This window comes from Streptomyces sp. NBC_00385 (assembly GCF_035917155.1).
Taxonomy (GTDB): Bacteria; Actinomycetota; Actinomycetes; order Streptomycetales; family Streptomycetaceae; genus Streptomyces; species Streptomyces poriferorum.
This window is the reverse complement of the sequence record NZ_CP107951.1, coordinates 1,202,852-1,318,194: the sequence shown is the minus strand read 5'-3', so window position 1 is coordinate 1,318,194 and position 115,343 is coordinate 1,202,852. Positions and strand designations below refer to the sequence as shown.

Here is a 115,343-nt window from a genome sequence, read left to right as displayed (position 1 = left end):
AGGGCCGTCGCCCCTCGCGGCTCCCCGCCGACCGGGTCCACGACCTCCCACGGCCGCCCCCCGAACACGGCGTTGGTCCAGATCCGGGAGCCGTCCCCCAGCTGCAACTCGTCCCGGTCGATGCCTTCCCGGCCGCCGGGGCGCAGCACCTGCCGGCCGCCGTGCCGCCCGCCCCCGTCGGCGGTCTCGAACTGGAAGCCGTAGGCGCCGTCCAGACTGCCGCCGAACGGGACCAGACCCCCCACCTCGTCCGGTGCGAACGGCTCGTCGGGGCGGTCGGCCCAGACGGCGGTGTCGCAGTGGTAGGGGCTCGCCGCGAGGGTCCAGCTCACCAGGAACGAACCGCCCACGTAGTGGACGGCGAAGATGGTCGCGTCCTCGGGCACCGTGAACCGGCAGGATCCGCGCACCCCGTCCGGGGCCACGGCGACCGCCCGGCCCCGCCCGAACACCGTCAGCACCGGCCAGGTGGACGTCACACCGGCCACCCCCGGCAGCACCTCGTCCGCCGGCCCGCCGTGAGCGGCGTCCACGGCGAACCGCGCGTACACCGACTCCAGGGCGGGCCAGGCCAGTTCCTCCGGTAGACCGGCCACCAGCGAGCGCCGCAGCGCACCCGCGGCGGACACCCCGGCCAGCGCGCCGGCGATCCCGCCGAGCGCCGCCACCGTCGGCCGGTCCAGCAGGGTCTCCAGCTCGGTCACCGCTTCTTCGGCGCCCGCCGTGCCGCCGCTCCCGATCGTGTCGACGAGCTTGCCTGCCCGCCCGGCCACCTGTTCGGCGATGCCCTCGTTGCCGGGCAGCAGCGTCACCGCCGATCCGGGCCGGCGCTTGCGTGCCAGGAACTGGTCGGGCAGCAGATCCGCGTGCACCGTCCCCTCCAGCCGGGGGCCGAACACCGGATCGGCGGCCAGCGCCGAAAGATCCCGCCGGGACCGCTCGCCCCAGAAGCGCATCCGCAGGTCCGGTCCCGCCGCGACGACGGCGACCCCGGCCGCCAGACAGGCGTCCAGCACGTCCGCGTCGAAGCCCTGGTAGTGGTGCTGGGTGGTGTGCAGGGTCACCGGCGCGCCCGTCGCCCGCAGCCGCGGCCCCAACCGGCCCACCAGATCGAGGAATTCGGGCGGGAGCTGCTGCCTGCCGACCCCGCCGCCGGACTGCTTCGCGTACTGGTACATGTGGACGAAGTGCCCGACCCAGTGGTGCAGCCCGCCGTCCGGGACCAGCTGCCCGGTCTCCATCGTCTCCGCCGCGCCGCAGCCGATCAGCATCCGCAGCCACGCCCCGCCGTCGGTGACCCCGTCCGGAAAGACCTCCACCAGGCCGGCCGCGACGGGGGCCGCCGGAGGGTGGGCGGCCAGGACCGGGCCGGCGGCGGTCAGCAGTGCGTCCGGCACCGACTTCTTCCGGGTGACCGACAGGATCGCGCCGACCAGCCGGGCCGCCTCGTCGTCCCCGTGCCCGGCCGCCTTGGCGGAGGCCCGTATCCGGCGCACCAGATCAGCGGGCAGATCTGCCGGTGAGCGGGCCCAGGCGGTCAGGAACGCGTCCAGCGCCGTGTGGGCCGAGGCAGGCTCCAGGGTCTCGGTGAGGAAGCGCTGATGAGCCCCGAACTCCTTGGCCGGCATGGCTCCGCCCGCGGCGAACAGCAGGGCGTTGGCCCGCCGGTAGCCGGGGTCCACCGGCAGTCCGTGCTCGGCCTCGGCCGCCCGCGCCGCCCCATAGGCCCGCCCGCCGGGCCGGCTCCCGTATCCGAGCAGCCGATGACCCACGGTGTCCCAGAACCACGGCAGATGCGCGGGCGGCAGCCGCCGGGCCCGCGCGGCCATCGAGTCGACGAATCGCCCGGGTTTGGTCCAGGAGCGGTTGAGCTCCGCACCCATGTCCGCGATCACCTCGCGCGCGGCCACGGCCGCGGCCGGATCGTGGGCGGCCGCCCAGTCGGCGTAGGTGGTCGAGACGTGCGTCCCGGCGGTCGGCAGCAGGGTGTCGAGCGAGGCGATCATGCTCCGGATCGTCGCACGGCCCACTGACACCGCAGTGGGAGCCTGTCCGCCGGAGCAATGTGCCTTCCTGCTCCGGCGGTTGCCGGGCGGACCGAGTACCGCGTCTCAGGAGGCGGCCGCGGCGAACAGCGACACCGCGCAGCCGTCCGGGTCCAGGACCACCGCGTACCGCTGTCCCCATTCCGCGTCCCAGGGCTTCAGATGGCCGCGGTATCCGGCGCCGGTCAGCTCGGCGTAGACGGCGTCGACCTCCGCCGGGTCGTCGCAGAGGAACGCGAGCCCGAGCCGTTCGCCGCCGTTCGGGCCGGACCACTCCGGGTCGAAGGAGCGGACGACGTCCTCGGTGTCCCACAGGAGCCGTTGCCCGCCCGGGAGCGTCACTTCGACATGGGGCGCGGATTCCGCGCCGGCGGGGATGTCGAGGCCGAGCCGGCGGTAGAAGGCGAGCGAGGCGGCCAGGTCCGCCGTGACGATGGCGATCGCGTCGAGTCGTGGAGTCATGAACCGACCGTAGGCCGGGGGGCGGTCCCCGGTCTTGAACGAATCGGTCGTGTCACCCGGCCCGCCCCCTCACACCGCGCCCTCCTCGTCGCCGTCCAGGCAGTCCGCCGGCGAGGTGCCCGGGTCCGTCAGCGCCAGGCCCAGCGCCGCGCGTTCGGTGACCCAGCGGGTCGGGCGGTGGCGCGGGTCGCCCGTCGTGGCGTGCAGCGCCCGGTGCAGCTCCAGCATCCGGGCCGCGCCGATCCGGTCGCCCCAGGCCAGCGGGCCCACCGGATAGCCGAGACCGGTCGTCACCGCCAGATCGATGTCGCCCGGTGTCGCCAGCGCGCGTTCCGCGATCGACGCCGAGACCGACACGATCGACGCGAGCAGCCGCTGCGCGACCGAACCCGCAGTGTCCCGGACCACCGACACCGCGAACGGCTCGCCGCCGTCCGAGGCCCGCGCCAGCACCGCGCGGGCATCCCGTGCCGCCGCGGCCTCCACGGCCGGAGTCACGGCCAGCACCCGGCGGCGCCCGGCCGGCGGCAGCGGGTCCACACCGAAGGTGCGCCCCGCGGGCAGCCCGTGCGCGGCCACGGCCGAGGCGACCGTGGTGCCCCAGACCGGAACCAGCACCAGCGCCCCGGCAGGCACTTCGGCGCCGGTCACCACCGTGGCGCCCGCCGCCGACAGAGCCTCCCGGAGGGCCACCGCATGGTCGGTGGCGGGGGACGCGGCGACGACGTGCACCGGCCGGTCCGGGTCGCCGGTGACCGGGGCCTCCGGTACGGGCGCGGCGGCCTCGGTGCCGTACGGGAACCAGCCGCGTCCCGTCTTGCGCCCGTGCAGTCCGGCCGCCACCCGGTTCGGGGTCAGATACGAGGGCCGGAGCCGGTCCTCGTGGCGGAAGCCGTCCCAGATCGAGTCGATGACGGCGGCGGTCACATCGAGTCCGGTCAGGTCCATCAGCTCGAACGGGCCCATACGCAGGCCCAGCACGTCCCGCGCGATGCGGTCGATGCCCGCCGGGTCGGCGACCGTCTCCTCCAGCAGCGCCAGTGCCTCCGTCACCAGCCCGCGCCCGGCATGGTTGACGAGGAAGCCCGGGGTGTCGGCGACCGTGACGGCGCGGTGCCCGCAGCTCTCCACCAGCGCGGTCAGCAGCGGCGGGATCTCGGGTCGCGTCGCGGCACCGGGCACGACCTCGACGATCCGCATCAGCGGGACGGGGTTGAAGAAGTGCAGTCCGGCCAGCCGCGTCGGGTCCTTCAGCTCGGCGGCGATCCGGGTCACCGACAGCGAGGAGGTGTTGGTCGCGAGGACGGCGGAGGCGGGCAGCGCCCGCTCCAGCCTGCCGAAGACCTCCGTCTTGGTGGCCAGGTCCTCCCGCACGGCCTCGATGGCCAGCTCGACGTCCGGTCCCTCGGCCCACGGGTCGTCCAGCGGGACCAGTCGGCCCAGGGCGGCGGTCGCGTCCTCGGCGGTCATCCGGCCCTTCTGCACGGCCCGTTCCAGCATGGACCGTACGAAACCGGCCGCCTCCGCCACCGCCTCCGTCCGCACGTCGCACAGCTCCACGGTGTGTCCGGCCGTGGCCGCCCACTGGGCGATGCCGCGGCCCATGGCTCCGGCGCCGACGATCCTGATACGCATGGTGGTCCTGGTCCTCTCGATGGGGCGGGTAGCGGGCAGCCGGCGGAGCGGCTCAGCGGAGGTACACGCGGCCCGGGTCGACATCCTCGCGCAGCAGCCGCAGTTCCTCCCCGGTCGGGGGCGGCACCTCGTCGACCGTGTCGGCGACCCGCAGCTCCCAGCCGGTCGCGGCCCGCACCTGCTCCACGGTGACCCCGGGCTGGACGGCGACCAGCCGCAGTTCCTCGCCCACGCCCTCGCGGGCCATGATGCCCAGTTCGGTGATGACCCGGGTGACGCCGGCGCCCAGGGGACGGATGCCCTCGGCGAGCGCACGGTCCGGGCCCGGAGTGGTGCAGAAGTCGAGCTCCGCCGGGAAGGAGCGCGGGTGGTGACGGCGCATCACCACGAAGACCTCGCGGGAGTTGGCCATCACCTCGACGCCGCCGCCCGAGCCGGGAAGCCGGACCGATGGGCTGTCCCACGCGCCGATCACCGACGTGTTGAGGTTGCCCCAGCGGTCGATCTGCGCGGCGCCGAGGAAGCCCACGTCGATATGGCCGCCCTGGAGCACACAGCCGAAGAGCATGGGCATCGAGATCACCGCCTCCGCCCCCGTGATCAGGACCGCGTCGGCGATGGTCTCCGGCAGTTGCGCGGGGTGGGCGCCGCAGACCCCTGACTCGTACACCACCTCGATGTCCGGGGCGACCGTCAGATGGGCCAGTTCGGTGGCCAGGGTCGGCAGGCCGATTCCGGCGAACACGGTGCGGCGCGCGGCCAGTTCACGGGAGGCGACGACGGAGAGCAGTTCGGACGACGTGACGGTGTCCGGTGCGGCGTGGGTCATGGGCCGTTCCTTCCCGTGTTCCGTGGCGGTGGTTCCTCCGGAGGCGCTCACAGTCGGCGCCCGTAGTCGACCGGCTCGCTGAGCGCCTCGCCCACCGCGAGCCCCGCCCAGAACTCCTCGCCGAGCCGGTCGACGTACTCCGCATGGTCCGCCGTGCCGCGCACCCACTCGTCCAGCCAGTCCTGGAGCCGTTGCGGGTCCTTGCTGATGTGCGACCAGGCCCGGTAGAAGGCGTTGTCCCGGTCGTAGTAGCCCTGTGCGAACGAGGGATGGGCCCCGCGCGGGCAGCGGACCACGGCGTCGACGGCGTGCGCGGGGACGAGCGTGCGGTTGGGATCCGAGCGGATCACCTCGTCTTCGACGATCTCCTCCACGACGACGATCGCCCTGTCCGCCGCGTACACCGCCTCGGCCTGGACGCCCGTCAGCCCCCAGATCTGGGTGTTGCCCCGGCGGTCGGCGCGCTGGGCGTGGATGATCGTCACATCCGGGTTGACGGGCGGTACGACGTAGATCTGCTCGGGCTCGCCGTCCGGGCCGGGATACGGCGAAGTGACCTTGCGCAGATCACTGTTGACGGACGGGAGATCGCTGCCGCCGTAGGAGCGCAGCGGGTAGAACGGCAGTCGCTGCGAGCCGGCGAGGTAGCGGCAGATCATGCCGTAGTGGCTGTACTCCTCGAAGGCGAGGGGCGCCGGGTCCGCGCTCTCCACCCGCCTGCGGAGCTCACCGAGCGATCCTGCCGAGGAGTTGCCCACGAACGAGGAGACCAGCCGGGTCACACAGCCCGCGGCGATCATCTGGTCCACGACGATGTCCGCGGTCATCCGTACGACGGTGAGGTCGCGGCGGCCCTGACGGATGATCTCGTGACCCGCGGCGGTCGGGATGAGATGTGTGAAGCCTTCGAGGCAGACGGTGGCGCCGTCATGGACGAAGGCGGCGATCGCCGCCTTCATCGACATCGACTTGTCTGTCCGGTCCGTCGGGGCCACGGTGCTCCTCTGCGTGTGCGGGCGCGCGCGTCGACCCACGGTGCCAGCGGTCATTGATCGGTGTCCAATACCGAATTAAGCTCGGATCAAGACGAATGAGTAATCAATGGGGCCGAGGGGGGCGGGCGTGGAACTGCGCCATCTGTTCGCGTTCGTCGCCGTGGCCGAGGAACTGCATTTCGGCCGGGCCGCCAAGCGGCTGCAGATGGCCCAGCCTCCGCTGAGCCAGCAGATCCGTCAGCTGGAGAAGGAACTGGGCGTCCAGCTCTTCGAGCGCAACACCCGCTCGGTGCGGCTGACCAGCGCGGGGGAGTCCTTTCTTCAGCCGGTGCGGACCGTGATCGAGGACCTCGACACCGCCGTACGGGCCGCGAAGGCGGCCGGCCGCGGCGAGTACGGGCGGGTCAGCATCGGCTTCGCGGGAGCCTCCAGCCACGAGACGCTGCCCCGGCTGACCCGGGCGGTACGCGCGGCCCATCCCGCGATCGAGCTCGTGATGACCGGCCAGACCTACGCCAACGTCGCGCTCGCCCGCGTCGCGGACGGCTCGCTGGACCTGGGGTTCGTACGGCTGCCGGTGACGCAGCCGGGCGTGACCTTCCGGGTGATCGACGAGGAGGAGCTGGTGTGCGCGCTGCCCTCCGACCATCCGCTCGCCGCCCGGGAGAGTGTTCCGCTGGAGGTGCTGGCCGGGGAGCCGTTCGTCTCGTTCCCCGCGAACACCGGCTCCACCGTGCGGGACGCGATGGTCGGGGCCTGCGAGGCCGCCGGGTTCAACCCGCGGGTGGTGCAGGAGGCCCCCGACTCGTACACGATCCTGGCGCTGGTCGCCGCGGGCGTCGGAGTGACCCTTACCGTTACCTCCGTCCAGCACATCCAGCAGAGCGGCCTCGTCTACCGGCCCCTCGCCGGACCACCGATCAGACGGCAGGCGGCCCTGGCCTGGCGGGCGGACAACCCCTCGGCCGCCCTGCGCGCGGTGCTCGCCGTGGCGGAGGACGCGCTGCCCACCCCTCGCCCGGCCGATTGAGACGCACGGCGTCTTGAATCAGGGGGAACTGGATATTGGACCGACTCAGTCGAGGGTGCGAGGGTCGTGTCAGACCTTTGTCTTCTTCCGCCCCGCTCCCGGACTCTGTCCCGCTCCCGGAAAGGCCCCGCTGTGCCCGACCCGAACGATGTCGTGATCTGCGAACCGCTGCGTACCCCCATCGGCCGCTTCGGCGGGGCGTTCGCCGGGCAGACGCCCGCCGCCCTCGCCGCCCGCGTCATCGCCGAGGTCATCGCCCGCACGGGGATCGATCCCGACCGGGTCGACGAGGTGATCCTCGGACATGCCTACCCCTCCTCCGACGCCCCCGCCATCGGCCGGGTCGCGGCTCTGGACGCCGGGCTCCCGCAGACCGTCACCGGCCTCCAGACCGACCGCCGCTGCGGCTCCGGGCTCCAGGCCGTCCTCGACGCGGCGATGCAGATCAGGGCAGGGTTCAGCGACGTGGTGATCGCCGGCGGCGTCGACGTGATGAGCGCCGCTCCCTACTACACGCACGACGGCCGCTGGGGCATCAAGGGCCCCGGCCTCCAGCTCCACGACTCGCTGGCCCGCGGCCGGGTCACCGCGGGCGGCGTCAACCACCCGGTGCCCGGCGGCATGATCGAGACGGCGGAGAACCTCCGCCGCACGTACGGCATCAGCCGCGCCGACCAGGACGCGCTGGCCCTGCGCTCGCAGCAGCGCGCCGGTCGGGCCATGGCCGAGGGCCGGTACGAGGCGGAGACCGTCCCCGTCACCGTGAAGACCCGCAAGGGCGAGACGGTCGTCACCGCCGACGAACACCCCCGCCCCGACACCACCGCCGAACAGCTCGCCGGGCTCCGCCCGATCCTGGGCAAGTCCGACCCGGAGGCCACGGTCACCGCGGGCAACGCCAGCGGCCAGAACGACGCGGCGGCGGCCTGCCTGGTGACGAGCGCGGCCACCGCGGAGCGGCTGGGCCTCACCCCGCTGGTCCGGCTGGTGTCGTTCGCGCGCGCGGGCGTGCCCGCCGCCACCATGGGCATCGGCCCCGTCCCGGCCACCCGCACCGCGCTCGCCCGCGCCGGACTCACGCTGGCCGACCTCGACCTGATCGAGCTCAACGAGGCCTTCGCCGCCCAGGTGCTGGCCTGCACCCGTGAACTGGGCCTCGGTGAGAAGGACCACGAGCAGCGGATCAACGTGAACGGCTCCGGGGTCTCCCTCGGCCATCCCGTCGGCGCCACCGGTGCCCGCATCCTCGCCACCCTCACCAGGGAACTGCACCGCCGCGAGGCCCGCTACGGCCTGGAGACCATGTGCATCGGCGGCGGCCAGGGCCTCGCCGCGGTCTTCGAGCGCCTCGCGGTCTGACAGCTCGAACCTGCCGACGGCCCGGGGCGGCCTGCTCCGCCCCGGGGCCGACGTCCTCCGTGAAGTAGCTGTCGTGCCGGATCCGCTCGAGCTCCTCGCCCCCGCGCTGCGAGACCTCAGCGCGGCATCAGCGCTTCATCAGGGCGAACACGCCCCATCCCAGGTACTCGCGCTGGTAGCGGACGTACCGCGCCGGCCCCGTGGTCAGCTCCTCGCGCATCTCACCGGCCAGCTCGTCGCCGGGGTTCTCGTCGAGCCAGCGGCGGACGCTGAGCCACTGTGCCGCGACGTACCGGTCCCAGCCCTGCTGGTCGGCGAGGACCATCTCGACCACGTCCCAGCCCAGCTCACCGAAGTGTCCGAGCAGTTCCGGCAGGGCGAGGAAGTCCTCCCGGGCCGTCGCGCCACACGCCTCGACGGCCTTCGGGTCCGGCGGCTCCCGGCGCCAGTACGGCTCACCGATCGGCAGCAGGCCCCCCGGCCGCACCGAGCGCTCCAGCAGTCGGACCGTGCCGGCCACGCCGCCGCCGATCCAGGTGGCGCCGACGCACGCGGCCAGGTCGACGGGTTCCGGCGCGACATGGCCGGACGCGTCGCCGTGCACGAAGCCGACCCGGTCCGCCACGCCCAGCTCGGCCGCCCGCTCCCCGGCGGCGGCCAGGAAGGCGGTGCTGATGTCGACGCCGGTCCCGGTCACGCCGTGATCGCGTGCCCAGGTGCACAGCAGCTCGCCGCTGCCGCAGGCGAGGTCGAGGATCCGGGTCCCCGGAGCCAGGCGCAGGGCCCGGCCCAGGGTGGCCAGATCCTCCTCGGTGAACGGGTTGTGAATGCGGTGGCCGCTCTCGCGGATGGTGAAGGCACGGGGAAGGTCCACGCCGGGGAAGCTAGGCCGCCCCGGCGCCCCCGTCCACCGAATTGGCTACCGGTCCATCGGCACCCGCGTGTCGGCCGTCGGTGTCGGCGCCACGGCCGCCAGGTGGTCCCGTTCCGCGTCCGGGTCCGTCAGCCGGTTCAGCCGCGCCGGTACGTCGAAGCCGACCAGTAGCACCACGATCACGGTGCCCGCGAACGTCAGCACCGCCAGAGCCCGGCCCAGGTCCATCCCGGAGGCGAGATGGGCCCCGAGCACCGGGGCGACCGCCCCGCCGAGGGCGCCCACGTTGTAGGTGAAGCCGAGCGCCGCACCCCGGCTCGCGGTCGGGAAGTGACCGCCGATGTAGCGGGGGAGCAGCCCGGAGATGCCGAAGCTCGTCGCCTGGAGCAGGAAGAGCAGGATGCCGAGCAGCATCAGGTTGTCTCGTACCGCGAAGACCGGATAGACGAAGGCGAGCGAGGCCAGCAGCGTCAGCGCGTACGCCTTCTTCGTGCCGAGCCGGTCGCCGAGGAAGCCCGCGACCCAGCAGCCCACCATGGTGCCGAAGCCCGCGAAGTACAGCACGTCGGTGACCTGGTCCGTGGTGTAACCCAGTTCCGTCTTCAGGTACGTGGGCAGGAGGGCCTGGATCGGCCAGGAGTACAGGAACGCGAAGAACAGCGTCACGATCATCGACAGGTACAGCACCCAGCCGCGCCTGCCGCCCAGCTGCACGGCGAACGCGGCGAGCGAGAGACCGGCGATCACGGAGAGCACCGGGACCAGGCCGGCCCCGCCCGGGGTGAAGACGAGGAACAGCGAGACCGTGGCGACGACGACGAGGACCGTGTTGGCGGTGGCCCGGGCCCGGGTCAGGAACAGCGGCCGGAACGGATTGGGCTTCGCGCCCTTGTCCGCGACGGACTCCGTCCACTCCTCCGCCTCCGGCAGCGCGCGCCGCATCCACAGCGCGATGGCGATCGGGACGAGGCCCAGATAGAACATCCAGCGCCAGCCGAGCGAGGGGACGACCCAGTTGTAGACCTGGGCGGCGAGCACCGAGCCGACCGAGAAGCCGGAGATCAGGAAGCCGCTGGCCCGGTTGCGCAGGCCGGCGGGCCAGCTCTCCATGACGTACGTGGAGCTGGCGCTGTACTCACCGGCCATGCCCATGCCGATGGCCAGCCGGGCGGCGAACAGACTGGTGTAGTTCCATGCGAACCCGCAGGCGAAGGTGCCCACCGAGTACAGCAGGATGCTGAGCACCATGGAGAGCTTGCGGCCGTAGCGGTCGCCGATGGCGCCGAGCACGGCGCCGCCCAGCCAGCGGGTGATGAACGCACCGGAGATCAGGCTGGCCGCCTGCACCGTGCTCAGGCCGAACTCGTCACTGATCTCGGTCAGGACGAGGGTGATCAGCACGAAGTCGAAGCCGTCGAGGACATAGCCGATCCAGGCGGCGAAGAACGACTTCCACTGGGTGCGGCTGACCTGGCGGTACCAGGGGAGCGTGGGGGGTGTCGAGGTCTGCACGGTGACTCCAGGGTGCGGGACGGTGCCCGGTCAGTTGAACAGCCGTCCCGCGTGTGGGGACAGGTCAGGGCCGGGTGATGCCTGCCACGAAGCGGGCGGTCAGAGCCGTGGGAGCGGTGATGGCGGTGCCGACGACGACGCTGTGGGCGCCGCGTGCCAGGGCCTCGGCCGCTTCCTCGGGGGTGTTGATACGGCCTTCGGCGACCACCGGGACGTCGATGGCGGCGGACAGGGCCGCGACGAGATCGAGGTCGGGGCCGGTCTGTTTCGGTGTCCCGGGGACGTAGCCGGACAGGGTCGTGGAGACGAAGTCCGCCCCCAGCTCCGCTGCCGTGACGCCCTCGGCGAGGGTGGACACATCGGCCATCACGAGCGCGCCTGCCGTGTGGACCGCCTCGACGAGTTCGGCGAACGTCGAGCCGTCGGGGCGCGGCCGGTCGGTGGCGTCCGCGGCGACCACGGCGGCGCCCGCCCCGGCCACCGCCAGGGCGTGCCGGACGGTGGGGGTGATGAAGACCCCGGTGTCGCCGTCCTTCCACAGACCGATGACCGGCAGGTCGACGACGGCGGTGATCGCGCCGACGACCTCCGGATCGTTGGCCCGGATCGCGGCGCCGCCACCGGCGACGGCCGACAGCGCGAGCCGCACCAGGGTGGAGGTCTCCCGCATCGGGTCGCCGGGGGGTGCCTGGCAGGACACGATCAGCTTGCCCTGGAGGGTGGTGGCCAGTTCCTGCGCGGTCATCGGAGAGCTCCCGGGTGGTGGAGGGGAAGGGTGGTGGTGAGGGAGGCCGCGCCGAGCACGGCCGCGTCGTGGCCGAGCAGCGGAGGCTGCGGGACGAGCCCCCGCAGCGGCCCCATCAGCTCCGCGGCGAACGCGGCGCGCAGGGCATCCTCGTGGAGCGCGCCGATCCGGGGGACCCCGCCGCCGATCACGACCCGGTCGGGGCCGAACGCGTTGGCGAGCCCGCCGAGTACATGGCCGGCGGCGGCCGCACCGGTGGTGATGGCGGTGACGGCGTGGGCGTCGCCCTGCGCGGCGCGCGCGGCGACGGTTTCCAGGCGGTCCACGGGGGCGCCGGTCAGCCGCGCGTAGTGGGCGGCGATCCCGGGCCCGGAGGAGATGACCTCCAGGTGGCCGGTGGCGCCACAGGTACAGGGCAGGCCGGCCGCCTCGGGGCAGGGCACATGGCCCAGGTGCCCGGCGATGCCGGCCGACCCGTGCAGCATCCGTCCGTCGGCGGCGACGGCGCCGCCGACCCCGGTGCCGATGGCGGCGAAGAGCAGCGATCCGTGGCCCTCCGTCTCCGCGTTCAGCGCGGCGAGCTCCGGACCGGCGGTCGCGCGCACGTCGTTGTCGCAGGCGACCGCATACCCCGTGCGGTTGGCGAGCCCGACGCCCAGCGGGGTGCCGGCCCAGCCGCGGATGGAGTCGGTGGCGCTGGTGACCATGCCGGTACGGGGGTCGATGACCCCGGCCGCCGCGATGCCGAGCACCGACGCGCTGCGGGCGGGGTCGACCTCGGCGGCGGCCGCGGCGAGTGCGTCGAGCACCGCCGCGGCGCCTTCCCGGGCCGGGGTGGGCCTGCTGTGCCGGGCCAGGACCGTGCCGTCCGCGGCGAGGAGTGCGGCGGCGATCTTCGTGCCGCCGAGGTCGAGGCCGACGACGGGCCCTGCGGCCGGTGCCGGCTGTGCCGAGGAGGTCATCGGACGGGCGGCAGACCGGCGTCGCGCAGCCGTCCGGAGACGAGCGCGACGGATTCGGCGGACAGCTGGATCTGCGGGAACGCGGTGTCGCCGCACTCGATGATGCCGAGCAGCCGGAGCGCCGACTTGAACGAGCCGAGCGCCGAGGAGCTGCGGCCCATGTCCGCCTCGGGGCCGACGTCGACCATGGCGAACAACGCGATCAGCCGCTCCTGCTCCTTGGCGGCCAGCGTCCAGTCGCCCGCCCGCGCGGCCTCGTAGAGCCGTACGTAACCGGCCGGGTCCACGTTGCCGATGCCCGGGACGACACCGTCGGCGCCGGCGAGCAGGGCCGCGTCGACGGTCAGCTCGGAGCCGGTGAGGATGCTGAAGTCCGGGACGGGGCCGCTTCCGCGGCCCTCGCGGCCACCGAGCTCGACGACGAGCCGGCGCAGGCCGCCCTCGTCGCCGCTGCTGTCCTTGAGCCCGGCCAGGGTGCCGTCCTCGGCGAGTTCGCGGACCAGTGCGGCGGACAGCTTGCTGTGCACGGCGACCGGGATGTCGTACGCGAACAGCGGCAGGTCCACTTCGGCGCGCAGCCGGCGGAAGTGCCCGGCGATCTCCTTGGCGTGGGTGCGGGTGTAGAACGGCGCGGTCGCGACCAGCGCGTCGGCGCCCAGGGCGGCGGCGGACTTGGCATGCTCGATGACCCGGGCCGTGGTGGTGTCGATGACGCCGGCGAGGACGGGGACGCGGCCGTCGGTCGCGTTGACGACGGTCTCCAGGACAGTGGCGCGCTGTTCGTCGGTGAGGTAGGCGACCTCGCTGGTGGACCCGAGCGCGAAGAGTCCGTGCACGCCCCCGCCGATGAGGTGCTCGACGAGGCGGACGAGCGACGTGGTGTCGATCTCCCCGCGGGAGTCGAGCGGGGTGCAGACCGGCGGGACGACGCCGCGCAACGGTGCGGTCAGAGACATGGTGAAGGCTCCAGCTGATCGGGACAACGATCCGCGGCCTGAGTGGCTACCCGGATCGAGACGTGAGACGTAAGATGTCCTATGTCTGACTCACCTTAAACAGATGCTCCTGGGAATGGTCAAGGGGCAACGGCACCTCGGGAGGACGTTGTGGCGCGGCCCACCATGGCTCAGGACATCGAGCGCCGGATCAAGGAGCTGATCCTGGAAAGACGGCTCGCGCCGGGCGACGCACTGCCCACGGAGTCCGAACTGATGGACCTCTTCGAGGCCGGCCGGGTCTCGGTGCGCGAGGCGCTCAAGTCGCTCCAGGCGGTCAACGTCGTGGAGATCCGCCGGGGTTACGGCACCTTCGTCGGCTCGCTCTCCCTGTCGCCGTTCGCCGAGGGCCTCGCCTTCCGCGCGGCCGTCCGTCACCGCCAGGGCGAACCCGGGCTCGCCGAGCTGATGAAGGTGCGCGAGGCGTTGGAGGCGGGGCTCGTCGGGACGGTGGCGGCCGGCGTCCCGGCCGAGGACCTCGACGTCCTGCGCGCCCTGGTCGCGAAGATGGAGGAGGAGGCGGGTACGGGCCGCGTGGCGCGCTCCACCGACCGGGCGTTCCACCTCGCGCTCTACGCCTCGCTGGACAACCACCTGCTCAGTGAGGTGCTCGACGCGTTCTGGGCGGCCATGGACCGGGTCCGCGAGGACTTCGACGACGGCCATCAGGACCCGTCGGTCACCTGTGCCCAGCACCGCGAGATCGTCGAGGCGGTCGCCGCGGCCGACGGCGTACGGGCGGTACGGGCGATGCGGACGCACTTCGACGGCATCCGCGACCGCCTGGAACCGGCCCCGGTCCGGTGACCGGGGCGCGCCCGCCCGGTACGCCCGGCGCCTACCGCTGGACGCTGCCGTACAGATAACTGCCGGCTCCGTCCAGCGTGGCCCGGCTCCACTCCGCGACCTCCGTGGGGCCCATCGCCGCCCAGTCAGGGGTCCGTTCGACCATCGCGTGCCCCAGTCTCCGGCCCAGGGCGACCAGGCGGGCGCCCTCGTCCGACCGCTCGTCGGCGTACCGCGCAAGCGCCTCGGCTGCCGACGACGAGGCGCGCAGGACCCGTTCCAGGCAGAGCGCGTCCTGCAGCGCCTTGGTCGCGCCGCTCGCGGTGTGCGGCCGGGTGATGCTCGCCGCGTCGCCCGCCAGCAGGAACGGGGGCTCCGCGACCCGGGGCACATGGAAGTCGGCCACGTCGTGGCACGCCAGGGAGGTGTGCGCACCCCGGCCCACGATCTCGGCCCAGCCCGCCGGGAAGTGCTCCTCGGCGACGCGCCGAACGTACTCCTCGCGCCCGCCGGTCCACGACGGCGGGGGAGGGGGGCCGTAGATGGCGTAGGCCAGCAGTCCGGCCCTCTCGACCGGCCCCGGAATCCGGTAGAACACGCCGTGCCCGCCCCGGAATCCCAACGTGATCCAGGCAGTCCGCACCAGTTCCAGCTCGCGCGGGTGTGCGGTGAGCCGGCCGAGCGGCAGGGTGCCGCGCCACACCACGTACCCCGCCGGAACCGGTCGCACCTGCGGGGCGAGGGCCGCCCGGGTGACGGACCGCGGCCCGTCCGCCCCGACGACGATGTCGTACCGCTCCGCCGACTCCGCCGTACGGATCACCGCGCCGCCCGCCGGATGGCGCAGCACCTCCGTGACGGGGCGGCCCCGGTGATACGTCACCCCCTCGGCGTTCGCACGCAGCGTGCGCCACAGCAGGCCCCAGTGACAGGGCGTCACCGCCGCCTCCTGGCACGCCAGTTCACGCGCGTAGGGCTGCCCCGGCTCCCGGGTGAGCCAGACGCGCGAAGGCACCGGGGCCGTCGGCATGGCGGGGTCCAGATAGCCGGCCGCGACCAGCTCCGCGTGGAGCGGTGGCGGGACGACGATGCCGAAACCCCGGTCCTCCAGCGCCCCTTCGCTGCGCTCGTACACCGTGACCTCGGCCCCGGCCCTGACCCCGGCGATCGCCATCGCGCAGCCGGCGACGCTCCCGCCGACCACTCCGATGCGTAATCCGGCTCCCGCCATGTCCGCCACCGCCCTCTCCGTCACTGTGCGTGGCGCCCATTGAACGGGGTGGCGGCAGCCTGCGTCCAACCGCCGCGTGGCGGCTGGACGCAGGGCCATCCTTCGGGCTACGGAGTGACCGTCACCGTCGCACTGCCGGAGGCCTGCTTGCCGTCCGCCCGGTAGGTGGCGGTCAGCGTGGCGTTCCCCGAAGCGCCCGCCGGCACGGTGACCGGGACCTTGACGTTGGCGCCCTCACCCGGCCTCGTCGCGGGGAACGCGGTCTGCTTGGCTGTCCAGCCGCTGGGCACGGTCAGGTCGACGGTGCCCGCGCTGCGGGTCACGTCCATCCGGTTGACGACCCGGACCGTCACCTCCGTGGCGGTGCCCGCCTTGAGGGTCGCCGGCGGGGTGATCGTGATGTCGGCGCAGGTGCCGCCGAGCCACTTCAGGTCGAACGAGTCGTACGTGATGTGGTCGACGCTGCCGCGCTCGTACAGCAACCCGACCCGGCCGCCCGGCAGCCGGGTCATGGTCGAGTAGGCCGCGGCGCCCGCGTCGACCACCTTCTTGATCGGCCAGGTCTTCCCGTTGTCGCAGGACATCTTGACCGTGAGGTTCTTCCGCGACGTGGCCTCGGTGTTGCTGAACAGCAGCCAGGACGACTGCGGGTCCGAAGCCGCGGCGTCGGGGGCGTACCGCATGACGGAGCCGTTGTTCGCCGGGTCCGGGAGCTCGGTGTCCTGGACGAACGGGGTATAGGTGACCCCGCCGTCCGAGGAGTACGCGATCGTCCGGTACGGCGCCGAGCGGTTGTTGAGCATGATCGTGCCGTCGTTCAGCTCGACGGTCTTGTTCTCGTCACCGCCGGGCCCGACGGGGGTGCCCGTCTTCCAGGTCGCGCCGTGGTCGTCGCTGTAGGCGCTGACCGCGTAGTTGGCCCCGTTGTTGCGGATGGCGTACTGCTGGATCAACCGGCCCTTGTGCGCCCCGTTGCGCAGCTGGATGCCCTCGCCGGACGACGCGAACATCCCGCCCCAGGCCGGGTTCTTGACCTGCTTGGTGATCCGGCGGTGGGTCCAGGTCAGGCCGTCGTCGTCCGAGTAGCTGTAGTCGGCCTGCAGGACGTTCGGGTCGCTCTCGTCGTTGCCGGTGGCCGAGCCGAAGAAGCCCTGGTTCACCCCGGCCGCGTAGAACAGGAAGATGCGGCCGGTCGTCCGGTCGACGAGCAGGCTCGGGTCCCCGTAGCCCTGGGGTGCGGGGTCCTTGCGGACCACCTGCTGCGCCTGCCAGGTCGTGCCGCCGTCGGTGCTGCGCCGCAGCACGACACCGATGTTGGACGGCAGGTCGCCGAGCGTGGGCCGGGCGTCGTACGCCGCCAGCACGGTGCCCTTGACCGAGGTGGTCAGGGCCGGGATGCGGTAGAAGGGGGACCCCACTCCGACGTTGGTCAGGTCCTGGGAGGTGAGCGTGCCGGGGGCGGGTGACGCGGCCTGCGCGGTGCCCGTCGTGGTGGCCACCAGCAGGGCGGCACCGAGCAGGGCGACAGGGACGGTTCTCTTCATGGACGATCTCTCTTCTCGGAAGGGGTGGGGCTTCTCGAAGGGTGGGAGATGGGGGAGAGGCGCCCGGGCTACGGGATGCTCAGGGAGCAGACCGCGCTGCTTGCCTCGTAGATCCGCAGGTCCTTGATCATTTTCAGGGCGATGCGGTGGTGGCCCCGCTCGTCGGGGTGGAGTCCGTCGCTGAGCAGGGACAGGGGGACCTGGCCGCCGTTGCCGCTCAGCCAGTCGTTGTATTGGTCGACGAAGACGGCCTTCTCCTGTGCGGCGACCTCGCCCATGACCTGCGCGTACTGCGAGAGATTCACCCGGCCCGGCCACTTCGCCGGATCCACCGGATTGGGCGACTGGAGCACCGGCACCGGAGAGCCGGGCAGGGCGCGTACGGAGCGCACGAGCGAGACGAGATTGGCCCGGTAGGCGTCGAGGCCGAGTCCGGCCGTCGCGATGTCGTTCGTACCGATCATGAGGGAGACGACGTGCGGCGAGAAGGCGGTGACCCGTTCGCCGAACCGCGCCACCAGTTCGGCGCTGGTCGCGCCGCTCACTCCGGAATCGACCATGAAATCGCGGTTCTTCGGCTTGCCCAGCTCCCAGCGCACCCGCTCCATCCAGTGCTCCGGGTAGCTGCGCCGGCCATGGGTGTGCAGCGCGCCATGGGTGATGCTGTCACCGGTGACGACCCAGGTGGCAGGGGTGTTGCTGTTGAGGATCGTGGAGATCCGGCCCAGGTCGGCGAGATCGGGGCGGGGGCTCTGCGCGACCAGTTCGGACTCGCTCAGCACCCGGTCCCAGACGGCGGCCCGCTCGATGGTGCCGGTGCAGAACCACTCGCCGCCGGGGTGGTCGCTGTCGGTGTTGCGCCCCAGCGCGAGGGCGCTCAACCGGGAGACGTTCCCGAAGAAGGAGTGCTGCGCCGTCTCGAACACGGTGCGCCCGCCGGCGGACAGCCTGGTGCCCGACCCGTCGACCGTGACGGCGACGGTGTGGCGCAGACCGTCGTCGTACCGTGTCCTGGTCATGACGTTAATAAGGACCGCGCCCTTCTCGCGTACGGAGAACTGAAGGGCGCCGCCGCTCAGGCTCAGCGTGATGTTGGAGGAGGGGGCGGTGGGATCCGAGGCGCTGAGCAGCGTCATCGCCTCGTTGTGACTCGTGGTGCGGAAGGTGACGACGATGGTTCCCGTGGTGAGCGGGGCGAGTAAGCCGGTCCGGTTCGACAGATCGACGTACTCGCTGCCGTCCAGGTCAACCGGGGTGTCGCGGTCCAGGACCGGGCCGCTGCCCGGGGTGGCGGCGAACGCGCGGCCGCCGAGCTGGGTGCTCAGGGCTGCCGCGCCTGCGGCGAAAAGCATGGATCGTCTGCGCACGGAAGGTGCCTCCGGTCAGGAGTGGCAGGCCTGCCCCGACGGCAGGCCTGCGAACAGGGAGGCCACCCAGGCCAGTTGCTCCCGCTGCTGGTACTCCGCGCCACCCTCGTGCCCGTTGAACGCGTAGATCGTCACGTCCTTGGGCCCGGCGTAGCCGTTGTAGGCGGTGAAGCAGGTGGAGGGCGGGCAGATGTCGTCCATCATCGCGATGGAGAACAGCGCGGGGGCGGTGGCCCGGGTGGCGAGCAGTGCGGCGTCGAAGTACGACAGGGTGGAGAAGACCGACTCGGTCCGGTCGCGGTGGAGTCTGAGGTACTCGGCGATCTCGGTGAACGGCGGCCGCCCCGAAATCTCGGCCCCGCGGCGGAAGTTGCAGAGGAACGGCACGTCCGGCATCACCCCCGCCAGCCCGGGCACGAGCCCCGAGACGGCCAGCGCGATTCCGCCGCCCTGGCTGACGCCGGTCACCACGATCCGCTCCGGATCGATCTCGGGCCGGTCGCGCACCGCGTCGACACAGCGCACCGCGTCGGTGAACAGCCGCCGGTAGTAGTACGTTTCGGGGCTCTCGATGCCCCGGGTGAGGAAGCCGGGTACGACTCCGGCCGCGCCGCCGTCCGGATCGGCGGTGTCGCCGCCCGCGGCCGACCAGCCCTGGCCACGGGTGTCCATGAGCAGATGCGCGTAACCGGCCGAAGCCCAGAGCAGGTTCTCGTGCGCCAGGCCCCGTCCGCGGCCGTAGCCCAGGAACTCCACGACGCAGCCGAGCGGTTGGCTCGCCCCGGCCGGCATCCGCAGCCAGCCGCGCACCGGCTGCCCGGCGAAGCCGGGAACCGTCACCTCGTACGTACGGACCTGGGTGAGCCCGGTCTCCACCGCCGTGAACGAGGGCTTGTCCGCCGCACAGGACCGGGCCTCGTCCAGGGTCCGCGACCAGAAGGCGTCGAAGTCCGCCGGAACGGGAAGTGTCGGCCGGTAGTCGCGGCAGTCCGCGAGCGAGAGGTCCGTGAACGGCATGGAGGTGCCCTCCTGGGGGCGCGGCGGGAAGTGCCGGGTGCGAGGTCTGCACCGGTCATCAGACGGATGACGTCAGATGTCCTGTCGGCACACGGACCCTAGGCACCCACTGAGGGGGGCGTCAAGGGTCCGTCCTGCCGGTCGCGCCGGCTGCGGAAGATGCGGGCGGGTGGCTCAGCCCCGGGCGCGGGCCTCGGAGATCCGGCGCCTGACCGGGGCGTAGTGCTCGCCGAGCGCCTTGATGAACCCGTCGATGTCACCGGCCCGGGCGGCGTCCACGATGGCCTGGTGGGCGGCGATCGTCTCCGTCTCGTCGCTGTGGGTGAAGCCGTCCAGGTGTGGCGCGACGATCGCGTACACGTCCCAGAACGCCATCGAGAGCTGCCCGATCAGATCGTTGTCGAGCGGGGCGACGAGCAGGGCGTGGAAGGCGCGGTCGGCGGCGACGAAGCCGTGCCCGTCCTGGGCCCCGGTCGCCCGCATCGTGGCCACCAGGCCGTCCAGGGCGTCCAGCTGCTCCGCGGTGAGCAGCGAGACGATCCGGTCGGCCCGCCCGCGCTCGAAGAGCTCGCGCACATCGACCAGGTCGGACATCACCTGGAAGTCGTCGTCGGGCGAGAGCAGGCCTCGGAAGGTGAGGCTCTCCACCAGGGCGGACAGGCTCAGCCGGCCGACGTAGGTGCCGTGCCCGTGCCGGACCTCCACGATGTCCAGCGCGTTGAGGATCTTGACGGCCTCGCGGACGCTGGAGCGGCTGGCGCCGAGCGCCTCGCAGAGAGCGGGCTCCGTGGGCAGCGGGTCTCCGGGGCGAAGCCTTTTTTCGAGGATGTACCGCTTGATGCCGTCGACGACTTCCTGCCGGAGCAGCTGTCGCCCGGGCCTCGTTCCGGACATATGTGAACTCCCCACCTCTTGACCCCCATCGATTGTCACGCTACGTTCCCACGCTATCAAGGCATCAGACATCTGACGTCTGATGCGTGAGGTTCCACGGTCCCCGTGAACCTGTGCCGGACCCACCGTTCTTACCCCTGACGCCCCACCTCAAGTCCCTGGAGGACCCGTGCCCGAGCTGAGATCAGCCGGTGTCGAGCGCCGCACCTTCCTGCGTTACACCAGTGCCGTCGGTGCCGCGGCCGCCCTCACGGCGGGCCTTTCCGCGTGCGGCGGGCCGTCCTCGACCTCCAACGGCTCGACGGGAGAGGGCGGCGACACCGGTCTCATCGAGGCCGGTATGTCCTACCCGCTGTCGACGGGCTTCGACCCGATGATCACTTCGGGTGCGACGCCGTACGCCGCCAATATGCACATCTTCGAGGGGCTGGTGGATCTCGATCCGGTGACACTCGTGGCACGGCCCGCGCTCGCCACCGAGATGCCGAAGAAGATCAACGCGACCACCTACCACGCCACGCTGCGCAAGGGCGCGACCTTCCACGACGGCTCGGCCGTCACCGCCGACGACGTCGTGTTCAGCTTCGAGCGCATCCTGGACCCGAAGAACGCCTCGCTGATGGCGCAGTTCGTGCCCTTCATCGACTCCGTCGAGGCCGTCGACGCCGGCACGGTCGAGTTCAAGCTCAAGTACCCCTTCGCGCTCTTCCCGTCCCGCATCGCCGTGGCCCGGATCGTGCCGAAGAAGATCGTCGAGCCCGACCCGAAGGCCTTCGACGCCAAGCCCGTCGGCACCGGTCCGTACAAGTTCGTCTCGGCGACCCGCGAGGACAAGATCGTCTTCGAGAAGTACGAGAAGTACAACGGCGCGCACCCCGCCAAGGCCAAGAAGATGATCTGGCGCCTGATATCGGACCAGTCGGCCCGCGTCAGCGCCATGCAGTCCGGCCGCGTCCAGGCCATCGAGGACGTCCCCTACATCGACGTGAAGGGGCTCTCCGCCACGGCGAAGACCGAGTCCGTCCAGTCCTTCGGCCTGCTCTTCCTGATGTTCAACACCGCCGACAAGCGGTTCGCCGACAAGCGGGTCCGCCAGGCCCTGCACTACGCGCTGGACACCGAGAAGATCATCAAGACCGCCATGGTCGGCAACGCCACGGCCGCCACGGGCTACGTCCCCTCGACGCACCCCGACTACCACAAGGCCGCCACCGTCTACACGCACGACGTGGCCAAGGCGAAGAAGCTGCTCGCCGAAGCAGGGGTGAAGGATCTCAAGTTCACCGTCCTGACCACCGACACCGGCTGGGTCAAGGACATCGCCCCGCTGATCAAGGAGAGCTGGGCCGCGGCCGGCATCGAGGCCACCCTCGGCATCGCCCAGTCCGCCGCCCAGTACGCCAAGGTCGACAGCGGGGACTTCGAGGTACTCGTCGCCCCCGGCGACCCCTCGGTCTTCGGCAACGACGTGGACCTGCTGATGCGCTGGTTCTACTACGGCTTCTGGCCGGAGAACCGCTACGGCTGGTCCAGGACCGCCGAGTACAAGAAGGTCAAGCAGCTCCTCGACAAGGCCGCCCAGGCCGGCGACGAGGCGACCCGCAAGCAGCTGTGGGGCCAGATCACCGACGTCGTCGCCGACGAGGTCCCGCTCTACCCGATCCTGCACCGCAAGCTGCCCACCGCCTGGAACGAGAAGGGCCTGACCGGCTTCAAGCCGCTGCCGACCACCGGCCTCTCCTTCCTGGACGTCGCCCGCGCCTGACCGGCCCGTGCTCCGAGGGCCGTACGGCAGCCCCCGCGCAGGCCACCGTACGGCCCGGCCCCCACACCTCCCGCCCGGATCGCACCGGACCCGGTCCGCCCCGGACCGGACGGGAGCCGCAGAACGGCGCCGCCCGCCGCGCGCCCGAAAGCCCGGTCCGGAACACCGGACACACCCGGTGTCCTGGACCGGATGACCGCCCAACCGCAAGGAACCCGACGATGGTTGCTTTTCTCCGGCTCGCGCTGCGCCGCGTCGCGATGATGCCGGTGATGATCCTCGGTATCGCGTTGCTCGTCTTCGTGGTGCTGCAGTTCTCGCCGGTCGACCCGGCCTACAACGCGCTCGGGGAGAGCGCCACCCCTGAGGCCCGGGGGGCCTTCGCCGAGGCCAACGGGCTCAACGACCCGCTGCCCGTCCGCTACTTCCACTTCCTCGGCCAACTGATCCACTTCGATCTCGGGTCGACCGTCCCGCCGAGCCAGCCCGTGATCGACCGGATCACCGCGGCTTTCCCGCTCACCCTCCAGCTCACCGTCCTCGGGCTCGTCATCGCCATCGTCCTCGCCGTCCTCGGCGGCGTCCTGGGCGCGATGTACCGCGACCGCTGGCCCGACCAGCTCTTCCGGGTCCTGTCCATGGCCGGGGTCGCCATCCCGTCCTTCTGGCTCGGCGTCCTGCTCATCCAGCAGTTCGCCCTGAACACCCAGATCTTCCCGACCGGTGGATACACCAACATCGCCGACTCGTTCGGCGGGTGGCTCGAGACGATGATCCTGCCCGCCGTCTCGCTCGCCGTGCCGGTCGCGGCCTCGCTCGCCCGTCTGATCCGCACCTCGATGGTCACCGAACTGGACCGGGACTACGTCCGCACCGCCCGGGGCAACGGCCTGCCGGTCTTCCTGGTCATCCGCTCCGTGCTGCGCAACGCGCTCGTCACCCCGCTCACCGTGCTCGGCGTCAAGGTCGGCTACCTGCTCAGCGGCGCCGTCGTCATCGAGGCGATCTTCGACCTGCCCGGCATGGGCAAACTCATCCTCGAAGGTGTCACCGGCGGCGACATCGCCCTGGTCCAGGGCACCGTGCTGACCATCGCCATCGCGTTCCTGGTGGTCAACGTCATCGTCGACCTGCTCTACCTGCTGGTCAACCCGCGCATCAGGACGGTGTGACATGTTCGCCACGGGCCGTCTGGCCAAGAAGCTCTCCCGACCGGGCGTCGCCTTCCGCGCCCTCCCGGTAACCTCCCGCGTCGCCCTCGGCGTACTGATCGTCGTCGTCCTCGGCGCCGTACTCGCCCCCCTGCTCACCCAGGACCCCCTGACCACGGGCACCCCCGTCCAGGCCCCGAACGGCGAACACTGGTTCGGCACCGACCGGGCCGGACGCGACGTGTTCGCCCGCGTCCTGCACGGCTCGCGCTACTCGCTGGTCATCGGCCTCGGCGCGACCGCCTGCGCCCTGGTGGCCGGGGCTCTGCTCGGCTCGTTCGCCGCCACCTCGCGCAAGCTCGGCGACGAGTCCGTCATGCGCACCCTCGACGTCGTCATGTCGTTCCCTCCGATCGCGCTCGCGGCCGTCCTCGTCGCCGTGTTCGGCACCAGCATCCCGGTGATCATCTTCACGATCGCCTTCGTGTACACCCCGTCGCTGGCCCGTGTGGTCCGCGCCAACGTCCTCTCCCAGTACGGCGAGGACTACGTCGCCGCGGAGAAGGTCATCGGCGCCCGGCGCGGCTACATCGTGCTCAGGCACGTCGCCGTCAACTGCATGGCCCCGGTCATGGTCTTCGCGACCGTCATGGTCGCCGAAGCCATCATCTTCGAGGCCAGCCTCTCCTTCATCGGCGCCGGTGTGCAGGACCCCGACCCCAGCTGGGGCAGCGTCCTCGCCTACGGCCGGCAGATCCTCCTGGCCGGCGGCTGGTGGGCCACCTTCTTCCCCGGCCTGGCCCTGCTGATCACCGTCCTCGCGCTCAACATCCTCTCCGAGGGCCTCACCGACGCCTCCGCCGCGCCGGGGAGCGCCCGCGCCGCCGCCGACCCCACCGCCACCACCGCACCGGACCCGGTCGAGGCCGCCGCCACCGTCGACATCGACGCCGCCCTCACCAAGCTCGCCCGGCACATCAACGCCACCGAGCCCACCATCACACCGGTCCGCGCGGACGCCGACGAGCTCCTCGTCGTCCGTGACCTGGCGATCCGCTTCCCGGACCGCTACGGCGAGATCCCCGTCGTCGACAAGCTGAACTTCACCGTCCACGAGGGCGAGACCCTCGGCCTGGTCGGCGAGTCCGGCTGCGGCAAGTCCATCACCAGCCTCGCCGTCATGGGCCTCCTCGCCCGCAACGCCGAGGTCAGCGGCGAGATCCTCTACCGCGGCCGGGACCTGCTGAAGCTGCCGCCCAAGGAACGCCGCGCCCTGATGGGCCCCGAGATCGCGATGGTCTACCAGGACGCGCTCTCCTCCCTCAACCCCTCCGTGCTCGTCGGCACCCAGCTCAGGCAGCTGACCTCACGCGGCGGCACGAAGACGCCCGCCGAGCTCCTGGAGCTCGTCGGTCTCTCGCCCGAGCGAACCCTGCGCAGCTACCCGCACGAGCTCTCCGGCGGTCAGCGCCAGCGCGTGCTCATCGCCATGGCCCTGTCCCGCAGCCCGCGCCTCCTGATCGCGGACGAGCCGACCACCGCCCTCGACGTCACGGTCCAGGCCCAGGTCGTCGAACTCCTCATCCGGCTCCGCGACGAACTCGGCTTCGCCATGGTGCTGGTCTCGCACGACCTCGCCCTCGTCGGCGACCTCTCCCACCGCGTCGCCGTGATGTACGCGGGACGGCTCGCCGAGGTCGGCGACACCCGGTCGGTCCTCACCGACCCCACCCACCACTACAGCCGCGGACTCCTCGGCTCCGTGGTCTCCCTGGAGGCCGGCGCCGAGCGGCTCCACCAGATCCGCGGCGTCGTGCCCGCGCCCCAGGGCTTCGGCGCGGGATGCCGCTTCGCCGGCCGCTGCGGCGCGGCGACCGACCTCTGCCGCACCACCACCCCCGCGCTCACCGGGCGCGGCACCGCGAAGGACCACGGCTTCGCCTGCCACCACCCGGCCGACGCCGCGAAGAAGCTGGAAGGGAGCGCCCTGTGATCAGGCTCAACGGCGTTCACGTACGCCACAAGGCACGCAGCGGAGGTCTCTTCAGCCGCGACGCCGTCCACGCACTGACGGACGCCACGCTGGAGGTCAAGCGCGGCGAGATCGTCGGCCTGGTCGGTGAGTCGGGCTGCGGCAAGTCGACGATGGCGCGAGTGCTGACCGGACTGCAGAAGCCCACCGAGGGCGAGGTCACCTTCCACGGCAAGGACCTGTGGGAGATGTCCGGAGCCCAGCGGCGCGACGACTTCGGCTCCGCCGTCGGCGTCGTCTTCCAGGACCCGTCCACCGCGCTCAACCCACGGCTCACGGTCCGCCAGATCCTGCGCGACCCCCTCGACGTGCACCGCCGAGGCACCCGCGAGGAGCGCGAGGCCCGTGTCGAGGAACTCCTCGACCTGGTCGGCCTGCCCGGACACACCCTGGCCGCGCTGCCCGGACAGCTCTCCGGCGGTCAGCGCCAGCGCGTCGCCATCGCCCGCGCCCTGGCCCTGGAACCCGAGCTGATCGTCGCCGACGAGCCCACCTCCGCGCTCGACGTCTCGGTCCGCGCCCAGGTCCTCAACCTTCTCGTGGACCTGCGCGAACGCCTCGGCCTCGGCATGGTGTTCATCTCGCACGACATCCAGACCGTGCGCTACCTCGCCGACCGCATCGCCGTCCTCTACCTCGGCCGCATCGTCGAGGAGGGGCGCGCCGCCGACGTGGCGGGCAGCCCCCGCCACCCGTACACCGAAGCCCTGCTCTCCGCCACACCCAGCCTGCTGGAGACGACGGAACGCATCGTGCTCACCGGCCCGGTGCCCTCCGCGACCAATCCGCCGCCCGGCTGTCCCTTCAGCACCCGTTGCTGGAAGGCCGACGACGCGTGCTCCACGGTCTTCCCGGCGGAGACCTTCGGGTCCGGTGAACACCGCTGGCACTGCGTCCACCCCCAGACCCCCGCGTCCCCCTCCGGGGACCCGACCCCCGTACCGTCCGCAAGGAGCACCGCATGACCGCCCGAACCCCCCGCTACTCGGGAGTGATCCCGCCCGTCGTCACCCCGCTCACCGCGGACGGCGAGCTCGACCGCCCCTCTCTCGAGCGAGTGGTGGAGCACCTCCTCGACGGCGGTGTCACGGGGCTCTTCGCCCTCGGCAGCTCCGGCGAGACCGCCTACCTGACGCCCGGCCAGCAGGACGAGGTCATCAAGGTCATCGTCTCGGCGGCCGCCGGCCAGGTGCCCGTCATCGTCGGCGCCATCGAGACCACCACCAACCGTGCGATCGAGCGCGCCCGGAGCGCGGCCACGCTGGGCGCCGACGCCGTCGTCGTCACCGCGCCGTTCTACACCCGCACCAGCGACCAGGAGATCGACCGGCACTTCCGCGACGTCGCCGCCGCGATCGAACTGCCGCTCCTGGCGTACGACGTACCGGTCTGCGTCCACAGCAAGCTGACCCCGGAGCTGCTTCTGCCGCTCGCCGCCGACGGCGTGCTGGCCGGTGTGAAGGACTCCAGCGGGGACGACGGCTCGTTCCGCCGGCTGGCCATCGGCGCCCGCGAACTGCCGGACTTCTCCGTCCTGACCGGGCACGAGCTGGTCGTCGACGCGATGATGCTCGGCGGCGCCGACGGCTCGGTCCCGGGCCTCGGCAACGTCGACCCGCACGGGTACGTCCGCCTCCACCAGGCCGCGGTCACCGGCGACTGGGCGGCGGCGAAGGCCGAGCAGGACCGTCTCGTCGCGCTCTTCGACATCATCCGGGCCGCCCGCCCCGGCACCGCGTCCGCCACAGCGGCCGGACTCGGTGCGTTCAAGACCGCGCTGATGCTGCGTGGGGTCATCACCACCAACGTGATGAGCCCGCCGATGCGCCGGCTGGACGCCGCGGAGACGGCGGCGGTCGCCGACTGCCTCGACCGTGCGGGACTCTCCCGGGTCTGACACCCGGACATGAGAAGGTCCGGCCGGACAGCTTCGTGCTGTCCGGCCGGACCTTTTCGTGTGCGGGGCTACGTCACTTCTGCGCGGCGCGGCTGCGGCGCATCAGCAGGCCACCACCGAGCACGAGGGCGGCACTTGCGCCACCCGCGATGCCCAGGTTGTCGTTGGCACCGGTGTGCGCCATCTGCGGCGGCTTGTGGTGCTTGGGCGGCGTGTGGTGCCAGGTGTGGGTCGGCGGGTTGTGCGGGTGCCACGTGTGGGTCGGCGGGTTGTGGGTCGGCGGGTTGTGCGTGGGCGGGTTGTGCGTGGGCGGGTTGTGGGTCGGGGGGTTGTGGTGGTGGCTGGGAGGGCAGTTGTGGTCGTGGTGGTGCGGGGGCTTCGGCGGCTTCGGGGGCTTCGGCGGGTTGTGGTGGTGCCCGGGCGTGCAGGTGCAGTCGTGGTCGTGCTCGTGGTGGTGCTTCGGCGGCTTGTGGTGCGTCGGGGGCTTGTGGTGGTGCGGCGGCTTCGGGGGCTCCGGGGTGTCGACACCGCCACCGCCCGACTCGTTCTCGCACTCGTTGCCGAAGGCGGGGTTCAGCGCGCCGATCACGTTGACCGTGTTGCCGCAGGCATTGACCGGAATGTCGACCGGGGCCTGGATCAGGTTGCCCGACAGCACGCCGGGGGAGTTGGCGGCGACACCGCTCGCCTCCGCTCCCTGGGAGCCCCCGCCCTCGTAGCCGCCGTCCTCGTTCTCGCACTCGTTGCCGAACGCGGGGTTCAGCGCGCCGATCACGTTGACCGTGTTGCCGCAGAGGTTGACCGGGATGTGCACAGGCACCTGCACCGCGTTGCCCGAACCCACACCGGGCGAACCGATCGCGGCACCGTCGGCCGAGGCGTCGGCGAACGCGTAGCCGCCGGAGGCGGTCAGGATGCCTGACGCCGCCGCCATGACGAGCACGCTTTTACTCAAGGCTTTTCGCATGGTTGCCCTTCCTTAGGACATTACGCGCGGGCGGTATTGACCCGCATTTCATTCATCAGGCGGTCCATCAACCGTCGGGCCTGCCATTCGTGCTGGGCGGGCGTCCCGTCGGGCGAGCTTGACGACACCCATAACGACGCAAAAGCGAGCGGGAAACGTGGAACCAGTGAGAATCCTGTGACCACTCGGACGGAGTACGTATATGTGTTCGTCCGGCGTTTTCGTTTCGTGTTGGCCGGGCTTTTTCGCACGGGCGTCCGTGCGTCCCAGGCATTCGAGTGAATGGGGATAACCAAACGTCCGGAAGCCGGTTGGTCAGTGCGCTCCGGTACGGGGCATCCAGTACGAGAAGGGTTCATCGTGATCAAGAAGGTCCTGGCTACGGGCGCCGTCGCCGCCTCCATCCTCGGTCTCGGCGCGACGCAGGCGATGGCCATCGGTGACGCCGGCGGCACGACCTCCGTCAACGGCAACGGTGCCTCGCAGTCGTTCGGCAACGCCGAGACGCACGGCGACGGCAGCCCGCAGTTCGGCCTGGTCCAGGGCTCGCTGAACAAGCCCTGCATCGGCCTGCCGGCCAAGGCCAACGTCGGTTCGCTGATCGGCCTCATCCCGATCGCGGTCCAGGACGTCAACGTCCTGTCCTCCCCGCAGAACCAGCAGTGCACCGAGAACTCCACCCAGGCCAAGGGTGACGAGCCGCTGTCGCACATCCTGTCGGGCATTCCGGTTCTCTCCGGCAACGGTGCCGGCAACAGCTGATCCAGCTGTCAACAGGCCCGGGCCTTCGGCGTTTCCCGACCGGTGGCCCGGGCCTGCTGCTGCCCTTCTCGGGTGCGCCCGGGAAATCGGGCCCGACCTCGGCGTAACAGCACGTGAGCGGAACTGTGTCATTCGGGCGGATTCAGAAGAATCTCCTCGATGAAGGGTTTCGCTTACCGGCTCAAATCGTTACGAATTACAGCGGCGGAGTTACGAGCGATCAGGACCGCGCTCGTGCGGCACGAAAGTCGTGGCCGCTCCGGACTCCGTCGAAGAAAGGGTTGAAAGTGAAGTACACCAAGATCGCCGCCGTCGCCGCCGGAACCCTCATGGCGATGGGTGCCGCCGTTCCGGCCTTTGCCGACTCCGGTGCCGAAGGCGCGGCCGTGCACTCCCCGGGCGTCCTGTCCGGCAACCTCGTGCAGGTTCCGGTCCACGTTCCGGTCAACGTCTGCGGCAACTCCGTGAACGTCATCGGGCTGCTGAACCCGGCCTTCGGCAACACCTGCGCCAACGTCTGATTGACGCTCGCCGAATCCGTTCGGCGCCGGTCTGCCCCGGATCGCATTCCCTGCGATCCGGGGCTTTCCTCTTTTCTGCGTTCCGTCCCGGGAGTTCGCAGCCCTCCTCGATGCGGCGGAACGGCCGAAGGCCTCCCGCCGGCCCGGGGCGCGGTGCGCCGGCGGCTGGGGGCGGACATCCGGGCGGGCGCGCGGGACGGAGTACCGACAGTGCACCACCGATGCGTGTCCGGTGTCCCCCCTCGCACTCGAATCGGTGAATAGTCATGCAATTTTCCGAAGTCTCGGGAAAGCGGTCGGGAGAAAAGCGGGGCTGTCCAGTTGCCCGGTCGCAATCGGATCGTTACCCCAGAGAGAAAGCGGCAGAAGTCACAGCTAAAGAAGGCTGGTGCGGCGCGGGGACGCGACCGAAACGGATGCCGCTGCAGAAGGGAACCCGAAAGTGAAGTACGCGAAGACAGCTGCGTTCGTTGCCGGTTCCGTGGTCGCTCTCGGAACGGCTGCTCCCGCCTTCGCCGTTACCAACGCCACGGCCCCCAGCTTCAGCCTCGACGGCGGTGTCAACCAGGTGGTGGCCGCGGCTCCGCAGGCCGTCGACCCGGTCGTCGACACCGTCGGCGGTGCCGCCGAGTCGCTGCAGAAGGACGGCACGGTCACCAAGGTCGCCGACCAGGCCACCGGTGCCGCCAAGGGTGCCGCCCCGCTCATGGGCGGCCTCCCGCTCGGCGGCTGACCCGTCCCCACGACGGCGGTTCCCGCCTCGTCGCGAGGCGCGCGATTCTCCGGTGCCGCGCATTCCGTGACCGTACGGATCGCGGAAACACCGTTCGAGTGAAGCGCCACAACCATTTCCGCCACCGCGAGTTGATCAGGTCGCTCCGGACAGGCGGGCAACAGAAAACCCCAGAAGGGCTTTTTCATGATCAAGAAGATTATGGCCTCGGCAGCCGTCGCTGCTTCGATCGTCGGCGTCTCCGCCGCGGCCGCCCCCTCGGCCATGGCCATCGGGAACGAAGGGGGCACCACCTCGGTCAACGGCAACGGCGCCGTGCAGTCGTACGGCAACTCCGCCACCCACGGTGACTGGAGCCCGCAGTTCGCGCTCATCCAGGGCTCGCTCAACAAGCCCTGCATCGCCCTGCCGGCCAAGGCCAACGTCGGCTCGCTGATCGGTGCCGTTCCGATCGCGGTCCAGGACATCAACGTCCTGTCCTCCCCGCAGAACCAGCAGTGCACCGAGAACTCCACCCAGGCCAAGGGTGACGAGGCTCTGTCGCACATCCTGTCCGGGATCCCGATCCTGTCCGGCAACGGCGTCGCCAACGACTAGTCGTTCCCGGGGCGCCGGCGTTTCCCGAGGCGCCCGAGCTTCCTGGATCACCCGTGGGGCCGACCCGTCCTCGTGGCAGCCGGAGTTCCGGCCGCCCGGACGTGTCGGCCCCACGTCGCGTGCCGAGGCGCGGCCGGACGCTCCCCCGAAAGGGCGGGTCCGCTGGGCCGGTTGCCGTAGCGGCGGCGCAGGCCCACCGCCGTACCGGGTAGGGCCCCCTCATGGACCAGTACGACAGTCAACGACGGCGGGACCCGCATCGGTACCCGCAGGACGGCACACCGATCTACGACCGCCTCCTCGCCGAGTGGCAGGCGGCGGCCCGCGGCGACGCGGCACCGCCGGGCGGCGCGGAGGCCGGACCGCCCGGGGCCGGAGGCCTCGTCCCCGGAGCGCGTACCTCCGGCGAGAGGTAACGAACTTGGGCCGGATCGAACCCATTTGAGTGGAACCGCGGAACCGAAGCCTCCGTAAGAGGTTGATCAGTACGTTCCAGAACGGAACGCTCCGAAAGGTGAAGCGTGATGAAGAAGATGATGGCCGGCGCAGCAGTGGCCGTGTCCCTGGTCGGTATCTCGGCCGCCGCGGCCCCCTCGGCCATGGCGATCGGGAACGAAGGGGGCACCACGTCGGTCAACGGCAACGGCGCCGTGGACTCGTTCGGCAACAGCGTGACCCGGGGTGACGGCAGCCCGCAGGCCCAGCTCGTCCAGGGCTCGCTGAACAAGCTCTGCGTCGGAGCTCCGGTCAAGGCCAACGTGGGTTCGCTCGTGGGCATCCTCGTGCCCGTCGCGGTCCAGGACATCGACGTCCTGTCCTCGCCGCAGAACCAGCAGTGCGCCGACAACTCCACCCAGGCCAAGGGCGACGAGGCCCTCTCGCACCTGGTGAACGGCATTCCGGTCCTCTCCGGGAACGGCATCGGCAACAACTGATCCCGGACACACACCGCGGGCGGCCCGGAAGGTACCGGGCCGCCCGCGGTGCGTGGGTGGGGCGCCGAGCGCGCGGATGCCCACCGCTCCACGGGGGGCGGTGGGCATCGTCGTGCGGGGGACGGTCAGCCCAGGCTGCGTACCGGAAGGACACAGTGGGCGGAGCTCGCGATGACCTCCGGGTCGCCCGCGAAGAGGCGCAGCTCCTCCTCGCCCACCGGGAGCCCCGGCGCCCCCTGCGGCCACGGCCGGGTGGCGAACATCGCGTGCACCTCGCCCTGTGCGGTGGCGGCCGCCAGCCACTGGGGCGGCACGGGGTACTGGGCCTTGAAGTGAGGCAGTGTCAGGACGGCCTGGCCCGCCTGGACGAGGAGCTTCACCGGCAGGCCGGGCGTCTCGTCGGCGCGCACCGTGCCGCCGCCGGCCGGGAGCCCGCAGCGGTCCAGGGCGATGCGCATGGCGGCCTCGCCGACCGCGGGTCCTTCCGATCCGTCGCCCAGCGAGTAGGCGAGCAGGAAGGCGACATCGTGCCCGTCGTGGGGGTGCTCGCCGCTCCAGCCGATCAGGATGAGCGTGCCCAACTGGGCCTGGGTGAACGTGCCGGGGGCTGTCTGGGGGGAGGTCATGTCCGGCACCCTAACCGTCCGCGACCGGTCGATCTCCATGCGTATCACCCGATCGAGGGAGGGCATGTGATATTCCGGCCGAAGGACTCCGTTCCGGCGCAGCGTTCCGGCGCACCGTGATAAATCCGTTGACGCCGCCCGGCCACCGCGGGCTATCGTGTGCGGCGTGACGGACGGCGGAGAAGACCGCCGCTGTCGGACCGTGCGTGAATCCGGAGGTGAGGACATTGATGACTGTCGCCGCGATGGGCGCTGCCCACAAGCCGAAGAGCATCGTTCCCACCCCCGTGGCCGCCGGCTGACCTTCCTCAGATCCTCCGCGCCGTAGCGCGCACCGCCGGGGCCACCCTGTGAAGGGTTTCCCTTGTCTTTCCCGTCTTCCTCTTCCTCTTTCTCTTCCTTCTCCACTCTTCAGGGCTCCTCGCCGTCGCACCCCCTGTCCGCCTACGGCTGGGACGACGACTGGGCGGCCGAGTTCGCCCTGTATGCCGAACAGGGGCTGCTGCCGGGCCGCGTGGTGCGGGTCGACCGCGGGCAGTGCGACATCGTCACCCCGCAGGGCACGGTCCGTGCGGACACCGCGTTCGTCGTGCCCCGTGACCCGATGCGGATCGTCTGCACGGGCGACTGGGCGGCCGTCGACCCCGACGGCGACCCGCAGTTCGTCCGTACGCTGCTGCCGCGGCGCACGGCCTTCGTCCGCTCGACCTCGTCCAAGCGTTCCGAGGGCCAGGTGCTCGCCACCAACGTCGACCACATCGCCATCTGCGTCTCGCTGGCGGTGGAGCTCGACCTGGGCCGGGTGGAGCGGTTCCTCGCCCTGGCCATGTCCAGCAGCGGCGGCGACGCGCTGCTCCGCGACACGGCATCGGCCGGGGACGGCGTTGCCGAGACCCTCGTCGTCCTGACCAAGGCCGACCTGGTCCCGGACGCCGTGACCCTGTCCCATCTCGTCCAGGACATCGAGCGCCTCGCGCCGGGCGTGCAGGTGCTGCCCGTCAGCTCCGCCACCGGCGAGGGCGTCGACGTGTTCTCCGCGATCGTCTCCGGCGGTACGAGCGTGCTGCTCGGCGCCTCCGGCGCGGGCAAGTCCACGCTCGCCAACACCCTGCTCGGTCACGACGCGATGGAGGTGCGGACCACGCGTGACGTGGACGGCAAGGGCCGGCACACCACCACGACCCGCAACCTGCTGGTCCTGCCCTCCGGCGGCGTACTGATCGACACCCCGGGACTGCGCGGGGTCGGCCTGTGGGACGCGGAGACAGGCGTCGGCCAAGTGTTCTCCGAGATCGAGGAGCTGGCCGCGCAGTGCCGGTTCCAGGACTGCTCGCACGCCGCCGAACCGGGCTGTGCGGTGCTGGCGGCGATCGAGGACGGAACGCTGCCCGAGCGGCGCTACGACAGCTACCGCAAGCTGCTGCGCGAGAACCAGCGCATCGTCGCCAAGACCGATGCCCGGGTCCGGTCCGAGATCCGCCGGGACTGGAAGCGCAAGGGGGCCGAGGGGCGGGCCGCCATGGAGGCGAAGCGGGGCCGCGTGCGGTAGCCGGAGCCCCTGGTCGGCGTCCGAAAACCGCGAGTGCGGCCGGGTCCGGTGGCGCACACTGGACGGTGTGATGGACGAAGAGACCAGATACGAGGCGGTGAGCAGCCGCGACGCACGTTTCGACGGGGAGTTCTTCTTCGCCGTCGAGACGACCGGCATCTACTGCCGGCCGAGCTGCCCCGCCGTCACCCCCAAGCGGAAGAACGTCCGCTTCTACCCGACCGCGGCCGCCGCGCAGGGCAACGGCTTCCGGGCGTGCAGACGCTGCCGCCCGGACGCCGTGCCCGGCTCCGCGGACTGGAACGTCCGGGCGGACGTGGTCGGGCGTGCCATGCGCATGATCGGCGACGGTGTGGTGGACCGGGAAGGCGTGCCCGGTCTCGCTCACCGGCTCGGCTACAGCTCGCGGCAGGTCCAGCGCCAGCTCAACGCGGAACTGGGTGCCGGGCCGGTCGCCCTGGCCCGGGCCCAGCGCGCGCACACCGCACGGGTCCTGCTCCAGACCACCGGGCTACCCGTCACCGAGATCGCTTTCGCGGCGGGTTTCGCCTCGGTGCGTCAGTTCAACGACACCGTCCGGCAGATCTACGCGCGCACCCCGAGCGAGCTGCGCACCGAGGCCGGCACCGGGCTCGGCGCCGCGCCCCGGCAGGCCCGCACCACCGGCATTCCGCTCCGGCTCGCGCACCGGGGCCCGTACGAGGCCCGCGAGGTCTTCGATCTGCTCGCAGCCGAGACGGTCGCCCGGATCGAGGAGGTCAGCGGGGAGCCCGGGGCCCGGACGTACCGCCGCACCCTGCGCCTGCCGCACGGCACGGGCATCGCCGCCGTCGACGAGCGGTCCGCCGGATCCTGGCTGGAGGCCCGCATCCACCTCACGGACCTGCGTGATCTGACCACCGCCGTGCAGCGGCTGCGCCGCCTCTTCGACCTGGACGCCGACCCGTACGCCGTGGACGAACTGCTCGGCGCCGATCCGCTGCTGGCGGCCGGGGTGGCCGTCCGCCCAGGGGTGCGCTCGCCCGGCACGGCGGACCCCGAGGAGTTCGCCGTGCGGGCGCTGGTGGGTCCTGCGGCCGCCGGTGAGCTGGTCGAGCTGTACGGAAAGGTCCTGGACGTCTCCTGCGGCGGGCTGACCCATGTGTTCCCCGAACCGGGCGTCCTGGCGGGCGCGGTGTCCGACCCGGCGCTGCGCGCCCTCGCCACCGCCCTCGCCGACGGCGGTGTCCGGCTCGACGCGGGCGCCGACCGGGACGCGGCCGAACAGGCGCTGCTGCGGCTGCCCGGCATCGGCCCGGCCACCGCGAAGCTGATCCGGATGCGCGGCCTGGGCGACCCCGACGTGGACCCGTACGGGACGCCCGGCTCGGACCGGTGGCGGCCCTGGCGCTCCTACGGCGTGCGCCGTGCGGAGGCCATGGACCGGGTGCCCGCGTAACGGGATCAGGCCGGCAGGCCCCAGCTCGGTGCGGGCCCGTTCGCCGCGACCGGGCGGACGGTCAGGTCCGGGCGGTCGCCGGCCGCCGTGATCAGCGCCGATTCGCCCTTGCGGAGCCGGATGCGTACCGCACCGCCTTGCTGCTCCTCGTGGGCCAGGGGACGTCCGTGCCGGTCCCGCACCTCGATGGCGCCCTCGATGCCGTGCCGTACGACGCAGGGCGCCCCCGCCTCGCTCGTCAGCCGCACCCAGCGTGTCCGCCCGTTCTCCCGCACGGCGCTGAGCAGGAAAGCGCCCTGGGTACGGAAGTCGTGGACGGTCAGGTCCTGCCAGGCGGCGGGCAGGGCGGGGAAGACCCTGATGGTGTCGCCCCAGGACTGGCAGACCATGTCGTGGAGTGACTGGGCGGCCGACAGCGGGGTCTCGATGACGGGGCCGGACTCCTTGTACATGGTGTTGGCCTGGATGAACCGGCTCATCAGCTGACCCAGGTAGGCCAGTGCGTCCTCGCCCTTGCCGAGCAGCGCCGACATGGAGGCGGCGCCGGTGAAGGTGTAGCCCTGCAGTGCGCCCTCGAAGCCGACCCAGTGGGCGAGGGACTTCTCGATCAGGGCGCGTTCGGTGTCGGTCGCGCCGGTGACCTCGTACAGCGGGTAGACGGCCAGCATGTGCGAGTAGTGGCGGTGGGACTTCGCGAACGGCACCCCGGCGCCGATCATGTAGCCGTTCTCGTCGACCGGGTACGGGGCCAGCCTGGCCAGCACCTCCTGCCATCGCGCGGTCAGCGGATCGTGGACGTCCAGTTCGCGGGCCGATTCGAGCAGGGTGCGGCAGCCCCAGCGCAGCAGCATCAGGTCGTAGTTGCAGTCGGGGGCGTTGACGCCGTACTCGGGGGAGAAGGTCGCCGGGAGGTGCAGCTTGCCGTCGGCGCCCGGAGTGAGGAAGTGCAGGTAGTAGTTGACGGCCTTGCGCAGCAGCGGGAAGAGGGTGTCGCGCAGGACGGACCGGTCCATCGTGTGGCGGTAGGAGAGCCAGACGTTGTGCAGGGCCCAGGTCAGGTTGCCGACCTCGGGGGTGGGCGGGTCCTGGCCGGGGATGCCGACGCCGTAGCCACCGTCGGCGACCGCGGCACCGTTGACCAGCTGCGGGTCGGTGGTGCGGGGGATGCCGGCGGAGTCGGCCCGGTAGGGGGCGGCGACCTCGCGGGAGAGCTGCTCGCGGAATTCCCTCAGGGCCCGGGTGACGGCGTCGAGCTCCAGGTGGTTGGAGCCGTGGATCAGCCAGTACTCCAGCTGGACGTTGAGGTTCCACCAGGTGTTGGGCCACGGTGTGGGCTCCAGCCAGGGGCCCGAGGTGGCCATCACGGGGGCGTCCTTGCGCGCGGCCGACGCCGTTTTGTAGAGCTGGATCCAGTAGAAGCGCTGCAGCCGGGCATCGGGCAGCGACAGGAAGCTCCGGCGGTAGAAGCGGTCCCACCAGGCACGGTGCGGGGCGGCAAGCAGGGAGTACGGAAGGGCGGAGGCGGCCGTGACCGCACGTAGCGCGCGGGCACGGGCGGTGTTCCCGGGATGCGAGTGCGTGACGGTCACGTACAGGGTGCGGGCCGCGCCGCGCGTCCGCTCGCGCCAGGCGGTGACGTGCGCTCCGCCCGCGAGCAGCGACTGCACGGCCGCGGTCGTCCCGCCGTGCTCCTCGACGACGGCCGGGGGGTTGCCCGTGTAGCCGTCCGGCAGCGGCTTGAAGGCGGCCCGGGGGCTGATCGCCTCGGCCGGGTGGAAGACCCAGCGGAAGTCCTTCTCGCCGGCGCTCGGGGTCACCTCGACGGCCAGCACGTCACCGGTCGACTGCACGAAGGCGCGGAGCGTGAGGGTGCCGGCCGAGGTGGTGACGGTGCCCTGCAGCTCGGCGGTGTGCAGCCGCATCCGCCAGTCGACGCCCGTGATGGTGCCGGCCGGCTCCAGCGTGAAGTGGCCGATGGGGAGCCGCGCCAGGCCGAAGAGCGAACCGAACTCGGGCCGGTGGTCCTGAACCTCGGAGTGCTGGACGTTGAACCGGATCGCCGTGGTCTCGGCGCCGGGCTCCGCGTAGATGCCGGAGCCGAGCCGGCCGTTGCCCAGGTACGGGCCCTCGTACCAGGTCGCAGGCATCCTCTGCCAGCGCAGGTCGGCGTCGTCGAGGACGGTGTTCCAGCTGTCCGCGGGGGAGTGCACCACGACAGGGGCGGCCGCGGCCGACGGGGCGGCGGCCCGGGCGGGGGCGGCGGTGCCGCCCACCACGAGGGCTCCCCCGAGCGCGGTGCCCGTGGCGATCACGCTTCTGCGGGAGGGGGCGGGCCGGGAGGGGGCGGGCGAGGAATCGATACGAGGGGAGGAGGCGTGGTCCGGTGCAGTGGGCAAGGAATCTCCTGGCGATTCGTACGCAGACAGGCGCGTCAATTCATCCGAGCTATGTCCTCACGGAACGTAGACTTGAGCTTTCTGGGCGTCAATAGGGTGCGAGAGATCCGATGTGTTTCTCTCCATGTGATCGGACTTCGCCTACGTGACGGGCATGGCGTGCCGTCAGCCCCAGATCACCGCACCCAGCCACGCCCCCGCCACCAGCAGGCACGCGAACAGCTCGACGAGCACGGAGTAGCCGGTCGCCCGCATCACCGAGCGGACCGATGCCCAGCCGGCCCCGCGACTGCCCAGCCTCAGTCGCTCGGCCCCGTAGATCACGCCCACGTACCCGGCGATCGCCCCGACCACGGGAATCACGAAGAACCCGGTGATCGCCCCGATCCCGCCGAGCATCAGCGTGCGGCGCGGCGCGCCGGACTCACGGGGCCGGCGTGGCGGCAGGAGCGGTTTGAGTGCCTGGTTCAGCAGCAGCAGTGCCGTGGCCCCGATCAGGACGCCCCAGGCGGCCGGCGTCATGTCGGTCAGCGCCCACCACAGGACGGCGGCCCAGATGATCGCCTGCCCGGGTACACCGGGCACCAGCACGCCGATCAGGCCGAGCAGCATGACCAGGCCGACGGCGACGAGCTGCCACACACTCATCTGACCAGCCTGCCGGAGTCCGGCCGGTCCCGCCCGTCGTCACGCCCCGCTCCGGGACCGTAGACGCAGCTCAGAGGCGTGACGGTCCGGTCAGGGGCGGGGTTCGCGGGCGACCCAGCCCCGCTCGTACGCATGCCAGCCCAACTGCAGCCGGGTCGACACCCCGGTGAGTTCCATCAGGCCCTTGACCCGGCGCTGCACCGTCCGCAGCCCCAGATCGAGCTGCTTCGCCACGCTGGCATCGGTCAGGCCGGCCAGCAGCAGCGAAAGGATCTCCAGATCCGTCGGATCCGGTCCCGTCGAGTCCTCCCCGACCCGGCCGTTCTCGGCGAGCCGCAACGGCATCGCCTCGCGCCACACCGCCTCGAAGAGCCCCGTCAGCGACTCCAGCAGCCCCGACGCGTGCACCACCAGTGCCGCCGGCTCCGCGCCGCGGGAGGTCAGCGGCACCATCGCCAGCGCCCGGTCCGCGATGACCAGCTTGGTCGGAACCCGGTCCACGACCCGGCACTGTTCGTTGCGGCTCAGCGCCGCCGACAGCTCCAGAATCCCCGACGGCAGCCCCAGCACCTCGCGCTCGACCACCACCCGGAACGACACCCCGCGGGTGGCGGCCTGTTCCTCGGACTCGTTGTCGAGCCCGCTGACCGCGACCGGATTCCCGGTGACCAGGGCGCACACCTCGCTCGTCGCCCCCAGCTGCAGCTGATGGAAACGATGAGCCACGGCGCTCGCCCCGGTGACCACCTCGACCAGATCGTGTACGGCGGGCTCGTCCGCGTCCGCCCGGTACTCCTCGGCCAGCAGGACCGCGGCCAGCTCCGCCTGCTCCAGCTCGTGGCGCTGCTGGGTCAGCAGCGCCCCCAGCGCGACCCCGGGCGGAGCCGCCACCCACCGGCCCGTACGGGCCGACGACTGTGCGGCCAGCCCGTGCTGCTCCAGGCGCCGCAGTGCCCGCTCGGCGTCACGTTCGGGCAGCGCCAGCCGGTGCGCGAGATCGGAGACCTCCGCGGCTCCCACCGCCACCAGCGCGCGGTAGGCCGACTCCTGCGTCTCGTCGAGACCTATGGCTCCCAGCATCCCCGGACCTCCCCGAACCGCCTTGCCGCCCTGTCGTGTCGTGCTGCGCGGCCGGCCGGCCGTGGCGGAAAGCGGCCACGGCGTAAACCCGCCGTGGCACATCATCGCTGTACCGCCCGTCACTCTGCCAATGTGGCGCCACCGCAGCACCAACAACCTCCGGAATGAGGGCCTTTACGCCTGTCCTTCCGGTTTTACTTGGGGAGAGCGATGCGTCCGATATCGCGTACGGCACTGGGGGCGGCCACCGCCGCCGTCCTCGCCGTCACGGTGATCGCACCGTCCGTGGCAGCGCCACAGGGCGACGCGGGCACGAACAGACCGCTGACCGGCACCGCGGCCGCCACCGTCAAGGCGGACAAGCCGGTCACCGTCACCCTGGTCACGGGCGACAAGGTGCTGGTGAGCACCGACGGTTCGGGCAACGCCTCGGCGACCGCGCTGCCCCGCGAGGACGGCACCGTGCCGCTCGTGCAGACCCGCCGCTCCGGCACGGACCTGTACGTCTATCCGGACACCGCCGTGAAGGCGCTCGCCGACGGCACCGTCGACGAGGAACTCTTCAACGTCACCGGGCTCATCCGGCAGGGGTACGACGACGCGCACGCGGACTCCGTACCGCTGATCGCGACCTACTCCACGGACACCGCCCGCAGCGCCCCCGCCACCCCGCGCGGGGCCGAGCGCGGCCTCGCCCTCCCCGCCATCGACGGTGTGGCGCTCAAGGCCGACAAGAAGCAGGCCGCCGGATTCTGGTCGGACGTCACCGGCCCGCGGTCCCGCTCCGCCGCCGGGCTGAAGAAGCTCTGGCTGGACCGCAAGGTCGAGGCCAGCCTCGACCGCTCCACCAAGCAGATCGGCGCCGATCTCGCCTGGGCCGCCGGCTACGACGGCAAGGGCACCAAGGTCGCCGTCCTGGACACCGGCGCCGACGCCGAGCACCCGGACCTCAAGGGCCGGATCACCGAGTCGAAGAACTTCACCGATTCCGACACCGCCGACGACCGCCAGGGGCACGGCACCCACACGCTCTCCACCGTGGGCGGCACCGGCGCGGCCAGTGCCGGGAAGAAGAAGGGCGTCGCCCCCGGCGCCGACCTGCTCGTTGGCAAGGTGCTGGGCGACAGCGGCTCCGGTGACTCGTCCTGGATCATCGCGGGCATGCAGTGGGCCGTCGACCGGAAGGCCGACGTCGTCTCCATGAGCCTGGGCAGCCAGACACCCACCGACTGCACGGACCCGATGAGCCTGGCCGCCGAGGAACTCGGCAGGAGCAAGGACACCCTGTTCGTCATCGCGGCCGGGAACTCGGGCCCGACGCTGAACACCGTCTCCTCGCCCGGGTGCGCGCCCAGCGTGCTGACCGTCGGCGCCGTCGACCGCGACGACTCCACGGCCCGGTTCTCCAGCCGCGGGCCCGCGATCGTCTCGCACACCCTCAAGCCGGAGATCGCCGCCCCCGGCGTCGACATCTCCGCCGCCGCGGCAGGCGGCCGCGGCGTGTACGCGTACCAGTCGATGTCCGGTACGTCGATGGCCACCCCGCACGTCGCGGGCGCCGCCGCCATCGTCAAGGAACGCCACCCCGACTGGACGGCCCAGCAGGTCAAGTCGGCCCTCGTGTCGTCCGCGAAGAGCGACATCCCCGGTGACGTACGCGAGACCGGCGGCGGCCGGCTCGACGTCAAGGCCGCCATCGACACGACGCTCACCGGCGCACCCGCCGTCCAGGGCGGCACCTTCAACTGGCCGCAGGACAAGACGGACCGCACCACCGTGCGGATCCCGTACACCAACACGGGCGACAAGCCGGTGAAGCTCTCGCTCACCCTCCAGGGCGTCACGGGCAACGACGGCTCGGCCGTCCGCTCCTCCGTCGCCGCGCTCGGCGCGAAGAGCGTCACCGTGCCCGCCGGAGGGACCGTCGAAGTTCCGCTGAAGCTCGACCCGACGGCGAAGCTCCAGGACAGCCAGTACGGCGACGTCACCGGCCGGGTGCTGGCCACCGCGACCGGCGGCGTCAAGGTCTCCACCCCGTTCTCGCTGTACGTCGGCGCCGAGACCGTCACCCTGCGCGTCAAGCTGATCGACGGCAACGGCAAGGCCGCGACCGGCTCGTCCTCGCTCGACGTCATCGGCACCGACACCGCGACCGGCGAGCGCCGCTTCAACGACGGCTCGACCGACCAGGTGTACGAGGTGCGCCCCGGCGCCTACTTCGTCTCCAGCTTCATCGTCTCGGCGGACCCCGAGGACGCCACAGGAACGCTCGCCGAGTCGGTCGGCTACCTGGCCCGCCCCCAGTTGAACGTCACCAAGGACACCGTCCTGGTGCTGGACGCCCGCAAGGCGCACCGGATCAAGGTGAAGACCGAGGACCGGGTCACCGAGACCCGTAGCGGGACCCTGGCCTTCGGCCGCAGCTGGGACGACGTCTGGCTGCACTCCGGGTCCATCGCCGGCGGCAGCGTCATCAAGGACTACCGGGTCGACATCCAGGGCAGGGCCCGGGACGGCGACTTCGCTTTCGACAGTTTCTGGCGCGCGTACGCCCCGCAGATCGAGAAGCTCGCGGTCGTCGGAGGCACCACCCTGCACCCCACTCCCGCGTCCACCGGCTCCGTCAACCTCGACGGAACGGGCCAGGCCGCACTCGTCGACGCCGGTACCGGTACGCCCGACGAACTGAAGGCCGCCGACGTCGCGGGGAAGATCGCCCTGGTCCGTGTCGAGGACGGCGCTCCCATGGCCGTCCAGGCGCGCGACGCCAAGGCCGCCGGCGCCGTGGCGGTCATCGCGCACCGCCCCTCCGCCGGCCCGTGGAAGCCGTCCGTCGGATACGGTGCGGCGCCGCTGCCCTCGCTCGGGATCCAGGCGGACGAGGCGGCCGGTCTGGCCGCCGCACTGGCCGCCGGCCCGGTGAAGCTGAGCTGGAAGGCCACCGCGTCCAGCCCGTTCGTCTACAACCTCGCCTTCCCCGAGACGGGCACCGTCACCTCGGACCGCACGTACAGGGTCAGGGACAGGGCGCTCAGCACCGTCGAGTCCACCTACGAATCGATGGGCGTGAAGACCGACTTCGTCGACACGCTCCTCGTCGCCACCCCCTACGGCGCCCGGTACGGCGTCGGCGCGTTCGACAGCGTGCCCGCGCCCGGAAAGCGCACCGAGTACTACTCGGCCGGCGACAGCACCTGGCAGCAGGGACTCTCCTCCAGTTTCCCGTGGGGCGAGTTCATGATGGACAAGTTCCGTACGCACAAGGCCGGATCGAAGCGTTCGGCGGACTGGTACCGGGGCGTCGTCGTCCCGTCCGCGCCCAGGGACGACCAGGGCAAGGAGATGCTCGCCGCCGAACGCCAGGACAATCTGATCGGCGTCGCCCCGGGCTTCTGGAGCGACACCGAACACGGCGGGCTCCAGGGATCCTTCGGGGACATGGGCAACATGCGGCTCACCAGCGGGGGCCAGGTACTCGGTGAATCCGGCTGGCCGTCCGGAGTGTTCACCGTGCCGGCCGAGGACGCCGCGTACGAACTCACCATGATGACCATGAAGTCCGGTCAGCCCGCCGCCGTGTGGAAGCGGTCGACCAGGACCGAAACCACCTGGAAGTTCCGCTCGCACCGCGACGAGAACGTCTACTCGCAGGGCATCCCGCTCCTCTTCCCGGGCTACGACCTGCCCTCGGACGGCATGAAGACCCTGGCGGCGAAGGACGGTCAGCAGATCGGCCTGAGCGTCTCGGGCCACGCCGGCTACACACCCGGCAAGGTCACGGCTGCCGAGGTCTCCTACTCGTACGACGGCGGCGAGACCTGGACCGCGGCCACCACCGCGCAGCACAGCGGCCGTTGGACCGCGATCGTGAACCACGCGGACGCGGCCGGCAAGCCGGTGACCCTGCGCACCGAACTGACGGACGCCAACGGCAACTCCGTCGTCCAGACCGTGACCGACGCCTACGCCGTGCGCTGACGTCGCGTCACCCGACCGGTCCGCCGGGCGTCCTTCCCGTGGGGGGTGGGGCCGCCCGGCGGGCCTAATTCCGGACGGGACTCAGCCACTTTTTCCGGATGTCCCGTTTTCGCACGGCCTTCGCGGTGGACAATAAGGGCATGAGTCAGCAGGGGGAGAGGCCCGCCGCCCACGAGGACGACTGGTGGCGCAGGCTGTACGACGATTCCGCACCGGACGCCGGGGCGAGCCAGGCGGCCGACAGTCTCGACGACCGCTTCGACTCGGCGTCGGGCGCGGTGGGATCCGACGGCGGTGAGGCTTACGGGACCGCCGCCGCGGTGCCCGAACCGAGGGCGGCAGCCTCCGCGGTCACCCGAACGGCGGACCCGGCTGCGGCCCCGCCGCCGTCCGAGGTGACCGCACGGGCCCCGTGGGAGCCACCGGCCGGCCCGCCCCGGCCCCGCACCTTCGCGGGCGCACCCCCACCCCCGCCCCCGCCCCCGTCGTCCGCCCCCACCCCGGCACCGGTCGTCGCGCCGCCGCCGTCCCCGGTCCTCGCGCCGGAACCACAGTGGGCTCCGGCCGATCCCCGCATCGCCCAGAGCCTTCCGGTACCGGCGGAGCCGGAGGCCGCGCCATCGGCCCCCGCCGTGCCGCCCGTGCCTCCTGAACCGCCGGCGCCCGCCGGGGTGCCCACCGTCACGGTCCGGCCGCCCGCCGAGCCGGACGAGGCCGTGCCGCCGCTGCCCAGGCGCCCGGTCGTCGAGCGGACCCACGACACCGCGCCGCCCGGACCCGCCCCGGAACCGGCCCCCGTCCCCGAGGCGCCGCCCCCGCCGGTCGTCCACGTGGGCGCGCGACCGCCCACGTACGACGCCGAGCCCACCGCGCTGCCCGAGAGCGACCCGCGTGAACTGGACGGCCTCGTCGCCGACACCGTGCTCGACGGCGCCCGGTACGGCACGTACACCCTGCGGGCCGCCTCCGTGCGGGGCGACTCCGCCCGGTTCCGGGGCGAACCCCGGCGCGACGCGCTGCTGACCACACGGTTCGGCACCGCGGAGGGTGCGCTCGTCCTGGTCGCCGTCGCAGGCGGCGCCCGGTCCACCGAGAGCGGGCACCTGGCCGCGGCCGACGCCTGCCGCTGGATCGCCGAAGCCGTCGGACGCAGCCACGCCCGCCTCGCCGACGACATAAGAGCGGGCCGCCGCGGCGACCTCAAGTCCGGGCTGCACCGGCTGACCGACCGCGGCTACGGCAAGCTGCGCGCCCGCGCCGCCGAACTCGGCCGTGAACCGCACGAGTACACGGTGGGGCTGCGCTGCCTCCTGCTCTCCGCCGACCCGGAATGCCGCACCCGGGTCTTCTTCGGGGTGGGCGACGGCGGGCTGTTCCGGCTGCGGGACGGCAGTTGGCACGACCTCGAACCGATCGTGCCGCGGAAGGGCGCGCTCACCGGCGAGGCCGTGGTCGGCTTCGGGTCGTCGGTGCCCGAGAGCGGGCCCGGGGGCGACCGGCTGACCATGGACCTGGGGGTCACCACGGCCCCGGCCCCGTACGTCGAGGACCCGGTCCCGCTGCCCGCCGAGCCGTTCCGCTTCCGCGCGTCGGTCGCCCGGCCGGGCGACACCCTGCTGCTGTGCAGCCCGGGCCTCGCCGAGCCGTTGCGCGGCGAACCGGCCCTCGCCGCGGAACTCGCCGAGCGCTGGACACCGGCCGGTGCGCCCGGCCTCGGCGCGTTCCTGGCCGACACCCAGCTGCGGGTGAAGGGGTACGCCGACGACCGGACGGCGGTCGGCGTCTGGGAGGCGTAACCGCCCGGGCCATGGGTTGATGGACTCCGGAGAACCCGTCCGGCGGGGGTTTCGCGCCCCGGGATCCGGACAGCCGATCGTGCACGGAGCACAGGCAGAGGGAGTGCGCACCCATGGCCAAGCAGAACGTGTCGGAGCAGTTCGTCGACATCCTCGCCCGGGCGGGCGTCAAACGCCTGTACGGGGTGGTCGGCGACAGCCTCAACCCCGTCGTCGACGCGATCCGCCGCAATCCCGCCATGGACTGGATCCAGGTGCGGCACGAGGAGACGGCCGCGTTCGCAGCCGGTGCCGAGGCGCAGATCACCGGCGAGCTGGCGGCCTGCGCCGGGTCGTGCGGACCGGGCAACCTGCACCTCATCAACGGTCTCTACGACGCCCACCGCTCCATGGCTCCGGTCCTCGCGCTCGCCTCGCACATCCCGTCGAGCGAGATCGGCCTCGGCTACTTCCAGGAGACCCATCCGGAGCTGCTCTTCCAGGAGTGCAGCCACTACAACGAGATGATCTCCAACCCGCAGCAGATGCCGAGGCTGCTGCAGACGGCGATCCAGCACGCGATCGGCCGGGGCGGCGTCGCCGTCGTCTCGATGCCGGGCGACGTGGCCTCCCAGCCCGCGCCGGAGAAGTCCGTCGAGCACGCCCTGGTCACCTCGCGGCCTTCCGTGCGTCCGGGCGATGGGGAGATCGAGAAGCTCTGCCGGATGGTCGACGAGGCCAAACGGGTGACGCTGTTCTGCGGCAGCGGTACGGCGGGCGCGCACGCCGAGGTGATGGAGTTCGCCGAGCGGGTGAAGGCCCCGGTGGGCCACGCGCTGCGCGGCAAGGAGTGGATCCAGTACGACAACCCGTACGACGTCGGCATGAGCGGGCTGCTCGGCTACGGCGCCGCGTACGAGGCCACGAACGAGTGCGATCTGCTGATCCTGCTCGGCACGGACTTCCCGTACAACGCCTTCCTCCCCACCGACGTGAAGATCGTCCAGGTCGATGTGCGCCCCGAGCACCTGGGCCGCCGTTCCAAGCTCGATCTCGCGGTCTGGGGCGATGTCCGCGAGACCCTGCGCTGTCTTACGCCGCGGGTGAAGGCCAAGAGCGACCGCAAGTTCCTCGACCGGATGCTCAAGAAGCACGCGGACGCGCTGGAGGGTGTGATCAGCGCGTACACCCGCAAGGTCGACAAGCACGTTCCGATCCATCCGGAGTACGTGGCCTCGGTCCTGGACGAACTCGCCGACGAGGACGCGGTCTTCACCGTCGACACCGGTATGTGCAACGTCTGGGCGGCCCGCTATCTGACGCCGAACGGCAAGCGGCGGGTGATCGGTTCGTTCAGTCACGGCTCGATGGCGAACGCGCTGCCGCAGGCCATCGGCGCCCAGTTCACCGACCGCAACCGGCAGGTCGTGTCGATGTCCGGGGACGGCGGGTTCACCATGCTGATGGGGGACTTCCTGACCCTCGTCCAGTACGACCTGCCGGTGAAGGTCGTTCTGTTCAACAACTCCTCGCTGGGCATGGTCGAGCTGGAGATGCTGGTCGGGGGACTGCCTTCGTTCGGTACGACCAACAAGAACCCGGACTTCGCGGCCGTCGCGCGGGCCTCGGGGGCGTACGGCGTCCGCGTCGAGAAGCCCAAGCAGCTGGAGAGCGCCCTCAAGGACGCGTTCAAGCACAAGGGCCCGGCCCTCGTCGACATCGTCACCGACCCGAACGCGCTCTCCATCCCGCCGAAGATCAGCGCGGACATGGTGACCGGTTTCGCGCTCTCCGCCAGCAAGATCGTGCTGGACGGCGGCGTGGGAAGGATGGTCCAGATGGCCCGGTCCAACCTGCGCAACGTGCCCCGTCCGTAGCGCGCCGGGACGGATAGCTGACGGGGCGTCAAAGGAAGGTCTCTGACGTCCCCTTGGCGACCTCAGAGCAATGTGACATATTACTGACGTGTTCACGAGACAGCCTTTGGACGTGGTCGTCGTCGGTGCCGGAGTGGTCGGTGCCGCCTGCGCGTACTACGCCGCCCGGTCCGGACTTGTCGTCGCCGTGGTGGACGGCGGACCGGTCGCCGGCGGCACCACCGGAGCGGGGGAGGGCAACCTCCTGGTCTCCGACAAGGTGCCCGGCCCGGAGTTGGACCTTGCGCTCCTGTCCGCCGCGCTCTGGCGCGAGCTGGCGCAAGTGCTGCCCCCTGCCATTGAGTTCGAGCAGAAGGGCGGCCTGGTCGTCGCGGCGGGCCCCGAGTCGCTGGCCGCCCTGACCGCGACCGCCTCCGGACAGCTGGCGGCTGGGGTGCGGGCCACCGCGGTGGCGGCGGATGAACTGCACGCGCTCGAACCGCACCTGGCGCCCGGGCTCGCCGGCGGCTTCCTCTATCCGCAGGACGCCCAGGTCCAGCCGGCCCTGGCGGCGGCCCACCTCGTCCGCGCGGCCCGCGACGCCGGAGCGAGCCTCCACCCCGGGCAGGCGGTCACGGCCGTGCTGAGGGGACCGACGGGCGCGGTGCGTGGCGTACGGACCACCGGGGGCGATCTGCTCGCCCCCGCGGTGGTCAACGCGACGGGTGTACGGGGCGGCGAACTGGCGGCCCTGGCGGGGGTGGAGCTGCCCGTGCTTCCCCGGCGCGGCTTCGTCCTGGTGACCGAGCCGCTGCCGCGGCTGATCCGGCACAAGGTGTACGCGGCGGAGTACGTGGCCGACGTGTCGAGCGCATCGGCCGCCCTGCAGACCTCACCCGTGGTGGAAGGCACCCCGGCAGGGCCGGTTCTCATCGGCGCCAGCCGCGAACGCGTGGGATTCGACCGGACGTTGTCCGTTCCGGTGGTCAGCCGGCTGGCCACGGCGGCGGCCGCGCTCTTCCCGGTGCTGGCCGACGCCCGGGTGCTGCGGACCTACCACGGCTTCCGCCCCTACCTGCCCGACCACCTCCCGGCGATCGGGCCCGACCGCCGGGTGCCCGGACTCTTCCACGCCTGCGGTCACGAGGGCGCGGGGATCGGACTCGCACCCGCCACCGCCGCGCTGGTCACCGCCGCGATCCGGGGGGAGGAACCCGCCCTGGACCCGGCGCCGTTCCGCCCGGACCGGTTCGACGCGGCGCCCCGAACCGGTCCCGGCAGCTGAGGCCGCCGCCGTGACGCCGTACGCCCCGAGATGCCCGCTGACGGTCCGGACCGACCGGCCGCCGACTGAGCAGGAGCCCTGGTGAGACGTCCCCGCATACGCACGGCCGGACGGACCCCGGCCGCCCTGGCCGGAGCCGGTCCCGGCCCCGCCTTCGAGATCACCTTCGACGGACAACCGGTCCGGGCCCTGCCGGGCCAGAGCATCGCGGCCGCCCTCTGGGCCGCCTCCGTCCTCACCTGGCGCACCACCCGGGTGAACGGACGGCCGCGGGGCGCCTTCTGCGGGATCGGTTCCTGCTTCGACTGCCTGGCCACCGTCAACGGGCAGCCCAACCGGCGCGCCTGCCTGCTCCCCGCCCGCCCCGGCGACGTCGTCACCCCGCAGGAAGGGGACGGACATGCCGGCCCCGTCCGCTGACCGGGCCGCCGAGCGGCCGGAGCGTACCGAACTCGCGGTCGTGGGCGCCGGCCCCGCCGGTCTTGCCGCCGCCGTCACCGCGGCCGACGGCGGACTCGACGTGGTCCTGCTCGACGCCGCGGACGCACCGGGCGGCCAGTACTACCGCGCCCCCGCGCCCGGCCTCGGCGCCACCCGCCCCGAGGCACTGCACCACGGCTGGGCGGAGTTCGCCGCCCTTGCCGCGCGGCTCGGCCGGCACCGCACGGCGGGGCGGATCCGCCACCTCACCGGACACCACGTCTGGGCCGTCGAGCGGAGCGGGGCCGACTGGACGCTGCACGCGGTCACCGGGCCCGACGGACGCGACGGGGCCACCACCCTCGACGCACGACGCCTGCTGATCGCGACCGGCTCCTACGAGCGCCAACTCCCCTTCCCCGGCTGGACCCTGCCCGGTGTCGTCGGAGCGGCCGGGGCACAGGCCATGCTGAAGTCGGGCCTGGTGCTGCCGGGCCGCCGCATCGTCGTCGCCGGCAGCGGACCCCTGCTGCAGGCCGTCGCCGTCTCCCTCGCCCGGGCGGGCGCCCGGGTCCCCGCCCTGGTGGAGGCCTCCGGCTACGGGGCGTACGGACGGGCGCCGCTGGTGCTGGCCGCCAACCCCGGGCGGCTCGCGGAAGGCGCCCGCCATGGCGCCGCGCTGGCCCGCCACCGGATCCGGCCGCTGACGCACCGGGCGGTCACCGCCGTGCACGGCACCGACCGGGTGGAGGGTGTCACGGTCAGCCGGGTGGACCGCGACTGGCGCCCGCTGCCCGGGACCGGGCGCCGCATCGACTGCGACGTCCTGGCCGTCGGCCACGGCCTGGTGCCCCAACTCGACCTCGCGGTAGGGATCGGCTGCGCCACTCGGTGCGGTGCGGACGGTTCGGCCGCGCTGGAGCTCGACGACGAACTGCGCACCTCCGTGCCCGGAGTCTGGGCCGCCGGCGAGACCGGCGGCATCGGCGGCGTCCATCTCGCCCTGACCGAGGGCGAACTCGCCGCCCGCTCCGTGATCACGGACGCCCGCGGCGGCCCGGGCGCGCCCCGCGCCGCGGCGCTGCTCCGGTCCCGGCGCCGGATGCGCGCGTTCGCCGCCCTCATGGGCGCCGTCCACCGGCCCGGTCCGGGCTGGACCGACTGGACGGCGGCCGACACCGAGGTCTGCCGGTGCGAGGAGGTCACCACCGGAGCGATCCGCACCGCCGTCGGGGAACTCGGTGCCGGGGACAGCCGCACGGTCAAACTGCTCACGCGGGCAGGCATGGGCTGGTGCCAGGGCCGGACGTGCGGATTCGCCGTGCGCGAACTCGCCGGCTGCGCCGCGGACACCGGAGGCCCCGACCGCCGGCCGCTCGCCTGCCCGGTTCCGCTGTCCGTACTGGCCCGTGCCGACGGCCCCGAGGACGCGTGAGCCCGCGCAACGCGCCCGCACCGTCGCCGTCCCCTTCCTTCGCCCCATCTATCGAGGAGTCCCATGTCCACGAACACGCCCGCACGCACCAGCCCCTGGCGGGGCGTCATGGTCGCCACGCCGCTCACCCTGCGCGAGGACCGGTCGATCGACTTCGACGCGTACGCCGCGCATGTGCGCGACCTCGTCGCCGCGGGCTGCGACGGGGTGGTGCCCAACGGCTCACTGGGGGAGTACCAGACCCTCACGGACCAGGAGCGTGACGAGGTCGTGCGCGTCGCCGTCGAGGCGGCCGGGGACGGCGCCAGGGTGATGCCGGGCGTCTCCGCGTACGACAGCACCCAGTCGCGGCGCCGCGCCGAGCAGGCGGCCGAGGCGGGCGCCGGCTCCGTCCTGCTGCTGCCGCCCAACGGATACGCCTGCGACGACGTGGCGGTCCGCGCGCACTACGCGGAGGTCGCCTCGGCGGGCCTGCCGGTCGTCGCGTACAACAACCCGTACGACACCAAGGTGGACCTGACACCGCGGCTGCTCGCCCAGCTCCACGCGGAGGGCTCCGTCGTCGCCGTCAAGGAGTTCAGCGGGGACGTCCGCAGGGCCTACGAGATCGCCGAGGAGGCGCCGGGTCTCGACCTGCTGGTCGGCGCCGACGACGTGCTGCTGGAGCTCGCGCTCGCCGGAGCCGTCGGCTGGATCGCGGGCTGCCCGAACATGCTGCCCGCCGGCTGTGTCGCGCTGTACCGGGCCGCCGTGTCCGGGGACCTGGAGACGGCACTGCCGCTGTACCGGCGGCTGCACCCGCTGCTGCGCTGGGACTCCAAGCCCGAGTTCGTCCAGGCCATCAAGGCGTCGATGGACATCGTCGGCCGGCACGGCGGTCCCACCCGGCCGCCGCGCACACCGCTCGACGCCGCCTCCCTGGCCGCCGTGCGCGCGGCCACCGAGAAGGCCCTCGCCGAGGGCCTCGACTGACCCTCCCGCACCACTCATCGCCACAGCAGACACCGGCCGGCCGGAGCGTCGTCCCGGACCGGCCGGACGACCGAGGGGGACCCTTGCGCACGCGTCACATCTTCCACGCCGTCGACTCGCACACCGAGGGCATGCCGACCCGGGTGATCACCGGCGGTATCGGCACACTGCCCGGCGCCACCATGGCCGAGCGCCGCGCCCACTTCATGGCGCACCGGGACGCGGTGCGCACCCTGCTGATGTACGAGCCGCGCGGCCACGCCGCCATGAGCGGGGCCGTGCTCCAGCCGCCGACGCGCCCCGACGCCGACTTCGGGGTCCTGTTCATGGAGGTCTCCGGCTGTCTGCCGATGTGCGGGCACGGCACCATCGGGGTGGCCACCGTCCTGGTGGAGACCGGCATGGTGGAGGTCACCGAACCGGTGACCACCGTTCGGCTGGACACCCCCGCCGGGCTGGTGAGCGTCGACGTGCGGGTGGAGGACGGCGCCGCCACCTCCGTCACGCTCACCAATGTGCCGGCCTTCAGCGCCGGACTCGGGCTCACCGTGAAGGTACCCGGCCACGGCGTCGTGCCGTACGACCTCGCGTACGGAGGCAACTTCTACGCCATGGTCCATCTGGACGACCTGGGCCTTCCGTTCGACCGGTCGCGCAAGGACGACTTGCTGGCCGCCGGGCTCGCCCTGATGGACGCGGTCAACGCCACCGACCGCCCGGTCCACCCGCTCGACCCGGCCATCCACGGGCTCAAGCACGTCCAGCTGATCGCCCCCGGCTCGGACGCCGTCCGCTCCCGGCACGCCATGGCCATCCACCCCGGCTGGTTCGACCGTTCGCCGTGCGGCACCGGTACCTCCGCGCGCATGGCCCAGCTGCACGCGCGCGGCGAACTGGACCTGGACACCGACTTCGTCAACGAGTCCTTCATCGGTACGGAGTTCACCGGCCGGCTCGTCGCCGAGACCACCGTGGGACCGCTGCCCGCGGTCGTGCCCACGGTCACGGGCCGTGCCTGGATCACGGGGACCGCGCAGTACTTCCTCGACCCGGCCGACCCGTTTCCCGAGGGGTTCCTGCTGTGACCCGTCGAGTCCGGGCCGGGCAACGTCACATTGTATTCTTGGGCTCCGCACGGTCCTGGAGGAACAGACATGGCCCGCCTGACGTCGCTCAACGTGATCTCGGCCCAGGAGCATCTGCGCGACCAGGTGGCGCACGCGCTGCGGGCGGCGCTCATCTCCGGCGAACTGAAGCCCGGGACCGTCTACTCCGCGCCCGCGCTCGCCTCCGAGTTCGGGGTCTCGGCGACGCCCGTCCGTGAGGCGATGCTCGACCTGGCCCGGGAGGGCCTGGTCGAGGCCGTCCGCAACAAGGGCTTCCGGATCACCGAACTCACCGAGCAGGACCTCGACGACTTCACCGAACTCCGCGCCATGATCGAGGTCCCCACCGTGGGCCGGATCGCCCGGATGGGCCTCACAAGGGAGTTGGAGGCGCTGCGGCCCGTCGCGCTGGAGATCGTCGAGGCCGCGCGGCGGCACGACATCCTGGGATACCTGGAGGCGGACCGCCGCTTCCACCTCGCCCTGCTGGCGCTGGCCGGGAACCGCCGGCTGGTCGAGGAGGTCGGTGAACTGCGCAAGCGATCCCGGCTGTTCGGGCTGAACCGCCTTGCGGAGTCGGGCCAGTTGATCGCCTCCGCGCAGGAGCACGTACAGCTGCTGGACCTGGTGGTCGCCGGGGACGCGCCGGGGGCCGAGGCCTGCATGCTCGCCCATATGTCGCATGTCCGCTCGCTGTGGGCCGACGAAAAGCCCTGAACCGTGCGACGAAGGCCGCCACCCCTGCCCCCTGCCCGGGGTGGCGGCCTTCGCGCGCTCAGCCGTCCAGCAGCTCTGCCATCCAGGCCTCGACGCCGTCCGGTGTGCGGGGGAGCGCGGACGACATGAGGCGGGCGCCGTCCCCGGTGATCACGAGGTCGTCCTCGATCCTGACGCCGTTGCCCCGGAGCGAACGCGGCAGCGTCTCGTCGTCCGGCCGGAGGTACAGCCCCGGCCCCACGGTCAGGACCTGCCCCGCCTCCAGGACCCCGTCCGGGTAGATCCCGGCGCGGGCCCGCGCGCAGTCGTGCACGTCCATGCCGAGCATGTGGCCGCTGCCGCACAGGGTGTAGCGGCGGTGGAGGCCGCTCTCGGGGCCGAGTGCTTCCTCCGCGGGGACCGCGAGTACGCCCCAGTCGTGCAGGCCCTCGGCGATGACCCGCATCGCGGCGTCGTGGAATGCGTGGAAGCGGGCACCCGGCCGTAGCGCGGCGATGCCCGCGTCCTGAGCGGCCAGCACCAGTTCGTACACGGTGCGCTGGACGGGGGTGAAGGTGCCGGACAGCGGGATCGTGCGGGTGATGTCGGCCGTGTAGAGGGAATCGGTCGCCACGCCCGCGTCCAGCAGCAGCAGCCGGCCGCGCTCCAGCGGGCCGTCGTTGCGGGTCCGGCGCAGCACGCACGCGTGGTCTCCGGCGGCCGCGACAGTCGGAAAGCCGGGGCCGTGGCCTTCCAGCCGGGCCCGCAGTCCGAAGACTCCTTCCACCCGGCGCTCTCCCCGTGGGCCGGCGATCGCCTGGGGGAGGGAACGGACGACGTCCTCGAATCCGGCGGTCGTCGCGTCGACGGCACGCTGCAACTGGGCTTGCTCCCATGAGTCCTTGACGAGTCTGAGCTCGTCGATCACCGCGTCGAGCCCGGCCGGCGCCGACCGGAGGGCGGGCAGCCGGCGGGCGTCCCCGAGCCAGGCGTCGACGGACGGATCCACGCCGGTGAGGACCCGGGTCGGAGGCTGAGTGCCCGTCAGGAGCTTGTCCCACGCGTCCCGGTGCTCGCAGCGGATGCCGGTGAGCGCGGTGGCCTCGGCCAGGCCCGGTCTGCGGCCCACCCAGAACTCCCCGTGACCGCGGTCGCGGTGGAAGTCCTGGCCGCTGCGGGGCGAGCCGGGTCTCATGTACAGGACCGCCTCGTGGCGCGTGTCCCCGTCCGGTTCCAGGACCAGCACATGGCCGGCCTGCTCCTCGCCGGTGAGGCCGGTGAGCCAGGCGTACGCGGTGTGCGGGCGGAAGCGGTGGGCCGCGTCGAGGGACGGCACGGCGGGGGAGCCGGCCGGAACGACGAGCCTCTCGCCCGGGAACCGTGCGGCGACGCGGGCGCGGCGGGCCGGTGTGAGGGCGTGGGCGGGGACGCGGGCGCCGGCGGGGCGCCGGGCCTTGGCCCAGCCCGTACGCATGAAGGTGTCCAGGGCCGGGGACACCGGCAGCTCGTGGCTGCCGGTGTGCGGGCGAAGTCGGGGCTCGGTCACGAGCGGAACTCCTCGGGCTGAAGCGGAATCGCCCGCAAGCAGAGCGCCGCGGACGGGAGTTGGCGCGCAGATGAATGTGCGCCCAGCGCCTTCCAAAGAACATGTGACATGTGCCATTGTACAGACGGCCGCGGTTGAGGTCGTGCTCATGTCATGGGCGCCGGTCCGTGGACCGGCCCTCCGGCCCCGACCGCGCCATCCCCCACGCCGCGCACCGTCGCGCGGCACCACACCGCTGGGAGGCGGCACGTGAAGAACCGTACGGTTCGACAGAGATTCACCGGCTTGTCCACCGTGGCCCTGGCGGCCTGTCTGGGTGTCGGCATGCTCGCCGCACCGAGCCGGGCCGCCGAGCCCCGGACCTCCGCACCGGCTGCCGTCACTACGACTGCCGCCGCGGGCAAGGCCGTTGCTCCCCGGGCGCCCGAGCCGGGCGGCCCCACCGCGCAGGCACTCACCGCGCCCGTCCAGGACCCCGGCCACCTGGGCGGCACGGCCCTGAAGCCCGCCGACCGGGCACCGCAGACCGCGTCCGAGGACGCGCTGAAGCGCGACTACGACGACCCGCGTGCCACCGCGTCGAGCCACCCGGCCCCCTCGATGAAGGCCAAGGCCCGCTCCGCCGCGAAGGCCGCCGGAATCGCCCCTGCCGCCGCCTGCTCCGTCGCCGACTTCACCAGCCGCACCGGCAGCGACCTGGTGCGGCAGATCAAGTCGTCGACGACGGACTGCGTCAACACCCTGTTCACGGTCAAGGGCAACGACGGCTACCTCGCCTTCCGCGAGGCCCAGATGGTCACCGTCGCCTACGCCCTGCGCGACGGATCGGCCGCGTACCCGGGTGACAGCAGCACCGGCATGCCCCAGCTGGTGCTGTTCCTCCGGGCCGGTTACTACGTGCAGTACTACGACCCCGCCACCGTCGGCGACTACGGCGACGCGCTCCGCACCGCCATCCAGAGCGGGCTCGACGCCTTCTTCGGCTCCGCGCACGCCTACGACGTCACGGACGCCAACGGGGAGACCCTTTCCGAAGCCGTCATCCTCATCGACAGCGCCGTACAGAACGCCCGCTACCTCAACGTCGTCAAGCGCCTGCTCGCCGACTACGACTCCTCGTACGACAGCTCCTGGTACATGCTGAACGCCGTCAACAGCGTCTACACGGTGACCTTCCGGGGTCATCAGGTGCCCGAGTTCGTCAGCGCCGTCCAGGCCGACCCCAGCCTGCTCGACGCGCTCGCCGGCTTCGCCCGCGACCACCTCGACCTGCTGGGCACGGACCGCTCCTACCTGGCCTCCAATGCCGGGCGCGAGCTCGGGCGCTTCCTCCAGGAGGAGTCACTGCGGCCCAAGGCGCGCCCGCTCGTCATCGACCTGCTCGGCCGCAGCTCCCTGACCGGTCCCACCGCACCGCTCTGGGTCGGTCTCGCCGAGATGACCGACTACTACGACCGGGCCAACTGCGGGGCGTACAAAACCTGTGACCTGGCGGCACGCATCAAGAGCGCCGTCCTTCCCGTCGAGTACACCTGTAGCGACAGCATCCGCATCCTCGCCCAGCAGATGTCCTCGTCCGACCTCTCGGCGGCCTGCACCAGCCTGAAGGGCCAGGACGCCTACTTCCACCAGATCGCCCGCGACAGCGGACCGGTCGCCAACGACAAGAACACCACCATCGAGGTGGTCGTCTTCGATTCGAGCACCGACTACCAGACCTACGCCGGAGCCATCTACGGCATCGACACCAACAACGGCGGCATGTACCTGGAGGGCGACCCGGCAGCGGCAGGCAACCAGCCGCGCTTCATCGCCTACGAGGCCGAGTGGGTGCGCCCCGACTTCCAGATCTGGAACCTCAACCACGAGTACACGCACTACCTCGACGGCCGGTTCAACATGTCCGGCGACTTCGAGGACGGCCTCACCACGCCGACCATCTGGTGGGTCGAGGGCTTCGCGGAGTACGTCTCCTACTCGTACCGTGACGTGACCTACGACGACGCCGTCACCCAGGCCGCCGCGCACACCTACACCCTGCGCTCCCTGTTCGACACCACCTACGAGAACGCCGACCAGACGCGCATCTACAACTGGGGCTACCTGGCTGTCCGTTACATGCTCCAGTCGCACCGCGCCGATGTGGACACGCTCCTGGGCCGCTACCGCGGCGGCGACTGGAACGGTGCCCGCACCCTGCTCACCTCGACCATCGGCAGCCGTTACGACGCCGACTGGAACACCTGGCTCACGGCGTGCGCGGCCGGCAGCTGCGGGACCATCACCACCAACCCGCCGACCGATCCGACGGCCGAGTGCACGGCGAGTGACGTCCGGGAGCTCGGCGAGGACTGTGCCCGGAGCGGACGCCAGGCCACCCGGGGCAACTACTCCTACCTGTACCTCTACGTGCCCGCCGGCACCACCCGGCTCACCATCACCACGAGCGGCGGTACGGGCGACGCCGACCTTTACTACAACGCCAACGGCTGGGCCACCACGGGTGCCTACACCTCACGGTCGACCGGCAGTGGCAACGCCCACACGCTGACGGTCGACAACCCGGCGGAAGGAGCGAACTACATCAGCCTCTACGCCGTGCAGGACTTCGGCGGAGTGAAGGTCTCCACGCAGTACTGACCGGTCCCCGAGGGCCACGGACGCGGCCGACCGCATCCGTGGCCCTCAGAGCAGTCGCAAGGTGCCGGGGGCGGTCTCGTCCCGGATGATCTCCAGCAGCCGGTCGAAGAGCGTCGGCCCCAGGCCGGCCTCCGCCCGCGCGAGCTCCTGTCGCAGCCGCGGCAGATTGCCCGGGTGGGCGCGGCCGGACAGGCCGCGGAGAAAGCGCGCGGTCTCGTCATGGGCCAGGGCGCGTGCGGACAGGGCGTGGTCCCGCCACTCGATGACGAAGTCGCCGTCGTCCGGCGTGCCCATCCCGCCTCTCAGGCAGTCCGCGAAGGAGTCGAGGCCCCGGCCGAAGTAGCCGCCCGGCCCGTTCACCGCCTCGCCGATCACGTCCCAGAAGCGCTCCAGGCCGGTGACCTCGGAGCCGTCGATCACATAGGTCACGGTCATGCGGTGAGCGTACAAGTACCTCGCTCCCGGTGATCCGCGCCGCGGGTGGGGGGTGGGAAGCCGCGGCGCGGACCGGACCGGGGGAGCGGCTCAGCAGCCGTGGTCGACGAGGTCGAAGGTCTCGTAGTGGTCGGCGGTGTAGTAGTCCTCCTGGACCTCCTCGCCCGTGACGATGCGTCGCGCGCCGCGGGTCGGGGAGCCGGGGGTGATCACGGTGTACTCGTGGTAGTACCCGGTGCTCTGTCCTGGCAGGACGCCTTCACGGTTCTGGAAGACGGTCCCGTCCTGGTCGTACGGGAAGGGGCCGCCGGCGTCGATGAGGTCGAGGGTGTCGTGGGCCTGGGACGGCAGCGCGGAGTAACAGATGCTGCCGACCGAGGTGGTGGCGGCGGTCGCGGTCGCCGTGACCGGCCCGCCGACGAAGAGGACGGACAGGAGGGCGGCGACGCCGCCGAGCGTGGTGATCCGTGGGGGGATTCGCATAACCACCATGATGACGCGCGTAGATACCCTCCCGTCAACGCCAACAAGAGTGAATTTTCCTGGAGTTAACCGAGGAGACGGCACACACCGCGTTCCGGCGGACCGAGCCGTTCAGCGCAGCACGGCCGACAGCAGGTCCGTACCCAGCGCCGTCATCGCGGACAGGTCGAGGGTGTGGTGCACGTAGCGGCCACGCCGCCTCGCCGTGAGCAGACCGGCGTGGCGCAGCACGGCGAGGTGGCGGGACACCTCCGGGGGCGAGAGCTCCCAGGCGTGGGCCAGCTCGCCGGTGGTGTGCGGGCCGCGGGCCAGGGTGCGCAGCAGCCGTAGCCGTACCGGATGCGCGAGTGCCGTCAGCCGGAGCGTGACGGTTTCCAGCGGGACCGGCTCGGCCGGGCTCGGCCCGGCCACGGGGTACTGCACCACCGGCTGCCACCCGGACGCGTGGACCACCACCAGGTGCGGGTGGCCGAAGACGCTGGGGAGGAAGGTGGTGCCGGCGCCATGGGCGGCGGTCGCGTTGTCCTGCAGCTTGTCCACGATGATGCTGTCGCCGTCCGGGGCCAGGGTGACCGCGTCGGAGACCGACGCGAGTGCCGCCCCGGCGCCCTGGCGCTTCAGCAGGTCGTTCTTCAGCCGCAGGTCGGTGGCGATGCGCACGGCGACGCTCGTCCAGGCGGCGTCGAAGAAGGCGTCGGCGCACTGTTCGAGGGTGCGGCGCACCCGCGCCCGTACGGCGGCCGGATCCGCGAGCAGCCGTTCCGCGAAGGCCTCCTGAAGCGGGCCGCGGGCCTGGGCCAGGTCCAGGGCACGCTCGCGCGCGGTCGCGTCGGCGAGCGGCGACGGCGCGCCGAAGCGGACCCGGTTGCTGCCGCACGTGGTGACGAGCGCGGACCTCACGTACGTCTCGTCGTCGATCCGGTCCACGTCGTCCAGCTCCTCGGCGAGGGTCGGCCGGGGGTGCGCCGGGACCAGGAAATCGGCTCGTGAGGAACGCCAGAGGAACTCCGCCTCCCCGAGCCGCTCGGCCAGTTCCGGCCGCAGCCCCGCCCGGACATCCCCGGCCCAGCCGGCGAGTCCCGGATGATGCCCGGGTTCGGCCAGCACATGCAGCATCGCGGTCAGCTCGGCCAGCGGGGAGGCGGCGAACCGCAGTCGTCCGGAGGGCGGGCCGCTGATGTCGATCCTCAACGTCACCCCCTCATCATCACCGACCCTGCGGCCGGGGACGGCGTCGGTTGACGATGTCCGTCAACCGACGGGCCGGGTAAGGCGGTTCGAACCGAACGTTGACGCCATGGCAACCACCACCAAGCTCCAGCCGCGCGCCCTGGTCCGGGCCTCCGGAGGCCCCCGCTACGCCGTCGCCCTGGCGGTGGACGCGCTCGGCACCGGCCTGCTGCGGCCCTTTCTGCTGCTCTACGGGGTGACCGTGCTGAGGCTGTCCGCGCCCGCCACCGGCATCGCCATGACGGTCGGCGTCGTCGTCGGCCTGGTCTGCATGCCCGCGGTCGGCCGCTGGCTGGACCGGGGTGCTCGCAGCACGGTCGTGGCAGCGTCGATGCTGGTACGGGTGCTGGGCGTGGCGCTGCTGATGGCGACCCCGGCGGGAGACGTCCGGCTCTTCGCGGCGGCGGCACTCTTCCTCGGTATCGGCAACCAGGCATGGCCGGCCGCCCACGCGGCTCTCGTGGCCACGGTCGCCCACGGCCGGGAACGCGACGCCGCTCTCGCGGCAGGCCGCGCCCTGCGCAACGCCGGCCTGGGCACCGGCGCGCTCCTCGCCACCGCGTGCCTGGCGGGCGGCACCACCGCCTTGCAGGCGCTGGCAGCCGTCACGGGGCTCGCCTATCTCGCGGCGGCGGCCCTGGCGTGGTCCGTCCATGTGCACGCCCGTCCGGCCGCTACGGCGGCCGAGGAGAGGGACGAAGGGCCGCCGCCCCGCATGCGCGTGCTGCTGGGAGCCAACGTGATCTACGTCTTCTGCCTCAACGTCCCCGAGATCGCGCTGCCCCTGGTCCTGGTGACCCAGTTGCACGCGTCCCCGGTGTGGTCGGCGGCCATCTTCGTGGTGAACACGGTGCTCGTGGTCACCCTGCAGGTTCCGGTCACCGTCCTGATGTCCCGCTTCCCCCGCCGTTCCGTGCTGGCCCTCGCCGGCGTGGTGCTCGCCGCGTCCTACCTCGGCTTCCTCGCGGCCACCTCACTGGGACCTGGCTGGAGTGCCCCGGCCGTCGCCGCGGTCTCCGTGGTCTGCACCGTCGGTGAGATCGTCTACGCCGGCAGCGCCACCGCGCTCGTCACGGCCCTCGCGCCGGCCCACGTCCTGGGGCGCACCCTCGCGCGCTTCCAGCTCTCCACGGGCTTCGGCCTCGCCGTCTCCCCGGCCGTCATCACCGCTCTCGCGCCCCACGGCCCGGCCGCCCTCTGGGGCAGCCTCGCCACCGCGACGTTCCTCTCCGCGTCCGCCGTGGCCGCCGAGAAGGATCACCGGCCGACACCGGGCGCGAGCAGGCTGATGCAGTCGGCAACGGCCGACGGCGACAGCTCGAAGGAGCGGTCGGTCCCCTACTGACGCGCGCTCAGGGACTGACGGAGCGCCAGATGCGGTCCGGGACCGTCCGCGCCGCCTCCTCGATGTCGATGTCGCCGACGGAGAGCCAGCGGCGCGCGATGCCCGTCACCGGGCCCAGGATCAGCGACTCCACTACGGGCAGGGGCAGGTCGACGAGCTGCCCCGACTCCTGGCGGGCCCGCAGCCAGGTGGCGACGGGGGTCAGCCTGGCCTCCTGGGCACCGCGGATCTGATGGGCGCGTGCGGTGAACTCGCGGTCCACGGTGACGGAGTGCATGAGCCGGGCCGCGTCGGGGTGGACCTGGATGAAGCGCAGGTACGCCCGCACGGCCGCATGGATGCCGCTGCGTGCGTCCTCCGACCGCGTCAGCTCCCCGACCAGCTCGTCGAGGAGGCGGCCGAGCCAGGACTGTGCCAGTGCGACCACCACCCCTTGGAGGCTGCCGAAGTGGTGGTAGATGCTGCCCGCGCTGACCCCGCCCGCCGAGGTGATCGCGCCGAGGGTGAGTCCGGCCTCGCCGTCCGACGCGTAGATGTCCAGCGCGCAGTCGAGGACGTGTTGCGCGGTGGCCTCGCCGCGTTGTTGCTTCGGACTCATCGATGCCACCCCGGTTCGCGGATCGGAAACGGCCTGCACGGCGCGCGGGTAACAGCTTAGAACTACTTCCGGAATTTTCTCCGGAACTGGTTCCAACCCTGGGGCGTCGTACTCCAGACTGAGTGCCGGCTGCACCAAGTCGCTTCAGATCATGGGTAATTCAGGATACGGATGCGGTCCCGCGGGACCGCGCGGCGGGACACACGGGGAGCGCTCGGAAGATGACCGGCGAGCACGAGCACGAGGACCAACTGCACGGCGGCATCAAGCCGCTGACCGCGACCGACCCGCCCCGCATCGGGCCCTACGTGCTGCTCGGCCGGCTCGGCGCCGGAGGCATGGGCCGGGTCTACCTCGCCCGTTCCGAGGGCGGCCGCACGGTCGCGGTCAAAGTGGTGCACGCGGAACACGTCGCGGACCCGCAGTTCAGGGCCCGGTTCCGTCGCGAGGTGGACGCGGCACGGCGGGTGGACGAGCGCTACACCGCACCCGTACTGGACGCGGAGCCCGACGCCGAATCCCCGTGGATCGCCACGGGCTACGTCCCGGGCCTCTCCCTGGAACAGGTCGTCCGGGGCCATGGGCCGCTGCCCGCCGCGTCCGTGCTCACCCTCGCGGACGGGCTGCTGCACGCACTCAAGGACATCCACGACGCCGGCATCATCCACCGCGACCTCAAACCGTCGAACGTGATGCTCACGGTCGAGGGTCCCAAGGTCATCGACTTCGGCATCGCACGCGCCGTCGGCACCTCCGTCGAGTCGCTGCTCACCAGCACCGGCATGGTGATCGGCTCGCCCGGCTTCATGGCCCCGGAGCAGATCCGCGGGGAGACCGCGGGGCCGAAGAGCGACGTGTTCACCCTCGGCTGCGTACTGACATACGCGGCGACCGGTGTGCTCCCGTTCGGCGACGGGGTGAGCAACCAGCATGCGGTGATGTACCACATCGTCGAGGCGGAACCCGACCTCGCGCGGGTCCATGACGAGGGCTTGCGCACCCTGATCGCACGACTCCTGGCCAAGCGGGCGGCCGACCGGCCCTCCGTGGACGACCTGTTGGCCGAGCCGGGGCGCGAGGCCGCGGCGGAGTCGTGGCTGCCGGCCGCCGTGGTCGGCCACCTCGCACGCCGCTCGGCGCGTCTGCTGGACGCGGAGGCGGCCCCGATACGGCAGGAGGCCGACCGTGCGACCGTCGACCTCCGGGGGCAGGAAGAGGCGCCGGGGGCCGTTTCCCCCGGTGAGGAGGGCAGCCCGAAGCCCGGGCGCAAGCGGCGACGGCGCTGGTTCGTGGCCGTGCCTCTCGTCGTCGTCCTGGCCGGCGGAGGCGGCACGGTCGTCGTGCTCCAGCCGTTCGGCGGCGGCAGCGGCGCCCAGGCGTCCCCGCCGGCCACCGGGTCGGCGAGCCCTTCGGCCCCCGGCTCGCCGTCGCCGGCCGGCAGCGCGTCCCCGGCGGGCGACAGGAGTCCCGAGGTGTCCCGCAGCAAGGACAAGCCGGGCGACGACGGGAAGGACGGCCGGGACGGCCGGGACGGGGACGGTGGCTCGGCGGCCTCGGGTGGCTCCGGCTCCGGCTCCGGAGGCGCGTCGGGCGGTGGCGCCACCGGAGCGACAGGAGAGGGGAGCCCTGGCGGCGGCACGTCGGGCGGCACGAGTTCCGGAGGCACCGCATCGGACAGCACCTCGGGTTCCGCCAGCGGTTCCGGCAGCACGAGTGCGGGCACCACGAGTGCGGGCGGCACCTCCGGCTCCACGGGCGGCTCGGGCGGCGGCAGCACCGTCCCGGCGTCGTTCGTGGGTACCTGGAAGCTGGGTGAGACGTACAACCCGGGCCAGCCGGGCACCATCACCATTTCCCGCCAGGGCGGGGTGCGCCTGTCCGACTTCCCCTACAACCCCTGCCCGTACGAGGCCGAGGTGACCTCCGCGTCGAACGGTGGCAGCCGTATCGACGTCAGCGCTCCGAAGCTCGTCGGCGCCAACCCCGGCTACTGCTACATGACGCTCGAAGCGACCAACTTCACTCTCAACGGCAGCGGCATCGAGCACAACGTCAGTGGTGGCGTGGGCTATTACTACAAGCCGGCCTGATTTCCGGACCACCGCGGGCCGTCCGTCCCCGCCCGGAATCCCGTCCCATGACCCGCTGGAAGCGTGACAGCCCGTAGGCGGGGCATGCATTGCGTGAGCACCTTCGAGAACAGGGGGCGATTCACTGTGTGGGCGGGGGAAACGATGGAGCGTCAGGAACTGGCCCGGCTGCATCGCAGAGTCGGCCGTGCCGATGTGGCGGCCGTATCCGAAGTGCGGGGCGCAGTACGGGAGTTACTGCGATATCGATGGAAGGAAGAGCCCGCGCAGGTTGCCGAGCTGCTGCTCAGCGAGCTGGTGACCAACGCGCTGGTCCACACGGACGACGGAGCGGTCGTCGCCGTGAGCGTGGCACCGCGGAGGCTGCGCGTGGAGGTACGGGACTTCGTCCCGGACATGCCCGTGTCGCACGTACCGGACGCCGACGACGGTACGCACGGCCGGGGACTCGTCCTGGTGGAGAGCCTCGCGGACTCCTGGGGGATACGGCCCGACCCCCTGGGCAAAGTGGTCTGGTTCGAACTGGACGGCGAACGGCCCTGACGATCCGCTCGGATCGTCAGGGCCGGGTCCCGCAGGTCCGCCTGCCGCCGCATCAGCCGAACTGCTGCTCCAGATCCTTCAGCTTCTGCTCCAGCGAGTCGAGCCGGGGCAGTGCTTGGGTGTCGTCCTCGACGGTGAGGTCGACCGTTCTCGGATCAGTCGCGTTCAGCTCCGGTACGTCCCTGGAATTCGGGCCGTTCACGGCTTGCAGGGATGGCCGGGGTCGCAGGGGCAGCTGACCCGGCTCGGATATGGCGGGCTCCGCGACGGACTGCGCGGAGCCCGTCGCGGGGGCGATGGCCTGGACGTCGACCTGGGCGCCGCCCCGGCCGACCCGTCCCCAGGCCCGGTTCTGCCGGTTCAGGGCCTTGATCTGCGCCCGGTCCAGCTTCTCCTGGTCCCTCCTGCGGAGACGGTTCTGCTCCTTCTCCCGGCGGTCCTCGCGTACCTCGTCGACCGCTTCGTCCAGCGTGCGTACGCCTTCGAGCAGCATCAGCGACCAGGCACCGAAGGTCTCCCGGGGTGCGCGCAGCCACCGTACGATCCGGATCTGCGGCAGCGGACGGGGCACCAGGCCCTGCTCGCGCAGCGCGGCCACCCGGGTCTGCTTCAGTGCCCGGTCGAAGAGCACGGCCGCCGAGAGCGACATCCCCGCGAAGAAGTGCGGGGCGCCCGCGTGGTCCAGACCGCGGGGTGCGTGCACCCAGTTGAACCAGGCGGCCGCACCGGCGAAGGTCCACACCAGCAGCCGTGAGCCGAGCGCCGCGTCGCCGTGGCTGGCCTCGCGTACGGCGAGCACGGAACAGAACATCGCCGCCCCGTCGAGGCCGAACGGAACCAGGTACTCCCAGCCCCCGGAGAGGCCGAGGTTCTGCCGGCCGAAGCCGACGAGCCCGTGGAAGGAGAGCGCGGCGGCGACCGCCGCGCAGCAGAACAGCAGAACGTACGAAGCGGTGGCGTAGAGCGCTTCCTTGCGTCTGCGCCGTTCCTCGCTGCGTTCCCAGGAGTCTTCGGCTGCAGATGTGTCAGAGGCGCGCTTGCCGCGCGCGACCACCGCCACCGCCGCCATGACCCCCGCCAGCAGCACGGCAGCCGGAAGCAGCCAGTCAAGCGATATGTCGGTCAGTCTCATGCGCGGTCCCTTGCGTTGCGATAGGGCGTTTCGGCCGCCATCGTGCCGGGGATTTCCTCGCGTTCAGGTGGTTTCGGGGCAAGAGAACGCCAATGGGGTGGCAGAGTCGACGGATTACCGTGATCTGGTCGAATACCCGTATGTCGCAGGCGAGTTGTGTTCGAGTCGCGCCACTCTTGCGGGCGGTGTGGATCAGGGTCCGTCCGACCTTGATCCACCGCACGGTTCAGGGGGCGGGCGTCAGCTTCCGGACCCGGTCCGCATCGCAGGTGCGCGGGCAGGTGACGCAGGTGTCCTCGGGCCGCAGCGTGTAGAACATGCAGCAGCTCGCCCGGTCCCGGGTGGGCAGCGACTCGCCGTCCGGGCCGGTCAGCTCACGGAAGCCCGCGGTGCCGACGTACGGCTTCGTGGTGCCCGGCAGGAGCGCCTCCAGCTCGGCCATCGCGCGCCGCTCCTCACCGAGGAGATGGGCGATGTACCAGAGGCCCTCGACGATCTCGTCCGTGGCCATGCCCCACAGGGCCCGCTTGCCGCGCCGCATCCGCGGGCCGAAGCCGTCGAGCACCGGGCCGAGGTGTTCGGCCACGGAAGCGAGTACCTCGGCGCGCAGCGCGGCCTCGTCCGCCACCACGCGCGCGCCGGGCAGCTCCGCAGCCGGGTCGCCGGGCAGGCAGGCGAATTCCCTCACCCGTACGGTCAGATGGCCCAGCGCGCGCTGGAAGGCGACGTCCTCGACCGGGATCCTGGGCACCCGCCGGTGCAGAAACCACGGCACCGTCACCAGCAGACAGGCCGGCCAGGCGTACCGGTGGAGTCCGAAACCGGCGATCACATCGGGCCGGGCCGACTGCCCGTAGTCCCGCAGCACCTGCGCCTCGTCCCAGGCGAGGAAGGCGTCGAGTCCGCTTCCTCCGGCCGCCAGCTCGTGGGCACCCACCCAGCCGGCGCCGTCGGGGGTCGGCTCACCGTCGTTGAGCGCCTCGGCGCGCAGGCCGGGAAAGACCTCGGCCAGACGCGCGTACGCGTCCGTGACCGCCGAGGTCGTCGTGCCCGGAAGGAGAGTGGGAAGGGTCATGCAGGGACCACCGAATCGCGATCGTTTGCAGGTAAGCCTTACCTTACCCGACGCGATCGATGTTTGAACTGCGGCCTCCTCCGCCTATCGTGCACAGGAGGCGCCGCGCACGCGAGCCGCGCCCGCGACCGGCCGAGGAGGTATCCGTGGAGCAGGGCAGAGCCCGTGACGACGTGTGGGCGCGGCATGCGTCCACCTCCTCGTCGCTCCGGGTGCCCGAGCAGGCCCGCGGAGAGCACACCCACAGCGAGGCGCCCGCTCCCCGGGCAGCGGTGCAGCGGCACTCCGTACGCGGTCAGATCCTGGACGCCCTGCGCGCCGCCCTCGTCGACGGCGAGCTGGTCCCCGGGCAGGTCTACTCCGCCCCGGCGCTCGGCGCCCGCTTCGGGGTCTCCGCCACCCCCGTGCGCGAGGCCATGCAGCAGCTGGCCGTGGAAGGGGCCGTCGAGGTGGTGCCGAACCGCGGCTTCCGGGTCGCCGAACGCGGGCCGGGCGAGCTGGCCGAGCTGGCCGAGGTCCGGGCGCTGCTCGAAGTCCCCGTCATGCTGCGGCTCGCCCGCACCGTCCCGCCGACCGGCTGGTGCGCCCTGCGCCCGCTGGCCGACGCCACCGTCGCGGCGGCGGCCGTCGGTGACCGGGCGAGCTACGCGGAGGCCGACCGGGCCTTCCACAGAGCGGTGCTCACGCTGGCGGGCAACGCCCAGCTGGTGATGGTGGCCGACGAACTGCACCGCCGTTCCCAGTGGCCCCTGGAGGGCAACCCCGTCACCCGCCGCGCCGACCTGCTTGCGGACGCGTCGGAACACACGGCCCTGCTGGACGCGCTGATCGCCCAGGACCTGGCCGTCGTGCAGTCACTCGTACGGGAACACTTCGCGGGCTCCGGCGGCTGAGCCGGGGCGCGCTGGGCGACATCGGGCCCGGGGACGCCGACATGGCCCCGGACCCGCGCGCCTCGTCGTCAGTTCGCCTCGGCCGTTTCCGGACCCGGCGGGTCCAGATGCGGCGCCAGCCACGTCGGCACGCCGCCCAGCAGCCGGAACAGCCGGCCCGCCTCGGCGCGCAGCCTGGTGGCGGCCTCCGGCTCCGGCTCGGCGTCCGCCATCGCGATGAGCGCCGGAGCCGTACCGACCAGATAGCCCAGCTCCTCCCTTATCCGCAAGGACTCCGCGAAGCCGTGCCTGGCCTCCGCCAGCTCGCCCTCGCGCAGGGCGATCAGGGCCAGGTGGCGCCAGGTGGACGAGAGCAGCAGCGCGTCACCCTGGGCGGTGGCGCCCGCGTGGGCCCTTCGGTACGCGGCGCGGGCGGCCTGTGGCGAGTCGGCGATGTTCTGCGCGATCAGGCCCCGCCGGAAGTCGAGCAGGGGGCGGCCCGGGGCCGCCGGTGCCAGGAGCGCCGCGGCGCGGCTCAGCGCCACGCGTGCCTCGTCGGCCCGGTCCCGTACGCCGAGCAGGGTCGAGGCGTAGGCGAGATAGCCGCGCTCGCAGGCGGCGGCACCCCGCTCGGCGTCGTCCTGGGCCATGGCTTCGGAGATGCGCAGCGCGTCCTCCGCCTCGGTCCAGCCCTGCCCGGTGTAGAGACACCGCTCGATCAGCAGCGCCGTGCGCTGGAGCGCCGCGGCCGGGTCGGTGGCGGCGTCGTGTTCGAGCAGTGCCGCAGCGTCCGTCCAGCAGGCGCGTGACCGCAGCCGCCATACCGCTGTCTGGAGCGGCGGATCGTCATCTGCTGTCGTTCCGGAACCAGACATGGCGGTATCCGCCACATTGCCCTCCCCGAGCGCGCCATCGAGCTGTGGAGAACGCCCGGCCACGGGGGCCGGATGCTCTGAGTCTGGCCGCATCACAGCACGGAATGGCACGCCGGGCCAAGAGGTCGAGGCAATGTCAGGTGAAACTTTTCACAATCGGCGGGACCCCGTGGGAGCCGCTGGGGCCCCCGGAATTCAGCTCATGCGCAGGGCGAGGAAGAAATCGAGCTTGTCCTCGAGCCGCGAAAGGTCACGCCCCGTCAACTGCTCGATCCGCCCGACGCGGTAGCGCAGCGTGTTGACGTGGAGGTGCAGCCGGGCCGCGCAGCGGGTCCACGAACCGTCGCAGTCCAGGAACGCCTCCAAGGTCGGGATCAGTTCCGCGCGGTGCCGCCGGTCGTAGTCGCGCAGCGGGTCGAGCAGCCGTGCGGTGAACGCGCGACGGACGTCGTCGGGCACGAACGGCAGCAGCAGCACGTGCGAGGCCAGCTCGTGGTGGCCGGCCGCGCAGACCCGTCCCGGCCGGGCAGCCGCCACCCGGCGGGCGTGCCGGGCCTCCTCCAGGGCGCCGCGCAGGCCCTCGGGAGAGTGCACCGAGGCGCTGACACCCAGTGTCAGACGGCCGTCGTCGGCGAGGCCCGCGGAGAGCGGCGCGCGTACGGCGGCCAGCAGGGCGTCGGCGTGCAGCGCGGGGTCCTGCGCCGAGGCCTCCCCGTCCGCGGACCCGTCCGCTTCCGGCCGGGCGTCGGACAGCGCGGGCAGCGGTACGAGTGCGATGGCCTCGTCACCCGTGTGGGCGACCGCGATCCGGTCGGCCGAATCCGGGCCGGTGACCGCCGGGTCGACCAGGATCTCCTCCAGCAGCGCCTGGGCGACCGGGCCGCCCGCGATCCCGGAGCCCGCACCGCCGGGCGCGTCCGCCGCGTCCCACTCGACCCGGGCCACCACGACCTGCCAGTGCGGTGCGGTGCCGACGCCGGGCAGCAGGACCGGGGCGGCCACCCGCAGCCTGGCGGCGATCTCGGCGGGCGGGGCGCCCGCCTGGACGAGCTCCAGAACCTCCTGGGCGAGCCTGCGGCGCACCGTACGGGCCGCGTCGCGCCGGTCCCGTTCCACCGCGATCAGCTGGGTGACGCCCTGGAGCAGGTCGAGCCGGGCAGCCGGCCAGTCGCCCGCGTCGGCCTCGACGGCCAGCAGCCAGTCGGAGAGCACCGACTCCCGCACATCGCGGGAGGCCGGCACGGCGCCCCGGCCGTTGTTGCGGATCGGGAAGAGCGAATACGTAACCCCGTCGACGGTGACCCGGTGCGGGGCACGCCGGCCGGAGCGCACCGCGGCCAGATGCAGCCCGGCCAGCTCCGCGCCCGCCGGCCCGGGCAGCGGCGCGCCCGCGCCCGCGATCTGCCGGCCGGTGGGCGAGAGCACCCAGGCGTGCAGGTCGAGGTCGGAGCCGAGCAGATCGAGGACCACCTCGGGGCCACCACCCGCGGGGCCCGAGGTCATCAGCCGGCGGTGCCGGTCCACCACCGCGGCCAGGTCGCCGGCCCGCTCGCCGGACACCTGGCGGACCACATGCTCGGTGATCGTTGCGAACGCGACGGTCTCATGCACGGCGAAGAGCGGCAGCCGGTGGTGGCGGCATGCCTCGACCAGGTCGTCCGGGATGGCGCCGAGCTCCGCCTCGCCCGCCGCGAGCCCGGCGACGCCGGCCGCCGACAGGATCCGTACGAACGGCTCCGAGTCCTCCGGCTCCCGGTGCCAGGCCAGCCCGGTCAGCACCAGCTCGCCGCCCGTGAGGTAGCGGCTGGGGTCCTTCAGGTCGGTGGTCATCACGCCGCGGACCGACCGGTCCAGCTCCTCGTCGCCGCCGAGCAGCCGCAGGCCCAGCGCGTCGGTCTCCAGCAGTGCGCGCAGCCGCATCTCGTCGCCGCCGTTCTCTTTCGTTGGTGCGGGTGAAAACTGGGTATTGCGGTGAGGTCACCGATCCCCGCCATTCGTTCGAATCTACAAGACGAGCGAGGAGACCAGCCAACTCCTTCATGGTTTCGGTGACTGCACCAGGTGGAGCAGGGCTTGTGTACTGAGTCACACACCGCGTGAACAAGACATGAACAAGTCGAGGGCCGGCCGTCTCCAGCCCCCAGCGAACAACCCGATTGAGAAGAAGAGAGCCACTCATGGACTTCCTTCGCCCCGCCAGCTGGGAGGAGGCGCTCGCCGCCAAGGCCGAGCACCCGACGGCTGTACCCATCGCGGGCGGTACCGATGTGATGGTCGAGATCAACTTCGACCACCGGCGGCCCGAGTACCTCCTGGACCTGAACCGCATCGGTGACCTGTCCGAGTGGGAGGTGGGCCAGGAGAGCGTACGGCTCGGCGCCTCTGTCTCGTACAGCGCCATCATGGAGCACCTGCGTGCCGAGCTGCCCGGACTGGCGCTCGCCTCGCACACCGTCGCCTCGCCGCAGATCCGCAACCGCGGCGGCGTCGGCGGCAACCTGGGTACCGCCTCGCCCGCCGGTGACGCCCACCCGGCGCTGCTCGCCGCGGGCGCCGAGGTCGAGGCCGAGTCCGTACGCGGAACCCGGCTGATCCCCATCGACGACTTCTACACCGGCGTCAAGCGCAACGCCCTGGAGCCGGACGAGCTGATCCGGGCCGTGCACATCAAGAAGGCCGACGGGCCGCAGCAGTACTCCAAGGTCGGCACCCGCAACGCGATGGTCATCGCCGTCTGCGCCTTCGGCCTGGCCCTGCACCCCGAGACCCGCACGGTCCGCACCGGCATCGGATCCGCCGCCCCGACACCCGTACGGGCGAAGGAGGCGGAGGCCTTCCTGAACGCCGCGCTGGAGGAGGGCGGGTTCTGGGACAGCCGGACCATCATCACGCCCTCCGTCGCCAAGCAGTTCGCCACGCTCGCCGCGGGCGCCTGCAACCCGATCGACGACGTGCGCGGCACCGCGAGCTATCGCCGGCACGCGGTCGGGATCATGGCCCGCCGGACCCTCGGCTGGACCTGGGAGTCGTACCGCGGCAACGGCCGCAGCACCGAAGGAGCTGCCTGATCATGCGCGTCAATTTCACGGTCAACGGCCGACGTCACGAGGCCGACGACGTCTGGGAGGGCGAGTCCCTCCTGTACGTCCTGCGTGAGCGGATGGGCCTGCCCGGCTCCAAGAACGCCTGCGAGCAGGGCGAGTGCGGCTCCTGCACGGTCCGCCTCGACGGCGTCCCGGTCTGTTCCTGTCTGGTCGCCGCCGGCCAGGTCGAGGGCCGCGAGGTCGTCACCGTCGAAGGTCTCGCCGACTTCGCCGCCCACCGCTCCGAGGCCCACCCCGGCACCGGCTGCGCGTCGGGGGCCTGCGGCACCACGGTCGACCAGGCGCAGCGGTGGAAGGCCAAGCCGACCGGCGAGGAGACCCGCGACACCGGGGAGCTCTCGCCGATCCAGCAGGCGTTCATCGACGCCGGAGCCGTCCAGTGCGGCTTCTGCACCCCCGGCCTGCTGGTCGCCGCCGACGAACTGCTGGAGCGCACCCCGGAACCGTCCGACGCGGACATCCGCGAGGCGCTCTCCGGCAACCTCTGCCGCTGCACCGGCTACGAGAAGATCCTCGACGCGGTCCGCCTCGCGGCCGCCCGCGCGGAAGAAACGGTCTAGACGATGGGCGTTACCGGTTCCCCCACCAATATCAACCAGGGCACCCGCACCAAGGGCGGCATCGGCGAGTCCACGCTGCGCCCCGACGGGATCCTGAAGGTCACCGGCGAGTTCGCGTACTCCTCGGACATGTGGCACGAGGACATGCTCTGGGGCCACACCCTGCGCTCCACCGTCGCGCACGCCGAGATCGTCTCGATCGACACCTCCGAGGCGCTCGCGACCTCCGGCGTCTACGCCGTCCTCACCTACGACGACCTGCCGACCGCGGTGAAGAACTACGGCCTGGAGATCCAGGACACCCCCGTCCTGGCCCACGGCCGGGTCCGCCACCACGGCGAGCCGGTGGCGCTCGTGGCCGCCGACCACCCGGAGACGGCCCGCCGCGCCGCCGCGAAGATCAGGATCGACTACCGCGAGCTGCCGGTCGTCACCGACGAGGCCTCCGCGACCGCGCCCGACGCGCCCCTCCTCCACGAGGGCCGCGACGACCACCACATCGGGCACGTACCGCACCCCAACATCGTCCACCGCCAGCCGATCGTCCGCGGCGACGCGGAGGCCGCGAAGGCCCGCGCCGACGTGGTGGTCAGCGGTGAGTACGTCTTCGGCATGCAGGACCAGGCCTTCCTCGGCCCCGAGTCCGGCCTCGCCGTGCCGGGCGAGGACGGCGGCGTCGACCTGTACGTCGCCACCCAGTGGCTGCACTCCGACCTCCGCCAGATCGCCCCCGTCCTCGGCCTGCCCGAGGACAAGGTCCGTATGACGCTCTCCGGTGTCGGCGGCGCGTTCGGCGGCCGCGAGGACCTGTCGATGCAGATCCACGCCTGCCTGCTGGCGCTGCGGACCGGCAAGCCGGTGAAGATCGTCTACAACCGCTTCGAGTCCTTCTTCGGGCACGTCCACCGTCACCCCGCCAAGCTCTGGTACGAGCACGGCGCCACCCGTGACGGCAAGCTCACGCACATGAAGTGCCGCATCGTGCTCGACGGCGGCGCCTACGCCTCCGCCTCCCCGGCCGTGGTCGGCAACGCCTCCTCGCTCGCCGTGGGCCCGTACGTCATCGACGACGTCGACATCGAGGCGGTCGCGCTCTACACCAACAACCCTCCGTGCGGCGCGATGCGCGGCTTCGGCGCGGTCCAGGCCTGCTTCGCCTACGAGGCGCAGATGGACAAGGTCGCCGCCGAACTCGGCATGGACCCGGTCGAGTTCAGGCAGCTCAACGCCATGGAGCAAGGCACCCTGCTGCCGACCGGGCAGGTGGTCGACTCGCCCGCCCCGGTCGCCGAACTGCTGCGCCGGGTCAAGGCCAGGCCGCTGCCGCCCGAGCGTCAGTGGGAGAGCGCCGGCGAGCACCCCGACGTGCGCGCACTGCCCGGTGGACTCTCCAACACCACGCACGGCGAAGGCGTCGTACGCGGGATCGGCTACGCGGTCGGCCTGAAGAACGTCGGCTTCTCCGAGGGCTTCGACGACTACTCCACGGCCCGGGTGCGCATGGAGGTCATCGGCGGCGAACCCGTCGCGACCGTGCACACCGCCATGGCGGAGGTCGGGCAGGGCGGCGTCACCGTGCACGCCCAGATCGCCCGTACCGAACTCGGCGTCTCCCAGGTCACCATCCACCCGGCCGACACCCGCGTCGGCTCGGCGGGCTCCACGTCCGCCTCCCGCCAGACCTACGTCACCGGCGGCGCCGTGAAGAACTCCTGCGAGGCCGTCCGGGAGCAGGTCCTGGAGATCGGCCGCCGTAAGTTCGGTACGTACCACCCGGCCTGGGCCACCGCCGAACTCCTCCTGGAGGGCGGCAAGGTCGTCACCGACGGCGGCGAGGTACTCGCCGACCTGGCCGACGTGCTGGAGGGCGAGGCGGTCGACGTCGAGCTGGAGTGGCGCCACCGGCCCACCGAGGCCTTCGACCTGCGGACCGGACAGGGCAACGGCCACGTCCAGTACTCCTTCGCCGCGCACCGCGCGGTCGTCGAGGTCGACACCGAGCTCGGCCTGGTCAAGGTCATCGAACTGGCCTGCGCCCAGGACGTCGGCAAGGCGCTCAACCCGCTCTCCGTCCTCGGCCAGATCCAGGGCGGCACCCTCCAGGGCATGGGCATCGCCGTCATGGAGGAGATCATCGTCGACCCGAAGACCGCGAAGGTACGCAATCCGTCCTTCACGGACTACCTCCTGCCCACGATCCTCGACACCCCGACCATTCCGGTCGATGTGCTCGAACTCGCCGACGACCACGCCCCGTACGGGCTCCGTGGCATCGGCGAGGCCCCCACCCTGTCGTCGACCCCGGCCGTCCTCGCGGCGATCCGGAACGCGACCGGGCTGGAGCTCAACCGGACCCCGGTCCGCCCGGAGCACCTCACCGGCACCTGACCGGAGCTCCGCCACAGCTCTCCGGGCGGTGCGCGCCTCCAGGAACGTCACACTTCCTCCGCCCGTACCGCCCGGAGGACCCAAGTTCCGCACCGCTAGCGGCCCTTGACCTGATGTACGCAGTTCCCGTTCCCCATGCATGAACAGTTCGTCTCGGGCCGTCCCCCGGGTCGTGCAGCCAGAGCATTCATCCCAAATCCCGCATCTCCATTCACCATCGCGGGTGCCCCTGTGAACCTTGGGAGTCAGGCATCATGACCCAGCAGTCAGTGGAACCGAAGACCGGTGCAAAGGACGCGGGCCCAGGCTCGCGCGTCCCCGCGGGCAGATCATGGCTCGACCGGTACTTCCACATATCCGAACGCGGATCGACCGTGGCCACCGAAGTGCGCGGCGGCGTCACGACCTTCATGGCCATGGCGTACATCCTGCTGCTCAACCCGCTGATCCTCGGCGGCAAGGACGTCGACGGCAACCTCCTCAGCCAGCCAGGCCTGATCACCGCGACCGCGCTCGCGGCCGCGGCGACCACCCTGCTGATGGGCTTCGTCGGCAAGGTCCCCCTCGCGCTCGCCGCGGGACTCAGCGTCTCCGGTGTCCTGTCCTCCCAGGTCGCCCCGGAGATGACCTGGCCGCAGGCCATGGGCATGTGCGTGATGTACGGCCTGGTGATCTGCCTCCTGGTGGTCACCGGTCTGCGTGAGCTGATCATGAACGCGATCCCGCTCCCGCTGAAGCACGGCATCACCATGGGCATCGGCCTGTTCATCGCCCTGATCGGCCTCTACAAGGCCGGCTTCGTGGGCAAGGGCACCGCCACTCCGGTGACCCTGGGCCCCGCCGGTGAACTCGCAGGCTGGCCCGTCCTCGTCTTCGCGGTGACCTTGCTGCTGATCTTCATGCTGCAGGCCCGCAACATCCCCGGCGCGATTCTCATCGGCATCGTGGTCGGCACCGTCGTCGCCGTCGTGATCAACAAGGTCGCCGACGTCGACCCGAAGATCTGGAGCAGCGGTCCGCCCGAGCTCAAGGGTTCCGCGGTCTCCTCACCCGACTTCTCGCTCTTCGGGGACGTCGAGTTCGGCGGCTGGGGCGACGTCGGCGCGATGACCGTCGGTTTCATCGTCTTCACCCTGGTGCTGGCCGGCTTCTTCGACGCGATGGCCACCATCATCGGGGTCGGCACGGAGGCCAAGCTCGCCGACGACAAGGGCCGGATGCCGGGCCTGTCCAAGGCACTGTTCATCGACGGCGCGGGCGGAGCGATCGGCGGCGTCGCCGGCGGCTCCGGCCAGACGGTCTTCGTCGAGTCGGCGACCGGGGTCGGGGAGGGCGCCCGGACCGGGCTCGCCTCCGTCGTCACCGGACTCTTCTTCGCCGCCTGCCTCTTCTTCACCCCGCTCACGGCGATCGTGCCGGCCGAGGTGGCGTCCGCCGCCCTGGTCGTCATCGGCGCCATGATGATGCAGAACGCCCGGCACGTGGACTGGAGCGACCGCTCCGTGGCCATCCCGGTCTTCCTGACCGTGGTCCTGATGCCGTTCACGTACACCATCACCACCGGTGTCGCGGCGGGCGTCATCAGTTACGTCGCCATCAAGGCGGCCCAGGGCCGGGCCCGTGAGGTCGGCGCCTTCATGTGGGGGCTGACGGTGATCTTCGTCATCTACTTCGCCCTGAACCCGATCGAGAGCTGGCTCGGCGTCAGCTGACGCCGCCGCTCCACACATCCGCCAAGGAGACCGAGATGCTGGACATCGCCGAGGAGCTCGACCGGTGGGCCGGGCAGGGACGCGACTTCGCCGTCGCCACCGTCGTCGCCGTCGGCGGCAGCGCGCCCCGCCAGCCGGGTGCCGCGCTGGCCGTCGACCGTGACGGCACGGCGATCGGCTCGGTCTCCGGCGGGTGTGTGGAGGGCGCGGTGTACGAACTGTGCCGGCAGGCGCTCGACGACGGCACGACCGTACGGGAGCGCTTCGGCTACAGCGACGAGACCGCCTTCGCGGTCGGCCTGACCTGCGGGGGCGTCATCGACATCCTGGTGACCCCGGTCCGGGCGGACGACCCCGCCCGCCCGGTGTTCGCCGCCGCGCTCGCCGCCGCCTCGCGGGGGCGGGCGGCGGCGCTGGCCCGGATCACCGAGGGGCCCGCCGAACTCCTCGGCCGGCCCCTGCTGGTCCACCCCGACGGCGGTCACGAGGGCGGGCTCGGCGGACACCCGGCACTGGACCGCACCGCGGTCGCGGAGACCAGGGCCATGCTGGACGCCGGGCGCACCGGCACCCTCACCATCGGCGCGGACGGCTCGCAGTGCGGACAGCCGCTCACGCTGCTCGTCGAATCCAGCGTTCCGCCGCCCCGGATGATCGTGTTCGGGGCCATCGACTTCGCCTCCGCGCTGGTGCGGGCCGGGAAGTTCCTCGGCTACCACGTCACGGTGTGCGACGCCCGCCCCGTCTTCGCCACGAAGGCCCGTTTCCCGGAGGCCGACGAACTGGTCGTCGACTGGCCGCACCGCTATCTGGCCACCACCGGCGTGGACGCCCGTACCGTCCTGTGCGTCCTGACGCACGACGCCAAGTTCGACGTCCCGCTCCTGGAGGCGGCCCTGAAGCTACCGGTCGCGTACGTCGGCGCGATGGGCTCGCGCCGCACCCATCTGGAGCGCAACGACCGGCTGCGCGCAGTGGGTGTCACGGAGCTGGAACTCGCCCGGCTGCACTCGCCGATCGGCCTCGACCTCGGCGCCCGTACGCCCGAGGAGACGGCCCTGTCGATCGCCGCCGAGATAGTCGCCGACCGCCGCGGCGGCAGCGGTGTCCCGCTGACCGGAGCCCACACCCCGATCCATCGCAGTGGCGTCCCGGCACCGGCCGAGCGCATCGCTTCCGTGGCCTGAAACCGGCGCGCCTGCGCCCTCCCCGGAACGGCGGTTCTCCGCCGCGGCGGCTTTCCGCCAGCGATGGCCGGTGACGAACGGGTGCGTCAACCGGTAGATCAGCTGCATGACATCCACACCCTCCACGGCCAACGGCCGGGCGAGACCCGCTCGCGCGCGGCGCCGAGCCCTCCTCATAGCGACCTCCGTCGCCCTCGTGAGCGGCGCGCTGCTGCCCGTCACGGGTACCGCCTCCGCAGCGACCGGGCCCGCGCAGCCCACCGGCCGGAGCGCCCCGGTCCACACGTACGACATCACGCTGGTCACCGGTGACGTCGTCCACTACGCCGACGGCGCGGGCAGGCAGGACACCGTCACCGTGGACCGCCCCGACGGCGCGGTCGGCGGGGTCCACGTCCAGCAGGCCGGGGACGATCTCTACGTCCTGCCCGACGAGGCCGGCAGCCTGATCGCCGCCGGCAAGCTGGACCGCCGACTCTTCAACGTCACCGCTCTCGCGAAGATGGGCTACGACGACGCGAGGACCGGAGGCATCCCGCTGATCGCCACGTACCCGGCGAGCACGGCCCGTTCGCTGCCCGCCGCCCCGCGCGGCAGCAAGTCGGTCCGGGCGCTGGAGTCCATCCACGGCGCGGCACTGAAGGCCGGCAAGGACACCGCGCGCGCCTTCTGGGACGACATCGCGCGGACCTCCACGGCCCGTTCGCTCGACAACGGCATCGCGAAGCTGTGGCTCGACGGCCGTGTCGAGGCCGCGCTCAAGGACTCCGTCCCGCAGATCAACGCCCCGCAGGCCTGGGCCGAGGGGTACGACGGCAAGGGCATCAAGGTCGCCGTCCTGGACACCGGCATCGACGCCGACCACCCGGACGTCAAGGACCGCATCCTGGAGACCAGGAGCTTCGTGCCGGGCGAGGAGGTCGACGACAAGAACGGCCACGGCACGCATGTCGCGTCCACCATCGCCGGTTCCGGCGCCGCATCCGACGGCGTCAACAAGGGCGTCGCCCCGGCCGCGGGTCTGCTCGTCGGCAAGGTGCTGAGCGACGGGGGTTCGGGCGCCGACTCCGGCATCATCGAGGCGATGGAGTGGGCGAAGGCGGAGGGCGCCGACGTCGTCTCCATGAGCCTCGGCTCCAGCATCCCGGACGACGGCACCGACCCGATGTCCCAGGCCGTGAACGCGCTGTCCGCCGACGGCGGTCCGCTGTACGTGATCGCCGCGGGCAACGCGTACGGGGCGGGCACCATCGGCTCACCCGGCTCCGCCGACAAGGCGCTCACCATCGCCGCCGTCGACAAGCAGGACGGCCGGGCGGACTTCTCCTCCATGGGCCCCCTGGTGCGCTCCTACGGCCTCAAGCCGGACCTCTCCGCCCCGGGCGTCGACATCAACGCGGCCGCCTCGCAGTCCGTCCCGGGCATCGAGGGCATGTACCAGTCGATGTCCGGTACGTCGATGGCGACCCCGCACGTCGCGGGCGCCGCGGCGATCGTGAAGGAGCGTCACCCCGACTGGTCCGGTCAGCGCATCAAGGAAGCGCTGATGACCTCGTCCCAGGTGCTGCCCGCCTACACCCCGTACGAGCAGGGCACCGGGCGGCTCGATGTGAAGGCCGCGATCGACACGACGATCGAGGCCACCGGTTCCGTCGAGGTCGCGACGTACGACTGGCCGCACAGCGCCTCCGACCCGGTCGCCGAGCGGACGATCACGTACCGCAACAGCGGCACGGAGGACGTCACCCTCGACCTGGCGACGGACAGCGGCACTGACGCGTACACGCTGTCCGCGAAGCAGCTGACCGTTCCGGCCGGTTCGACCGCCGAGGCCGTCCTCTCGCTCGACCCGTCGAAGGTCGCGAACAACACCACGTTCTCCGGGCAGGTGATCGCGAAGGACGCCTCCGGCGCGGTCGTCGCGCACACCGGGTTCGCGCTCAACAAGGAGCAGGAGCTCTACGACCTCACGCTGGAACTGCGTGACCGCGCGGGCAAGCCGATGGACGGCATCGTCGTCCTCGCCGCGCTCGGCGATCCGAACCTGTCTCCCGTCCAGGTGTCCGGGACGACCACACTGCGGATGCCCCCGGGCAACTACACCGCCTGGTCCGCCGCCGACATCAAGGGCGACACCGCCGACTCGCAGGCCCTGGCCTTCCTGGCGGCCCCCGAGATCATCCTCGACAAGCCCACCACGGTCACCCTCGACGCCTCCGAGGCCCACAAGGTCGCCGTGACGACGCCCAAGGAGACGGAGACCCGTCAGCTGCGCTACGACATGGCCCGCACCGCACCGGACGGCACCGTCCAGCGCGACGCGTACCAGATCCCGCTGACGTACGACCAGTTGTGGGCGAGCCCGACCGAGAAGGTCACCCGGGGCAGCTTCTCCTTCCTCACCCGCTGGCGGCAGGGCGAGAAGCTGATCGACCTGACGGCCGACGGCCGCGACGTCCCCGTGGCGGTGCAGGGCGGTTCGCCCGTCGCCGAGGACAGCGAGCAGCGGTTCGGCAGCGTCTTCGCCGGCAACGGCGCCCCCGCCGACTACGCGGGCCTCGACGCCAAGGGCAAGGCCGTCGTGATCCGCAGCAGTGAGACGGTGGCCCCCGCCGACCGGGCCGCTGCCGCCATCGCCGCAGGCGCCAGGGCCCTGTTCGTCGTCAACAGCGGCGACGGCGTGCTGATGGAGTCCTACGCCGACTACGGCACCACGCTGCCCATCCCGGTCGCCTCCGTCCGGCGCCTGGCCGGAGAGGGCCTGGTGAACGCCGCCCAGCGGGGCAAGCCGCTGACCGTCGACCAGCACAAGTACGCGAGCTACGTGTACGACCTGGTCGACCGCCACGACGGTACGATCCCGGACCGCTCACTCGCCTTCGCCCCGGCCACCCGTCAGCTGGCGAAGGTCGAGAACACCTTCTACGGCCACCGGGACGTCGTCGGCGGCGGCTACCGCTACGACATCCCGGACTACGGATTCGGCATCGGCTTCGCCGAGTACGAGAAGTACCCCGCCACCCGCACGGAATGGGTCAACCCGCTGCCGGGCGACTCGTTCTGGTACGAGGACCACGCGGTGTACAACGAGAGCGGTACGGACGTCTCGCTGGAGGAGCGCAGCGCCGACCTGGACTACACGGCGGGCCGCACCTACCCCGCCGACTGGTTCGCGCCGGTCACCCGGCCGCGTCTGGGCACCGGCTACTGGGGTCCGTTCCGCACGCAGTACGACGACATGCAGTACAACATCACGCCGTGGACGGACGGGGGCGCCGGTCACTCGGGCTCCATGCCGGACAAGGAGTACGACACCACGACGGCCGCGCTGTACCAGGGCGGCCAACTGCTCGACCAGGGCGCGGGCCGTGCCGGATACGCCGGGAACCTCGCCGCGGAGGAGCGGCCCTACCGGCTGGTGCTCGACGCCACGCGCGACGCGGACATCTGGAAGACCTCCGTCCGCACGCACTCGGAGTGGGCGTTCGTCTCGGGCGCGCCCGACCCCGAGGGCCCGTTCCAGGTCGACATCCCGATGCTTCAGCTGGACTACGACGTCGCGACCGACCTGGCCGGTGACGTGAGAGCCGGGAAGTGGACCGAGATCGGGCTGTCGTCCACCACGCAGGAGTGGCTGGAGGGTGCCGTGAAGGCGACGAAGGCCTCGCTGTCGGTCAGCTACGACGACGGGAAGTCCTGGAGCGCGGTGCAGCTGAAGAAGGACGCGGCCGGTTCCTGGACCGCCCGGTTCAAGACCCCGAAGAAGGGCGCCACCGCCGTTTCGCTCAAGGCGCACGCCGAGGCCGGCAACGGACTCGCGGTGGACCAGGAGATCATCCGGGCCTTCGGCCTGAAGTGACCTGCTGAAAGCTCCGCCTGAGGCGGTCGCGCACCCCGGCCCGGGGCGCGCTACCGCCTTTCTTTACCTCTCCTTGATGATCAAATTTTGTCTGCTTTGCCCGTATATGGCAGGCGATAACGCCAGAAAGGGACTTTTTGCGGTGCGATGCAATTTGCCACGGTTCCACTCAGAGGCTTATAAGAGGAGGGTGGCCGAGGCGATTCCGGGAATTCCGGGGACTGCCGCCATGGAGGTTTCCCATGTTTCTGACTCCGTCCGACACGGAGAAATTGCTGCTGAGTGTTGCCGGAATGGTCGCCCGTGACCGGCGGGAGCGGGGCGTACGCCTCAACTATCCCGAGGCCGTCGCCCTGCTCGCCTGCTGGGCGATGGAACGGGCCCGCGAAGGGGCTCGCGTCGCCGACCTCATGACGGCGGGACGTTCCGTCCTCACCCGTGCTGACGTGCTCGAAGGTGTCCCGGAGATGCTGCACGACGTCCAGGTCGAGGCGACCTTCCCCGACGGGCGCAAGCTCGTCACGATCACCTCGCCGATCCCGTGATCCCCGGCGAGATCCGGACCGGATCCGGCGTGCTGCACATTAATTACGACCGTCCCATAATTCAGCTGACCGTGGTGAACGACGGGGACCGTCCCATTCAGGTCGGATCCCATTTCCATTTCTTCGACGTCAATCCCGCACTTTCCTTCGACCGGTGGTCGACGAGGGGATTCCGGCTCGATATCCCTTCCGGTACGTCGCTGCGCTTCGAGCCCGGCGTCGGCGCGGAGACCACCCTCGTCGCGCTCGGCGGACGCGGGACGGTGCCCGGCATCGTCGTACCCGCCGCACCCTGGACGGACACCGCGGCAGAGGAGGCCGTGTGACATGGCACAACTGACCCGCGCCGCCTATGCGTCGCTCTACGGGCCCACCACCGGCGACCGCATCCGGCTCGCCGACACCGACCTCTGGATCGAGGTCGAGGAGGACCGCTGCTTCGGCGGTGAGGAGGCCGTCTTCGGCGGTGGCAAGTCGATCCGCGAATCCATGGCCCAGGCGACCACCTCGCGCGCCGACGGCGCCCTCGACCTGGTCATCACCAACGCCGTGGTCCTCGACCACTGGGGCGTCGTCAAGGCCGACGTCGGCATCCGGGCCGGCCGGATCGTCGCCCTCGGCCGCTCCGGCAACCCCGACATCGCCGACGGGGTCCACCCGGACCTCGTGATCGGGCCCGGCACCGACGTCGTCTCCGGCGAGGGCCGCATCCTCACCGCCGGGGCCGTCGACACCCACGTCCACTTCCTGATGCCGGAGACCCTCCACGAGGCCCTCGCCACCGGCACCACGACCGTCATCGGCGGCGGCACCGGAGCCACCGAAGGATCCAAGGCCACCACGGTCACCCCCGGCGCATGGAACCTCGCGATGATGTTCCGGTCCCTGGAGAACGTCCCGCTCAACGTCATGCTGTTCGGCAAGGGCTCCACCGTCGGCGAGGAGGCCCTGCGCGAGGCGGCGCTCGGCGGCGCGGGCGGCTACAAGGTCCACGAGGACTGGGGTGCGACCCCCGCAGCCATCGACGCCGCCCTGAAGGCAGCCGACACCTACGGCCTCCAGGTCGCCCTGCACGGCGACAGCCTCAACGAGGCCGGCTACGTCGAGGGAACCCTCGACGCCATCGCGGGCCGCTCCATCCACGTCTTCCACGCCGAGGGCGCGGGCGGCGGCCACGCACCCGACATCATCACCGTGGCCTCCCACCCCAACATCCTCCCGGCGTCCACCAACCCGACGCTCCCGCACACCGTCAACACCGTCGACGAACACCTCGACATGCTGATGGTCTGCCACCACCTCAACCCGCGGGTCCCCGAGGACCTCGCCTTCGCCGAGTCCCGCATCCGCGCCACCACCATCGCGGCCGAGGACATCCTCCACGACATCGGCGCCCTCTCCATCACCTCGTCCGACGCCCAGGCCATGGGCCGCATCGGTGAGGTCATCTGCCGCACCTGGCAGGTCGCCCACGTCATGAAGCAGCGCTTCGGGGACCGCGGCAGCGCCCTGCCCGCCGACAACGAACGCGCCCGCCGCTACGTCGCCAAGTACACGATCTGCCCTGCCGTCGCCCACGGCATCGACCACGTCATCGGCTCCGTCGAACCGGGCAAGCTCGCCGACCTGGTGCTCTGGGACCCCGCGTTCTTCGGCATCCGCCCGGCCGCCGTCATCAAGGGCGGCATGGTCGTGTACGCACCCCTCGGCGACGCCAACGCCGCGATCCCCACCACCCAGCCCGTGCTGCTGCGCCCCACGGCGGCCGCCGGAGCGGCCCCGCACCTCTCGGTCGCCTTCGTCTCCCCGGCCGCCCTGGACGACGGACTCGCCGAACGCCTCGGTCTCGTACGCGAACTGGTCGCCGTGCGCCCCACCCGCCACCTCACCAAGGCCGATCTGCCGAACAACACCGCGCTCCCGGCCATCGAGGTCGATCCGGAGACCTTCGCGATCCGGATCGACGGGCAACTCGTCGAGCCGTCACCCGCCACCGAACTGCCGCTGACCCAGCGGTACTCCATGTTCTGATGGCATCGCTCGCCTCTCTGCTGCTCGGCGACGGACGGCTCCCGGTCGGCGCGTACACCTACAGCGCGGGACTCGAACCCGCCGTCGCCGCCGGCCTCACCCGCGACCGGATCCCCGCACTGCTCAGGGCCCGGCTGCACACCACCGCCGTCACCGAGGCGGCCGGGTCCCGTCCTCGCGCTGCGGGCCGCCGGACGGGACCCGGCCGACTACGGACCCGTACAGCACGCGCTGACCGCACGGACCCCGGCCGCACCCCAGCGCGAGGCGTCGGCGGCGCTCGGCCGGGGTGTGCACCGGCTGGCCCGGCGGCTTGCGCCGGACCACCCGGCGGTCACCGCACTGGCCGGCCTGCGGCCCCGGCCGCTGCGGCCGGTCGCGCTCGGCGCGCTCGGAGCCGTGCTGAAGGTCTCCGAGGAGGAGCTGGCGCACGCCGTCGTCTACGACGAGCTCCAGACCATCGCCTCGGCCGCGCTGAAACTCCTGCCGGGCGACCCGCTCGACTCGGTCGCCTGGATCCTCGCCGCCGAACCCGACGCGGCACGGGCGGTGACCGCCGCCCTCGCCGTCACGGGCCCGGACCGACTGCCCGCCCGTACGGCCCCGCTCACCGAACAGTGGGCGCTCGAACACGCACGAAGCGAACGGAGACTCTTCCTTGCCTGACAACGACACCACCCCCGTCCCGCAGCCGAACCCCCACTTCCACGAGCCGCTCAACCAGCCGCGCGCGCTGCGCCTGGGCGTCGCGGGCCCGGTCGGCACCGGGAAGAGCTCGATCCTGGCCACCCTGTGCCGCGAGCTCGCCGGTGAACTGTCCATGGCGGTCGTCACCAACGACATCTACACCGACGAGGACGCCCGCTTCCTGCGCTCGGCGGGCGTCCTGCCCACCGAACGGATCAGGGCGGTGGAGACCGGCGCCTGTCCGCACACCGCGATCCGCGACGACGTCAGCGCCAACCTGGACGCCGTCGAGGACCTGGAGGAGGCCTACGGGCCATTGGACCTGGTCCTCGTCGAGAGCGGCGGCGACAACCTCACCGCCACGTTCAGCCCGGCGCTCGCCGACGCGCAGCTGTTCTGCATCGACGTCGCGGGCGGCGGCGACGTCGCGCGCAAGGGCGGCCCCGGCATCACCGGCGCCGACCTCCTGATCATCAACAAGACCGACCTCGCGCCCTATGTGGAGGTGGACGTGGCCGCGATGGTGGCCGACGCCGAAGCGGCCCGAGGCGGACTCCCGGTCCTCGCCCTGTCCCGGAAGGACCCGGCCTCCGTCGCCGGACTCGCCGACTGGGTGCGGTCGTTGCTCGCCCGCCACCGTGCGGGCAGCCATGTACCCACGGACCCGGGCCCGATGGCGCCCCACAGCCACTCGTGAACGAACCGGTTGTCGTCGGTGTCGAGCGCGACGCCTCGGGCCGCCACCTGGCGCGCGAGCTGCGGCCCGGAGCCTTCCTCGCCCCCCGTCCCCTGATGCCCGCCTCCGACCGGATTCGGATCGCCCTGGTCGGAACCCGGGCGGGGCTCCTGGCGGGCGACGACCTCGGACTGCGGATCTCGGTCGGCCGGGGCGCGCGTCTGGAGCTCGTGGAACCGGCCGGTCTCGTCGCCTACGACCACCGGGGCGGCAGCTCCCGCTGGCAGGCCCGCGTGGACATCGCCGAGGGTGGCGAACTCCTGTGGCACGGACTGCCGTTCGTCGTCTCGGACGGGGCCGATGTCGTCCGTACGATGGATGCCCGGCTCGCCGCCGGGGCCCGGATGCTGTGGCGCGACACCCTGGTCCTCGGCCGCTCGGGCGAACGCGGCGGCAGCCTGCGGGCCACGACCCGGGTGACGTACGGCGGACGCGAGCTCCTCGTCGAGGACCTCGACCTGACCGATCCGGACCTGCGCGAACTGCCCGGCGTTCTCGGTCCCCACCGGGTCGTCGGAGCCGTCACCGCGCTCGGCGCGACCCCGGCGGGCCCGCCGCATCCCTACCGGACGGACCTGGCGGGCCCGGGTGCGCAGGTGCGGCTGCTGGACACGGCCGCCCCGGCCGTCGAGGCGGAGCTGAGCGCGGTCTGGGAGTCCTGGCTCAGCCCTTGATATGCACCATACATATGGGCTGCATGGTGCATATCAAGGGTGTGGTGCGAGGAGCCGCGCCGGACGCGTCGAGTCGGAGGAACAGCGCAATGAAACACTGGAGAACAAGGTCGCCGTCGTCACCGGAGGAGCCTCGGGCATCGGTGAAGCCGTCACCCGGATCTTCGTCGAGCGGGGCGCCCGGGTCGTGGTCGTCGACCTCCAGCAGGAGGCCGGGGATGGCCGACGGCGGCGCGATCAAGCTCCGCTGACCGCGTCCGGGGCCCCCTTTCCCGCCGCCCCGCGGCCGCGGGCCCCGGCGCCCACCACCGCCGCGCACACCAGCGCCGGGGCCGCCGCCAGCGCGAAGCACAGGGCGAGCGGCAGCCGGTCCACGAGCAGGCCGACCACCGCCGTACCGCCCGACGAACCGGCGTTGAAGGCGGTGTTCACCCAGGCGCCCGCCTGGGTGCGCCGGGTGGCGTCCACGGACTCGTCGGCGATCAGATACGCGGTCGTCAGCGCCGGGGCGACGAACAGCCCGGCGACCGCGACGACGGCGACCAGCACATACAGATGCGGCGAGACGCCGGCCACCATCAGCGCCGCACCCAGCGCGGCGGCCACCGCCACAAGCCGCACCCGGCCTGCCGACTTCCACCGCACCGCCCCGTAGGCCAGGCCGCCGACGGCGCTCCCGGCCGAGAGGGCCGCCAGCACCCAGGACACCGCCGCCGGACGCCGGAGCTGCTCGGTGAACGCCACCACCAGCAGGTCGAGTGCCCCGAGGCAGAGGCCCACGGCGGCCGTCACCACGACCGCGTGCCGCAGCGCGACGATGCCGTGCAACCGGAGCCGGGGCGTGGCCGGCTCGCCGGCCGGGGGCCGAACCGTGCGCGCGCGGGACACCGCGGGTGACGACACCAGCGCCGACGCCCCCACGAACACGAGCACTGCACCGGCCAGGACACCGGCGGCCGGTTCGGCGACCGTCACCACGATGCCCACCAGCAACGGACCTGTCACATACAGCAGTTCCTCGGCGACGCCGTCCAGGCTGTACGCGCGCTGCAGCAACTCGCGGTCGGGAACGAGGCTGCTCCACAACGTTCGCATGACCGGCCCCAGCGGCGGCGTGCAGGCTCCCGCCGCGACGGCCAGGGCGCCCAGGACGAGCGGCGGGGCCCCAGGCCGCCAGGCGGCCAGGGCGATCACGGTGAGCAGCGTCGCGTACAGCCCGGCCATCGGCGGCAGGACCCGGCGCGGCCCGTGCCGGTCGATCAGCGCGGCACGCGCGGGGGAGAGGACGACGCTCGCCGCCCCGAACACCGCCATCGCACCGCCGGCTGCCGCGTACGAGCCGGTGGCGTCCTTGATCGCGAGCAGGAGGGAGAGGGGAACGATCCCGTACGAGAGCCGCCCCAGTAGCGCGGCCCCGAAGGTGCGTGCGGCGTGCGGGGTACGGAGCACGGCGGCGTACGAAGGCGCGCGCGAGGGCGCGGAGGGTGTGAACACGATGACTTTCCTCGTGAGGGCAGCGCGAGGACGCGGCGCTGCGGGCATGCGGGGACACCGGAGTGCCGCACCCGGGACGAGGGGTGCGGTCAGTGCGGGGTCCTACGCACGAGGAAGGAACATGCGGGCAAATTAGCAGAGCGCGCGCCGCGGCGGCAGGGGCCCTCTACCCGGTGATGTCCGGATTGGCCGCCAGTACGGCCTCCGTGGCCGTGTCCAGCCGGGGCAGGAACCCCAGGACCGCCGAACGCCGGTCCAGCAGATCGGCGGTACAGGTGATCCCGTTGAGCTCGGCCACGGCCGCCTCGAACGCCGGCAGCCGGGCCCTGTGCAGCGCGGGAGCGTCCACGGCCAGGACCGCGTGGCAGCGGGCGAGCGTCGCGACGATCCAGAACACCGCCTCGCGGTGCTCGCCGCGGTCGATCAGCTCCAGGCTGCCGTCGACGGCGATGGGCCGCGCCTGTTCGGTGAGGTCGCTGCTGAAGAAGAACGGGGTGCGCGCCAACGGGACCGTGGCGTCGAACGTCCGCGTCAGCTCGCCCACATGGTGCCGCACCACGCGCTCGGAGACATCGGCGCAGCCGAGGAGCGCCAGCAGCTCCCCGTAGAGCTCCGGCTGTCCGTACGCGGCGAGGACGTCGCGCGCGGCGCGGTAGCGCAGCCGGACGGTGGGATTGCGCAGTGCGGCGACCAGCAGGACGTGGGTGGTGACCCCGGTGGGGAACATCCAGGCCGGCACCTGCTCGTGAAAGGGCGCGGACACGTCGAGCGCGCCAAGGCGGCCCACGACGCGGCCCCGGGCGTCCCGGCATCGGCGGCGCACCTCGCTCCGCTCGGCGAACCGGGGCGCGACGGCCGCGTACAGGGCGCGCAGCCCGCCGGTGGGATCGTCGATGACCGTGTCCGTACGGAAGCTGCCCGCCAGATGGTACGAGGCCAGCACGGCCGCCGGATCGCCCAGCTCGGCCCACGGCACGTACGAGATCTCCAACAGCGCTCCCTCGTAGCGGAGTTTGCCGGGTTTGGCCGGTGGCTCGTCCTCCTCCGTGACGACCACGACGTCGACGTCGGACGAGGGCGGCAGCTCGGCGTCGTCGGGACGGCCGACGGTCGACCCGCTGAAGTACGCCCCGCGGTAGCCGGGGGCGGGACGGGCGTGGGCGGCCACCCAGCGGACCGCGGCGGCGCGTGCGGATCCGACTCTCACGTGCGCTGCTCCTCGGGGCCGGTGCGGCGGCTTCGGGCGCCCCCGCCTTCCCCGACTCCTACGGGGTGCGCCCGCCGTTCGTCAAGCGGTGCCCTCGGGTCCCCGCCCGTGCTCCGTCGCCGGGTATGGTCGGTTTCGTTCCGCCGGTCCGTCCCCGAAGCTTCTGGCGAGGTACACGATGCGAAAGATCATCTATTCCATGTCGGTCTCCCTCGACGGCTTCATGGAGGGACCGGACCGGGACATCAGCTGGCACCTGGTCGACGACGAACTGCACCGCCACTTCAACGAGCAGATCGCGAAGATGGGCGGGTTCCTCGACGGGCGGATCGTCCACGAACTGATGGCGGACTTCTGGCCCACCGCCGACCAGGACCCGGCCAACGCCGGTCCGATGGCCGACTTCGCGGTCATCTGGCGGAACATGCCGAAGTACGTCTACTCCCGCACGCTGGAGCGCGCGGACTGGAACACCACGATCGTCCGCGAGGTCGTGCCCGAAGAGGTCAGAGCGCTGAAGGAGCAGCCCGGCGGCGACCTGGGACTCGGTGGCGCCGGCCTCGCCGCGTCCTTCGCGGCACTCGATCTGATCGACGAGTACTGGGTCTACGTCCACCCGGTCCTGATCGGCCGGGGACGATCCATGTTCCCGTCGACGGACACCAGGACCGCACTCCGGCTCGCGGGAACCCGGACCTTCGGCAGCGGGGTCGTGGAGCTGCGGTACGAGCGCGAGGAAACCTCGTCGCGGGACTGAGCGTCGCGGGCGTACCGTCGTGTCCCGGTCCGGACCGGCGAAGGGGAGCACATGGCACTGGAAGCCGATGACCGTCTGGCGGTCATGGAACTGATCGCCCTGCACGGACATCTGGTCGACGACGGCGAACTCCACCGGCTGGACGAGCTGTTCACCGACGACATCGTCTACGACATCACGAACCTCGGGCACGGCTCACTGATCGGGGTGGACGCCTTCCGGGACGCGGCGCTCGCCATGGGTGCGCTCAACCCGGTCGGGCACCACGTCACGAACATCGTGCTCACCGACCTCGGTGACGGGCGGGTCGGCGCCCGGTCCAAGGGCATCGGTGTCAACGCGGACGGCACGTGCGGCAGCGTGACGTACGAGGACACCGTCGTGCGGGGCGAGCGGGGCCGGCGGATCAGCTACCGCAAGGTCATCGCCCGGCGCACACCTCTCAGCGCCTCGTGAGGCGCCCGCCGGGCGGCGGGCGCCTCCGGCAGGGCGCTCAGGACTCCAGCAGCCCCGACGTGTCGAGCACCTGACGGATCGCCCGCCCCGACGCCAGCTCCTCCATCGCGTGGTTGACCTCGTCCAGCGCCAGCGTCCCCGTGTGCATCTCCTCCACCGGCATCAGCCCCGCCCGCCACAGGTCCAGGAACCGGGGGATGTCGCGGCGCGGGACCGCGTCGCCCATGTACGAGCCCAGCAACGACTTGCCCTCGCCGGCGAAGGCCAGGGCCGGGACCTCCAGCACCCGGTCGGGGGCGGGCAGGCCCACCGAGACGACCTTGCCGCCGCGGGCCACCGCGGCCAGGCACTCGGCCATGACCTTCGGGCTGCCCACGGCCTCCACCGCCACCTCCGCCCCGCCGGACATCAGTTCGCGGATCGCGCCGAGTGCCTCGTCGGGGGCGTACGTGTGCGTCGCGCCCAGCCGCAGGGCCAGGGCGCGCTTCTCCGGGACCGGGTCGACGGCGACGATCGGGTACGCGCCGGCCGCCCGTGCCCCGAGCACCGCCGACAGGCCCACGCCGCCCAGACCGTAGACCACGGCCGACTGCCCGGGGCGCAGGGCGGCCGTGTTGATGACCGCGCCGGCGCCCGTCAGGACCGCGCAGCCGAACATCGAGGCCACGGTGAACGGGATGTCGCGGGGGATCGGCACCACGGACTCCTGGGCCACCACCGCGTACGAGGAGAACGCCGATACGCCCAGCTGGTGGTGGACCGTGGCGCCGGAGGCGTCCGTCAGCAGGGAGGGGCCGTGCAGCAGGGCGCCGGAACCGTTCGCCGCGGCGGCCTGCGCGCACAGGGCGGGGCGGCCCGCCGCGCAGTCGGCGCAGAAGCCGCAGCTCGGCACGAAGACCAGGGCGACATGGTCACCGGGGGTGATCCGGTGGACGCCGGGCCCGGTCTCCTCGACCACCCCGACCGCCTCGTGGCCCAGGGCCATGGGGAGCGGCCGGACCCGGTCGCCGTTGACGACCGAGAGGTCCGAGTGGCACAGGGAAGCGGCGGCGACGCGGACCAGGACCTCGCCCTCGCGCGGGGCGCCGAGGTGCAGTTCCTCCACCTCGACCGGACGGGTCCGCGTGTAGGGCCGGTCCGTGGATATTCCGCGCAGCACCACGGCGCGGGTCCTCACGCGGTCACCCCGTCCCGGGGCGCGCACCGCAGGACGTCGCGGCTCTCCAGGAGCGGGACGACCTTACCGAGCACGATCTCCTGGAAGTGCGGGGTCGCGCAGTGCGCGGTGAAGTCGGCCTCGGCCGCGTACTCCTCGTAGAGCACGATCGCCCGTGGGTCCTCGGTGCCCTGGTGGACCCGGTAGGCGAGGTTGCCGGGCTCCTCGCGGGAGGCGGCGGCCACGGTGTCGAGCAGCGGGAGGACGGTGTCCTGCGCGCCGGGCCTGGTGCGGTAGCGGGCTACGACTACGTATGTCACGTCGGTACTACTCCTGGGGTGGGACTGGCCTCTTGAGTGCGGCCGGCGGGACCGGCGGCAGCTGGTCGCGGCGCAGATGCCAGAGGCGGGGGTCGGACGTGGCGGCCGCGGCCGACCCGAGGGCCAGCGCGAGCGCCACGTCCGCGGGGCACTCCACGAAGCCCGCGGCCACCGACGGGGACATCGCGCGCTGGGCCTGCGCACTCATCCGGGCGATGATCGGGGCGGGCATGATCTCGACCAGGTCCGGCGCCCCGCGCGAGATCGCGTCCGTGGAGCGGCGCAGATTGGACCGGTCGGTGACGAACACCTTCATCATCGTCAGCAGGCCGAGCGGGCGGCCCTTCTCTATGAGCGAGAGCCGGGTGCTGACCACGCCGTGCGCGCCCATGTTCTTGATGAACTCCAGCGCGCCCCGGTCCTGAGCCAGACCGGGGCTGCTGTCCACGTTCACGAACACGAGCTTCCCCGCCCGGCCCAGCGCCGGCACGACCTGGGGCAGCTGCCCCACCGCGAACGACGCGAGGATGCACACCTTGGCCGGTGCGGTCAGGAACTGCCGCAGCGGCTGGGTGCCGACGACCGACGCGATCACGGGCACCTCGGCGAACGCCGAGGTGAGCCGCGGATCGAGCGGTGCGCCGGACCGGGACGGGGAAGGGGTCATGGCACAACCTGCCTGGAAGAGTGCTGGGTCAGTTCAGCGGAGACGTACCGAATCGGCTGGGAAGGCCCAGTTTGCCAGGGTTGAGGATGCCGGCCGGGTCCAGGGCCGCCTTCACCGCGACGAACGCCGCGAAGCCCGCGCCCAGGGATTCCTGCAGGTAGGGACCGCGCAGCAGTCCGCAGCCGTGGTGGTGGCTGAGCGCCGCGGCGTGCTTGATGAGTACGGCGTTGGCCGCGTCCCACACCGAGCGGTACCAGTCGCGCCGTGCCTCGGGCGCCACCTCGCCGCGCAGCGAGAAGTACACGCAGGCACCGTCGGTGTACGCGTGCGACTGGTGGGCGGACGCCGCCAGCGTGCCGGGCACCGACTGGATCGCGGTGACCACCTCGTCGTAGATGACCGGGAGGCCGGCCCAGGAGGCCGCCATCTCCAGGGTGTCGGCGACGAAGCCCGGACCCGGCGTGAAGCCGTCCGCGGACTTGCCGACGATCATCCGCTCGTCCAGCCAGCGCTCGAAGACCGCCTTGGAGTCCAGCTCGGGGCCGTACTCCGAGCAGACCTCGGCCGCCACCTTGACCGAGGCGTCCACGATCGCCGGGTCGCCCTCGTCGGCGATCAGCAGCAGGTTGGTCTCCGGGTGGCCGAAGTGGGTGCCCGACTCCAGGGCGTCGTACAGCCGCAGGACGGCCGGGGTCGCGCCGCGCTGCATGATCTTGCGGCAGGCGTCCAGGCCCTCGGCGAAGGTCTCGAAACCGAAGGCGACTGCGTTCGCGTACTCCGGGAGCGGGTGCACGCGCAGCCGGGCGCCGACGATGACGCCGAGGGTGCCCTCGGAGCCGATGAACAGCTGGCGCAGGTCCGGGCCGACCGCCGCACGGGCGTAGTCGCCGTACGTGGCGCGGGTGCCGTCCGCGTGGATGACGTCCACGCCCACGACCATGTCCTCGATCTTCCCGTAGCGCGTGGAGAGCTGGCCGGCGCCGCGGCAGGCGATCCAGCCGCCGACCGTGGAGACGGCGAACGCGGAGGGCCAGTGGCCCGTCGTGACGCCGTACTCCTCCTGGAGCTGCTTCTCGAAGAGGTCGCCGAACATGCCGGCCTGGACGTCCACCACGTTCGACTCGGCGTCGAATCCGGTGATCCGGTTCAGCCCGCACACGTCCAGGACGACCCCGCCGAAGACGGGCAGTGCCGCCCCCGTGACGTTGGAGCGGCCCGCGGACGGGGTGACCGGGATGCCCGCCGCGTGGCAGATCCGCAGCACGGCGGCGATCTGGTCCGCGTCGGCCGCCTCGACGATCACGGCGTTCGGAGTCGCCGGACGGCCCTCGGTCTCGCCGATCATCGAGCCGGCCCACCAGTCACGGGTCCGGGTGACGACCTCGTCGCGCTCCACGTGCACGGCGTGCGCGGCCTCGCGCAGCGCCACGACCACGGCCTCGGGGACCTCGACCGGGTTGTTCTGGAGCGCGGCCTCGCCGTCGCCGATGGGGGTGTTCTGCGCCCACTTGGCGAAACTGGGCGCGCCGACCGTGTAGTTGCCCCGGTTGAACGGGTGGGTGATGGCCTGACGGCTGATCATGCTGCTGCCCCTTCGAGGAGTACGGACTTTTCGTGACGGACGGCCGCGAGGTAGTCGGAGACGGAACGCTCCACCTCGGCCTCCGTGAGGTTCAGTTCGCGGCCGAGGATCGCGCCGACCGCACCCGCCGCCTCGGCGGAGGCGTCGCGGGCGAAGAGCCGGGCGCGCAGCCGGCGGGAGAGGACGTCGTCCACCGAGCGGGCCAACTCGGCCCGGGCCGCGTAGACGACCTCGGCCTTCGTGTAGGGGAGTCCCGCGACGACGGGCCCGGCCAGTGTCGGGTCCTCCTGGATGAGGTCGCCGACGAAGCGCGCCTCGGTGCCGAAGCGCTCGCCCAGGTGCGCGGCGATGCCACCGGAGGCGGCCACGGCCTCGGCGTCGTAGCCGGCGCCCCCGAGCAGCGGAAGGTCCGTGGTGCGGCTCTTCCCCTTGCGGCCGAGGACGGTCATCACCTTGTCGATGACGAGCTCGCCCATGTGCCGGCTGGTGGTGAGCTTGCCGCCGGTCACCGTGACCATGCCGGTGCGGCCGACGCTGATGTGGTGGTCGCGCCGCATGTCGAGCGTCGCGCCCTCCTTGCCCCCGACCAGCGGACGCAGCCCGCCGATGGAGCCGACCACGTCGTCCGGGGTGAGCTTGCCCTCGAAGGCGGTGTTGGCACCCTCCAGCAGGAACTCCATCTCCTGACGCGTGCAGTGCACGTCGTCGGGGGAGCCCTGGTAGTCCTCGTCCGTGGTGCCCAGCACGACGCTGTTGCCCCAGCGGGTGCACGTCGCGCGGCGGGCCCGGCCGGGGATCGGCACGGTGACCGTGCAGTTGATCCGTACCTTGTCCCACGGCACCACGATGTGCACGCCCTTGGCGGGGCGGACCTGCGGCCGGTGGCCGTCGACGGCCTTCGCGTCCAGCTCGTCGGTCCACACGCCGGTGGCGTTGACGACGGCCCGCGCCCGGATGTCGACGCTGTCACCGTCCACGTCGACCCGGGCCCCGGCGACCTTGCCGGCCTGCATCAGCAGGCCCTTTGCCTTCGCCCCGTTGAGGACGGTCGCGCCGAGCGCCGCGGCGGTGCGCACGATGGTCAGGACGAGGCGGGCGTCGTCGGTACGGGCGTCGAAGTACATCAGCCCGCCCTGGAGGTTCTCCGCGCGCAGCGTCGGCGCCTGCGCGAGGACCTCCGGGACGGTCAGCCGCTGGTGGAGCTTGCCGATCCGCCAGCCGCCGACCAGGTCGTACGTCCACAGCAGCCCCTCGAAGCCCTTGGCGAGGCGCGCGTCGAAGATGCCCTCCTTCTCCAGGATCGGGAAGAGGAACGGCAGCCGGTGCACCAGGTGCGGGGCGTTCTTGCGGAAGCGGTGCCGCTCCAGGAGCGAGTGGCGTACGAGGTTGACGTTGCCCTGCTCGATGTAGCGCAGCCCCCCGTGCACCATCTTCGAGGACTTCGACGACGTGCCCGAGGCGAAGTCGTCCTTCTCGACCAGCGCCGCGCGCAGCCCGCGCGAGGCGGCGTCCAGCACCGCGTACGCCCCGGTGATGCCGCCGCCGATGACGAGTACGTCGTACGTGTCGTCGGCCAGGTGCCGCTTGGCCGACGCGCGGTCGAGCAGCAGGGGGGTGCGGCGGGTCGCCGCGGCGCTGCGCCGCGGTTTCCGGGCGGGCATGGTGATCACAACATCAACTCCTGGTGGTTCGGTGCGGCGGCCGCGTGGTCGGGTGTCCGGCCGCCGCCTGCTGACGGTGAGGGGCCGTCAGTGGGGGGTGGTGAGAGGCGTGAGAGCGGGGTCCTTGAGGTGGCCGATCAGCACGTCGCGCCAGGCGGCCCGCTGTCCGGCGCGTTCGTCCGCGCCCGTGGAGGGTTCGAAGACCTGGCCGCGCGGCTGCGCCTCGACGACCTCTTCGAGCGAGCCCCACAGGCCCTGGGCGACCCCGGCCAGATAGGCGGTTCCGCGCAGGCTGGCGGTCGCCGAGTCGGCGACGCGTTCCAGCGGCAGCCCGGTCAGGTCGGCCTGGATCCGCATGAGGGGGTCGCTGCCCGCGACCCCGCCGCCGACCCGGAGCCGGGTGAACGGGGCGCCCATCGTGCCGGCGACCCCGTCGATGAGGTCGCACACGGAGTGCGCGATGCCGTCGAGCACGGCCCGGGCCAGATCGGCGCGGGTGGTGGCGAGGGTGAGCCCGGTGAGCGCGGCGGTGGCCTCCGGGTGCCAGACCGGCGTGCGGACCCCGGCGAGCGCCGGGACGAAGCGCGGGGTGCGGCCCGGCCGGGTGGGGACCCGGCCGGCCTCCTCACCGAGCTCCTTCGGCGAGGCGAACAGGCCCAGGTCGTCGCAGAGCCAGCGCAGCGCCGAACCCGCCGTGGAGGTGTAGGCCTCCAGGCTGTAGTGGCTGGTGCCGCCCTGCCGGTAGCCGGGCTGGGCGAGCACCCCGGAGATGTCCGGCCGGGGCAGGGCGGGCGTGGTGCCGGTCGCCGCGTCGACGAACGCGCCGGTCCCGTACATGCACATGCCCTGCCCGGCGGCGAGGCCGCCGAGCGCGATCAGTGCGGCGTGCTGGTCGCCCATGGAGGCGGCCAGCGGGACGGCGATGCCGAGGGCGGCCGGGTCGGTCGTGCCGAATCCGGCGTCGTCCGAACGGAGTTCGGGCAGCAGGTCGAGGGGGAAGCCGAGGTGGCTGATCCACTCCTCGTCCCAGGCGTGCCGCTCCAGCAGGTAACCCCCGCTGGAAGCGGCGTTGGTCGGGGTGGTGGCGTGCACGGCGCCGCCGGTCAGGCGCCAGATCAGCCAGGTGTCGACGGTACCGAAGAGCAGCCGGCCCTCGCGGTGGGCGGCGGCCACCTCCGGGTGCGCGGCGATCTGCCGGGCGGCCCACAGGAACGGTGCGCGGGCGCCGACCGGCCGGCCCTGACGGGCGGTGAGAACGGCGTCCCACTCTGCCTCGTGAGCGGTGAGCTCGGCGGCGTACCGCCGGTCCTGCCACACCACGGCGGGCAGGAGCGGCCGCCCGGTGACCCGGTCCCAGAGCATCGCGGTGGCCCGCTGCGTGGAGAGCGCGACGGCGGTGACGGCGATGCCGTCCGCCCGGGCGGCGCCGACGGCCCGGCGCGCCACGTCGAGCGTGGCGGTCCAGATCTCCATCGGATCCTGCTCGACCGAGAGGTCGTCCGGATGGCTGACCTCGATCGAGCGGTAGAACACCTCGTGCGCGGCACCGGAGTCGAGGACGACTCCGGCCCGGGTGCCGGTGGTGCCCTCGTCGATGGCCAGCACACCGCGCCGGGTAGCGGCGCCGGGGAGCGTCTGCGTCATTGCAGCCCTTTCATTGCGAGCATCGCGAGCTGTACGGAGGGGGAGAGGGACCATCGTGGGGTGCGGCAGGAGCGGCGGACGGTCAGCGCGAGGTGACGGACTCCGCGTGTTCCGGCGCACCGGTCGCCCGCTGTGAGGCGGCCTCGTCGGGCGAGGCGGCCTTCATCGGGTCCCACTTGATGGCCAGACAGGTGATCATGCCGAGCAGCGGGACGACGGAGAGCACCAGGAAGGTGTCGGCGAGGCCGAGCGACTCCTTGATCTGCGGGAAGAGATACAGCCCCGCGACACTGCCGAAGCTGCCGACCATCCCCGTGACACCCGTGCCGAGCGCGCGCACATCACTGCTGTACGAGAGTGCCGCGATGGACTTGCCGTTGGCGCCGGGACCGGCGGAGTGGCAGAGGATGAACAGCACCGGCAGCAGGAACGCCACGGCCGTGGGGACCTTCTCGAAGGTCAGCCCCATCGCGATCAGCGCGACGAACACCCCGGCGAAGCCGGCGGCGGAGCTGAGCCGCAGCCCGAGCCGGCGGCCGAAGTACGCGGACAGCAGCCCGCCCGCGATGCCGAAGGCGTTGAACACCATCGAGCCGATCGTGGCCTTCTCGAAGCTCTCGCCGAAGATCGTCAGGCTGATCAGCGGGAGGTACCAGCCGACCGCGAAGTACTGCATCGACTGCCCGAGCGAGATGACCGAGGAGAGGATCGTGCGGGGCAGGTACTCGCCCTTGAAGAGCAGTCCGGCCTGGCGGAAGCCGATGGCGGGCGCGGCCGTCGCTGCGCGGGTCGCCTCGTCGGGCTTTCCGGCGACGGCCTTGATCCCGTAGATCCGGTCCAGGTTGAGGACGGACTCGTCCAGGCGGCCCTTGCTCGCCAGCCAGGTGGGGCTCTCCCTGAGCATCAGCCACTGGCCCACGAGGAGCGCCACGGCGACGACGGCGGCCGAACCGACCGACCAGCGCCAGATGTCCGAGCCGACGTCCAGGTTGAAGAAGACCAGGGCGAGCGCGAGGTTGCTGGTGGTGGCGACGTACCAGACGGCCTGCCACAGGTTCAGCCGGCCGCCGAGCTTGGCCGGGGTGTACTCGGCGAGCAGCGCCATGGCGACGGCGAAGTCGATGCCGTACGCGACGCCCACCAGGACCCGGCCCAGCCAGACGACCGTGAAGTCACCGGCGAACGCGGCGAGCAGGGCGCCCGCGATGGCGAAGACCTTGGCGATGAGCAGCGGGGGGACCCGGCCGATGCGGGTGGCGAGCCAGCCGCCGACCGGGTTGAAGATGATCGCCAGGGCCGGAGCGGTGGCCGTGAGGATCGAGACCTGCGTGCTGGTCAGCTCCATCTGGGACGTCATCGGCCCCAGACCGGCGCTCAGCGCCGCGTTCGAGTAGGCGTCGAGGAACAGCCCGCCGAACACGAGGAACCAGATGACTTGCGCCCGGCCGGAGATCTTTCCCAGCCCATCGATGAGCGCAACGACGTCGGCGACGCCTTTGACGCTCGGACGTTGTGCCATGAATCCGCCTTCGAGGAAGACCCATCGGCGGCACGGGGAGCACAAAAAAACAGGCATGACGAAACCACCGACAGGTGGTCTATGTCTGTGCCTGTCAAAACACTGCGGAAAGCGCCGCAGCACGTGAAGTGCGACTACACGAGGAGGTTAGGAAGGCGTCAGGAGAAACGTCAAGGGTTTCCGGCAGGTTACCCAAACGTGACGATGAGCCCCCGGGGCCCGGCGGCGACCCCGGGGGCCGGCTGTCAGCTGCCCGCCTGGAGCGCTCCCCAGGTACCCGGTCCCACGATGCCGTCGACCTTGAGGCCCCGGCTCGTCTGGTAGCTCCGCACCGCGGTCGCCGTCCCCGGGCCGAAGCTCCCGTCGATGCCGACCGTCGAGCCGAGCGCCGCGGTCAGCGCGCGCTGGAGCCGCTTCACGGTGTCGCCCGAGGCGCCTTCCGCGATCTCGGGCGTGGCACCCGCGGACAGCAGCGCGGTCCACGTCTTCGCCCCCACCACGCCGTCCGACTGCAGACCGCGCGCGGTCTGGAACTTCTTCACCGCACCTTCCGTGTTCGGGCCGAAGCTGCCGTCCACCTCGCCCACCGGGTACTTCTGCGCGTTCAGCAGCGTCTGCACGGCTCGCACCTGGGCACCCGTCGAACCGCTGCGCTGCGTCGCGTACGCCGTGAAGCTCAGCCCGTCGGCGCCGGTGCCGCCGTCGTTGCTCCCACCGACCAGCTCCATGTAGCGGTTCCAGTCCCAGTACGGTCCGGGGTCGGTGTGGTCGTTGCCCGGCACATCGACGTGCCCCATGATGTGCGCGCGGTCCTTCGGGATGCCGTACCGGTCGCACAGGTACGCGGTCAGGGCCGCCGAGGACCGGTACATCGAGTCCGTGAACCAGGACGGGTCGTCGACGAAGCCCTCGTGCTCGATGCCGAGCGACGAGGCGTTGGCGCTCCGCGCATGGTACGCGGTGTCGCTGTCGCGCACCATCTGGGTGATCTGGCCGTCCGACGAGCGCACCACGTAGTGGGAACTCACCTCGGAATCCGGGTCCTGGAACCAGGCGATCGTGCCCGCGTACGAGCCCTGCGTGACGTGGATGACCACCTTGTCGACCGTTGCCGAGCGGCCCGTGGCGAAGTTGTTCGGGTCGGCCGCGGCCCAGAGGGCGGACGGGTAGTCGGCGCTGCGGACGCTCGCGTCCGTGGTGGTGAGGCCGTCCTTGTGCGGGGAGACCGGGCGGCCCGTCACCGAGATGTGCTCGCCGTCCGGGGTGACGGCGTCGAGCCCGTCGGCCAGGAACGTGTAGACCGTGTCGGCGTAGAGGGCGGCGGCCTGCCCGTCGGCGCCGCTGTACCGGGCGACGGCCGGGTACCAGGCGCCGAGGTCGTCGCGGTCCCCGGCGTCGAGCCCGAGCTTGTCCGCGTACCCGCGCAGGACGGCCGCGCCGCCCAGGATGTTGGCCGGGGTGTCACCGCGGAGCTCGGCCGTCGGCTTCCCGGTGAGGTCGGCGGCCTGCTCCAGGGTCCGGTTGGCGGGGTTGCTGACCAGGTGCATGACGCCGAAGCCGTTCGCCTGGCTGGGGCGCCCGGAGTGGCCGTCGAGCCGCGTCTCGCCGTAACCGACGGCGGCGAGCAGATCGCGGGGTACGTCGTACGTCTCGGCGGCCCGCTCGAACGCCCGGTTCATGGGGCGCCCGGTGTCCGTCGAGGCGAGGGCCGGGGTGCCGGTCGCGGCCAGGACGGTGGCGGTGAGGGTCGCGAGCACGGTGGCGCGGGCCTTGGTGTGGGCGGCGGCGCGTGTGGGCATACCTGCTCCTGCTCTGTGGTGGGAGGAGAACGGCGCCGGGCCCGGACGGGCATGGACCGGGGCCGCGAAGCCCGTTCAGGCTATCGACCTGCCAAGGGCATGACAAACATCCGCGCGCGTGTCGAACTCCCTTTCATCCCAATGGAGTTGAGCGCCCAGCGAGAGGGGCGGGCGCCGTCCGGACCCCGCCGCCGGGGCGTGGTCCGGACGGCTGGTCCTACCAGCGGTCGCGGTGGATGACGTCGGCCACCGGGCGGCGCCGGACCGGTCCGAAGTTGCCCTGCGGCCATCCGACGGGAATGGCCGCGAACGTCTGCATGTCCTCGGGAATGCCGAGTGCTTCCTTCCACTCCTGTTCCAGCATCAGGTGCCAGATGGTGATGTTCGCCGCGAGCCCGAGCGCCCGGGCGGCGAGCAGGACGTTCTGGACCCCCGGGTACACGCAGGAGCCCTCGGCGAGTGCCTGGAAGCGGGTCTGCGTGTTCATCATGTGCTCGACCCCCGCCGGGCCGAGCGCCTGCGCGTAGGCGGCCAGGCCCTCCTCCTCCATCCGCGGCTCCGGGAACCGGTAGCAGGGCACGATCAGGGCCGGCGTGTCGGCGAAGTGGTCGCGCTGGTACTCGATCGCGGCGACCATCCGGCCGTACGCCGCGTCGTCCATGCCCTTCGGCGCGTACTTCCCGGTCGTCGCCAGATACGCGTCCACGCACCGCTTCCACAGCGGCGCCAGACGTGCCATCACCTCGCGGTCGGTCACGACCACGTACTCGTAACACTGCATGTTCCCGCCGCTGGGGCCCCAGACGGCGGCCTGTATCAGCTGCTCCAGCGTCTCGTCCGGGACGGGTTCCGGCTTGAGTCGGCGCATCGCGCGCATCGTGGACATGGTGGAGAACAGGGCCTCGGCCTCGGCCGTTACGGCTGCCTGCGTCGATTCGATCGTCATGATCGCGGAGTTTACGGGCGAATCCCGGCCATGAGGAGGTCCGTTGGCCGGCCCGCCGAGGGTGCGCGCGACGCCGGCCCCGCCCGCACTCCCGCCCCTAAGGGCTGTCCCGGCCAATTCGCACACCTGGACAGCCCCCCACCGCACGGGGGAACGCGGACCTGACCCGCCGCCGGCAGGGCGTATAAAAGGTTCCTCCGGACCAGCCGGCGTCCCCCGATGGCAGGCACACCCCACGCGGCAAGGCGTCACCGCGTACGACAGCGGAGGAGTGCCCCCATGAGTACGGCAGACGAGATCAGCACCTTGCTGGTGGCGAACTTCGGAACCGACCCGGTGGCGATCCGGCCCGAGGCGTCGCTCCGTCAGCTCAGGCTGGATTCCCTGGCCCTGGAGGAACTGCGGCTCCTCATCGAGGACCGGATGGGCGTCGACCTCGACGACGTCCAACTGACCTCGCGCGACACCGTCGGTCAGCTCGTCGACGCCGTGCACGGCAAGGCCGCGGCGTGACGGCCCGCTACCGGCCCGAGCCCTTCGCCGCCGCCGTCACCGGCATCGGCCTGGTCACCGCGGCCGGCGTAGGCACGGCCGCGGCCTGGCGCGGGGTGTCCGGGGCCGCCGACGCACCCTCGGTCCTGCACCGGTCCGAACTCCACGACCTGCCGTGCGACTTCATGTACACCATCACCGGACTCGACACGAAGGCCCTGCTCGGTGTCGCCAGCCAGCGGCTCATGGACCGCTTCTCGCAGCTCGCCGTGATCGCCGCCCGCGAGGCCGTCGCCGACGCCGGACTCGACCCCTCGGTCTGGGACAGCGGCCGTGTCGCCGTCGTCATCGGCTCCGCCCATGGCGGACTGCCCTTCTACGACGAGCAGCACACCGCCCTCACCGAGCGCGGCGCCCGCCGGGTCTCGCCGAAGCTGGCCCCGCTCACCGTCGTCAACGGCGCCGCAAGCAGCGTCGCCACCGACCTCGGCGCCCACGGCCCGAGCCAGGCCGTCTCCACCGCCTGCTCCTCCGGCACCGTCGCCATCGGCACCGCCCACCAGATGCTGCGCACAGGCGCCTGCGACATCGTCGTCGCGGGCGGTGCCGAATCCGTCTGCTCCCGGCTGCTCATCGCCAGCGCCTGCCGGCTGAAGGCCGTCTCCACCCGGCGCGACGACCCCGAGGCCGCCTGCCGGCCCTTCGATACCCACCGCGACGGCTTCGTCGTCGGCGAGGGCGCCGGCCTGCTCGTCCTGGAACGCCCCGAACACGCCGCCGCCCGCGGCGCCGCCGTCCGCGCCCACATCGCCGGCTACGGGGCCTCCAGCGACGCGTACTCCGCCGTCGCCCCCGACCCCGACGGGCGCGGCATCGAACGGGCCCTGCGCACCGCGCTCGCCGACGCCGGACTGACCGGCACCGACATCGGCCACGTCAACGCCCACGGCACCTCGACCGTGGCGAACGACCTGATCGAGGCGACCATGCTGCGCCGGGTCCTCGGTGAGCACCCCCTCGTCACGTCGACCAAGGCGATGACCGGCCACACCCTCGGCGCCGCGGGCGGCATCGAGACCGCGCTGACCGTGCTCGCCCTCCAGCACCAGCTCGTGCCGCCCACGGTCAACCTCGACGCTCCCGACCCGGAGATCCCCATCGAGGTGGTGAGCAAGGAGGCCAGGGCGGGCGTGTTCGACGCCGCGGTCAAGACCTCGCTCGGCTTCGGCGGGCACAACGCCGCACTCGTCCTCACCCGGGCCTGAGGACGGACAAAGGACCGATGACCATGCCCGACGAGATCATCCGGAACCTGTCGGTGCACGGGCTGCGCTACAGCTACCGCGTCCTGACGCAGCCCTCGCCCCGCACCGATCCGGTCGTCGTCCTCGGCGGGGCGCTCCAGGGGATGTACGGCTGGCCGCAGATGGACGAGTACCTCGGCCCGCATGCCACGGTCGTCACCGCCGACCTGCCCGGCATGGGCGGCGCCGACCCGCTGCCGCCCGGCACCGGCGACGACGTCCTGTACGACGCCGTCGCGGGCATCATCGACGACCTGGGCGCGGCCCGGGTCAACCTCTTCGGGTTCTCCTACGGCACGGCGATCGCGTTCGGCTGCGCCCGGCGGAACCCCGGGCGGATCGCCCGGCTGGTCCTCGGGGGCGTACCGGCGCACATCAGCGAGGCCCAGCGGGCCCAGTGGGGCGGCGCGGTCGACCGGCTGGGGGCCGGTGACGTGGAGGGGCTCGCCACCCTCACGGCCGAGGCCCTGCTGTGCCAGGACCCGCGGCGAACGGTCCACCGCAGGGAGCTCGCACGGCGCTACGTCCGGCGGTCGTTCGTGCACGCGCTCACCCATTCCCCGCACGCCGCGCAGTCGCTGCGCCGGGCGCTGGGGCACCGGCCCGACTTCTCCGGCGGGCTGAGCGGGGTGCCCGCGCTCGTCTTCGCGGGTGAGCACGACACCGTGACGTCTCCCGAACGGCAGCGCGTCTTCGCGGAGACGATCGAGGGCAGCCGCTTTCTGACGATCGGGGACTCGGACCACTGGGTCGTGCTGGAACGGCCCGACGACGTGGCGGACCTCGTCGCCCGCTTCTTCACCGACCGCCCCCTGGAGGCCGCCCCCGCACTGCGGCCGCTCGCCTCGCTGCCGCGCCCGCGGACGGGCGCGGCAGGTCCGGTCCTGCCACGGCCGGGCAGCTGAGGCGCCCGGCCCTCCGCTCGCAGGATCAGCGGCGGCCGTCGACCTTGATCCGTACGATCTGCGGGTCGTGGTCGCTCGCCTGGTCGGCGAACTCCGCGTTGATGTGCACCACGTCGTAGTCGAACCGCCGGATACCGGGGCTGGTCAGGATGTGGTCCAGGGTCTGCGAGTTGCCCTCGTACACATAGCTGTACTGCTCGTTCGCCGGCAGCGTGGTGATCAGCGGCTTGAGGGCCCTGCCCGCGGTCAGCGCGGACATCGTGGGCGAGAAGGCGAAGTCGTTGAGGTCGCCGAGCGTCACGACCTGCGCCGACTTGTCCGCCGCCAGCAGGGACTTCACGAAGGTGTTGACCTCCGCGGCCTGCTGGACCCGCTTGGTCTCGGAGCTGCGCGACGGTTCCTGGTAGCGGCCGTGCAGCGGCTGGTCGCCGCCCTTGGAGGCGAAGTGGTTGCCGATGACGAACACCGGCCTGCCGTGGAAGCGGAACTCGCCGACCAGGGGCTTGCGGCTGTCGGACCAGGCCTCGCTCGCCGGGGCGATGCGGCCGGGCGACACCGACAGGGTCACGCCCTTGCGCGTCGGCACCGCCGTCACGGCGGTCGTCGCGTCGCCGCCCGCGCGGTCCACGAAGGAGACCCGGTGCGGGTTGAAGAGGAAGACGTTGCGGATGTTGCCGCCGGGCTCGCCGCCGTCCTGGCCGTCCTGCGGGGCGACATAGCGCCAGGCGTACCGGGGTCCGCCCGCGGTGACGATCGCGTCGGTGAACCGCTTCAGCGTCGCCTCGGAGCCGACCGTGCCGTCGCTGACCGCGCCGTTGTCGTCCTGGATCTCCTCCAGCGAGACGATGTCGGGGGAGGAGAGGTTGACCGCGACGCCCTCGGCGAGCGTGTCGAACTTGGCCTGCTCGTCCAGCGCGTCCAGGTTCTCCACGTTGTACGTGGCGACGGCGAGTTCGCCGCCCTTCTGCCTGCGGGTGACCTCGCGGCGCAGGTGGTGGTCGGTGAGTGTGCCGAGCTCGGTCGCCTGGAGGTTGTAGCCGCCGAACGAGGCGTAGTCGATCACCCCGGTGGTGGTGCCGGACAGCACGTCGCCGACGTTCCCGACGGGGAAGGGGCGCGTGGTGTCGAGCGACATCACCTTGATCCGGCCGGTGTTCTGGTCGGTGTACGAGGAGTACAGCGTGCCGCCGCGCCGGGTCGGGTTCTGCTTCGGCTCGACGGTCACCCAGATCTCGTCGTACGCGGTCGTGGCACCCGTGACCCGGGTGTCGGCGATCTGTACGCGGGTGCCTTCGAGGGACTCGTAGAGGTCGAGGGCGTACGCCGACGGCTCCAGGGGAAGCGCGTCGATCGAGGCGCCGCCCGCCGAGGGGACGTACGCGGCGGGCACCGCGGCGGCGTCGAGCACCACCGGCGCCGGCAGCGCGTGGCCCGACGAGAGGACCGTGGTCCTGGGGGAGGTGATCTCGGTGATGGACTGCGTGGTGGCCGACGGGTAGTACTCGTCGACCGTGCCGCTGACCAGGACGGAGTCGCCCACCGAGACCGCCGGGGCGGTGGAGCCCGTGTACACGAAGACGCCCTCGCCGGTGCGCGGGTCCGCGTCCGGGGCGGTGTCCTGGATCCAGAAGCCCTTCGAACCGGTGGTGCGGACCGCGGTGACGATGCCGGGCACCCCCGTCACGGCCTTGCCGTCGAGCGGGGAGACCCGGGTGGTGCCCTGGATGTCGTGCACGCGCACGGTGCCGGGCTCGGTCGGGTCGCCCGGGTCGCCCGGGTCCGTGCCGCCGCCGGACGTCTCGCCGGCCGCGTTGACCGGCGTGGGGGGTGCGGCGGACAGGTCCGTGGCGTTGTCGTCGGTGTCGGCCAGGGAGGCCGCGCGCGCCACGGAGGCGGTGGCGGAGGCGCCGGTGGCCGGGCCGCTGCCTTCCCGGACGACCGCGGAGCCGTAGCCCACCAGGTCGACGATGCGAGTGTCGGCGGCGCAGTCGGCCGCTGTCTTGCAGGTCAGCGGCGTGGTGCCGGACACCAGCGCGATGCTGCCGCTCGCGGCGGACATGGCGACCGTACCGGTGGCGTCCGGTGCGGGCAGGGCGACGGTGCCACCGGTGCCCGCGGCCTGGGCGACCAGGTAGCGGCCGCCGGGCGCGACGGAACCCGTCAGCGCGGAGACCTGCCACAGCGAGCCCGCGGACGGAGCCCCGGGAAGGTACTGGACGCTGAACCCGGACAGGTCGTACGCGGCGGAGCCGGAGTTGGCCAGTTCGACGAAGTCGCGGGTCAGCGTCGCACCCGAGTTCCCGCCACCGCCGTACACCTCGGAGATCACGGCGGTCGAGGACGGTGCCGCGAAGGCGGCGGGCAGCGCGGTCGCCGAGAGGGTCACGGCGACCGCGCCGGCCAGCAGGACGGAACGGGATCTGGATATGCGCACGGAACGGCCCCTCAGAGTGTGGTGAGGGAGCACAAGCTATGCGCGTAGAACCGGCCATGACAAGGCATCAGAGGTTAATTCCAGAAATCGTTCCGCGGTCCTGCCGGGTGTGTGTCGCCGGGCCCGTCCGCCGTTGTCGCTCTGCCCGATTCCGGACCCGCTGTTCACGCGACCGCCGTACCCCCGCCATGCCGTCGCAATACCGGGGCAACACCCCTCCTGTGCAAGGGTGTCCAGGATGCGGCGAGGGTTTGACCGGGTTGAGCCGGTCCGGCTACGTTGCGCGGCATGCAGCGATCCGCACACCTGACGACGCGAGGTCATATCGACCTGAAGCGTGTGTGCTCCGCCGTGTGTCACCGCGCCTGAGAGCACCACGCCCGCGCGCCGAGGGGCCATACCTGCCCCGGTTCCCCGCAGGGCCACTCTCCACGGAAGAGGCAGCGCCCTCCGGCCCCGCGCCGCGGACGGTCTGCCCCGAGCTCCCCATGCGGAGCACGCACCGCGTCAACCGCTGCCACCGAGGACCTGGAAGACACTGTGAAGAGTCTGTCTGCGCCCGTCCGCCGCCCTCACGGGGACCGCCCCACCCCGCTGCGCCGCTCCGACATACCCGCCGCCGGGCCCGGCCGCCGGCTCGCCGGTACCGGCTCCGTCTTCGGGGCGATCCTCGACCACGGTCCGGTCGCCCGCTCCACCGTCGCCCGCCTCACCGGCCTCTCGCCCGCCTCCGTCAGCGGGCACGTGGGCCGGCTGCTGGCCCGCGGACTGGTCCGGGAGAGCGCGGAGACCGCCGGCCCCAAGGGGCTCGGCCGGCCGCACGTCCCGGTCGAGGTCGACACCGCGCGCTTTCTGGTGGCCGGGGCGCACATCGCCGTCGCCCACTCCACGGTCGCCCTGATGGATCTGCGCGGCCGGATCGTCGCCGAGGACCGGCAGCCGCACCGCACCACCGAACCGCGCTCCATGCTCGCCGGACTCGCGGCCCGGCTGCCCCGGCTGGTGGCCGCGCACGCAGGCGGACGCACCGTGCTCGCCCTGGGCCTGGCCACCGGCCACCGGGTCGATCCCGTGACCGGGGTCGTCGTGGCCCATCCGCAGCTCGGCTGGCGCGACGTGCCGGCCCGCGACATCCTCTCCGCCGCGACCGGGCTGCCGGTCCACGTGGACAGCCACTCCCGGGCGCTGGCCCGGGCGGAGCAGTTGTTCGGCGAGGAGTCGACCCGTAGCAGCACCGTCCTGCTCTTCGTCGGCGCCGTCGTGGACGCGGCCTTCGCCACCGAGGGGGCCGTGCACCGGGGCCCGCGCTCGGGGGCCGGCAGCGTGGCGCACCTGCCGCTCGGCGCCGGCGGGACGGGGGGCGCCGAACCGTGCTCCTGCGGGCGGTCCGGGTGCCTCCAGTCGGAGGTGTCGGAGCGTGCCATGGTGCGGCGTGCGGCGGCGCAGGGGCTGTTCGCCGGCTCGTTCCCGGAGCTCCTGGAACAGGCACTGGCCGGTGAGGCGCGGGCGGTGGCGCTGTTCCGCCGGCGGGCGCGGCTGGTCGGCCGGGCGGCGGCCCTGCTGCTGGACATGTTCGACCCGGAGGTACTCGTCGTGGTCGAGCCGGGGGCGGGCCGGATCCCGGAGTGTCTGGCCGATCTGCGGGCGGAGGTGGCGGAGCGCTCGTGGGTCTGCGACGACCCGGAGCGCGCCGTCGTCCCTTCCAGCTTCACCGGTTCCGTGCTGGCCACAGCGGGTGGCGCGGTGGCGCTCGGCGCGCTGTACGTGGACCCGCTCGGCCCCTGGCCGGCGCTGCCCGCCGTCTCCTGACGCCCTCTCGGCCCCGGCGTCCCGTAGCCGACTTAATTCAGGCAGTTGCATTGTTGACCGGGCCCGAACCGGAACGGGATGATGGATTCATGACCAGCCGACAGCGGAATTCAGGAGACGTGTCCTCGTCGACGCGCGCCTTCCGCCCCGTCGCGCCGTCCCGCGTGTGCGCATGGTGTCGGTGTTGTCGCCCCTGTCCGGGTCCCCGATAACCATCCGATGAATTCGGGCGGGAGTTCCGCGCCCTCGCGCGCCCCGCCCTGCGCAGGTGCATTCACATTCCCCTGCCGCATTCCCCTGCCGCATTCTCCTGCCATTTTGTTCCGCTTTCCATCACGGGAGAGACGTTGACCATCACCGCGCACTCGTATCCGGCGCCCGCCGCGAAGGGCATCGCCCCGGACCGGTTCAAGCAGGCGTTCCGCCGCTATCCCGCCGGAGTGGTCGTCGTCACCGCCGACGCGGGCCACGGCCCGATCGGCTTCACCGCGACCTCGCTCAGCTCCCTCTCGCTCGACCCGCCCCTCGTGTCGTTCGGCATCGGGACGGGCACCTCGTCCTGGCCGCACATCGAACGGGCCGCCACCGCCGTCGTGAACTTCCTCGGCGCCGAACAGCAGTCTCTGGCCACCACCTTCGCCACCAGCGGAATCAACCGGTTCGCCGCCCCCACCCGCTGGCGCCGTCTGCCGGAGGGCGAGCCGGTGCTCGACGGCGTGGCCGGCTGGCTGCGGCTGGAGACCGAGCAGATCGTCCCGGCCGGCGACCACCGCATCGTCATCGCCCGGGTGGTGGACGCCCGGCTCGACGAGGGACGCAGCCCGCTGCTCTTCCACGACGGCGCCTACCACTCCCTCTGACCGCCCGCCCAGCCCGAGAACCACGGATCAGGCCCGAAAAAACTACGGATCAGGAATTCACCATGGAACGCCACGACGCATACCGGACCGTCGGCCGCAGGTCATTTCTCGCCCTGGCCGGCGGAGCGGCCATCGGCGCTCTCGCCGCCTGCTCGCCCCAGGTCAGAACGGCGGCAAGCGCCGAGCCCGCGGGGAAACTCCCCTCGGGGGCTCCGCCGCCGGGGACGAAACTCTCGATAGCCGTCCGGTCGACACAACTCCAGCTGGGTCCCGCCGGATTGCGGAAGGATCTCCCCTTCACCGTTTCGCAGTGGCCGAACCTTGCCGCGGGCCCCGATATCATCCAGGGATTCCGGGCCCATTCCATTGATCTCGCGGTCAATGCCGGAATTCCGCCGATCCAGGCCCACGCCATCGGAGTCGAAGCGAAGATCGTCGCCGTGCAGGTGCGGAACCATCCCTCGTACGTCTTCGCGACCGCGCCCGGCTCGGACATCAGGTCCGTGGCCGACTTCCGCGGCAAGAAGATCGGCTTCTCCCAGGGCCAGGCGCAGGGCGTCGTCGTCCTGCGCGCGCTGAAGCAGGCGGGCATCGCCAACAAGGACGTCGAACTGGTCGCGCTGCCCAGCACGCAGTTCCTCACCGCCCTGCAGTCCAAGCAGGTCGACGTGGCTCCGCTGGGCGAACCGACCTTCACCAAGTACCTCACCCAGTACGAGAAGGACGGGGCGCGCGGGGTGAAGACCGACGTCGTGGACCTGCTCTCGGTCCTGTGGGCGCCCAACGAGGTGCTGAACGACCGGGCCAAGGTGGCCGCCGTCCGCAGTTTCATCCCCCTGTGGGCCCGCGGCCAGACCTGGGCCTGGGAGAACACCGACGAGTGGATCGACACGTACTACGTCAAGGACCAGGGCGTCTCCCAGGAGGACGGCAGGCGCATCGTCGCCTCGCTCCACAAGCCGCAGTTCCCGGTCAGCTGGGACAAGGCGATCGCGTGGGAGCAGGAGACCGCCGACCTGCTGGCCGACGGCGGCTTCGTACCGAAGCAGGACGCCGCCGAGCTGTTCGACCGCCGCTTCGAGGCGATCGCGGCCAAGGCCGTGGCCGCCCAGTACCGGGAGACGTCATGACCGAACTGCTGACGAACACCGCCACCGCGGACCGCGTGAGCACGGCCGACGTGCCACGGAAGACGGCCGAGGGGGAGCCGGCCGACGGGCGGGCGCCGGGCACGAAGCCCGTCCCGCCCGCACCCCGCGCCAACCGCCGACGGCTCGGGCCCGGCCGGGCCATTCCCTTCGGGCGGCTGATCGGCCCGGTGCTGGTCATCGCCCTGTGGTGGTTCGCCTCGGCCACCGGCTACCTCGACCCGCGGATCCTGTCCGGGCCCGGCACGGTCCTTTCCACCGCGTCCGACCTCATCTCCAGCGGCCGGCTCCAGGACAACGTCCTCATCTCGCTCCAGCGTGCCGGGCTGGGCCTGTTCTTCGGGGTGACCGCCGGAGTCCTCCTCGCCGTCGCCGCCGGGCTCAGCCGCACCGGCGAGTACCTGCTGGACGGGCCGCTCCAGATCAAGCGCGCCATCCCCTCCCTGGCCATGCTCCCGCTGCTGATCCTCTGGCTCGGCATCGGCGAACAGATGAAGGTCACCGTCATCGCGCTCGGCGTCGCGGTGAACATGTACATCAACACGTACGCCTCGCTGACCGGCATCGACAGCCGGTACGTGGAGCTCGCCGAGGGGCTCGACCTGAGCCGCGCGCAGTTCGTCCGCAAGGTCGTCGTACCCGGTTCGCTGCCCGGCTTCTTCGTCGGACTGCGCCTCGGCGTCACCGCGTCCTGGCTCGGACTGATCGTCGTCGAGCAGATCAACGCCACCAGCGGCATCGGCTACATGATGTTCCAGGCCCAGCAGTACGCCCAGTCCGACGTGATCATCGTGGGCCTGGTGGCCTACGGGATCTTCGGCTTCGCATCGGACGCGGCGGTCCGCGCCGTCGAGAGGAAGGTCCTGTCATGGCGACGCACTCTGGCGGGCTGAACCCCGCCCACGGGACCGGAACGACGGCGGTCGAGGAACGCCCCGCCATCCGCACCAGGAGGCTCGTCCGCCGGTTCGGCGACCGCGACATCCTCAAGGAGCTCGATCTCACCGTCGCACCGGGCGAGTTCACCGCGCTGCTCGGCCGCAGCGGCTCCGGCAAGTCCACCCTGCTGCGGGCCGTAGCCCGGCTCGACCACACCGTCGAGGGCTCCGGCGAACTCACCGTCCCCGACCGGGTCTCGCTCTCCTTCCAGGACTCCCGGCTGCTGCCCTGGCTCCGGGTGATCGACAACGTCACCCTCGGGCTTCGCGGACCCAAGGCACGCGAGCGCGGCCTCACCGCCCTGGCCGAGGTCGGCCTCGAGGGCCGCGACCGGTCCTGGCCGCACGAGCTGTCCGGCGGTGAGCAGCAGCGCGCCGCACTGGCCCGCGCCCTGGTCCGTGAACCCGAACTCCTTCTGGCCGACGAGCCGTTCGGTGCCCTGGACGCACTGACCCGGATCAAGATGCACGGACTGCTGCGCGAGCTCTACGAACGCCACCGTCCCGCGGTGCTGCTGGTCACGCACGACGTCGACGAGGCCGTCGAGCTCGCCGACCGGGTGCTGGTCCTGGAGGACGGCCGGATCTCCGTCGACCTCACCGTCGACCTGCCCACCCCGCGCTCCCGCCGCGACCCCCGGTTCCAGGAGTACCGCGACACGCTGCTCACCGCCCTCGGTGTCGCGCAGCCACCGGCCCTTTCCGAAGAGAAGGAATCCCATGCCCCGCACGCCTGACCGCAAGCAGCTGCACCTCAACGCGTTCCTCATGTCCACCGGTCATCACGAGGCGTCCTGGCGGCTTCCCGAGAGCCCGGCCGAGGCCAACTCCGACATCGAGCACTACAAGAACCTCGCCCGGATCGCCGAACGCGGCAGGCTGGACTCGCTGTTCCTCGCCGACAGCCCCGTCCTGATGGGCGACCCCGGCCGGCGGCCCGCCGCCAAGCTGGAACCCACCGTCCTGCTCACCGCGCTGGCCGGGGCCACCCGCCACATCGGCCTGATCGCCACCGCTTCGACGAGCTACAACGAGCCGTACAACCTGGCCCGCCGGTTCGCCTCGCTGGACCACGTCTCCGGCGGCCGGGCCGGCTGGAACATCGTCACCACCGCCGGTGCCGACGCGGCCCGCAACTTCGGCCTGGACGACACCCCGCTGCACCACGACCGCTACCGACGGGCCGGCGAGTTCGTCGAGGTCTCCACCAAGCTCTGGGACAGCTGGGCCGACGACGCCGTGATCGCCGACAAGGAACGCGGCGTCCACGCCCTCGCCGAACGGGTACGGAAGATCGGGCACAGCGGGGAGTTCTTCCGCGTCGACGGCCCGCTCAACGTACAACGGCCGCCGCAGGGTTATCCGTTGCTCGTACAGGCCGGGTCCAGCGAGGACGGCAAGGACTTCGCGGCCCGGTACGCGGAGGCGGTGTTCACCGCCCAGCAGACCCTGGAGGAAGGCATCGCCTTCTACAAGGACGTCAAGCAGCGCGCCGAGGCCATCGGCCGCAACCCCGACGGCATCAAGATCCTGCCCGGCATCGTGCCCGTCATCGGTGACACCGAGGCCGAGGCCCTGGCGCTCGACGCCGAGCTGGAGAACCTCATCGTCCCCGAGTACGCCAAGCGGCAGCTCGCCCGGACACTGAAGATCGCCCCGGACGACCTGGACCTCGACGCGGAGATCCCCGAGGACATCCCCACCGAGGGCGAGATCGAGGGCGCCAAGAGCCGCTACACCCTCATCGTGGAACTGGCCAGGCGCGAGAAGCTGACTGTCCGTCAGTTGATCGGCCGGCTCGGTGGCGGCCGCGGCCACCGCACCTTCGCCGGCACCGCCGAGCAGGTCGCCGACACCATCGAGCACTGGTACGACAGCGGGGCCGCCGACGGCTTCAACATCATGCCCGCCGTCCTTCCCTCCGGCCTGGAGGTCTTCGTCGACCGGGTCGTCCCGATCCTCCAGGAACGCGGCCTCTTCCGCACCGAGTACACCGCGAGCACCCTGCGCGGACACTACGGGCTGCCGCGGCCCGCCAACCGGCTCTTCGAGACCGTCGACCGCAGCGAGGGCCACTTCGGCATCGGTCTGGCGGAGGCCCGGTGACGGACTGTCCGGCCCCGGAAACCGGTACGCACCGGCAGCCGCCGCCCGGCTGGGCGCGGCGGCTGCTGGGCTACTGCCTGCGGCACCGCACCGATCTGCTCCTGGCCTTCGGTGCCGCCGTCCTCGCCGCCGTCGCCACCGCCACCCTGCCGCTCGTGCTGCGGCACGTGGTGGACGGGGTGGCGGCCGGCACCACCGCCTCGCTCGTCCCCTGGACGTTCCTGCTCGCCGCGCTCGGCGCCGTCCGCTTCGGGGCGAGCTTCACCCGCCGCTACCGCTCGGGCCGGCTCTCCCTCGGGGTGCAGTACGACCTGCGCAACGAGGCGTTCGCCGCACTGCTCCGGCTCGGCGGCGCCCAGCAGGACGATCTGCGCACCGGACAGGTGGTCAGCCGGTCCATCTCCGACATCACCCTCATCCAGACCCTGCTGCAGTTCCTGCCGAACCTCACCGGCAACGCCCTGATGTTCCTGTTCTCGCTGGTCTTCATGGCGGTCCTGTCCCCGCTGCTGACCGTCGTCGCCGTGGTCGTCGGCCCGCTGCTCTGGCTGATCGCCCTGCGCAGCCGCCGCGACCTCTTCCCCGCCAACTGGCACGCCCAGCAGGAGGCCGCGGAAGTCGCCTCCACCGTCGAGGCGACCGTCACCGGCGTCCGCGTGGTCAAGGGCTTCGGCCAGGAGCAGAGGGAGCTGGCCGGCCTCGAGAAGCGCGCCCGCCACCTCTTCGCCTCCCGGCTGCGCGTCGTCCGCTTCACCAGCCGCTACAACCCGGCGCTCCAGGCGGTCCCCGCACTCGGCCAGGTCGCCGTCCTCGCCCTCGGCGGCTGGATGGCCCTGCACGGCCGGATCTCGCTCGGCACCTTCCTCGCGTTCACCACCTACCTCGGCTCCTTCGTCACCCCCGTCCGCCAGGTGGCGACCCTGCTCACCGTCTGGCAGCAGGCAAGGGCCGGCGCGGAACGTGTCCTGGAGGTCGTCGACGAGGCACCGGTCATCACCGACGCCCCCCACGCCCGGCAGCTGCCGGACGAACCCCCGGCCATCGGCTGGCAGGACGTCACCTTCGGGTACCGCGAAGGCGCCCCGCTCCTGGACGGCTTCACCCTGGACATCCGCCCCGGCGAGACCCTCGCCCTGATCGGCCCGGCCGGCTCCGGCAAGTCGACCGCGGCAGCCCTGCTGCCACGCTTCTACGACGTGCCGTCCGGATCGGTACGGGTGGGCGGCCACGACGTCCGTGATCTCGCCCTCGCCTCGCTCCGCTCCCGGATCGGCTACGTCTTCGAGGAGAGCCTCCTGCTCTCCGACACCGTGCGCGCCAACATCGCCTACGGGATGCCGGACGCCACCGACGCACAGATCCGCGCGGCGGCCCGGATCGCCTGCGCCGACGAGTTCATCGAACGGCTTCCCCAGGGGTACGACACCGTCGTCGGCGAGCAGGGCCTCACCCTCTCCGGCGGCCAGCGCCAGCGCATGGCCCTGGCCCGCGCCCTGATCGGCGACCCGGCCGTCCTCGTCCTGGACGACGCCACCTCGGCCATCGACGCCCGGGTGGAGGCGGAGATCCACCACCGGCTGCGCCAGGACGACCGGCGCCGCACCACGCTGATCGTCGCGCACCGCAGATCGACGCTGGACCTCGCGGACCGCGTCGCGATCCTCGACGGCGGCCGCATCACGGACACCGGCACACCGGACGAACTCCTGGCCGGATCTGCCCTGTTCCGCGAACTCCTCTCGACGGACGACAGCCTCGCGGCCACCACGGACCCGGAGCCGGGCACCGTCACCGGCTGCCCCACCCCGCACCTGTGGCTGCGCCCCGAGGGAGGCGACGACGAACCGCAGGAGGGGACCGCGGTGCGGGCCGCCCAGGCGCTCGCCGAGGCCGCGGCCACCTCGGGCCCGGGCCGCGCCGGCCCCGGCGGCGGGGTGCTCGGCTCGGCACCGCCGAGCCCCGAACTCATCGCCGGACTGGCCAGACTTCCCCTGCCCGCCGCCGACCCCCGGGTGCCCACCGACCAGGCCGTCGCCGCCGAGGCGGACTTCGGCCTCCGCGCCCTGCTGCGGCCCTTCCGGCTGCCGCTCCTCCTCGGCCTGCTGCTCGTCGCGCTCGACGCCGGCGCCCAGATCACCGTGCCGGTCCTCGTCCGCCACGGGGTCGACCGGGGCGTGGCCCACCACGCCGGACACGTCCTGCTCGCCGCGGCAGCGGCCGCCGGCCTGGTGGTCGCCGCGAACTGGCTGATCGGGGTGGCCCAGGTGCGTACCACCGGACGCACCGGTGAACGCCTCCTCTACACCCTGCGGGTGAAGACGTTCGCCCAGCTCCAGCGGCTCGGCCTCGACTACTACGAGCGCGAACTCGGCGGCCGGATCATGACCCGGATGACCACCGACGTCGACGCGCTGTCGAACTTCCTCCAGACGGGGCTGATCACTGCCGTGGTCAGTCTGCTGACGGTCACCGGCGTCCTGGTCGCCCTGCTGGTGATCGACGCGGAACTGGCCCTCGTCCTGCTTGCCGCACTGCCGCTGCTGATCCTGGCCACCGTGGTCTTCCGCCACTACTCCGTCCCCGCGTACCGCGAGGCCCGGGAACGGATCAGCGCCGTCAACGCCTGCCTCCAGGAGAACGTCACCGCGATCCGGGTCACCCAGGCCTTCCGCCGGGAGAGCCGCAACGCCGCCGACTTCGCCGCACTCGCCCGGTCCTTCCGGGACTCCCGGCTGCGGGCCCAGCGCTACATGGGCACGTTCTTCCCGTTCGTCGAGTTCCTCGGCACGCTCTCCTCGGCGGCCGTGCTCACGGCCGGCGCCGGACAGGTCCACTCGGGCGAGCTGAGCGCGGGAACACTCATCGCGTTCCTTCTCTACGTCGAGCTGTT

94 protein-coding genes and 2 pseudogenes (2 of these 96 running past the window's edge) are annotated in these 115,343 nt (G+C 72.0%); 55 read left to right on the top strand and 41 right to left on the bottom strand.

Annotation, left to right across the window (positions count from 1 at the left end; all coding sequences use genetic code 11):
- The 5 genes from OG959_RS05740 to OG959_RS05720 all read right to left on the bottom strand — a co-directional run.
- Nucleotides 1-2,006, bottom strand: the 5' portion of a protein-coding gene (locus OG959_RS05740) for a hypothetical protein (protein WP_326657027.1). 2,755 nt of this gene lie to the left of the window's left edge; 2,006 of the gene's 4,761 nt are visible here — the first part of the coding sequence; its start codon is at nt 2,004-2,006; its stop codon lies off the left edge, out of view.
- 105 nt (nt 2,007-2,111) lie between these two features.
- Nucleotides 2,112-2,507, bottom strand: coding sequence for a VOC family protein (locus tag OG959_RS05735; RefSeq protein ID WP_326657026.1), 396 nt, complete (start codon nt 2,505-2,507; stop codon nt 2,112-2,114).
- Nucleotides 2,508-2,576: 69 nt separating this feature from the next.
- On the bottom strand, nt 2,577-4,142 hold the full coding sequence (locus OG959_RS05730; RefSeq protein WP_326657025.1) for a 3-hydroxyacyl-CoA dehydrogenase: 1,566 nt from the start codon (nt 4,140-4,142) through the stop codon (nt 2,577-2,579).
- A 52-nt stretch (nt 4,143-4,194) separates the two neighbouring features.
- Nucleotides 4,195-4,971, bottom strand: coding sequence for a CoA-transferase subunit beta (locus OG959_RS05725; protein ID WP_326657024.1), 777 nt, complete (start codon nt 4,969-4,971; stop codon nt 4,195-4,197).
- Nucleotides 4,972-5,018: 47 nt separating this feature from the next.
- A complete protein-coding gene (locus tag OG959_RS05720; RefSeq protein WP_326666232.1) occupies nt 5,019-5,936 on the bottom strand; it encodes a CoA transferase subunit A in 918 nt (305 codons plus the stop codon).
- A 157-nt stretch (nt 5,937-6,093) separates the two neighbouring features.
- Here OG959_RS05720 and OG959_RS05715 point away from each other — a divergent pair, with 157 nt between their 5' ends.
- Both OG959_RS05715 and OG959_RS05710 read left to right on the top strand, forming a co-directional pair.
- Nucleotides 6,094-6,996: a LysR family transcriptional regulator gene (locus OG959_RS05715; RefSeq protein WP_326666230.1), complete on the top strand. Its 903-nt coding sequence runs from the start codon at nt 6,094-6,096 to the stop codon at nt 6,994-6,996.
- A gap of 132 nt (nt 6,997-7,128) precedes the next feature.
- Nucleotides 7,129-8,355 carry an acetyl-CoA C-acetyltransferase gene (locus OG959_RS05710; RefSeq protein WP_326657023.1) on the top strand — a complete coding sequence of 409 codons (1,227 nt, stop codon included), beginning with the start codon at nt 7,129-7,131 and terminating at the stop codon, nt 8,353-8,355.
- 127 nt (nt 8,356-8,482) lie between these two features.
- On the opposite strand, the gene OG959_RS05705 is transcribed toward OG959_RS05710, so the two are convergent.
- The 5 genes from OG959_RS05705 to OG959_RS05685 all read right to left on the bottom strand — a co-directional run bounded on the left by OG959_RS05705 (nt 8,483) and on the right by OG959_RS05685 (nt 13,404).
- Nucleotides 8,483-9,229, bottom strand: coding sequence for an SAM-dependent methyltransferase (locus OG959_RS05705; RefSeq protein WP_326657021.1), 747 nt, complete (start codon nt 9,227-9,229; stop codon nt 8,483-8,485).
- Nucleotides 9,230-9,274: 45 nt separating this feature from the next.
- On the bottom strand, nt 9,275-10,741 hold the full coding sequence (locus tag OG959_RS05700; RefSeq protein WP_326657020.1) for a sialate:H+ symport family MFS transporter: 1,467 nt from the start codon (nt 10,739-10,741) through the stop codon (nt 9,275-9,277).
- A 64-nt stretch (nt 10,742-10,805) separates the two neighbouring features.
- Entirely contained in the window at nt 10,806-11,486 is a 681-nt protein-coding gene (locus tag OG959_RS05695; RefSeq protein ID WP_326657019.1) for an N-acetylmannosamine-6-phosphate 2-epimerase, read from the bottom strand.
- On the bottom strand, nt 11,483-12,448 hold the full coding sequence (locus tag OG959_RS05690; protein WP_326657018.1) for an ROK family protein: 966 nt from the start codon (nt 12,446-12,448) through the stop codon (nt 11,483-11,485). Before OG959_RS05690 ends, OG959_RS05695 begins: the two co-directional genes overlap by 4 nt.
- A complete protein-coding gene (locus OG959_RS05685; RefSeq protein WP_326657017.1) occupies nt 12,445-13,404 on the bottom strand; it encodes a dihydrodipicolinate synthase family protein in 960 nt (319 codons plus the stop codon). Before OG959_RS05685 ends, OG959_RS05690 begins: the two co-directional genes overlap by 4 nt.
- A gap of 150 nt (nt 13,405-13,554) precedes the next feature.
- Here OG959_RS05685 and OG959_RS05680 point away from each other — a divergent pair, with 150 nt between their 5' ends.
- On the top strand, nt 13,555-14,250 hold the full coding sequence (locus OG959_RS05680) for a FadR/GntR family transcriptional regulator (RefSeq protein ID WP_326657016.1): 696 nt from the start codon (nt 13,555-13,557) through the stop codon (nt 14,248-14,250).
- A 31-nt stretch (nt 14,251-14,281) separates the two neighbouring features.
- Here OG959_RS05680 and OG959_RS05675 read toward each other — a convergent pair whose 3' ends face one another.
- The 5 genes from OG959_RS05675 to OG959_RS05655 all read right to left on the bottom strand — a co-directional run bounded on the left by OG959_RS05675 (nt 14,282) and on the right by OG959_RS05655 (nt 20,282).
- The gene (locus OG959_RS05675) at nt 14,282-15,460 is read right to left on the bottom strand and encodes an FAD-dependent monooxygenase (protein WP_326666227.1); all 1,179 of its coding nucleotides are present in this window, start codon (nt 15,458-15,460) and stop codon (nt 14,282-14,284) included.
- A gap of 107 nt (nt 15,461-15,567) precedes the next feature.
- Nucleotides 15,568-17,004, bottom strand: coding sequence for an exo-alpha-sialidase (locus OG959_RS05670; protein WP_326657015.1), 1,437 nt, complete (start codon nt 17,002-17,004; stop codon nt 15,568-15,570).
- 68 nt (nt 17,005-17,072) lie between these two features.
- On the bottom strand, nt 17,073-18,371 hold the full coding sequence (locus OG959_RS05665) for a GDSL-type esterase/lipase family protein (protein WP_326657014.1): 1,299 nt from the start codon (nt 18,369-18,371) through the stop codon (nt 17,073-17,075).
- A 15-nt stretch (nt 18,372-18,386) separates the two neighbouring features.
- Entirely contained in the window at nt 18,387-19,388 is a 1,002-nt protein-coding gene (locus OG959_RS05660) for an acetylxylan esterase (protein ID WP_326657012.1), read from the bottom strand.
- A 174-nt stretch (nt 19,389-19,562) separates the two neighbouring features.
- The gene (locus OG959_RS05655; protein WP_148021591.1) at nt 19,563-20,282 is read right to left on the bottom strand and encodes a FadR/GntR family transcriptional regulator; all 720 of its coding nucleotides are present in this window, start codon (nt 20,280-20,282) and stop codon (nt 19,563-19,565) included.
- A gap of 169 nt (nt 20,283-20,451) precedes the next feature.
- Here OG959_RS05655 and OG959_RS05650 point away from each other — a divergent pair, with 169 nt between their 5' ends.
- The 5 genes from OG959_RS05650 (at nt 20,452) to OG959_RS05630 (ending at nt 27,127) form a co-directional block, all read left to right on the top strand.
- Entirely contained in the window at nt 20,452-22,047 is a 1,596-nt protein-coding gene (locus tag OG959_RS05650; RefSeq protein WP_326657011.1) for an ABC transporter substrate-binding protein, read from the top strand.
- 221 nt (nt 22,048-22,268) lie between these two features.
- Nucleotides 22,269-23,219 (top strand): ABC transporter permease, encoded by a 951-nt coding sequence (locus OG959_RS05645; protein WP_326657009.1) that lies wholly within the window; start codon nt 22,269-22,271, stop codon nt 23,217-23,219.
- Nucleotide 23,220: 1 nt separating this feature from the next.
- Nucleotides 23,221-25,191, top strand: a complete 1,971-nt coding sequence (locus tag OG959_RS05640; protein ID WP_326657007.1) for a dipeptide/oligopeptide/nickel ABC transporter permease/ATP-binding protein — start codon at nt 23,221-23,223, stop codon at nt 25,189-25,191.
- Nucleotides 25,188-26,195, top strand: a complete 1,008-nt coding sequence (locus tag OG959_RS05635) for an ABC transporter ATP-binding protein (RefSeq protein ID WP_326657005.1) — start codon at nt 25,188-25,190, stop codon at nt 26,193-26,195. The genes OG959_RS05640 and OG959_RS05635 overlap by 4 nt, the downstream gene beginning before the upstream one ends.
- On the top strand, nt 26,192-27,127 hold the full coding sequence (locus OG959_RS05630; protein ID WP_326657003.1) for a dihydrodipicolinate synthase family protein: 936 nt from the start codon (nt 26,192-26,194) through the stop codon (nt 27,125-27,127). The genes OG959_RS05635 and OG959_RS05630 overlap by 4 nt, the downstream gene beginning before the upstream one ends.
- Nucleotides 27,128-27,200: 73 nt before the next feature.
- Here the strand turns inward: OG959_RS05630 and OG959_RS05625 are convergent, their stop codons facing one another.
- Nucleotides 27,201-28,094, bottom strand: coding sequence for a chaplin (locus OG959_RS05625; protein WP_326657002.1), 894 nt, complete (start codon nt 28,092-28,094; stop codon nt 27,201-27,203).
- Between the two features lie 360 nt (nt 28,095-28,454).
- Here OG959_RS05625 and OG959_RS05620 point away from each other — a divergent pair, with 360 nt between their 5' ends.
- The 6 genes from OG959_RS05620 (at nt 28,455) to OG959_RS05595 (ending at nt 31,642) form a co-directional block, all read left to right on the top strand.
- Nucleotides 28,455-28,856 (top strand): rodlin, encoded by a 402-nt coding sequence (locus tag OG959_RS05620; RefSeq protein WP_148016803.1) that lies wholly within the window; start codon nt 28,455-28,457, stop codon nt 28,854-28,856.
- Nucleotides 28,857-29,143: 287 nt separating this feature from the next.
- The gene (locus tag OG959_RS05615; RefSeq protein ID WP_442805539.1) at nt 29,144-29,377 is read left to right on the top strand and encodes a chaplin; all 234 of its coding nucleotides are present in this window, start codon (nt 29,144-29,146) and stop codon (nt 29,375-29,377) included.
- Nucleotides 29,378-29,819: 442 nt separating this feature from the next.
- The gene (locus tag OG959_RS05610) at nt 29,820-30,110 is read left to right on the top strand and encodes a hypothetical protein (protein ID WP_326656999.1); all 291 of its coding nucleotides are present in this window, start codon (nt 29,820-29,822) and stop codon (nt 30,108-30,110) included.
- Between the two features lie 186 nt (nt 30,111-30,296).
- Nucleotides 30,297-30,707 (top strand): rodlin, encoded by a 411-nt coding sequence (locus OG959_RS05605; RefSeq protein WP_326656997.1) that lies wholly within the window; start codon nt 30,297-30,299, stop codon nt 30,705-30,707.
- 221 nt (nt 30,708-30,928) lie between these two features.
- The gene (locus OG959_RS05600; protein WP_326656996.1) at nt 30,929-31,123 is read left to right on the top strand and encodes a hypothetical protein; all 195 of its coding nucleotides are present in this window, start codon (nt 30,929-30,931) and stop codon (nt 31,121-31,123) included.
- A gap of 108 nt (nt 31,124-31,231) precedes the next feature.
- On the top strand, nt 31,232-31,642 hold the full coding sequence (locus OG959_RS05595; RefSeq protein WP_326656994.1) for a rodlin: 411 nt from the start codon (nt 31,232-31,234) through the stop codon (nt 31,640-31,642).
- 125 nt (nt 31,643-31,767) lie between these two features.
- Here OG959_RS05595 and OG959_RS05590 read toward each other — a convergent pair whose 3' ends face one another.
- The gene (locus tag OG959_RS05590; RefSeq protein ID WP_219573855.1) at nt 31,768-32,268 is read right to left on the bottom strand and encodes a DUF5949 family protein; all 501 of its coding nucleotides are present in this window, start codon (nt 32,266-32,268) and stop codon (nt 31,768-31,770) included.
- Between the two features lie 364 nt (nt 32,269-32,632).
- Between OG959_RS05590 and rsgA the strand changes: the two genes are divergently transcribed.
- Nucleotides 32,633-33,817 (top strand): ribosome small subunit-dependent GTPase A, encoded by a 1,185-nt coding sequence (gene rsgA / locus OG959_RS05585; protein ID WP_326656991.1) that lies wholly within the window; start codon nt 32,633-32,635, stop codon nt 33,815-33,817.
- Nucleotides 33,818-33,887: 70 nt separating this feature from the next.
- Entirely contained in the window at nt 33,888-35,255 is a 1,368-nt protein-coding gene (locus OG959_RS05580; RefSeq protein ID WP_326666223.1) for a DNA-3-methyladenine glycosylase 2 family protein, read from the top strand.
- Nucleotides 35,256-35,260: 5 nt separating this feature from the next.
- On the opposite strand, the gene OG959_RS05575 is transcribed toward OG959_RS05580, so the two are convergent.
- From OG959_RS05575 to OG959_RS05565, 3 genes are all read right to left on the bottom strand, one after another.
- Nucleotides 35,261-37,615: a glycosyl hydrolase family 95 catalytic domain-containing protein gene (locus OG959_RS05575; protein WP_442805728.1), complete on the bottom strand. Its 2,355-nt coding sequence runs from the start codon at nt 37,613-37,615 to the stop codon at nt 35,261-35,263.
- Nucleotides 37,616-37,816: 201 nt separating this feature from the next.
- Nucleotides 37,817-38,299 carry a DUF456 domain-containing protein gene (locus OG959_RS05570; RefSeq protein WP_326656990.1) on the bottom strand — a complete coding sequence of 161 codons (483 nt, stop codon included), beginning with the start codon at nt 38,297-38,299 and terminating at the stop codon, nt 37,817-37,819.
- Between the two features lie 90 nt (nt 38,300-38,389).
- Nucleotides 38,390-39,379, bottom strand: a complete 990-nt coding sequence (locus tag OG959_RS05565) for a helix-turn-helix domain-containing protein (RefSeq protein ID WP_326656989.1) — start codon at nt 39,377-39,379, stop codon at nt 38,390-38,392.
- A 210-nt stretch (nt 39,380-39,589) separates the two neighbouring features.
- Between OG959_RS05565 and OG959_RS05560 the strand changes: the two genes are divergently transcribed.
- The 9 genes from OG959_RS05560 (at nt 39,590) to OG959_RS05520 (ending at nt 52,923) form a co-directional block, all read left to right on the top strand.
- On the top strand, nt 39,590-43,357 hold the full coding sequence (locus OG959_RS05560; RefSeq protein WP_326656987.1) for a S8 family peptidase: 3,768 nt from the start codon (nt 39,590-39,592) through the stop codon (nt 43,355-43,357).
- A 140-nt stretch (nt 43,358-43,497) separates the two neighbouring features.
- Nucleotides 43,498-45,153, top strand: coding sequence for a protein phosphatase 2C domain-containing protein (locus tag OG959_RS05555; RefSeq protein WP_326656986.1), 1,656 nt, complete (start codon nt 43,498-43,500; stop codon nt 45,151-45,153).
- A 113-nt stretch (nt 45,154-45,266) separates the two neighbouring features.
- Nucleotides 45,267-47,009 (top strand): pyruvate dehydrogenase, encoded by a 1,743-nt coding sequence (locus OG959_RS05550; protein WP_326656984.1) that lies wholly within the window; start codon nt 45,267-45,269, stop codon nt 47,007-47,009.
- Nucleotides 47,010-47,097: 88 nt separating this feature from the next.
- The gene (locus tag OG959_RS05545) at nt 47,098-48,273 is read left to right on the top strand and encodes an NAD(P)/FAD-dependent oxidoreductase (RefSeq protein WP_326656983.1); all 1,176 of its coding nucleotides are present in this window, start codon (nt 47,098-47,100) and stop codon (nt 48,271-48,273) included.
- An 81-nt stretch (nt 48,274-48,354) separates the two neighbouring features.
- Nucleotides 48,355-48,693 (top strand): (2Fe-2S)-binding protein, encoded by a 339-nt coding sequence (locus tag OG959_RS05540; RefSeq protein ID WP_326656982.1) that lies wholly within the window; start codon nt 48,355-48,357, stop codon nt 48,691-48,693.
- Nucleotides 48,674-50,128: an FAD/NAD(P)-dependent oxidoreductase gene (locus tag OG959_RS05535; protein WP_326656981.1), complete on the top strand. Its 1,455-nt coding sequence runs from the start codon at nt 48,674-48,676 to the stop codon at nt 50,126-50,128. The genes OG959_RS05540 and OG959_RS05535 overlap by 20 nt, the downstream gene beginning before the upstream one ends.
- A gap of 63 nt (nt 50,129-50,191) precedes the next feature.
- A complete protein-coding gene (locus OG959_RS05530) occupies nt 50,192-51,100 on the top strand; it encodes a dihydrodipicolinate synthase family protein (protein ID WP_326656980.1) in 909 nt (302 codons plus the stop codon).
- An 83-nt stretch (nt 51,101-51,183) separates the two neighbouring features.
- The gene (locus tag OG959_RS05525; protein ID WP_326656978.1) at nt 51,184-52,185 is read left to right on the top strand and encodes a proline racemase family protein; all 1,002 of its coding nucleotides are present in this window, start codon (nt 51,184-51,186) and stop codon (nt 52,183-52,185) included.
- Nucleotides 52,186-52,254: 69 nt separating this feature from the next.
- Nucleotides 52,255-52,923, top strand: coding sequence for a GntR family transcriptional regulator (locus tag OG959_RS05520; protein WP_326656976.1), 669 nt, complete (start codon nt 52,255-52,257; stop codon nt 52,921-52,923).
- 58 nt (nt 52,924-52,981) lie between these two features.
- Here the strand turns inward: OG959_RS05520 and OG959_RS05515 are convergent, their stop codons facing one another.
- Entirely contained in the window at nt 52,982-54,448 is a 1,467-nt protein-coding gene (locus OG959_RS05515) for an aminopeptidase P family protein (protein WP_326656974.1), read from the bottom strand.
- Between the two features lie 249 nt (nt 54,449-54,697).
- Here OG959_RS05515 and OG959_RS05510 point away from each other — a divergent pair, with 249 nt between their 5' ends.
- Complete coding sequence (locus OG959_RS05510) at nt 54,698-57,088, top strand: M9 family metallopeptidase (protein WP_326656972.1); 2,391 nt, start codon at nt 54,698-54,700, stop codon at nt 57,086-57,088.
- Nucleotides 57,089-57,133: 45 nt separating this feature from the next.
- Here the strand turns inward: OG959_RS05510 and OG959_RS05505 are convergent, their stop codons facing one another.
- The 3 genes from OG959_RS05505 to OG959_RS05495 all read right to left on the bottom strand — a co-directional run bounded on the left by OG959_RS05505 (nt 57,134) and on the right by OG959_RS05495 (nt 59,203).
- Nucleotides 57,134-57,523 (bottom strand): barstar family protein, encoded by a 390-nt coding sequence (locus OG959_RS05505; protein WP_326656970.1) that lies wholly within the window; start codon nt 57,521-57,523, stop codon nt 57,134-57,136.
- Nucleotides 57,524-57,613: 90 nt separating this feature from the next.
- Nucleotides 57,614-58,006 carry a ribonuclease domain-containing protein gene (locus OG959_RS05500; protein WP_326656968.1) on the bottom strand — a complete coding sequence of 131 codons (393 nt, stop codon included), beginning with the start codon at nt 58,004-58,006 and terminating at the stop codon, nt 57,614-57,616.
- Between the two features lie 111 nt (nt 58,007-58,117).
- Nucleotides 58,118-59,203, bottom strand: a complete 1,086-nt coding sequence (locus OG959_RS05495) for a helix-turn-helix domain-containing protein (protein WP_326656967.1) — start codon at nt 59,201-59,203, stop codon at nt 58,118-58,120.
- A gap of 100 nt (nt 59,204-59,303) precedes the next feature.
- On the opposite strand from OG959_RS05495, the gene OG959_RS05490 reads away from it, so the two are divergent.
- Nucleotides 59,304-60,581, top strand: coding sequence for an MFS transporter (locus OG959_RS05490; RefSeq protein WP_326656965.1), 1,278 nt, complete (start codon nt 59,304-59,306; stop codon nt 60,579-60,581).
- 7 nt (nt 60,582-60,588) lie between these two features.
- Here OG959_RS05490 and OG959_RS05485 read toward each other — a convergent pair whose 3' ends face one another.
- Nucleotides 60,589-61,179, bottom strand: a complete 591-nt coding sequence (locus OG959_RS05485) for a TetR/AcrR family transcriptional regulator (RefSeq protein ID WP_326656964.1) — start codon at nt 61,177-61,179, stop codon at nt 60,589-60,591.
- 221 nt (nt 61,180-61,400) lie between these two features.
- Here OG959_RS05485 and OG959_RS05480 point away from each other — a divergent pair, with 221 nt between their 5' ends.
- Both OG959_RS05480 and OG959_RS05475 read left to right on the top strand, forming a co-directional pair.
- Nucleotides 61,401-63,269, top strand: a complete 1,869-nt coding sequence (locus tag OG959_RS05480; protein ID WP_326656963.1) for a serine/threonine-protein kinase — start codon at nt 61,401-61,403, stop codon at nt 63,267-63,269.
- 144 nt (nt 63,270-63,413) lie between these two features.
- A complete protein-coding gene (locus OG959_RS05475; RefSeq protein ID WP_326656962.1) occupies nt 63,414-63,812 on the top strand; it encodes an ATP-binding protein in 399 nt (132 codons plus the stop codon).
- Nucleotides 63,813-63,864: 52 nt separating this feature from the next.
- On the opposite strand, the gene OG959_RS05470 is transcribed toward OG959_RS05475, so the two are convergent.
- Both OG959_RS05470 and OG959_RS05465 read right to left on the bottom strand, forming a co-directional pair.
- Nucleotides 63,865-64,944, bottom strand: coding sequence for a DUF2637 domain-containing protein (locus OG959_RS05470; protein ID WP_326656960.1), 1,080 nt, complete (start codon nt 64,942-64,944; stop codon nt 63,865-63,867).
- 226 nt (nt 64,945-65,170) lie between these two features.
- Nucleotides 65,171-66,019 (bottom strand): (2Fe-2S)-binding protein, encoded by an 849-nt coding sequence (locus tag OG959_RS05465; protein WP_326656959.1) that lies wholly within the window; start codon nt 66,017-66,019, stop codon nt 65,171-65,173.
- A gap of 146 nt (nt 66,020-66,165) precedes the next feature.
- On the opposite strand from OG959_RS05465, the gene OG959_RS05460 reads away from it, so the two are divergent.
- On the top strand, nt 66,166-66,912 hold the full coding sequence (locus tag OG959_RS05460; RefSeq protein WP_326656958.1) for a GntR family transcriptional regulator: 747 nt from the start codon (nt 66,166-66,168) through the stop codon (nt 66,910-66,912).
- 68 nt (nt 66,913-66,980) lie between these two features.
- Here the strand turns inward: OG959_RS05460 and OG959_RS05455 are convergent, their stop codons facing one another.
- Together OG959_RS05455 and OG959_RS05450 are read right to left on the bottom strand one after the other, a co-directional pair.
- Nucleotides 66,981-67,766 (bottom strand): hypothetical protein, encoded by a 786-nt coding sequence (locus tag OG959_RS05455; protein WP_326656957.1) that lies wholly within the window; start codon nt 67,764-67,766, stop codon nt 66,981-66,983.
- 195 nt (nt 67,767-67,961) lie between these two features.
- Nucleotides 67,962-69,686 (bottom strand): PucR family transcriptional regulator ligand-binding domain-containing protein, encoded by a 1,725-nt coding sequence (locus tag OG959_RS05450; protein ID WP_326656956.1) that lies wholly within the window; start codon nt 69,684-69,686, stop codon nt 67,962-67,964.
- A 257-nt stretch (nt 69,687-69,943) separates the two neighbouring features.
- On the opposite strand from OG959_RS05450, the gene OG959_RS05445 reads away from it, so the two are divergent.
- From OG959_RS05445 to OG959_RS05385, 13 genes and pseudogenes are all read left to right on the top strand, one after another.
- The gene (locus OG959_RS05445) at nt 69,944-70,834 is read left to right on the top strand and encodes an FAD binding domain-containing protein (RefSeq protein WP_326656954.1); all 891 of its coding nucleotides are present in this window, start codon (nt 69,944-69,946) and stop codon (nt 70,832-70,834) included.
- Between the two features lie 2 nt (nt 70,835-70,836).
- Nucleotides 70,837-71,430, top strand: coding sequence for a (2Fe-2S)-binding protein (locus OG959_RS05440; RefSeq protein ID WP_326656953.1), 594 nt, complete (start codon nt 70,837-70,839; stop codon nt 71,428-71,430).
- Between the two features lie 3 nt (nt 71,431-71,433).
- Nucleotides 71,434-73,818, top strand: coding sequence for a xanthine dehydrogenase family protein molybdopterin-binding subunit (locus OG959_RS05435; protein ID WP_326656952.1), 2,385 nt, complete (start codon nt 71,434-71,436; stop codon nt 73,816-73,818).
- A gap of 254 nt (nt 73,819-74,072) precedes the next feature.
- The gene (locus OG959_RS05430) at nt 74,073-75,530 is read left to right on the top strand and encodes an NCS2 family permease (protein ID WP_326656950.1); all 1,458 of its coding nucleotides are present in this window, start codon (nt 74,073-74,075) and stop codon (nt 75,528-75,530) included.
- 35 nt (nt 75,531-75,565) lie between these two features.
- Nucleotides 75,566-76,717 (top strand): XdhC family protein, encoded by a 1,152-nt coding sequence (locus OG959_RS05425; protein ID WP_326656949.1) that lies wholly within the window; start codon nt 75,566-75,568, stop codon nt 76,715-76,717.
- 106 nt (nt 76,718-76,823) lie between these two features.
- A complete protein-coding gene (locus tag OG959_RS05420; RefSeq protein WP_326656948.1) occupies nt 76,824-80,576 on the top strand; it encodes a S8 family serine peptidase in 3,753 nt (1,250 codons plus the stop codon).
- A 242-nt stretch (nt 80,577-80,818) separates the two neighbouring features.
- The gene (locus OG959_RS05415) at nt 80,819-81,121 is read left to right on the top strand and encodes an urease subunit gamma (protein ID WP_148021623.1); all 303 of its coding nucleotides are present in this window, start codon (nt 80,819-80,821) and stop codon (nt 81,119-81,121) included.
- Nucleotides 81,118-81,447 (top strand): urease subunit beta, encoded by a 330-nt coding sequence (gene ureB / locus OG959_RS05410; protein ID WP_326656947.1) that lies wholly within the window; start codon nt 81,118-81,120, stop codon nt 81,445-81,447. The genes OG959_RS05415 and ureB overlap by 4 nt, the downstream gene beginning before the upstream one ends.
- Before the next feature lies 1 nt (nt 81,448).
- A complete protein-coding gene (locus OG959_RS05405) occupies nt 81,449-83,152 on the top strand; it encodes an urease subunit alpha (protein WP_326656946.1) in 1,704 nt (567 codons plus the stop codon).
- Nucleotides 83,152-83,818 (top strand): annotated as a pseudogene (locus OG959_RS05400) (urease accessory protein UreF). Before OG959_RS05405 ends, OG959_RS05400 begins: the two are co-directional and overlap by 1 nt.
- A gap of 67 nt (nt 83,819-83,885) precedes the next feature.
- Nucleotides 83,886-84,536: an urease accessory protein UreG gene (gene ureG / locus OG959_RS05395; RefSeq protein WP_326666219.1), complete on the top strand. Its 651-nt coding sequence runs from the start codon at nt 83,886-83,888 to the stop codon at nt 84,534-84,536.
- Entirely contained in the window at nt 84,533-85,249 is a 717-nt protein-coding gene (locus OG959_RS05390; protein ID WP_326656945.1) for an urease accessory protein UreD, read from the top strand. The genes ureG and OG959_RS05390 overlap by 4 nt, the downstream gene beginning before the upstream one ends.
- A 1-nt stretch (nt 85,250) precedes the next feature.
- A pseudogene (locus OG959_RS05385) lies at nt 85,251-85,412 on the top strand (hypothetical protein); the annotation flags it as partial.
- 74 nt (nt 85,413-85,486) lie between these two features.
- Here the strand turns inward: OG959_RS05385 and OG959_RS05380 are convergent.
- A complete protein-coding gene (locus OG959_RS05380) occupies nt 85,487-86,746 on the bottom strand; it encodes an MFS transporter (RefSeq protein ID WP_442805727.1) in 1,260 nt (419 codons plus the stop codon).
- A 163-nt stretch (nt 86,747-86,909) separates the two neighbouring features.
- Complete coding sequence (locus OG959_RS05375) at nt 86,910-87,950, bottom strand: hypothetical protein (protein ID WP_326656942.1); 1,041 nt, start codon at nt 87,948-87,950, stop codon at nt 86,910-86,912.
- 178 nt (nt 87,951-88,128) lie between these two features.
- Between OG959_RS05375 and OG959_RS05370 the strand changes: the two genes are divergently transcribed.
- Together OG959_RS05370 and OG959_RS05365 are read left to right on the top strand one after the other, a co-directional pair.
- Nucleotides 88,129-88,707, top strand: a complete 579-nt coding sequence (locus tag OG959_RS05370; RefSeq protein ID WP_326656940.1) for a dihydrofolate reductase family protein — start codon at nt 88,129-88,131, stop codon at nt 88,705-88,707.
- Nucleotides 88,708-88,758: 51 nt separating this feature from the next.
- Nucleotides 88,759-89,163 carry a nuclear transport factor 2 family protein gene (locus tag OG959_RS05365; RefSeq protein ID WP_326656939.1) on the top strand — a complete coding sequence of 135 codons (405 nt, stop codon included), beginning with the start codon at nt 88,759-88,761 and terminating at the stop codon, nt 89,161-89,163.
- Nucleotides 89,164-89,200: 37 nt separating this feature from the next.
- Here the strand turns inward: OG959_RS05365 and OG959_RS05360 are convergent, their stop codons facing one another.
- The 9 genes from OG959_RS05360 to OG959_RS05320 form a co-directional block, all read right to left on the bottom strand.
- Entirely contained in the window at nt 89,201-90,340 is a 1,140-nt protein-coding gene (locus OG959_RS05360) for a zinc-binding dehydrogenase (RefSeq protein ID WP_326656938.1), read from the bottom strand.
- Complete coding sequence (locus OG959_RS05355) at nt 90,337-90,639, bottom strand: putative quinol monooxygenase (protein ID WP_326656936.1); 303 nt, start codon at nt 90,637-90,639, stop codon at nt 90,337-90,339. The genes OG959_RS05360 and OG959_RS05355 overlap by 4 nt, the downstream gene beginning before the upstream one ends.
- Before the next feature lie 7 nt (nt 90,640-90,646).
- Nucleotides 90,647-91,306 (bottom strand): glycerol-3-phosphate responsive antiterminator, encoded by a 660-nt coding sequence (locus tag OG959_RS05350; RefSeq protein WP_219566977.1) that lies wholly within the window; start codon nt 91,304-91,306, stop codon nt 90,647-90,649.
- 28 nt (nt 91,307-91,334) lie between these two features.
- On the bottom strand, nt 91,335-92,888 hold the full coding sequence (locus tag OG959_RS05345) for an FAD-binding oxidoreductase (RefSeq protein WP_326656933.1): 1,554 nt from the start codon (nt 92,886-92,888) through the stop codon (nt 91,335-91,337).
- The gene (locus tag OG959_RS05340; RefSeq protein ID WP_326656932.1) at nt 92,885-94,558 is read right to left on the bottom strand and encodes a glycerol-3-phosphate dehydrogenase/oxidase; all 1,674 of its coding nucleotides are present in this window, start codon (nt 94,556-94,558) and stop codon (nt 92,885-92,887) included. Before OG959_RS05340 ends, OG959_RS05345 begins: the two co-directional genes overlap by 4 nt.
- A 78-nt stretch (nt 94,559-94,636) precedes the next feature.
- The gene (locus tag OG959_RS05335; protein ID WP_326656930.1) at nt 94,637-96,193 is read right to left on the bottom strand and encodes an FGGY family carbohydrate kinase; all 1,557 of its coding nucleotides are present in this window, start codon (nt 96,191-96,193) and stop codon (nt 94,637-94,639) included.
- An 82-nt stretch (nt 96,194-96,275) separates the two neighbouring features.
- Nucleotides 96,276-97,712 carry an MFS transporter gene (locus OG959_RS05330; RefSeq protein WP_326656928.1) on the bottom strand — a complete coding sequence of 479 codons (1,437 nt, stop codon included), beginning with the start codon at nt 97,710-97,712 and terminating at the stop codon, nt 96,276-96,278.
- Between the two features lie 245 nt (nt 97,713-97,957).
- Nucleotides 97,958-99,511, bottom strand: a complete 1,554-nt coding sequence (locus OG959_RS05325; protein ID WP_326656927.1) for a peptidoglycan-binding protein — start codon at nt 99,509-99,511, stop codon at nt 97,958-97,960.
- 217 nt (nt 99,512-99,728) lie between these two features.
- Nucleotides 99,729-100,457, bottom strand: a complete 729-nt coding sequence (locus OG959_RS05320; protein ID WP_326656925.1) for a nitroreductase family protein — start codon at nt 100,455-100,457, stop codon at nt 99,729-99,731.
- Between the two features lie 279 nt (nt 100,458-100,736).
- Here OG959_RS05320 and OG959_RS05315 point away from each other — a divergent pair, with 279 nt between their 5' ends.
- From OG959_RS05315 to OG959_RS05305, 3 genes are read left to right on the top strand one after another with little or no spacing between them, the layout of a single operon-like run.
- Nucleotides 100,737-100,970: an acyl carrier protein gene (locus tag OG959_RS05315; RefSeq protein WP_306083597.1), complete on the top strand. Its 234-nt coding sequence runs from the start codon at nt 100,737-100,739 to the stop codon at nt 100,968-100,970.
- The gene (locus OG959_RS05310; RefSeq protein ID WP_326656922.1) at nt 100,967-102,214 is read left to right on the top strand and encodes a beta-ketoacyl-[acyl-carrier-protein] synthase family protein; all 1,248 of its coding nucleotides are present in this window, start codon (nt 100,967-100,969) and stop codon (nt 102,212-102,214) included. The genes OG959_RS05315 and OG959_RS05310 overlap by 4 nt, the downstream gene beginning before the upstream one ends.
- A 23-nt stretch (nt 102,215-102,237) precedes the next feature.
- Nucleotides 102,238-103,158, top strand: a complete 921-nt coding sequence (locus OG959_RS05305; protein ID WP_326656920.1) for an alpha/beta fold hydrolase — start codon at nt 102,238-102,240, stop codon at nt 103,156-103,158.
- Between the two features lie 25 nt (nt 103,159-103,183).
- Here OG959_RS05305 and OG959_RS05300 read toward each other — a convergent pair whose 3' ends face one another.
- Nucleotides 103,184-105,592, bottom strand: coding sequence for an endonuclease/exonuclease/phosphatase family protein (locus tag OG959_RS05300; RefSeq protein WP_326656919.1), 2,409 nt, complete (start codon nt 105,590-105,592; stop codon nt 103,184-103,186).
- A 540-nt stretch (nt 105,593-106,132) separates the two neighbouring features.
- On the opposite strand from OG959_RS05300, the gene OG959_RS05295 reads away from it, so the two are divergent.
- The 7 genes from OG959_RS05295 to OG959_RS05265 form a co-directional block, all read left to right on the top strand.
- The gene (locus OG959_RS05295) at nt 106,133-107,401 is read left to right on the top strand and encodes an ROK family transcriptional regulator (protein WP_326656918.1); all 1,269 of its coding nucleotides are present in this window, start codon (nt 106,133-106,135) and stop codon (nt 107,399-107,401) included.
- A 347-nt stretch (nt 107,402-107,748) separates the two neighbouring features.
- Nucleotides 107,749-108,261, top strand: a complete 513-nt coding sequence (locus OG959_RS05290) for a flavin reductase family protein (RefSeq protein ID WP_326656917.1) — start codon at nt 107,749-107,751, stop codon at nt 108,259-108,261.
- Nucleotides 108,262-108,323: 62 nt separating this feature from the next.
- Entirely contained in the window at nt 108,324-109,391 is a 1,068-nt protein-coding gene (locus OG959_RS05285) for an ABC transporter substrate-binding protein (protein WP_326656916.1), read from the top strand.
- A complete protein-coding gene (locus tag OG959_RS05280) occupies nt 109,388-110,302 on the top strand; it encodes an ABC transporter permease (protein WP_326656914.1) in 915 nt (304 codons plus the stop codon). The genes OG959_RS05285 and OG959_RS05280 overlap by 4 nt, the downstream gene beginning before the upstream one ends.
- On the top strand, nt 110,278-111,084 hold the full coding sequence (locus OG959_RS05275) for an ABC transporter ATP-binding protein (protein ID WP_326656913.1): 807 nt from the start codon (nt 110,278-110,280) through the stop codon (nt 111,082-111,084). Before OG959_RS05280 ends, OG959_RS05275 begins: the two co-directional genes overlap by 25 nt.
- The gene (locus OG959_RS05270) at nt 111,068-112,453 is read left to right on the top strand and encodes an LLM class flavin-dependent oxidoreductase (RefSeq protein WP_326656912.1); all 1,386 of its coding nucleotides are present in this window, start codon (nt 111,068-111,070) and stop codon (nt 112,451-112,453) included. Before OG959_RS05275 ends, OG959_RS05270 begins: the two co-directional genes overlap by 17 nt.
- Nucleotides 112,450-115,343, top strand: the 5' portion of a protein-coding gene (locus OG959_RS05265; RefSeq protein ID WP_326656911.1) for an ABC transporter ATP-binding protein. The gene runs 934 nt beyond the window's last position; the window shows 2,894 of its 3,828 coding nt (coding positions 1-2,894); its start codon is at nt 112,450-112,452; its stop codon lies beyond the right edge, outside the window. Before OG959_RS05270 ends, OG959_RS05265 begins: the two co-directional genes overlap by 4 nt.

Bases quoted from the DNA above. Each gene is read 5' to 3' on its own strand.
- OG959_RS05590 (WP_219573855.1), bottom strand. From the start codon at position 32,268: ATGACCTCCCCCCAGACAGCCCCCGGCACGTTCACCCAGGCCCAGTTG.
- OG959_RS05320 (WP_326656925.1), bottom strand. From the start codon at position 100,457: ATGACGATCGAATCGACGCAGGCAGCCGTAACGGCCGAGGCCGAGGCC.
- OG959_RS05600 (WP_326656996.1), top strand. From the start codon at position 30,929: ATGGACCAGTACGACAGTCAACGACGGCGGGACCCGCATCGGTACCCG.
- OG959_RS05660 (WP_326657012.1), bottom strand. From the start codon at position 19,388: ATGCCGTTCACGGACCTCTCGCTCGCGGACTGCCGCGACTACCGGCCG.
- OG959_RS05560 (WP_326656987.1), top strand. From the start codon at position 39,590: ATGCGTCCGATATCGCGTACGGCACTGGGGGCGGCCACCGCCGCCGTC.
- OG959_RS05315 (WP_306083597.1), top strand. From the start codon at position 100,737: ATGAGTACGGCAGACGAGATCAGCACCTTGCTGGTGGCGAACTTCGGA.
- OG959_RS05730 (WP_326657025.1), bottom strand. From the start codon at position 4,142: ATGCGTATCAGGATCGTCGGCGCCGGAGCCATGGGCCGCGGCATCGCC.
- OG959_RS05430 (WP_326656950.1), top strand. From the start codon at position 74,073: ATGACCCAGCAGTCAGTGGAACCGAAGACCGGTGCAAAGGACGCGGGC.
- OG959_RS05305 (WP_326656920.1), top strand. From the start codon at position 102,238: ATGCCCGACGAGATCATCCGGAACCTGTCGGTGCACGGGCTGCGCTAC.
- OG959_RS05735 (WP_326657026.1), bottom strand. From the start codon at position 2,507: ATGACTCCACGACTCGACGCGATCGCCATCGTCACGGCGGACCTGGCC.
- OG959_RS05480 (WP_326656963.1), top strand. From the start codon at position 61,401: ATGACCGGCGAGCACGAGCACGAGGACCAACTGCACGGCGGCATCAAG.
- OG959_RS05270 (WP_326656912.1), top strand. From the start codon at position 111,068: ATGCCCCGCACGCCTGACCGCAAGCAGCTGCACCTCAACGCGTTCCTC.
- OG959_RS05535 (WP_326656981.1), top strand. From the start codon at position 48,674: ATGCCGGCCCCGTCCGCTGACCGGGCCGCCGAGCGGCCGGAGCGTACC.
- OG959_RS05405 (WP_326656946.1), top strand. From the start codon at position 81,449: ATGGCACAACTGACCCGCGCCGCCTATGCGTCGCTCTACGGGCCCACC.
- OG959_RS05655 (WP_148021591.1), bottom strand. From the start codon at position 20,282: ATGTCCGGAACGAGGCCCGGGCGACAGCTGCTCCGGCAGGAAGTCGTC.
- OG959_RS05625 (WP_326657002.1), bottom strand. From the start codon at position 28,094: ATGCGAAAAGCCTTGAGTAAAAGCGTGCTCGTCATGGCGGCGGCGTCA.
- OG959_RS05505 (WP_326656970.1), bottom strand. From the start codon at position 57,523: ATGACCGTGACCTATGTGATCGACGGCTCCGAGGTCACCGGCCTGGAG.
- OG959_RS05725 (WP_326657024.1), bottom strand. From the start codon at position 4,971: ATGACCCACGCCGCACCGGACACCGTCACGTCGTCCGAACTGCTCTCC.
- OG959_RS05630 (WP_326657003.1), top strand. From the start codon at position 26,192: ATGACCGCCCGAACCCCCCGCTACTCGGGAGTGATCCCGCCCGTCGTC.
- OG959_RS05640 (WP_326657007.1), top strand. From the start codon at position 23,221: ATGTTCGCCACGGGCCGTCTGGCCAAGAAGCTCTCCCGACCGGGCGTC.
- OG959_RS05420 (WP_326656948.1), top strand. From the start codon at position 76,824: ATGACATCCACACCCTCCACGGCCAACGGCCGGGCGAGACCCGCTCGC.
- OG959_RS05350 (WP_219566977.1), bottom strand. From the start codon at position 91,306: ATGACCCCTTCCCCGTCCCGGTCCGGCGCACCGCTCGATCCGCGGCTC.
- OG959_RS05530 (WP_326656980.1), top strand. From the start codon at position 50,192: ATGTCCACGAACACGCCCGCACGCACCAGCCCCTGGCGGGGCGTCATG.
- OG959_RS05345 (WP_326656933.1), bottom strand. From the start codon at position 92,888: ATGATCAGCCGTCAGGCCATCACCCACCCGTTCAACCGGGGCAACTAC.
- OG959_RS05445 (WP_326656954.1), top strand. From the start codon at position 69,944: ATGGACTTCCTTCGCCCCGCCAGCTGGGAGGAGGCGCTCGCCGCCAAG.
- OG959_RS05690 (WP_326657018.1), bottom strand. From the start codon at position 12,448: ATGACCTCCTCGGCACAGCCGGCACCGGCCGCAGGGCCCGTCGTCGGC.
- OG959_RS05675 (WP_326666227.1), bottom strand. From the start codon at position 15,460: ATGGCGGGAGCCGGATTACGCATCGGAGTGGTCGGCGGGAGCGTCGCC.
- OG959_RS05500 (WP_326656968.1), bottom strand. From the start codon at position 58,006: ATGCGAATCCCCCCACGGATCACCACGCTCGGCGGCGTCGCCGCCCTC.
- OG959_RS05490 (WP_326656965.1), top strand. From the start codon at position 59,304: ATGGCAACCACCACCAAGCTCCAGCCGCGCGCCCTGGTCCGGGCCTCC.
- OG959_RS05685 (WP_326657017.1), bottom strand. From the start codon at position 13,404: ATGTCTCTGACCGCACCGTTGCGCGGCGTCGTCCCGCCGGTCTGCACC.
- OG959_RS05435 (WP_326656952.1), top strand. From the start codon at position 71,434: ATGGGCGTTACCGGTTCCCCCACCAATATCAACCAGGGCACCCGCACC.
- OG959_RS05285 (WP_326656916.1), top strand. From the start codon at position 108,324: ATGGAACGCCACGACGCATACCGGACCGTCGGCCGCAGGTCATTTCTC.
- OG959_RS05330 (WP_326656928.1), bottom strand. From the start codon at position 97,712: ATGGCACAACGTCCGAGCGTCAAAGGCGTCGCCGACGTCGTTGCGCTC.
- OG959_RS05580 (WP_326666223.1), top strand. From the start codon at position 33,888: ATGGACGAAGAGACCAGATACGAGGCGGTGAGCAGCCGCGACGCACGT.
- OG959_RS05595 (WP_326656994.1), top strand. From the start codon at position 31,232: ATGAAGAAGATGATGGCCGGCGCAGCAGTGGCCGTGTCCCTGGTCGGT.
- OG959_RS05455 (WP_326656957.1), bottom strand. From the start codon at position 67,766: ATGTCTGGTTCCGGAACGACAGCAGATGACGATCCGCCGCTCCAGACA.
- OG959_RS05440 (WP_326656953.1), top strand. From the start codon at position 70,837: ATGCGCGTCAATTTCACGGTCAACGGCCGACGTCACGAGGCCGACGAC.
- OG959_RS05275 (WP_326656913.1), top strand. From the start codon at position 110,278: ATGGCGACGCACTCTGGCGGGCTGAACCCCGCCCACGGGACCGGAACG.
- OG959_RS05335 (WP_326656930.1), bottom strand. From the start codon at position 96,193: ATGACGCAGACGCTCCCCGGCGCCGCTACCCGGCGCGGTGTGCTGGCC.
- OG959_RS05475 (WP_326656962.1), top strand. From the start codon at position 63,414: ATGGAGCGTCAGGAACTGGCCCGGCTGCATCGCAGAGTCGGCCGTGCC.
- OG959_RS05670 (WP_326657015.1), bottom strand. From the start codon at position 17,004: ATGAAGAGAACCGTCCCTGTCGCCCTGCTCGGTGCCGCCCTGCTGGTG.
- OG959_RS05555 (WP_326656986.1), top strand. From the start codon at position 43,498: ATGAGTCAGCAGGGGGAGAGGCCCGCCGCCCACGAGGACGACTGGTGG.
- OG959_RS05450 (WP_326656956.1), bottom strand. From the start codon at position 69,686: ATGCGGCTGCGCGCACTGCTGGAGACCGACGCGCTGGGCCTGCGGCTG.
- OG959_RS05280 (WP_326656914.1), top strand. From the start codon at position 109,388: ATGACCGAACTGCTGACGAACACCGCCACCGCGGACCGCGTGAGCACG.
- OG959_RS05415 (WP_148021623.1), top strand. From the start codon at position 80,819: ATGTTTCTGACTCCGTCCGACACGGAGAAATTGCTGCTGAGTGTTGCC.
- OG959_RS05470 (WP_326656960.1), bottom strand. From the start codon at position 64,944: ATGAGACTGACCGACATATCGCTTGACTGGCTGCTTCCGGCTGCCGTG.
- OG959_RS05565 (WP_326656989.1), bottom strand. From the start codon at position 39,379: ATGCTGGGAGCCATAGGTCTCGACGAGACGCAGGAGTCGGCCTACCGC.
- OG959_RS05695 (WP_326657019.1), bottom strand. From the start codon at position 11,486: ATGACCGCGCAGGAACTGGCCACCACCCTCCAGGGCAAGCTGATCGTG.
- OG959_RS05325 (WP_326656927.1), bottom strand. From the start codon at position 99,511: ATGCCCACACGCGCCGCCGCCCACACCAAGGCCCGCGCCACCGTGCTC.
- OG959_RS05720 (WP_326666232.1), bottom strand. From the start codon at position 5,936: ATGTCGATGAAGGCGGCGATCGCCGCCTTCGTCCATGACGGCGCCACC.
- OG959_RS05550 (WP_326656984.1), top strand. From the start codon at position 45,267: ATGGCCAAGCAGAACGTGTCGGAGCAGTTCGTCGACATCCTCGCCCGG.
- OG959_RS05570 (WP_326656990.1), bottom strand. From the start codon at position 38,299: ATGAGTGTGTGGCAGCTCGTCGCCGTCGGCCTGGTCATGCTGCTCGGC.
- OG959_RS05605 (WP_326656997.1), top strand. From the start codon at position 30,297: ATGATCAAGAAGATTATGGCCTCGGCAGCCGTCGCTGCTTCGATCGTC.
- OG959_RS05645 (WP_326657009.1), top strand. From the start codon at position 22,269: ATGGTTGCTTTTCTCCGGCTCGCGCTGCGCCGCGTCGCGATGATGCCG.
- OG959_RS05520 (WP_326656976.1), top strand. From the start codon at position 52,255: ATGGCCCGCCTGACGTCGCTCAACGTGATCTCGGCCCAGGAGCATCTG.
- OG959_RS05365 (WP_326656939.1), top strand. From the start codon at position 88,759: ATGGCACTGGAAGCCGATGACCGTCTGGCGGTCATGGAACTGATCGCC.
- OG959_RS05425 (WP_326656949.1), top strand. From the start codon at position 75,566: ATGCTGGACATCGCCGAGGAGCTCGACCGGTGGGCCGGGCAGGGACGC.
- OG959_RS05370 (WP_326656940.1), top strand. From the start codon at position 88,129: ATGCGAAAGATCATCTATTCCATGTCGGTCTCCCTCGACGGCTTCATG.
- OG959_RS05485 (WP_326656964.1), bottom strand. From the start codon at position 61,179: ATGAGTCCGAAGCAACAACGCGGCGAGGCCACCGCGCAACACGTCCTC.
- OG959_RS05465 (WP_326656959.1), bottom strand. From the start codon at position 66,019: ATGACCCTTCCCACTCTCCTTCCGGGCACGACGACCTCGGCGGTCACG.